Consider the following 111,953-nt stretch of genomic DNA (forward strand, 5'->3'; position numbering starts at 1 on the left):
CCCGCCGTCGGATTTTCCTACTCACCCCAGGAGTCGGACAGGGCGAGGCGAAATAAGAATGGCCCACCAGGGCCACCTTACTTTAAACGTCGGCGGTCTCAGTCAGTTTCCGGTGGTAAAGGTGAAGTGCTTGCCGAACGCGGTGCCGTTGATGGTGCCCGACAGGTCGACGGTGTACGTCGTGTTAGCGGCAAGCGCGTTCGTCGGATAGGCGACCACCTTACTAGCCGGTGTCAACTTGTTCGGGTCATTGGCGGCAGTGACTTGGTTGAGCTGGATCACAGTACCGTCGGGGGCCGTGTAGGTGCCTGTCGATAGCTGCACGACGTCACTGGCGTTTCCTTGGACGGTGACCGGGGTGCCCCAGCGTTGAATGTCACCGCTTACGGTATGCACCGTCTCGAAGACCGGAGGCATCGGCGATTCGCCCGCACCGAAGGACGGAATGCCCGTCACCCCCTCACATGGGAAGGTTGCCGGTACCTGGCTCGCTGCGAGCTTGTCGGTACCCGAGCCATCACTGGAAAAGACAAGGCCCGAAATTTCGGTTTTGAATCCACTGTAGATGCCCGAGCTATTGCCGATGCCCACAACGTTGGCCAGCCAAGTCACCGCCGTTTGGTGGTAGACGCCGGTTACCCAGGCCTGAACTGTCGCCGCGCCGTACTGGGCGCCCGTGGTGAGGTTGTCGTTGATGATGCCTGCGTTCTGCGTCGCCGCGTACAGGCCGCTCGGCCAGCCCTTCGCGATCGCGCGATCATTGGCGGTGACGCCGGTGAAACCCGGATTCCCTGCGACCTCCTCGTCTGTGATGGCGAATCCGTTGGCGACTTGGTAGTCCGTATGGGCCTGTGCCGCAGCGTCGAGGATTGTGTTCTGCGACAGCACCGGGAAGCCGCATTGAGTGCGCAGGCTGTTGACCTGGGTCAGGATCGAATCCTGGACGCTGCCCGAAGCATAGGTCGGCGTAGCTTGTGTGGTGCCTTCCGGTGCGCTCGGTGCAGGTGCCGGCGCGGGCGGCGGCGGAGCCGGGGGCGCGCCTGCCCCTGTGTCGGAACCACCTCCACCGCCGCAGGCGGCAACCACGGCGAACAAAGGGGCGATGAGGGCAAGACGATGAATGCTCATGATTTCATGGTTCCAGTTGCTGAATTTGCCGGCAGCCGATTGCGCCGTTCGATGCTTCCATCGTATACGCACATGTGCGTATCGTCAAGCATGTCAATTAAATGGTTGGTCGTAGTGCTTTAACAGGCGCAGCTCGCGCCCGGACCACAAAGACTTTACACGGCCGGGCGGACTCCGCTCGCTCAGCTACGTGACCAATTGCTCAATCGCCGGCGCCTGGCGAAGCGTCAGCGCTGGCGCGCACTTTGTCGAACACCAACTTGACCAGATGCTCTTCCGTGACCTTCAGCCCTCCGGCCAGCTGCGAGATCGTCGAAAGCGATGGCGAACTGATGCCCCTCTCAAGCTGAGACACAAATTGGCGTGAAAGGCTGCACTCGAAGCCGAATTCTTCCTGGGTCCAGCCGCGCTCTTTACGGAGACGTGCCAGCGTTGCGCCGAACACTGAATTGAGGGGGTCATTTTTCATAGCGGCCCGAGTGGGGGCCGCCATGGTATGAATTGTTACTGTAGTAGTCCGCCAACTATCGTTGTCACGCGATCTGGCTTCGAGACCAGCTCCTTTTGCTGCAAAACCTCGTAGTTCTTATTTAATTGCTTTCGATTTTCCTAGCCAGTTCTGGGATAGAGACCTTGGGCAGGTCTGCAACCCTGCAGCTGAACCCAAAGGCGGGCCTGGGCATCAGCGACCAGACGATCCAAGGGCACTACGCCCTCACGCCCTACGTGGTGCGGCATAGCCGGGACACGAGCACTTGAGCAGCTGCGCACCTGGTTGGCCAGAACCATGGGACCCGAAGAGTGGTCGGCAACGGTGGCGAATTCTTCAAGTCGTTGGCTCACGCTACTTTCTGCTCATACTGCTGGGATCGCACTGCCCCTCTTTCCAGCACCTCCTTCGCCATTCCCACGGCGCTACAGGATTTGGGTCATTCCAGAGTCCAGCGCGAGCGGCTCGCGCTTCGGATTGAAGCTGCAGCATTGAGAGGTCGCGCAAGTAGCGCCCACGGTCAGCCGTATTCGCCCAGGCCAGGCCAGCTCGCACCATTGCCCGATTGGCAGACGCGCCCTCTATCGCGAGATCGCAGACAAGCCTCCCATCCCGGTCCACGTCCGGGCAGGTTGCGACCACCATCGCGCCGCGCACCAACCGCGCCAGGAATTCCTTCGAGCGACTGGCAAACGGCTGGCCAATGCGCCCTGTCTCGTGGCTCGTGTGGGCGACTTCGGGTGCGTCGATAGATGCGAGCCTCACCCGGTGATGGACATGCTCGGTGTCGAGAATGACCACGGTATCGCCGTCATCGACGTAGACGACGGTGGCGCGCAGCAGCTTCGGCGCATACGAAGCAGCTCTGACCGGCGTAGAAGAGCAGCCCAGCGCGACCATTAGCCCGAAGAGGCGCGCAATGAGGTACGAGGCGCCAGGCCGAGCGGGGGTCATGACTTGACCCTGCCGTTCCTCATGCGCAAGCCGATACCGGGCAGCGGGCCATTGCCTGGGCGGGGTTTCGGGTGGACGTACGTCCGAACCTTCGATATGCCAGCCGGGTTTGCGCTCACTGTGACGCCACTTCGGAAGAAGAAGCTCAGGCCCTTCCAAGACCAAAGAGCCTTGCGCTTCCGCGGGAAGACGCCCATCCGGCGCATCCACCACCAGAAGGCGAGTCGCGTCGAACTCAAGAACCCTCCTAAACACGTCAGAAGAGCCGCTGCGAACAGTTCGTGAGGCGGCACCAAGGCGAGCACAAGGCCCGCCGCCAAGCAGCCCCACCCGAAGAATGGATGGACGCCGGCGATGGTGTACAGGTCAAACTTCGCCGGGTCACCGCCTCGCTTGCGAATCTCAGTGACCAAGTCGGGCAAAGCTCCGCAGCAGACGAAGGTATCCAGGTGGCACAGGAACACGATGTTTCGTTCGATGTCGATACCAGCAAATCCCATGCACGTCCAGATGTTCTCCGTGACGAGCGTGTCCTGGTCGTCACCTTTGACCGCGACGATGAATTGGCGCTGCCTGACGGTTTCGGTCACTTTGAGTGAGTGATTGATTGTTGAACCAGGCCAACCGGAAACGGGTGACCGCCGGAGCGCTGGCTTTTTTGATGCGCGGCCGATCGAGTTCGTATAGAAATCGATTCCGCATTAGCGACTCAGGTCCAAGGCCACCGAAACGCTCAGGGCCTTCAACTGCTGGATCTGCGCCATCATGTCGTTCAGCATGTCTTGCAGCTCCTGGGGATCGCTGTAGCCCATCTCAGTGAAGCCAAGGCCTGCGGCCAAGTCGGCCTGCAACGACGCGAGTTTATTCAGCAGCGAAAGAACTTGCCTCTCAACCCATTGGAATCGCTGGCAGGCTTCGGGCGCAGGCCCCGACAACCCGTCGCCCTGGACTGACAGGCCGCCAAGCAGCTTCTGAGCGATCGACAGGCACAGATCAATCGCCTCGACGATATCGTCCATGAGACATCAGGCGCCCGAGATCGCGACTTCAACGCCCAAATCGCGCAGCTGGCCGGCAAGGCCCGCCATCGTTTCGCGGATGGTCGCGGCGGCGCGGAGACGTTGCTCTTCGCGCTCCCGCGCTGCGCGTTTGGCTTCCTTATGTCGCAGGCGCTCTGCCTCGATCGCCTGGGCCTGCTTCTGCGCGCGGTTGCTTCGCGCGTACACACCAGCAACGTGTTGAAGCAACGCTACCAGCGTCGACACGAACCGCCCATCAACAGCATCGCGATGAATGACATAGACCTTCGGCACCGCGGACTCACTCAGCGTCCGCACGCTGAACACGTCGACCGGATCGCCGTGCGGCAGTTGATCAAGCTCTTCGGAGAGGACCGGTAGATCCACGAACCCGTCGCCATTGTTCGCAAGGAAGACGCCGCCAAGGGTCTTGAGGACCGCGGCCCGATACTCGGCAACCATCCCAGGACTCAGGTATCGGCTTGCTGCGCCCTCCCCTTCCAACACGTTAGCCACCAAGTCACGGAGTTGGCGCGAACCGCCCATGCGAACCATGTTGGTCATGTCTGCGGCAAGACAGGAGCCGAAACCCGCATCCCCAGGCAGGATGGCGTCAGCCAGCAGTTCGGCGAACCACGGCGAAGCGACGTGTAACTCACCGAGGACATCCCATCGCGCCGCCTGCCGAATCGCGCCGGGCCAGATGTCGAGAACATCGGCGGCTCCGAGATCGGTTGCCACTTCCCGCACACGTTGTTGATCAATCGCCTTGCCGGGCTCGTCAAAGATGAGCGCCGACTGTCCGATGCGCAAAACGACGTGGGACGGCATTGCGATCGACGGCAACTCGTCGGGTGACGGGTCGAGTGGCACCGCAGGCTCAGCGACCCTCGCAGGCATCTCGACTCGGTCGGCCGCAGCCACGCTCTCGACCAATGAAGCCCAGACGGGCTGATCGCGAGCAACGCCGACCCTTGCCGGGGGCACCACGGCCGCGACGTCCACCCCTGCCGGCGATTCTTCGGTCAGATCCTGACCGGCCAAGTCCATCGGCGCGCGCTCTCGATCGAAGGGCGATCGCACGCTAGGTTGGGTATCGGTCGCACTGCCGCGCTCACCCAGCACGGGCACCATCGGTTCAAATTCGTCCTCCAGGAAGACGGGCGCCTGGGCGCGGACGGGTGCCACCGCGGCCACCTGCGATCGTTCGGGGACTCCCGATGGCAACGCGCCGAACGAACCTTCAGCCTGGTCGGGGTCCATCGACTCCAATTCACCGAGGGCTATTTCGTTGAACTCTTCGACCTCTCTGTCACTTCCTGCCACCGCCTGGAGGAGCCCCCGGCCCTTCTCGATCAACGCGTCAGCCTCAGGTAGCCTATTCGCCTCAGGCCCCGACTTGGAGGGGAATACATCGAAATCCAGATGGGCCGGGATCGCTCGCCCCATGTCGGTCAAGAGGGCGCCCATCGTCAGGGCAGGATGGAACACTTCGGCCTTTTGCCATCCCAGCGCATGCAGGACCATGAAAAGATCGGCGAGCGCTAACGTAAGGTTGCCGCCGCCGTACTGGATCGCGACAACATCGCCGTCGTGCAGCAACATCACGCCGGTGTCGTAGTGCTTGAAGGACTGGTCGTTTCCGGGCGTGCTCGCGTCGTCGAAGCCATAGGTCTGGAACGCGCGCAGCGTCGCCTGCTGATCCCACGCGTGTACTTCATTTGTGCAGCAGAGAACTGCCTCGTACGCAGCGAAGTCCTGAACCCAAGGATGCTCGTGTTTGGACATGTGTATCCGATCTGAAGTGAAATCGACTCAGCGAAGCAGCTTGAGTCCAAGGAGGATCAGTGCCATCAGAACGAGCGTCGTGACCGACCCCGCGGCGAACCAAAGGGTCCGCTGCCGCCAAACGTCCATCAGGCTCTTCTGTTTGGTCACCATTGCCGTCGACACTTCGCCGACAAGATCTTTGGCGATCAGGACCGCTTGCTCGCGTAGATTGGTGCGATGCAGCTCAATCGTTTCGGTCACCTTTTGCTGCAAAAGTCCAGGGGCCGTTTCCACGATCATCTGGCTGCGTGCCATCAACGCCAGGACGACGTTAATCGGGTCATCGTCATCCAGGTCGAATTGCTTCTGGTACCCCTGAAGAGTCGCGACCTCGTCGGAGGTCAGCGGAGACTTCTTGAGTGCCTCCACGGCGGATATGAGGCTTAGCGCCATGTCTGCTCCCCCTATTCCTGCCGACGCCCGGCAACGACGGGCCCATAGAGCCACTCGCAGCACCGAGAACAGCAAATCGAGCGATAGCCCGGGATGTCCATTTCTCGAACACTGGCGAACGGGCGGCCCTCGCCGCAGAACGACGTCGCGCCTGGGCGCACAGAGCCATATGCGTGAAAGACAGGTTGGTCGGCATGACGAACCCAGTAATGCGAGATGACCCTCGCGATGTGGTTTTGCGCCCCCGTCACCATCTGTCGACCTCAAGGTTCGGCATGTCAAGGTTGTCGACCATGTCCCAGATCGATTCATTGACCCGCCGCTGCCAAGCGTGCAGGCGCGCTCGGGAGAGCGTCGGAATTGCGTATGTTCCGCTGGTGCGCTTCAGGGTCATGGCATGTGCTGGTGATGCTTGCAAGTCGAATAGCATTCGCACTTCCTCGGATCGAAGCGCCGGAAAGTCGAGCACTACCCTGAACCCCTGCAGGTATTTCTGATTGAATGCCGCGAAAACCTTCGTGGGTCCGAAATGAAGGTTGCGAACTGGATAGAGGAACAGAAAGCTCTTAGCGAGTTCTTCAAGCATTTCGAGTCCGTCTGGGCGGTCAGACATCAGATAGACAAGGCGGAAATTGATGTTCCCAGCCTCCGTGTGCCTGAGCGTCGCGTCGAACCACTTCTTCAGGACGATGTCGGCTCCGTCCGGTGTGTTGACAATCAAGTTCGGGCTTCCCGCCAAAAGCTGTTGCAGCTGGTTCTCGTACACCAGGTCGAGATTGCACAGATGCGACTCTGGTCGCAGCGCTCGAAAGTCCCCCTGTCGCGCAGGTGCCTTCCTCCGAAAAGTCGAATAGACGTCGCCAGATCGGCCGTCCCCGTCGAACACAGCGAACGGCTCGCCGCGCATCTGGAAGGCCGACGCTAAGGCAAGGCAGAAAAGGGACTTTCCCACGCCCCCTTTGTTGCCCGACACCATCCAGACAGTCTTCTGAGACATGCTCGTCAGGCGGCCAGCTTCTCGACCTGCGCGAACGCCGGCTCGAAGACTTTTCGGCAGTCCACAAGCCACTGTTGCAGCTTCCAGCGCTCCGAATGCTCCAGCGCGATCACTTCCCCGACGACGGTATCCACGGCGTCCTGGAAGGGCATGATCTTGCGAGGATCGAGCACCTTGCTGACAACGCGAACGTGAAGGCCCGGGAAGTAGACCGTCAGCCCCTGCTTCTTTTCAATCTGAGCTTTCAGCGGGCTCTCGTGCCAAAGGACGAAGGGACCATGCTCGGACTTGTCGCCTCCGCCGAAGTGCAGGTTGCAGACGACACGAAGTCTCGCGAAGTGCTCCCCGTAGGACCTGTAAGCCTCGTTGAACAGGTTCACCGAATCGTGGTGGTGGTTCATGACCCACCAGAGCTCCATTTCGACCGCCGCCTCCTGGCTCTGCAGGAAAGTGGCGAACGACGCCATGTCGGCCTTCATGTTCTCGCCGACGCCGGCGGGCGTATTCATGATGATGGTGTAGCCCGGATGCTTCATCACGAAGTCCATCACGTCCATCCAGCCGTTCTCACTGCGGACGTTGGTCTGGGCTACGGGCAGGTTGCTTGTGAACATCCGCGCGACGTCAGGGTTCCTCGTGTCCGCCTCAACAATTGCGACCTTTTCGCCAGACGACATCAAGTAGCTCGCCATCGCCATGGCGACCATCGACTTGCCGACGCCCCCCTTGTCACCATGGACCACGATGAACTTGGAGGTGTGCAGCTTCACCTCCACAGGCGACGAGTTGGATTTGGCGGCCATGAGATTCCTCTGAAAATGGTTGGTCGCCGTCATCCTACATTGACTAATGTACTCTTCGCAATCCCACGCGGGCATTTTTTGCTCTTTTGCTGCAAAAGCTCCCTGGACGAGCTCACGCAGCCGCAGCCCCTTCGAGCGCAAGCGACAGAATGTCGTCGCCTTTTGGCTCCGTCCAGGACGGGCCCTCCCAAGTCTCACCGAGAAAGTTCGCGAAGGTGTCGCGGACCATCCGGTGGTCCCATCCTGCAGTATCGAAGCGCTTCACGAGCGGCCCTAGTGTCAACGTGTTTCGGAAGTTGCGCAGCAGAACGGACTGTTCATCCTTCGGCAGCTCCTGAAACAGCGCGCGCAGCTCGTCCTTCTTGCGGCGGAGCCACTCTTCCTTCAGCGCAGCCTTGCTTCGCTCCAACTCTCGTCCCTGCCGAATGGACGGCTGCGAGGGAGAAGCAAGGTGCGCTTGCGGCTCAGTTTCCCTATTTTTCATCATCGTCTTCAACCAAGAGCCCGGCCTCTCGACCGCGCCGACCACGTCTTTCGGCATAGCGAGGCGCTTTGCTAACTCGTTGATCCCGCGCGTCAGGGATTCCCGCCCATGTTGTACGTAGAGCAGCTCGGCGTCCTGCTGTGCGACGCCGAGCTCCAAGGCCTTGCCAATGAGCGGGAGATCCGGCGCCTCAACCCTTTGAAGCGGCAATCTCTCGATGGATTCCAGATTCCGTCTAGCGCGGGCTTTGAGCCTGACCTCAAACTGAATCAGGGAAATGGTTTTGTTGTCACGTTCCTTGTACTCAATCGGACCCGTGACCTCCAGCTCAGTGTTCGCGTTGATCTCGGCAATAGCCGGGATCAACGTATCCCTCTTCCAGTAACGGTATTCGCCTGAGTTTTCCTCATAGGCGACGCCGCCGAGAACCGGCCGCCACCACCGCCAGTGCTGCTTGGCCGTCTTGTGTCCGGGGTTGTCGACATAGCGCGCACAGATCTCGTACAGCGTCATTGCCGGGTGCGTTCGCAGCTGGATGCTTGCTTGAAGCAGGAGCCGCGCATAACGGTCCGGTGCCAGCAGTTGCGACTGGATCTTGCTGTCGTACCGCCAGTGCAGCGTCACAGCGCCAGTGTTCTTGTCCTTCTTGATCGAGGCACCGCTGAGCAGCACACATGCCTCCCAGTTCTCAATTTCACCGCTTGTCGGGCTTTGCCATTCGACAACGGTTCTCATGAGGTTCTTAAGCGCCTTCTTCAGCTCTGCGGTGTTGTTGCTGTTGTACTCCGCCAGCTTCAAGATCTCGTGCAACCTGGCAGAATATTCTCCCCGCTCGCCCTCGTCCTGTGCCCAATACAGAAGGACGTTGAACAGTCGACGCTCAGAAGCTGTGATTCGGCCGCCGCCCTTTGTGGGCATCAGCGCAACAGCGTTCACATGTTTGAGCAATCGAAGTTCACGCGTCTCGGCATCGGCCGAGAACAGGTCTGTCTGTGGCATTTGCGAATGATACGTGAGAGACGTTGAGTCAATCCGCCTCACGTACCTGGGAGGCACGGGCCCCGTGGCGTTGAAGCAACCCCAACCAGCCTCACGTATTGTTGGAGGCCGACCATCGAATCTCGATGGAGGGTGCATTCCGAACAGACTTCCCTCGGTGGACGACGGGAACGTGAGCCATTTTGGGGTTGGTCAGCTCCTTGTTGAGCGGCCCATATGCACTCACGCTTGCCCCCAAGCGCCTTCACCGATGGCCCCAAGAAACCTCACCAGAACACCCATTGTTCCTCACGTGTAGGCCCAAAACCACTCACGCATTTGCCGCCATCTCGTTGAATATAAAGGGGTTTTTCGCCCCGTAAAGGTATTGAATGGATTAAAGGATTGAGAACCCCAGAGAGCCCTTTGGGCTGGTCTTGTCAGATCAAAAAGGCCTAAAGCGGGGATCGGTTCACCGCTTCGGCCAAACAGGTGAGCTTGATTCATCAGCGTTTCGCTGATCCTTGCACTTTTCTGCGGACTAGGAAGACAATCGACGCGTCACAACATTACGGCGCACACGCGAGTTCCTATGCGACGCGAACTTCTTCTTCAGCCTGAGTCTCTTTCCGACATCATGGCCCTTGCGGATCGCGCAGAAGCCATGATGGCCGCCGTGCGGCTAGAAACGCTTGCCCCCGACATCAGCAAGGAAGCTCCACGCTTCAATGCCACGCAGCTCGCAGCCCTGTGCGAAGTTGACCGAAACGCCATTTCGTACAGATTGACGAAAGACGATGAGCTGCCTAAGGGCTCAATCAACGAGAGCGGCAATCGCCGCGAGTTCAGCTTGGAGGAGGCACAGGCTTGGCTCCGCGAGTACCGGAGTCAGTACCTAAAGCCAGAGGGTGCGGATGCAGTATGTATTGCCGTTGCCAATTTCAAAGGAGGTGTAGGCAAGACGACTACTACCATGACGCTGGCTCAGGGACTGTCGCTTAAAGGGCATCGGGTGCTCGTTGTAGATTGCGACCCCCAGGCATCGCTCACCACGCTGTTCGGAGTTCTCCCGACTGCCGAGGTTGGTGCCGAGGACACGATCCTGGCGGTGTGCCTCGGTACCGAGCAGAGCATCTCGCCCGCGATCCGAAGCACCTATTGGTCCAGTATCGACATTGTGGCGGCAGCCCCCCTTCTCTTTGCTGCGGAATTCAGCCTGCCGTCGCGACAGAAGGACGACCCGTCGTTTCAGTTTTGGGATGTGCTCAATGTCGCGCTGGACGGTGCCCGGCAAGAGTACGACGTCATTTTGCTGGACACGCCGCCTTCCCTCTCATACGTGACTATCAATAGCATCATGGCTGCAGACGGGATTCTGATGCCCTTGCCCCCGAATGCTCTGGCCGCAGCTTCGGCGACGCAATTCTGGCGGCTCTTTTCCGATCTGACTGGTGACCTGGTTGAACGTCGGGGAGTTACGAAGGAATTCGACTTCATTCGTGTTTTGCTGACTCAAGTCAAGATGCGAGGCAGTGCTAAGACTCGGGGTGCGGTGGACGACACGGTGATGGCCATCAAGGATTGGATTCTCAAGACCTATGAGTCCAGAGTGTTGCCCGTTGAGATTCCTGAGACTAAAGCAGCGGAGGATAGCGCGGCGAACTTCGGGACGATCTACGACGTTGCGGCGAGGACGGCCATAGACCCACGAACCTACAAGCGGGCTCTCTCTGCGTACGATCAGTTCGCAGAGCACATGGAAGGTCTCCTTCGTGCCGCATGGGCTCGTCACACGTCAAGCGTGGCGTAGCTCGGCCCAAAGGGGTGATTGACCGTCAATCACTCTTGATCAAACCAGCGAACCATGGTGATTGACCGTCAATCACCCACAAGAGGTAAGGAACACATGGCGAAGACCGTAAGGCCCAGATTGGGAGCTCGGATAGGGAGCATTGACCCAACCCAGCTCACTCCGCCGGCGCGTCATGGGGCGGGCGATACGGCTCCGCCCCGCACCGGCGTCGGCTTGGTGATGGGGGCGATTGCCGGCAACAGCGAGTTGGAGGCCAGGCTAGGTCAAGCTCAGCAGCAGCTCGCCGATGCTCGGCAAGCACTAGCTGAGCACGATGGCAACTTGCCAACCAAGAAACTCGACCCTGCCACCATTCGTTTGAGCAGGTGGGCCAACCGCGACGAGGCGAATTTCAGCGGCGAGGCGTGGGCGGCTTTCAAGTCAGAACTCGCCAGCAGCGGAGGGAATGTTCAGCCGATTAAAGTGCGGCGCATTGCGGCGGCCGGGGACGGCGGCATGGTATACGAAGCGGTGTTTGGCCACCGACGCCTACGCGGATGCAGTGAACTTGGCTTGCCTGTCCTCGCGATGGTAGAGGACGGCATGACCGACGAGGCCCTCTTCGCTGAGATGGACCGTGAGAACAGGCTCCGCCAGAACCTCAGCGCATGGGAGCAAGGGCGACACTACAACAAGGGTCTCTCAGAAGGGCTTTTCGCGAGTCAGCGACAGATGGCTGAAAAGCTTGGCGTTAACCAGGCTGACATCTCACGAGCGTGCGCGCTCGCAAAGCTGCCCGACGACATCGTTAGGGCCTTTCCAACCCCGATGTCCCTGCAGGTACGGATGGCGAAGCCCCTTGGGGACAAGCTTCAAAGCGATCCTGACGGAATACTGGAGCGCGCGCGCGCTCTACACGTTCACCGAGGAAGGCTCTCTGCAGGCGAGGTGCTGGACCAGCTGCTTGGCAAGTCACCGGCCCAACAAGACGACGGGGTGTCAATACTGGCGAACGGCGCGAAGGCTGCGGCGCTACGGATCGGGTCGAAGGGAAGGGCGGTCATCGAATTTGAACCGGGCGTTCTCGATGCGTCGAAACATGACGACTTGATCAAGCTAATCTCGCAGTTTCTTGCCTCCGAGACAGCGTAGAGCGCCACTAAGGCCTTCAAGTCAAGGGTGTCGGGGTATCCGTGAGGAAGATTGGGGGTGACTTCGGTAGCCTTCTTCCATGCGGCCGAATCTGCACGACACGGTGACGTCGGATGCGTTCAGCCCCCTGCAAAAAGATTGGCCCATCGGGTCCGCTTTGTAGTCAAAGCAGCTTCGATTCGATAGGTGAGCTGATTTGGGGTTGCTTGAAAGTGCGCTACGTGCAGAGCGTGGGTGAGGGGGGCTCGTAGCCAATCAGTCAGATGCAGCATGTGAGCTATTTTGGGGCTAGCGGCCACTCTGGACTCGGCACACCCAAAAGAGCTCACATTCGGCGCAAGGCCTACCTCCAGCCGCACCGGGGCGCAAGTAGTGTTCTTCAGGACCATCTGCCGAACTGGCCGAGCTACGTCCCGGTCGACTTTCTCTCCCGCCAGAATGACGGCCACGAAATCTCCGCTCAGTGCACCCGCCGGGAGGCGCTTTTTGATGAATGGATTCGATGGTCGCCAACTCAACACACCACCTGAAGTCGGCGACGACAAGGCAGATGCAATGTGGTCTGAGCTCAGGCACAGCAAGCTGCCAGACCATCCAAGTTGGTCATTGATCTGAAGGATGTCGTAAGGCAACCGGCGCCACACGCGCATTGCATGATCGAGAACCCCAACTCACTCAAGTAGGAGCAATCGATGCATCGCACATTTCTCGCAGGAGCCATGTTCTGCTTCATGGGCATCGCGAACGCGCAATCGTCATGGGGTCTAGCGGACTTGACGAACCTGAAGTTCATCCTGGAAGACCTGAACCCAGGTGACGGGATTGAGCCGGCGCTGACATACACATTTGTCTTGGACCGGGGGAGTTCCACTAGCGCCCGGTACATACAGACATCCCCTTCATCGACTCTCCGAAATTTCACCTGGGGGGTAGGCATTGCGGGTCCGGTGTCGGACACGGCAATCATTGACTACTCCTACGCCACTGCAACAGTGGTTGGAGGCGACCTTTGGGGCGCCGGTGCGGAGTCACACGTCTATTCGTATGTTTGGGCAATGCCGTCGGGGAAGCAAAACTATTCAGACGCCGTAGCGACAATTGGGAGCCCGAGCTCATCTGGGGCCGACTTCACCCTGACTCCCTACACGGCACTGACCTTCACCGGTTGGGCTAACACATGTGCACAGGCCTCGACCTCGGCTTATCAGGAGATGGCCACGGCATCAGTCAAGCTCATCTACTATGGAACTTCGCCACAAACCCAGGCGGTCATGAATTCAGCGGCCGGCGGAGCGGCTCATAGAAGCTTGGATTGCAACGCAGGCCAACTGAGCGTGGTGGTCAGAAACAACTCAATGACGCCGAAGAAATTCACCTTGCAAGCGTTGACCACGTCTGCCACCACCACGGTGTTGGGCGGGCCAATCTGACAGAGGCTCGAAGATCGATGCTTTGAGCCTCTTCAGAAAAGCTGACCTACCTGTGCTGCTACACAGACTCGGCCCTGTGATGCAGGTGAAGGGCGGGAGGCGGCGGACCTGGCGCCGTACGAAGAATGCCTGCAGCTCACGCCAGAGTCGCGGCGCGACTTGGGTATCACACTTTGGTGGCTGGCCGAATCGGCGGCTGGGAAGGTGCGCAGCGGGATCGCGCGGACAGGACTTGAGGAACCGTCGTGCCATCTTCTGAAGCCTGATGTTTGGAGAGGAAAGACTCGGATCAGTGATCCGCCGCTCGCCGCATCCTTCAGTTCCTCTTGTAGCCGCTGGAGAACGGCGCCGAGAGCGATCCATCGTTGTTGATCGTGTAGCTGGCAGGCACCCCGTTGGGGAACTGGAAGCTCACGGTCTTGCCGTCGATGTGATACGTCGTCTGGGTATTGGTACCCAGCAGGTCCTTGAACGTAACCTTGTCGCCGCTGAATGTGAGGGTGCTTTTGCTGTCTCCGGCCTTGTAGATGCCGTCCAGACTAGTTGACGAGTTGCAGGCGACGAGCGCCAGTGTGGCGACGATGGCGATGATGCACTTCATTTTACTTTTCCCTTCTTCAGGAGTCGATTGATGGATCACCAATCAATATGGCCCATGATATACGCACATGTGCGTATTATCTAGAGTTGCTATCAACCTTTCCCGCCGCATCCGTGAGAATAGTCACGGCCCAATCAGGGCACGTACGGGAGCTCGGGAGCGACGGGTCTGCTTCCCAGGCTTGCACTGTGCGAAGCGTGCACGGCCGGAGAGTTATTTTGGCCAGTAATTCGGCAACCTCGGTCTGGGTGATGTTCAGTTGCTGCCGGAGTTGCTTGAGCTTTTCACGGTTTGTCATCTATGTGCGGGGATGATTGAAGATCTGGTGCCGGCAGGGCAGATCCAGCAGGGGAGGGGGCGCCATCCACTGGTACAGGCATCTCAACGCCGGTGAACATCGCATCCAGCGCTGCTCTGGCGAAGGCCAACACGGTCAAGCATGCGCATGCGGAGGCAAGTAGGTCACCGGCCCCTGATTCCATTCGTAAGCTAGCGTAGCCAAGGGTGCTACAGATCAATCCCACAAAGACGAGTCCGGCAGAATCACTAGCCAGCCAGCGCCGCATGCGCGACCATCTCACGCTCGGATTCCCGTTGTTCATCATCTGTTGGGGTGGGTAGCCAGGAGGGCGTGGAACTGCTCCTGCAACTGGTCGCGGCCCAGCTTCTCGCCCAGCTCGCGCTCCTCTTTGCCATAGCTCAGCATTGCCTGAACGTCGCGGCCCAGAACGGTACGGGTCACGGTAGCGATGTACTCGCTGTCTCCGTCCAGCAGCCGCATCATGTTCTTGTCGCCGGCCTCCGTGGCGATGAACCCTGCGCGGTCCAGATACTCGCCGCAGGCCGGCTCGGAATGGTCGATTTGAATGTCCATAGCTTTTTCCTAGCTGATTGCTGTGTCCGACCGCCACAATCCAAACAGATGTTCTGCAGTCTCGATACTCTGTTCCACAATCGAAAGCTCTGGGCGGCCCTTGCCATGCTTCTCAATCACCACCTTGGCAGCATCAAGAAGTCGCACATGCACAGAGTCCAACATCATTTCAGGCTTCATGGGGACGCCGTACTTGATCGCAGCGCCAAGCACGTCAAGGTCTCGCCCCGTGTCTGTACCAGCGAACAGGGGATGGTGGTTGCCAACGTCCTGAACGATGTCCGACAGCCGCGCCCAAAGTCTAAATGGGACAGTGATCGTGGTCATTTGCTTTCCTGGGTTAGATCGAAGGCGCCTAGGCGTCGAAGTTCTTGCCGTTCACCACAAGGGAGCCACGTAGGCCGAAGTCCACCAAGAAGGACAGGCCATCAGGCTCGCCCGCATTGGGCCGCTGCACGATCAGCCGGCTGTGCGATGCTGCGAGAGTCGCGGTTGTCTTCACGAGGTCGACGATGGCGGGCTGGGTGTTCCGGCTCATGGCCCCTCCCTTGGTTGATGCAGTTGCTCTGAAGAACAAAGTGCGTAGCGGATCTTGAACGCCGTGCTGGTCGACAGCATGGCCTCGACTAACACCACGTCGCCGGCCACGCCGAGATGTTCGGTCAGGGTGCGCACGGCCGCTTCGTAGACGACATTGAAGTCCCGCCCGCGGAGCGTGAACGAAGTCGTGAGGGGAGGGAGGCCTGGCACCCGGAAACTGACCGAGACAAACTCCGGACGCTTGCCAGACCGCCGCAAGTAGCTCACATGGCGCAGCGACCCATCTTCACGAATCAATGAGGCCCTATCGCAGGGCATCGATCGGGGGGCACGCTTCCGCACGTTTGCCGCAGCGGCTTGAGCCTTACGCCCCTCTGCGGCGGCAGCCGCCTCCGACATGGCCACTCGGATGTGATCGACGGCGAGAGTTGCTCCGCATGCTTCCAAAAGCGCAACTGCTTGGCTGAGGAGCCTTGTGGCCTTGCGGGCCTGAGAGGCTTGTTGAGCGCTCAGGCTAGTGTTCATTGCCATGGTGGGTTGCACAGCGAACTTTGTCCCGAACGATCAGGCGGGTATCCTCTGCGTCATCCAAGTCGATGTTGCGGCACCTAGCAAGCGCCTGAACGGCGTGAGCATAGCTGTACGGAAAACTGCCAAGATCGGGCCGCGACGGGATGACATAGTCTGCAACCTGCTGCTTTGGACCGGGCATCGTTTCTCTCCGCATGCTGTGGCCTAGATGTCGGCCGGAACGCCACTCAGTGCAGATTCAAGGTTTTGACCATTTGCGACATTCGCAACGAGGGATGTCTCGGCGTTGCTGTCTTCGAAGTCGCGCCAGTCGGCTCCATCCATGTCGACGATTTCCACGACATCGAGGGTTTCGGCGTCGATTCGACTGAAGATCGCCTGCACTGTTTCGTTGACGGGATCGGCGTCCCAGGTCAGTAACTTGCCTGTGCCGAGGACGCCTTGACCAACGCAGCCGCATGAAGTGCGCACCGTCAACAGGATTTTGAATTTCCCCACGTTCTCATCCTTCCTATTTGCGTGGCGGCGCCGCAATGGTTTGAATGCCGCCATGACTTGATTATATACGCACATGTGCGTATTCTGCAAGTGCCAACTAGTCTTGCTTGAAGATCGATGTGTCCATCTTGGTGAACGAGTCAGCAGTCCGGGTTCGAGCCATGGGCACGGTCTTCCGCCAGACAACGCGGAAGCGCTTTTCGTCGGGCGTCTCGGTTTTGATCTCGCCTTGGTCCGGTCCGTCAACTTCCACGTATTCGAGCGCGACGCCGTAGACACGTTGCTCACGCGTCAGCATCAGGCCAGGAATCGCCGGGTGCTCCAGCTGGCCCTCTTCATAAACGGCAGCGGGGACGCCTTCCCTTCGTTTCAGCGGCTGCACGCCGCGGTGTAGCGAGCAGACCTTTTTCCTCCCCGCGCCAAGCGTTGACGCGGCTGATGGTGTGCTTTCTGCGGCTGGGTTCAGCGCCGGCGCCTCGGCTCGCGGCTGGCGAGGCTTCGCAGCGCGCGTCGCCGGCGTCTGCGGGGCCGCTTTGGATGAGGTCGTGTCATCCACCATGCTGGAGAGCCCGCCGGGCTGGTCTGAGAGCTTGGCGGGTGCCGCAGGCAGTCCGAGCGGACCGTAGTCGCCTGGCCTTTCGTCGTTTTGCGGCGCGTCTGTTGCGGGCGTAGCTGGGACCGGACGCCGAACGTCAGAGGCGGGACGCTGCGGAGGGGAGGGCGCGGCGGAGGGGCTTGGATGCGCGTTGACAACTGCTGTCGGCACCTCCCCGAAAACTGCGTCGATGCGAGCGCGCGCCGACTCCTTGAGCTGCAACATGTGCGACTGCACGCGGCTCGTGATTGCCGCCAGGTCGACGCCAGCGGTCTCGTTGCGAACTGCGGCCATGATCGCGATTTGCTCGTTCATTCGCGATTGGCAGACATCGAGGCGGCTGGCCAGCATCTCGGTGAAGTACGACCTCACGGTCGACGGCTGCAACTTGAAGCCGCACTCTCCAAGCAGCTTCGTCAGTTGAGCCCAGGAGCAACCCTTATTCCGCAAGACGTACAAGTGCGGCACCAGCTGCTCAAACGCCTTGCGTTGCGTTTGGTCGTCCGGGACGACCAGCAGCGCGGCCGTCTTGAGGACTTCCTCGGCGGTCGAGAAGTCAAATGCCCCGACCCGTTGCAGCGGCCCAGCCCGGGATCTGACTTGCTTCAGCGCAACCTCGGTCACAGATTCACTCCGATGTGTTGATGGTCCGTCGCGTCACCGGGTGGGTTCTGGTGACGATCCGCATCTCACCAGCCGCAAAGCCATCGTTGTTCATTGCAACGATTGTGCATTAAGCAATGCGATTGCTCAACGTTTCTCCCCACGATTTGTGCGCAGGGATGTTCGATCTGGCCCTCATGCGTCGACGAGCACTCGCGTCTTCTCCTTGAACGAGCTGCAAGACCTCTGGTAGGGAATCGGCGATGCGATTCGGTTCCGCCGCAATTCCACCTCAGATTTACAGCATCGATGAGGACAACGATAAGGGCAGGATGCCAGGTAGATAGCTACGCTCTCTACCCGGTCCTGGTCTGCTAGGTCGCTTCGCGCCCGTCGCAGACAGTCAGGGCTTCGCCCCGACACCCCTTGGAGTGAGCGCTCTGACGAGCGCGTGCGGAAATCCGTTCAGGTCTGAACGCCTTCCCGCTCAACGCTGTTCATTCGGCGCTGTGGGAGGCATGACTGCCGCGCCGCACGGATGGCGAGGGAAGGGCGGCGGCGCCGACGACGCATCGGCGTCGACCGCGCTGCCGCTGTGAGCGGCATCCAGCGAGCGCTGCCTGCGGGCCCTCAAAGGCCGCATCTGCAGGAGGGGGGGTTGGGCTGGTGATGGCTTGAGCAGGCGCCCTTTGGCCCGTCTAAGCCTTCAGATCGTGCCCTTGCGCTGGCTTGAAAGCAGCAGACCCACCGGACAACGTAGGCCCGGGCTTTCAGTACCCAGAGATCCCCTGCCAGCGCGGCTGAACAGGAGATATCCATCTGGACAGCCTTGATGCACGGCGAATAGCATGGAATAATGCATTAATGGCAAAAGCTCAATTTCAGAGGCGCTCGGAAGGCGAGAAGAGGTCGGTACCGACTCTGATCCGTTGGACCCCGGACGAAGCGCTCAAGGTGCGCGACGCTGCAAAACAGCGCAGCCTTGAATTGGCTGAGTTCGTGCGGCGGGCCTCCCTCGGGCGCCGCGCTGACGTGGACTTCGTAACAGACATCGTTTTAAGTGTGAGCGAGCTCACGAGGGCTGTCCGCGAGCTTCACGCTGCGATGTTGGAGCGGGGGATTGCACCACCGTCAGAGGAACTGCTCTCGCTGATCGTCGAAGGCCGCGCCGCGATGCTGCGCATTTCGAAGTGATGGGGGCGGGAAGGGTGGTTCTTTTGCTGCAAAAGCCGTCTCCCTCCGCGCGCGGCGTCGAGGGCGATAGTCGCCGCCATTTCCCTCGCGCGTTCGTTCGGCAGCCTTCTGGCCGACATCTTGATTTGCTGAATCCGCACCCAGACGGCTGGGCAAACGCCGATCTCGCGATCGGCCTGTCGCGCACCTATCGCTGGGGCGGCCACTCGATCTGGCCGTTGCCGCTCTCCGTCGCACAGCACTCACTGACGGTGCTCGCCATCCGCGCCCAACAGGCCAATCAATCCCTGACGTCGGCAGAGCAGTTGCGAGAGCTGCTGCACGACGCCGACGAAGCGCTGATCGGTGGTTTCGATCCAATCAGCCCGATCAAACCGATCCTCGGTCGCGGCTACGCACGCTTGTCGAAGCGGCTCGTGGCCGTCGTGTTCGAGCGATACGGTGTCACCGAGTGGTCGCCCAGCGATCACGCGCTCCACAAGCGAGCCGACCGCCTCGCGGCGGCCTCTGAGGCCGTCCACGTCGCGGGCTGGTCGTTGGACGAAGTCACCGACCTTCTGAACATTGCGCTCAAGCCGCTGGACCGTGACCCCTTGGTCGAGATCTACGGTTGCAGCGCATGGGAGCCCTGGCCTCCATCGGTGGCCGCTCAGAGATTCCTTGACAAGCTTGACCAGCTGCAGGCAGTGGCGCCTGAACAAAAAGGTACCCCATGAGCAACAACATCGAAGGCGGAAGCTTCGCGACGGCGCTCCTCAGGTTCAATATGACGCACGTCACCCGCATCGCCCGGCAGACCTGAGTCCGACCGATGGTCCCGATCATCCCGCAGCAGCGGCAACACAAGTCCAACGCGTCGAAGCGCTTCGACGGGCTGATCAATTACCTGCAAGGTGAGCAGGAGGTGCTGCGTGATGCCTTAGAGGCTTCGCCCCTGTCGGTCTATGGCGGCCGGGCTGCGCAGCCCAGCGAGTTCAGCGATCTGTTGGACTACGCTACAGCGCCCGTTGACACGAAAGTGAAGGGTGAGAAGTGCGTGGCCATCCGCACGCACGGGGTCAGTTGCATTGAGACGGCCAGCGCTGAGATGAACGCGGTGTCGCGCAAGAACGCGCGCGTGCTCGATCCCGTCTATCACTTCATTCTGAGTTGGCCCGAGCATGAGAAGCCCGCTTACTCGGCGATCTTCGACGCCGCTGAACACGCGATCACGGCGCTCGGCTTCGAGGCGCATCAGTACGTGGTCGCGATCCATGCGAACACCGACAACGTCCATGCGCACATCGCCGTCAACCGCGTGCACCCCACGACATTTAAGAGCCGCCACATCGAGTGGGCCAAGCGCACGCTGCATTTCGCTGCGCGCGAGAGCGAGATCAAGCACGGCTGGTCGCACGACAACGGCATCTTCGTGGTGCAGGTCGACGGCCACGGCAAGAAGCAAATTGTCCTCAACACCAAGCACGCCGAGGCCAGCAAGGAGCAGGGCGGCCACGCGCACCCCGAACTCGAACGAGACGAGGCACAGCCGACCTGGCATGACCCGGAGAGTCTCGGTGCCTGGCTCAAGACTTCCGTCGCCAAGACGCTGAAGGAAGAACTTCCCGACCTCACCAGCTGGCAGGCGCTGCACGTCTGGTTGGAACAGTTCGGCATCTCGCTCGAAGACACCGGCGGAGGAGGCCTGCGGCTGCGGGCCGTGTCCCCTGACACCGGCGAAATTCTGGAAGTCCCTGCCAGCAAGGGACTTCGAATCCTGAAGCGCTCCGAGTTGGAGAAGCGTTGGGGTGACTTCAGGGCTCCGTTCACCAACCCGGTGACCGTGCCTGACTTTTCCAATATCAACCGCAGTCAAATCGAGAAAGGAATCGCCCGTGTCAACGGAATCCTCGCAAAACTCCCCTTCGGAAGAATCCCGCCTCCCGACCACGTCCCAGGTCTTGATGGGGGTGCCGTCGACTTTGTACCCGAAGGAGGCGGTGGCCTGCATGAACTGCCCAGTCGCGGTATGGCAGTTGGAGACGATGAGCGTTCGCTGCTACTGTCGGGTGCTGCACAGGGTGGTCTGGGAGACGGCCAAGCCGGGCAAGATTCGGGCGTGCGATCTTCCGTTTCAGCTGGCGAAGGAGGGCGAGGGGGACGAGTAGGGGAGGGCCTGCGTGGCGCCGCTGATGATGTCATGCGAGATCCTGTGACAGGCAGGCGGGCACGCGACCCAGAGCAGCGCGCACAACGTCGCGCTGAGCGCGCCGCCCAAAGGCTGGATTTGCGCCGGCGGTTCGTGCAGTACCGCTCGTTCGTCGCTGGCGGCGACACCGAGCACTTCGCGCGCCTCAAGGTGTTGCGCGAAGAGCGCTCGCGCGAGCTGCGCGAGATCCGTGATGAGGTGCGCAGCGCCAAGGGCGGCGTCTCGAAGGATCTCGACCGCGAAATCCGGCTGGTGTCGCTCGTCGCGATCGACAACGAGGCAACGCGCCGGCGCCTGGCCGTGAATGCGCGATTCGAGCAACGCGCCGATGGTCTGCGCGTGGCGCGGGTTCCACCACTTGTCTGGCGGGAATGGCTGTATGAGCAGGCCAACCGCGGTGACAAGGCCGCGTTGTCGGCGCTGCGCGGCATCGTCTACCAGGCGAAGCGCGACGCAAAGCTGCCTGCGGCCGTCGAGGAGGAGATTGATGACCTGTCGATCTCTGCCGCTGACCAACGCGAGGCGCAATACAAGCGCCTCATGGCCAGGCTGCTGGAGGAGGAACGCAAGGAGGCGGCCATTCGCTCCGCGAGCGTGCACGCCATGCGCCCACACGAGGCCGACGCCCTCGTGCTTGCCTATGCCGGCATCCAGTGGCGTGTGACGGGCAACGGCAATGTGGCGTACAGCCGAAACGATGGCCAGCACCTGTTCACTGATCGAGGGAATCGGCTGACGTTTGATCGCATGCGCGTCACCGACGAAGAGATCCGCCTTGCGCTGGTCCACGCGCGCGAGAAGTTCGGCCGTGAGCTCACGCTGACCGGCGAAGAGCCGGTCTTCGTCGAGCGCATGGCTCGCCTGGCTGATGACATGGGAATCGGGGTGCTCAATCCCGAGCTGCAACTGGTTGTTCGCGCGAATCGCGAGGCTAGGGCGGTCGCGGCTTCGAAGGCGGCAAGTCGCGACTTCGTGCAGAACTTTGCACAGGAGCAGGGCGCTCGTGCGGACGAGTCGGCGCCGCGATCTGACGTCGAGCAGAACGACGTCGTGCCCCGAAACTCGATGTCGAAGGATGCGCACGGCGTGGGGACGCCCAGTGAGATGTTGCCATTGCCATTGCCCATCGAGTCGACACCGCCAGAAAGCGCCGAAGAACGTCTGCGAGGGCTGGTGCTCGCGATCGATCCACGCGCGAAGTTCGAGCTGGCCGCGACGGGCGACTCGTCTCGCAGCTACATCGGCCCCATTGCGGCTGCGCTCGGAGGGGAGGTGCCCATGTTTGCTCAGCACGTGGGCCGCGGCAACTACGCCGTCCACCACCAAGAGGCGCCGACGGTCGAGGCCAGCGATGTGGTGGAAGTGCGATACACAGGCGGCGCTGCGACCATTGAGGTGAGCCAGGCCGGCCGCGGGGGCGTCAGCCGCTGACGTGCGGCAACCGTCCGCCCTTTACTGCGCGGACGCCTGAATCCAGGTGCAAGGCTGGCCACCACTGTCAGAGGCCATCATCGCTTCAGTCCTTTGACTGGCTGCTGCCGGGTCACTTCCCCGCCCGGCCGGATCGTGACACTCTCGCCGACCTTGAGCTCCGGGTCACGGACAGCGCGGCGGTCCCACACCACATGTCGGCCGCGCCCGGCATCTTGAATCACTTCGGTGTCGGACAGCGCAACGATGCGCCCGACCTCTTGCGTCTTTGCAGGCGTTGCGTTCCACTGCTGCGCCAGCAGCTGGCCAGCATGAGCATGAGCATCAGGTGCCGGTGGCGTGATGGACGCGGCGAGCTCGGGCGACATCAACGCCTTCAACTGGGGCCACTTCTTTTGCCAGAACGGGCCGGCCGGGATCAGGTTCGGGTCGATGGCATCGGCCACGTGCACGCCGTATCGCTTCGCAACCTTGCGCCCGGCGTCCTCGACCGCCAATCGCTCGATCAGGGACACCATCGGCTGGAGCGGACTTCTGCCGGCCCCGAGTTCTTCTGCCGTGTACTGCGTTGCGAGCGCGCGCAGATGGGCTCGAACGACGCCCACAGCCAGTTGGAGTTGCATCACGCCCTTCTCATCGGCCTTCTCGGGCAGCTTGTGCAGATTCGCGAGGCGGCTTCGAAGCACGTCGACCGGATGCATGACGAGGAACGAGACATCTCCGCGCGTCGCGCGCACGGCGTTGGCGCGCACATCTGCCGGGTCAAGCCCCACCACGGTCCACAGAACGTCAACGTTCAAGACCTCGTCGTCGGAGACTTGCTTGTAGGCTTGACCCACCAAGGCGGTGATTCGGTCTTTGGCGTAAACGTGGACCTCACCATCCAGCACATCCCGGTAGCGCTTCAGGCTTCGTTGTTCGGTGGGTGACCTTGTCAGGAAGTCCATGTCTCTCGATATGGCCGGCACGTCATCAGGGACGTCGACGCCGTAGTGCTCGACCCAGACTGCAAGGGCCTGGCCACCAATCAACACGTCCTCGCCTGCGACGCTGACCAGCCGTTCAAAGACATCCCGTGGCGTCACCGCCTCCGTCTTGGGATGCTTCACCAACCGTTGCCCGCTTTGTCAAACTCCGATGCCTTGTTGGGCGTGAAGCTGTAGCCCTTCAGATCGCCCTTCTGGATTGCCCAGAGGCTGCGCGCCGTCCGGCGCCCGGCCGACACGTCCTCGGCATCCTGGCGCTGGCGTTCCTTGAGCAACGGCAGGCCTTGTTCAGCCACTGCGCCACGACCGAGGGCTGCCGCTACAAAGGCAGCTGCGGACGCGCCGTTGCCCAGGAGGTCCATGGCCGTCGCAGCAGAAATGCCCGCGGCGTCCAGGGCCGCTCCCAGCCTCGCCCAATACTCCATTTGCTGCGCCAGCGGGCGGCTGAGTGCCTGGCTTGCCTTCTGGGCAAGGGCGTAGAGATCGTCTGAGATTCGGATCGAATGGGCCATGCACTCATTGTATGTGGCAACTTGCCACATCACAAGCGCGAGTCGGGCGCCGCGGCACCTCGGGCACTCGCCTGTCACCGCTGGTGGCCCGCTGGTGGCCCGGTGTGCAGACATACCCCGCAGCCGCCACGCACAAGCGTCAGCAGTGGGCCGGATTCAGCCGTCGAGCTTCGGAAAGCCTGCCACGTTGCTGTTCAGGTCGTTCACCAGCACCTGCGCGGCATCGACAACTCGTTGCAGGGACACGCCACCGTCCATGTACACCCGCATGGCAGCGAGTTGGACCAAGCCAAGACCGATGCGTCGCACGTCGGACAAGGTGGTCTGTGGCACTCGCGTGAGGTTGTAATAGGTCCAGTCCGCGATTTGTTGACCGATGGCGTAGGTCTCCTGCTGCGCCTGCTCCACACGACCGTCAAAGATGTTCTTGTCCGCACGGGCCCAGATCTGGGTCAGCTTGCGTGAATGTTGGGCAATCACGGCCAGAACCTCGGCCTGGCTCTCTTCGCTGACCTGAACGGGGTCAACCAGGTCGCGCATCAACTCTGCGGCAGTTGAACCCACAGATCTGCAAACCTCGTCGAAGCTGTCTCCGCCGCCGAGGCGGTGCTGAAAGTGGGCAACTTCATCAAGCTTGTCTGCCATGGCGAGCAGTCGTTCGTCGGCGCGGTTCGTGACGGCCCAGCCGGTAGAGGCAATCTCGCGCAACGTACCGGCATGGCTCTCGGCCTCGGCCTCCCACTCGTCGACCCACGGCTTCAGGCACCTCATCTCGGCGTCGGTATCGCGCCAGCGCAGCACTTTGGTCAGCACTACCGCGAGCTCGGAGAGCTCAGTGTGAGTCGAGGCCTTTTCACCAGTCTCTTTGCTTGCCTGCGATGCAGCCGCGCGAACTTCCGCCGGCGTCGCAGGCCTGGAAACCGTGCCATGTCGGAGGTACGGCTTTGAATCAACGTAGTACAGCGGTTCCGAACCCTTCTCAACGGTGACGATGAGAACGCCTACGCCATCTGCCGATGCCCAAGCGATCTGCGGGCGCACGGGGGGATCGATGGTCTGGCAAACGCCGATGATCCTCCGTTCGAGTTCATCCCGAACCGCAGGCTCATGCGCACCGGAAACCCCGGGGATGGTGCCGTCGTCTGCCACGCCGATCAGGAGTCGGCCGCCTCTGGTAGACGAGAAGGCAGCGATCTCCTTGGCAAGGTCACGCACCTGTTTGGGCAGCTCTCGTTTGAATTCCACCGTCTCGCTCTCGCCGCGCTGACAAAACGAAAGAAGCTCTGCGGAGAGCTCGGCATTGGCCCATGGTTCGGTGGTCATGCCCACATCATGCATGCGAACCGGCGGGAGGAGACACAACGAAGCGCGCATCGTGATTGCGCGGCCATGCCATGAGAGGGGCCTGCCCGGCGCCTTGCAAGAGTCCGCAGACAGCCGGGCAGTTCGATCAAGCGATTGCCCTGTCATCCGTCGTCACGGTTCTGGGCGGGCCAGTCTGAACGCGCGTGGTGCTCGTGCGCCAATGTTGGCTGCGAGTCGAGCGACGATCCTCGCCGTTTGAGAGACAGCGTGCCCCAACTCATGAGCTTGTCCCCGGCTTGTCGGAACCGATCCAGGTCCAGCGGTTTGTCTGCGTGCTTACCCAGTGCGACGCGCCCCTTGGGCCACGCAACGAATCGCAGCCAGTAGGTGACGTCGTAGAAGGCGTTCTTCCTGACACCCCCGTCGAGCACCTCCCAATCCAGGTGGTCCTGCGCCAACTTGATCCGAAGCCGGGTTGCGATCTGCTGCCTGAAGCCTGCGTCGCAGAGCAGCACAGATAAGAGACGCACCTTCTGCAAACCGTGTTCGTCGAAGATGGCTACCGCCTGCGTCAGGTTTTCCATCAGCGCGTGAAAGTCACGAAGCGACGATCCTGACCCCACCAGGTGCAGTGCTGGTGCGTTGGCCCACGGACGCAACCCTGGCGACAGGGTGAACTTGGGAAGCTTGGTTGGCAACGGGACAGTGGTCGCCAGCCACACAGTCGCGAAGAGCAGGGTGAAGGTCAACATCCAGCCGCACTTCAGCGTTCCCCAGAGCGCCGGCACCCACATGCCCAGCATCGACCAGTGCACCAGCAATGCCAGGCCTGCACCGAGTGTGCTCAATACGGTTGCGATGAACAAAGATTTGCCAGGTTGACCGCATTGAAAGAAGAGCACGCGGTGCAGCATGCGCTTCATCGGTTTCTCTTTCAGGTCCACGCGTTCCCAACGCGTGCGAGGCGAATGGCTCTGGTGAGATTGGCGTCTGCGTCGATGACCCACACGCCGTCGGGGAACGCTGCCAACAGGTAGGCCTCTGACAGTGATGCTTCGGGGTGCCAGTCCCACAAGTTCATCCGGACTTCCTCGGCCTGCTTCAAAAGCAAGGGTGAGATCAGCGCCCTCGCGGCGGCACATTGCGCGGCTGTGCCGTACCGATGCCCGAAAGCCTCCGGCCGCCACGCGGGTGCCGCCGAGGGCCGCTCCGACGTAGCGACTGGGGTCGAGGTGCACTCTGCTTGATCGGGCGCCGCGCCACCTGGCGTCGTGGCAATCACCGTTCGCGCTCCTTCCAGTTTGGGTCTCGCTGGATCAACTTGCTGTCAGGGTTGTACTGGTAGTCGGGGAACGCCCCGCGCCAGGCGGCAACCTCGGCCTTCCACATTGAGAGGCGCTCAGGCGGGTTCGCCCGGCGGTGGGCGGCAAGGCGCTCCTGATGCACGGCGCTGCGCTCCGCTCCATTCGCGGCGGTGCACCTCCGACCCGGCAACGCTGCACAGGTAGGGCAGGGAGCGCTCAGGACGTCGAGCGCTTTTTCAGTCGGGTGACCCATCCTGTTTCCTAGCTATTGGCCCAGCAGCAACATGGCGTGCGCTGTGTCGTCAGCAGCCCCCGCCTCGACAAGCATCGTCCGAGCCAGGCCGCGCTTTGACCATTCGAATTTACCTTCTGCCTCTGACGCCACATCCCTGAAGTCAGCCAGGCGAGGCTTCGCTTTGATCGCCCGCACGCTGTTGCACAGTTCGACCATCTCCATGGCGCACTCCAAGTGCGCGAGCATTGAGGCCTTGACCTCGGCGAACCATGCCACCTTGTCTAACGGGCTCGACCACAATTCACGCGACTTCACAACCGGCCGCGACTTCAGAGTTCGGATGAGGAAGCCGAACTCGTTCCCGGCCTTTCGCTCTTCGACGAACTCAACACAATTGGTCGGCGAAGCGATCAGGTAGTAGCTGGAGTGTCCATTGGTCCTCTGGACACGGAACGATGGGTAGCTGTGTTGCTTCATGCCTGCTCTTTCCGTTGAGCCAGGTCAGGCCAGCAATTCCTGCCTGGTGGGCATTTCGATGATGTCTTCGATCCAGTGGTGCGCCTCGATGTGTCGAAGCGCATCCTCTAGTGATTGAAAGGGCTGAGTGCTGTCCTCGAAGCCGTGGTGCATGCGGACGATCTTGGCGGCGCCGGACTTCATAGACCAGTGCAACTCCAAAGCAAAGTCGCTGCTCTCACGGTGTTGGACGCCGAAGCGCGTCATGCCCCGTTTGGGTTTGACGAATGGCGCGAAGTACCGCACGGCGGCTGCGGTCCTCTCCACGGCGCCAGTTTCTCCACGGTTGAGCCTGACATACAGCACGGTCTGCTTGGTGTCAGCCCACTGCATGCCGAAGCCAAGACCATGGGCCTCTGCCAGCGCTTGGCCGGCGTAGTACAGGCACATGCTGCCCTCGGTCGACAGCAGCGCGGCCACGTCCGGCGAATCGCCCCACAGGCGCAGGCGCTCAAGGTCGTACTCGTGGCGCAGCGCCGAGACTATTTCGTCGGCTCGATCCACGCGCCGCTCAGCCTTCTTCATCTCGGCCCGCGCCTCGGCGGCTTTGGCAGTCGCCTGGGCCATGCGCGCCGCAAGCTCCGCGAGCCGGTCGGCCTCTTTAGCCTGCATCTGCATGTTCTTCTCTCCCTGCTTTCCGACGGTCAGTGCGCGAGTTGATTCGGCGGCGGTGCGAGCAGCATCGATGCGTCATCGAGGGAGATCAGGTCACGAGCGAGCTTGCGCCCTTCGTTGGCCCAGCGCCGGGCGCCCTCGAAGTCGCCTTTATTCAGCGCAACGGCGAAGGCCACAAGGCCGCCGATCGCCTGGTCCTTCGTCAGCGTCCCAACCTTAAAGTCTTCAAGCATCGCGCCGAAGAACGACTCCAGGTTGATTTGGTCGGTGGTCAGGGTGTCTTTCATATGCTCTTTCCTAGTCGTGGGCCTGCAGCGCTGTCGTACCAAATAGTGCCGACATTGAAAACGGGCTGCAGCAGCGCCAAGCCCAGCAACAGAGGGGTGAACAGGAAATGGTTGCGAAGCATCAAGTTCATTGCTCCGTGCCGGCGCCGTTGATGAGGCGGCGCAGGTTCGGCGCCACGTCCACGATAAAGCCCATCCCGGCCACGACGATCCAGCTTGCAACAGCGAGAGTCCACCAGCCGCCGTCGTTTGAATAGCGAAGCAGCACCTCGCCTAAGCTGTCCCTTATGCAAACATGGGTCTGACACTCTCCCCACTCATGCACGGCGGCCGTGATGCTGTCGGCGTTGAGCGCCAGGAGAGTGAACATGAAACCCATGCCGACCATCACCCAGCGAAGGCCAAACCGCCACACCAAATAGAAAGGCGCCAGCACGGCCGCCGCGACCGCCACGCCGCCGAGCACGATGGAGAAGAACCCGGATGTGCTCTGTTCGCTCATGTGTCTTTTCCGATGGGTCAGGCTTTGCCTTGCGGCTCAACCAAGAATGCTGGCGTGTCGAGCCCGTGCTCGCCGCTGCCGTAGAAGCCGAGATAGCCGACCATACGTCGCGAATCCTCTGCGCGCAGGCCTTCCAGCAGCACCTTGGAGGCGTCCTGGAGTACCAGGCAGGTTCCATCGTCCTGGTGATGTACGGCCAGGATCTGCTTCCGCTTGTGCAGTGCGTCGATGCGGGCCAGCGTTGCCGACCCAATTTTCTCAAACAGTGTCATCGCTTCCGCCTGCTGTTTCCTTGATTCAATCGACGTACTGGAACTCGACAAACTGGCTTGGCCACCGAAGGCTCGGATGGTCGCCAAAACCCTCACGCTCGCACTCGGCAAAGCCATAGTCCACATCGTCAGTCAATGCGCTCAGCGGCTGGCCCGGTTGCAGGTTCGTCCAGCCCATTCGCCGCGTCACCGTCTTGGTTCGTGCAAGCACCTGGGCCGTCGTCAGCATGAAGCCCATGTTGCGCATGGGGCTCTTTCCTAGTCGTGGGCCTGCAGCGCTGCCAGCGATGTTTCCAGCGTCTCAGCAGCATCCGCGTGCAAGTCTGCCGTGGCCTGGTCCAACTGGATGCCGGACGGCATCTTGCGCGACTCCGCCGAGTCCCTCAGGACATTGATCGCAAGGCGCAGCGCGTCTGCTGGGGTGAGATCTGGCATCGCTGCTTTCCGAGCGACTAGATCCGGCCACGCGTGCGGAACGCGAACCCAGCGAGGAGGGCGGCCAAGATGAACAACGCCTTGCTGGCCCAGGCCGGGAGCAGGGGCGTCGGGTTCGGGTCGATCAGCGACATCAACATAGGGGCCGCACCTGCCATGGCAGAGGCAAGGGCGGCCATTGCAGCAGTACGAGACATGGTTGTCATGAGTTCTCCAGGTTCTGCCGCGAGCGCGGCACGTTCATATTTGGTCAGCTTGGGCTGCACCGTTTTGGTTTTCCCGTTCATGGTTCTCTCTCTTCGCTTTGTGTTTAGGACACGCCGGAACCGTGTGTGCAGGTATCCACGCGTCACGGACTTGATCACACAGGGCGACCAAATGGCGGCTTCGCTGTAGGCCTCTTTCCTTGGATCTAGCGTCCCCAGGCGGTGAGGATCGCCTCGATGCGGCGGTCGCCGTTCGGCACCATGTCGCCGATGGCAACCTTGGCCCAGCGCAGCGCGTCCAGCACGGCGAGCATGTCGTCGCCGATCTCGACGTCGAGTGCGCGCAAGTCGCAGAGGTCGAAGTGACGCTTGCCGTTCCAGACGCCGCCCAGGAAACTGGCGATGCGTTCAATCTGCCCGGACTGGCGCGTCTCAGCCAAGCGAATCAGGCGCTCGAGGGCTTGCGCACCCTTGCCGGTGGCGGCCGAGGCCCGAGACGCGTATTCGTGGAGTTGTTCGATGGACATGGCTGATTTCCTTGATTTAGGCCATCGCAGGCGAGTTTCGCGAGCCGACAGCGGCAGTAGCCTCGCGCTCCAGGCGGAAGCACTTGGGCTGGCCGGCCACGTCTTCTACATACTCAAGGCGGGTGCGGGAAACGAAGCGGGACACGAACCAGAACGCCCGGCCCGACGGGTTCCGCACCAGTTCGGCGCTCCATGCGGATGGGTAGGTGTTCATCGGCTCTTTCCTCGGGCTCAAGCAAACAGGCGAGCCGCTGCCATGTACTGCTTGCGTTTCTGCACCAGTTCACGCGCCCACTTCTTGTGGCCGCTCTCGCGGTAAGAAACCGCCTGTTGGTTCAGATTGCGAGCGCGGCGCACGCATTCGGCCTTGGTCAAAGTATTGGGCTTCATGTCGTTTCCCTGGTGCGATTCGATGGCTTCACTATATATCCCCATTGGGGATATTGCAAGCTGCGGGCCGTGACCTTTTCAACAGCTTCTCGTGCTTGGTCTTCAGCATCTCGTGAGCGAGGATCTCGCGCACCAGATTCCAGATCGTCTCGTCCATGTTGCGGAAGTCCTTGGATTCGGCGGGTAGCAACCACTTGTCCAGCGTGCGCCGGGCCGCGCCCAGGCGTGCGCAGAACGCATCGCGCGTCATGCCAAGCTCCGTCATAGCGGCCCTCAGGAACTCCTGCTGTGTCATTGTTTTCGTCATCGTGCTCAGGGCATGAACCTCACGCGGCCAGTACCGAGTACCTGCTTGCTTCGGACAGGTGGATCTCCGCGTACAACGATGTCACCAGCTACTTGAGCTCTTCAAGCGTCGCAGCGCGGGCGAATTCAGCCATGGCGACGCGCCTTGGCAAGCTGGGTCATCCCTGCCGCCAAGCAGGCCTCCCGATGAGCGTTTGCCTCATCGTGCGACTTGTAGCGAAACACCCCCTTGGGGAAGAAGATTCGACCTCCTGCCAGCGCGGCCAGGTCTGCGCTGAACGCTATGTTCGAAGCCAAGGCTGCGCCACTTGGCGCGTCCGTCATTGGCTGCTCACGATGTTTGCCAACCTGTCGCATGTCACTGCTTGCCTTGGTCATACGGCCGCAGGCTGTTCGCCATGTAGCCGCTGCTGCGCGACGATCAAGCGTGCATGCTGATCCTCGATCGCAGCCCGGCCCTGCTGAAATTTTTCCCATGCTTCGGCTACAACCTCGGCGACAGGCTTGGCGGAATCCGATGCCGCCAGATTCCACGTCAAGCCGTCCATGGCGTCACGGAACACCTCTGCGAGCATGTGCTTGCTCGTGGCCCAAGCCTCGGCGTTGGCCCTCAAGCTGTAACTCTGCACGGCCCCGATCAGTGCCACCTTGTCGGCCACTGTGGACAGACGGCCAAACGTCGAGGCAGTCGCAGCCCGAATCGCCGCGCGCCTTGTCTCCGCAGCCTCATCTGCCTTTGCCCGCAACTTGGCGGCCTGGGCCGTTGTGTTGGCCATGCGGTCGAGCAACTGCATGGCCGCGGTCAGGACCGCCTTTTCCTTCGCGGTCAGTTCAAGTACGTTGCCACGCTGGGCCTCAATGCCACCGGACAGCCTGCGCAGTGTTGTCGCGGTTCGCTTGTGCTCGTCGACGCTCATGAGCGCCTTCATTGCCAAGTCTGAGGCTTTCAACATGGTGCGCTCTTTCCCTTCGGTGCTCAGTTGCATTCAAGCTTCTGCGCTCTATCGGAAGCATGAGCAAGCTCTCGCGCCGCCGCGGATACGCCGCAAGCTGCGTCACCGAGTCCCAGTTCATGCAGCCTGGATGCGTAGCGTTCGGCCTCGTGTGCAGCACGCTCAAGACCCTTGGCGAGTCGGCCCGGGGATGGCTTCCGCTTCATGTTGCTTTCAGTTTGCATGGCTGGTTCCCATTCACGCGCGAAGAGCCTCGCGCTCCTGCAGAGCACGGATGTCGTTCAGGTGTTGAATTGATGGAACCATGCCAGTCCTGGAATCCAGGATACCGTTGGCGCATGCCCTCCACAGGATCGTATCGATGGTCGACACTCGCAACCCCGTCTCGGCAGCGAGCCGCGCGCACAGATCCTGCGCGGTTGAGCCGTCGCGTCCAGCAAGCCGTTGAAGGTGTACATCGGGCTTGGCCACGTTGAGGCCGAAGTGCTTGGCCAAGTGGTACTTCGTGATCGGGCCGATCCAGGGCACTGCAGCCAAGAACATCAGCTTGTCGGGCGCCCGCTTGAATTCCTCGAACAGGCGCTCGCGCTCGGCCCAAACTTTCGCAATCGCGGCAGATTTGCCCGGATGCTTGAAGGCTCGCTGGACATCTAAGCCCGCTTCCAGCGCCGCCATGCACTTCTCGAAAATCACTCTGGCGACAGTGTTCTTCATCCCACTGTTGCAGATGACGAAGACGATCCCGCGCGCGAAGTCCTGCGGGTCCGATGGTGGCTCGATCGTCTCGGACCAGTCCAGATCTTCAATACCTTGCGAACCAAGCGCCGCCAGCAGGAAGTGAAACACGTCTGCGGTCAGTGGCACATACGACGCTGGGTCGTATCGGCAGAGGGGCTGGACCTTGTGCGGGATCCCTAGCGTCATGACGAACTCCCCTTTTTCCGATTCAGTGAAGATCAAGCGTGACGCCAAGTGCCGTTGCGCGATCGACGAGCGTGCGATCAGCGCAGCCAGGTTCGGCGCGAGCTGCTGCGCGCACGGCGAGGAGCCACGCGGCGGGGCCAGCTCCAGTGGCCCGAAGGGCAAAGTTGTCTGCGTGCAGTTCCTCGCGCAACGTGGCCGTCGCGGTCCATGCGAACCATACTTTGCGGCGCCGCGCTGCATGCCCTACTTCGTGCGCCAGGATCAGCTCCAGGTCGGCGTCATCTACTCGTGCGCAGATCGCCCGTGAAACGCGGATTCGATCCTCCAGCGGAGAGTACGCTGCACCTCGGTTTGCAAATGCCGGGGGCCTCATCCGCGCGAAGAGTTCGCGACCGGCCACTCGGCGTATGGTGGCGGTGACCCACGACAGTCGCTCAGTTGCGCGGGTCTCCTCCGCCTGCGATAAAGGCATGCGTCCAGACCGCGGGTCAGGATCACTTGATCTCCAGATGAAGGCCACCCCGCCAATAAGAGCCGCGGCGACTGAGAACAATTGCAGGACTGCTCCGCTGACCATGGTGCTTTCCGGGTCAGTGTTCGACGGCTAGGGCCGCCTCGATAGCCCGCTTCGCCTCTGGCACGGAGCTGAAGCCGCGCATGGGCGATTCCTTCACACAGAGCTGGGCTGCGCCCGAGCCCGGCATGTGTTCCGTCCACAGCCAGCCGCTGAGCGATGCGGAGCAGCCTTTGCCGTGGCCAGGCTGGCGGCTGATGCGCGCTACCGGCTTACCGTCGAGCAGACCTATCCAGACCTGAAGGCCGAGGGGACCGGGCGCCTGCCAGGTCAGGCCCGCGCCGGTCTTGTCGCTCAGTGGCTCGTCGTGCCAGTAGCCCAGCGTGCTCATTGCTTTCCAATGTTCAGGCGGAACGCTCGCGGCCCTGCAGGGCGGCTTCGCATTCCGCCGAGCAGCAACCGCTGAAGCGCAGCGCGTAGTTGATTTCGTCATAGAACGCGACGGGCTTGCCGCAACCGTTCGCGCATTGCTGATGCTTCTGCAGCCAAGCTGCCAGCGCTGAAGCCTTCACGCGCCGTTGCAGGGCTTGCTGGCGGGCCTGGGCCCGCTCGCGGTCATTCCGCGGTTTGAAGGCGCCATATCGACCGTGGAGTGTGCTTGTCATGGTCTCTTTCCTTCTCGGCGACTTGTGCTGGAGGCTACGGGGAGGTCGGCCGCTTGTCTAGTTGGCGGGCTTCCAGTGGGTCGGCTGAGGTTGAGCCTCATCCCACCACGTGCGTACCTTGCGCACCACCGCAAAGGCCCAGCCTTCCCAGCGCCGATTGCGCTTCGACCACTCCATCAAGTGGACACCGTACTCGGGATGTGCTTCGCAAGCCAGGATCACTGGCGTGCCGTCGCGGGGCGCACTATCGATCGATTCAAACGTGCTGAGGTCCATGGTCTCTATCCGTGACTAGGCGGCGGGCTGTTTGTTGTCGCTGAGGCGACGAACCATCGCAGCTTCCCAGCCTGGCCAAGCCATCATGTCGATAGCGCCAGAGGAGTTGCGGGGCTGCTGCTCTGACCAAACCAGTAGAGCCCTCTTCTCGTCTGCTGTCAGATCGTCCAGCATGGATTTCGGCCGACCGGAAGGGCCGAAGATGACGGTATGCCAGCCGTTAGCGTTCGGCAAGAAGTACGTAGTGTCTTTCATGCTTCTCTTTCCGCGGGCTCCTGTTCGTTTGGTCTTCGAGACAGCCATAGGACCTCTTTCCTGTTCAGACGTAGGCGCGAGCCACGACGGCCCACCCAGCTTTGAAATCACCGGTGATGGCCTCCATCCAGTCTTGGACGAAACCCATCCCTTCGACGCCATGCTCACGCACATCGCGCACCCGCTTCTGGGTGATGCCCATGGACGCCGCCAGGCCACGGATCGTCTTGCCATGCTTGCGCATGAGCTTGACGATGCTGGCTCCGGTGATGTGGTCCATGACCCGTTACCTTGTGGTTAGGATGCGGCAGCTTCGGCCAGCACTTGCGCCTCAAACTCGGGATGCGCGTCGGACAAGTCTGCCAGCTCATCCGCGAACACTCCCGAGCCGATCTGGTCGGGGGCGTACTTCATCATGTTCTTGAAGGCCGCCTCGTACTTCGCTTTGAACTGCTCGTCGCTCATGCTCGTTTCCTTGGGTCAGACTGCGGCGCGCATCGCTGCGCGGTACTGGCGGAGCTGCGGCGCATAGCCGTAGGCGCGGAGCTCGGCACGGCCGATATTGCGGAGCAGTCCGCGCAAGTCGTCAATGGCGGTTTGGTAGGTTGCAGCACTCATCATCTCGGCTCCCGGGTGCGATTCGATGTCTCTAGTATGGTATCCAATGGATACCATGTCAAGCCCTGCTGATTGCTTTCGTGAAATCCTTCACAAGCCCATGCTCTGCTAGCACGGCAATCCCGACCACTGCATGAGCGATATAGGCAGGAATGGGCCTGGCGTCCGTCTCGAAGCGCTTGTAGCCAATCAACGAGCAACCCAGCAGGTTGGCCATGCCATCCTGAGTCAATTCGAGAGCCGCCCTGTGCCTGGCGAGCTGTTCACCTGTCATGTCCACCTCTTGTCCCCTACCGACCCAGTGAGCCTCGTGCGCGCTGCCGCAACTCCACCTTGCCGCTTCCGTGGATCGTTACGCTCATGCCAACAGCCAATGCCGCGCCATCGATCCGCCGACGATCCCAAGCCACGAACTTGCCTCGCCCGGCATCCTGGATGACCTCTAGCTCGGACACCGCAACGATCTTGCCAACGCATGGACCCTTGCTAGGCACAGCGGCCCATTCCTCGGCCAGTGTCTTCAACGAGGTGTAGGCATAGCCGCGCCGCAGTTCGTGCAGTCTGTACTTCTCGGCTACAGCAGGATCGGAGAGATCGCCATCGACCTCGTTCCCTTCATCCAGCCCGTCAAGGCCGCGCATGGCTAGGATCTCGGCGCCCCAGGTTCCGCGGGCCTGCTGCGGCCCCTTGAACCTCAGGAGGTAGGCGTCGAGCGTCCCCTGGGCGGGCATGTCGATCTCCTGGGTCAGTGCAGCAAGGTAGTCGGTCTTCTCCGTCCGCCCCCAGGCAATCGAGAACCCCGCCCGGTGGCACAGCTCCATGTGAACCAACAACATGGTCCGACCGTTGCCGTCAAGGAAGGGATGGCCATAGGCGAATAACCCCATGACCTCGCCGGGTCGGCGTGCCATCGTCACCGGCTGCTGACCGAGTCGCAGGCCTTCCTCTACAGCCAGCCGAGCCGAACCTGGGTGCGAGAAAAGGACCGCGCCCTTATGGACAGCATTGTTGGGCATCGTCTCCGAGCGGTCTTGCCCTGCCCAAGGGTAGTAGTCCTCGAACAGGATTCGATGCACAGCAAGGAAGTCCTGGTACCCGAGCACTTCGGCCGCTGCCAGATGCGCAAGCGCTTCATCGATGTTTGCCTCGAACAGATCGTGCTCGAAGCGCTTGATGTCCCTCGGGTCTGTGTCTCTGCGGACGTTGCGAAGATAGCCCGCCGTCTCGATGTCACCGAACGGGTCGAACATTGCGCGTCTCGTCGAAGTAGCGGCCCAGCATCGTCACCATCGTTGCACCGTTGATGACTTTGGCTCGCCTCAAGGCGATCACCAATCGCTCCGTCGCGTCAGGCTTCACATCGTCGTCGGAAAGGCGCGTAATCACTTGCGCCAACGCGCTGCTGGGTGTCCGTTCGTAGGTGACACCGTGCCGCCTCGCCAAATCGGCGACAAAGGCCTGCAGGCCCGTCAGCGGGATTTCTTGGGTCAACATCCGGGCCTCTTGGGCAAAGTCCGCAATGAGCGCATTTTAGTATCCAATGGATACATTTACAAGCATCAGAGGCACCGAACGGGCGCGTCCGTTCGTATGCTGCCAACTTATGCTCGTAGCATGGCCGCTCTCGGTCATCCAGGATCGCGTACTGCGCGGCCAGGTCGCCGCGGTCCGGGCGCAGCCATGCGTCAATGTGCGGAGCCTTGATCGGCACGATGCAGCGGTCACGTCCGGCCGCCGAGACTTTCGGGCGGCGGTTCGTCGGTGCTTTCCGATCTACGCCTTCACCTGTTCCTTAAGCCACGACCACGCGGCATCGAAACTGCCTGACATTGTGGCGCCGCGAAAATATGCATCGAACACGCCCGGCTCACGCTCGGCTAAGTCAATGGCTGAGGCGGGGATGCCGGCAGTTGCAGACAGCTCGGCGACCAGTGCCTGCAACTCTCTTCTGCTGAGGAGGGGGCTACGCATAACTCCTTCCTCGTCAGCCGTTGAACTCGGGCAACGCGTTGAACTCGGCTTCAGTCATCTGGACCTCGGCCACGGTGAAGCCATCGCAGCCGGTCGTCATGTTGGCAACGGCGCCGGGCTCACACACACACAATTCACTGTCCGCGTAGGTGATCTTGGCGTAGGTCTTCAGTTCGTTTTGCATGGCTTCTCTTTCCGAGCTACTTCGACAGTAAGTGCGTAGGCAACGGCAAGCCTTGCTCGTCGACACGCTTCGCATTCAACACCTCTCTCCAGCAACACGCCGGTGTCGTCGCGGACCGTTTGGACCACTACGCCATTGCCGGTATTGGCGTCGCTGATTCGTCTCGCCTCGACAATGAGAACGCAAGTGCCGAACTTGCGATGGCGGTACATGAAGTCGGCGTGATTGTTGCCAGACATAGGATGTTTTTCGATCCAGTGTTTACGCTTGCAGAGCTGCCACCGGGGCGATGAGGAGCGTGTTGGTTTCGTCGCCCCGTCGAAGCTGAACATCGGCCTGGCGCGAATCCGTCCTCAAGAGCTCAGGCTGAGCGAGGGGACGTAGCGCTTCGATAACCTGCAGAACCGGGAATGCGCGACGTTCTTCAAGGAACCGTGCGACTTGTCTATCTGCGGGACGCGGAAGGTGAACCTCTCCTGGCACGTAAGCATCCGCTGCGATGAACTGCCGAACGATTTGCCACGCCTGGTAGAACACCTCCATGAAAGCGCCGTCGTATGGCAAGGGGACGACGATGAGATTTCGCGCGTCGTCCCGCTCAATGCGGTCCTGGCGCCCTTGCTGGGACGGAACGATCGCAACACGTAGCCCACGAGCCCCTTCAAGATGCCGTGGATTGATTTTCACCGTCGTCCCGACCCAATGATCTGGCCCTCGAGAACCAAGAAACAAGTCGGCCTTCCACAGCCCGCTGATGGATTCAGGCAGGCGCTCACGTTCAGTCCGACGTCGAAAAGCCGATGCGACGGCGTCGATGTGGGCCTTTAGCTTGACGGGCTGTCCGCGAACACCGGAGAGAAGGCGGCTGTTGTCTGTGAGGACATCATGTGCAGTCTGGATGAGTTGAACCGCGCCGGTTTTCTCCGCGCCGAACAGGATCGACGATGGGACGCCACGAATTCGACAGTGGTCTCCTAAGGCAGATTCAAGTCTTTCGAGTACCGCAGCATTTCCTGCAGCGACCGCATCGTGCACCGCATACTCAAAACAGATTCCGCAGTCACCGTCGCCTGGACGATAGACGCGAGGAAGCTGCCTGAGGAGGAGTCCATCCAATCCGCCGGCGTCATCTACAGCCTCCTGCTTCAATGCGTGAACTACACCCTGAAGGATAGGGATGACGACGGCGATAAGGGCTTGAACCTCATCCGCGACCTCGTTTTGCTGGCGCTCAAGATTGATATCCATGGTCTCCCTTTACCTCTTTCCTAAGCGTCGGAATCGGGACGGAGCATGTCCGCCAGCGAGCCGCGGATCGCCACCGAAAGTTGCTCCCGAAGTCGCTTCGCCATTGCCGGTGCGATCTCGATGTATGTGTTCTCGTCAATCTTGAGGATCACCATGCCTTGATCGTTGCAGAACACCTGGAGCTGTTCCAGCTCCGCCTCGGGCCCACGCGCAAAGTAGCGCACAGGGATTGGCCGCTCATCATCGCGACCGATTGCCTGTGCTGCCTCACCCGCCGCCTCCATTAACCACGCTGCGACGAGCGGCGTCTGCTCGAACGTCAGCTCGATGCGAGGATCTGCTTCGCCATTGATGTCGTAGATCGCCTGCGTGAGAACGACCTTTCCTACTTCGCCAATCTCCACTGAGACTGGTTGCATCTCGCGTCTTGTCACGTCACTCTCTCCTTGCTTTCCGATCTACCTGTGGGACTTGACCTGCATGGGAAGGCGACACACCTTGCAGATGTAGGTCGCGTAACCATGGCCGTCCTTGCCAGCGTCAATCAGACCTTCCGTGGCCACCGACTCCCACGAAGAGCTGTACGGCTGATCGTTTTCGCTGGTCTTCTCGGTGCCTTCGTGCGCATTCGGGCAGACGAAGTGGCGATAGGTGCGCATCGTCATCGTTGCTCTTTCCCGCGCGTGCGCCGCGTTGCCGCGTCTTCACAGTGATGTGGTATGGAAAGCCGGGGCCGCGATGCGGTACGCCTGGAGCACGATGCGATCGAGGAGGCGTTTCCCACGGTGGGACCCGGGAAGAGGTCATGCCAGGTATCGGTGGGGAACTGGCTGGTGGCCAACAAGGTGTTCAGGGCGCCCACATGGCATCGACGCCGCTGCCGCCGGAGTGCAGTCCAACAATGACACCTCAGCGATAGGAACCTGAAACCTGTCTTTGCACGGGGACATGGGCTTGCGTATTGAGCCGGAATCGAGGTCGATTTATCGGCCACCGCTATGGAACCTGATACTGCTCACAACGGCCTCCGCCGCGCCTTCTTGCCACTCGGAGGGCACCGACTTTGCGCGGAAGAAGCGACCGTTCTCCTGCTGCCAGATGTAGCCGGGCTTGAGCGGGTTGTTGTTACCCATGATGTTCAGGTGAGTGACAAGCACCGGGTGATAGCTTTCTTCCGCGATCACCGTGCCGGACGCATCCTTGAACATCACCTTAACCTCAATTTCGTCAAGTGTCCTGGCGCCCTTGTTCCTGAGCTTGAATTCAACACCGGGCACCCTTCCGTCGTAGGTACTAAAAGTCTTCGCCTTGAACTCGTAGAGCTGGAGATCATTGGCGATGTAGGCGAGTGCTTCTTGAGCGTCGCTCGAGGCCGGGGTCGTCACAGTGCCTTCGGGCGCGAGGCCATTGGCCTCGGCTTGCGCTTTGCGTGCATTTTGAAGCGAGGCCTCCGCACTGGCGCGCGCGGAGGCGACATCGCCAGCGATCGATCCGGTTCGCCCGCCCGACGTAATCAGTTCGTGCGTCCGAAAGGCGCCTAGGACCAGTCCAAATATCAACGGCAGGCCCACCGAGCACAAGAGCATCGGGATGCCATTGAACAGCCTGCGCTGCGCGATCGCCACGATAGCCAACACGAATGCCGCGAGAAAGAGAGGAAGGTAGAAGAGGAACGACCAGAGGCTCCAAGTCATGAATGCGACGCCAAGCGAAACGCAGACCCAACCGCCAATTACGGCGCCCTGTTTTTGAATGACAGCGCGCTGGAATGGTGTCTGTGGCGATTTGGCGGAAGAAGTCATGGGGCAACTGCTGAATTGGGTCGTGCGACACCACGCGAAGGCACGAGCGTAAGCGCCATTTGGCGTGCTGAGCGCTTCGGTCCCCCGGTCATCCTCAAATTTGCCGATGACCCGCGATTTCGGCAGGCATCGCCAAGCGCGTACGAGAGGGCTCTGCCAGGTAGCTCAAGTAGTTCACGCAGGAACGCGAGATCGGCTCGTCTATCTCAAAGTCCCCGAGAAGCGCGAGTGCGGCGCTGATGAACAACTTCATGCTCTCTCCCTGAAATTAGCCCCATACGACGATGATGCGCGGCGCTGACTTCGCGCACACCAGCTCTGAATTCATAGCCAAGTCGGTGCTGCCCTATCCTTGCGTTCATGCACATCGAACTGAACCGCATGTTCCGGGAACTACTGATCAAGGAACCGGTCGGTGACACCGGAGCCCTGTATCCGGGCAGCGCCACGCTGGCCATGCCGGCACTACTTGATGAGCTCCGCGTGGTCATCCTGTCACAAGGTGGCTCCGGGAAGACCGAAGAGATCCAGCAGGCGGCCCTCCGGCTGCGAGGGCAGGGCAAGGCAGCCTTCTTCATGCGCCTTGAGCACGTGGCCCACGATTTCGACTCTGCCTTTGTCGAGGGCGATCTGGGGGAGTTCGAGAAATGGCTGGCGTCGTCGGAGCCTGGCTGGCTGCTGCTCGATTCCGTTGACGAGTCGCGGCTGCGTTGCGCGCAGGACTTCGACCTGGCCATCCGCAAGGTCGCAGGGCGCATCTCCAAGGCCAAGCAGCGGACGCATCTGCTTGTCACAGGCCGGACGGCGGCGTGGCGGCCCAAATCAGACCTGGACCTCTGCACCAGCTTGTTCCCGGTGGCCAATGAGGTCACGGCGGGTCGTGAGAACGCCGACGGGGGCCAGACCACCGAGCGGGCCAAATCCCAGAAGTCCCCCTTCAAGGTCGTCACGCTGGAGGACCTGTCGCAAGAGCAGATCATGGTCTTTGCGAGCGCAACGGGCATCGAGGACACGAAGAAGTTCCTGGAGGACATCGATCGGGCCGACGCGTGGTCCTTCACCGCTCGGCCCCAGGACCTCATCGAGGTGACCGAGTACTGGGTGGACAACGGTCGCGTGGGCTCCCGGCTCGAACTCATGCAAAACAGCGTCAAGCGTCGGCTCCAGGAGACCAGCCAGGACCGCATTGATGCACGGTCGCTGTCGGATGATGAGGCGCTGGAAGGCGCCCAGATCATCGCCGGCGCGCTGATGCTGACCCAGGTTCAGAACATCCGCGTGCCTGATGCTGGCAAGGGCGTACAAGGGCTCGACGTTCGAGACCTGTTCAAGGGCTGGCCACCCGCGGATCTTGGCGCGCTGCTGCAACGGCCGTTGTTCGACCAGGACATCTACAGCACCGTGCGCTTCCACCACCGGTCGGTGAAGGAGTACCTCGCGGCGCAGTGGTTCCTCAAGCTGCTAGGTCAGGAGGTTTCACGCCGCAAGGTGGAAGAGTTGTTCTTCAGAGACCAGTACGGTCTGGAGGTCGTGGTTCCGTCGCTGCGGCCGTTGCTGCCCTGGATGGCCATGGGTGACAGCCGCATCCTCGATAAGGTGCGGCGCCTGGCGCCGGAGATCGTCTTCGAAGGTGGTGACCCGGTGCAGCTACCCGTCGACGTCCGACGCGAGATCCTCGAGCAGGTTTGCAAGCAGCTGGCCAGCGGCGCGTCGCGACGATCCATGGCCGACTTCGCGGCCATCCAGCGTTTCGCAGCGCCTGATCTGGTCGACACGGTGCGCCGCCTCGCCAGGAAGCACGCAGACAACGAAGACATCGCCTCGTTCCTGATGCGCATGGTCTGGCAGGGGCGTCTGGCCGAGGCGCTGCCAGAGGTGATGCGCGTGGCGCGCTCGCCGACAGCAGGGCAGTACGCCCGGATCGCCGCGTTCCGGGCCGTCGCCGAGCTGGGCACGCCGAAGGACATGGCCTCGATCAGAGAAGGCTTCGCGAACGAGGAAGGCCAGCTGAACCGTAAATGCATGGCGGACCTGGTCAGCCACATCGCGGTGCCCGACGCGCAGACACTTGCGTGGCTCCTGGATTGCATCCCGCGGCTGGTCGAGTACAACGAATACGAGGGCACGGGCCTGTCCGAACAACTGTCGGAGTTCTTCGAGCGCGCCGACATTGCCGTGGTTTCGAGTGCCATCGTTCCGCTGCACGCGTTGCTGGCAAAGCCGCCTGTGATTGAGCGGAGATACTGCGAGATCTCCAAGCGCCACCAGTGGCTGCGGCAGTGCGCCGGCGTGGCCGTGCGCCGCCTGATCAACGCGCGTGATGCCGCGGCGCTCAAACGCAGTTCGCTCTCGGTCCTCCACGTGCTGCCGATCGACGGGCACTACAACGTTCGCGCCTTCGACGTGAAGAAGCTCGGCCTGGCCGAGCTCGTCCAGCAATGGCCGGCATTGAACTGGGCCCTGTTCTGGCACGTCATCGCGCAGGAGCGAAAGAGCAAAGAGAAAGCGGGTCAGCGGGTTGTCGATGCCTGGATGGCGTTGGCGGTGGCGACCTACGTGAATTTCGAAGGTCATGATTTCGATGATGCCGTGCGGGCCATCACCGATCGACCGCTGCCCGACGACAAGGAAGTGGCGCTGACGCTGGCCCATAGGCTCTACCTTCAGACGGACAGACAGCCCGAACGCCTTGCGCAGCTGAAGGCGGCAGTTGCCGAGGACAAGACGCTCAAGGCGCGCCTGGCCTGCATGCTGAAGCCACCCAAGAAGGATGCCGCGTGGAAGCGCATGGAGCTCGAAAACAAGCGCTGGCGCCACCAAGCCGAGGCCCACAGGGCGCGGGTGGAAAAGGCACGGTTGGAGGCCCCCGCAAAGCTGGAGGCCCAGCTGGAAGCGCTGCGTGACGCTGGCTTCAAGAACCCGGCTCACGTTTCCAGGTCGCAACACTACCTGTACGACCGAATGCAGCACTTGGAGGGGAACGAGAGCTCACGATGGAGTCTCGGGAACTGGCGCGGCCTGGAGCCTGAGTTCGGTCCCAGGACGGCTCGGGCGTTCCGTGACGGCATGGTCCGCTTCTGGCGCCGGTACACGCCGAAGCTGGCCTCAGAAGGCCGGGATCAAGCCTCCACGCCGCTCGCTGACCTCTTTGGTCTAGCGGGCCTGAGCATCGAGATTGCGGAAGATCCGACGCTCCCCTGGCGGCTAACTGCCGCGGAAGCTGCTGTGGCGTTCCGCTACGCGATGCAGGAACTCAACGGGTTCCCACCCTGGTTCGCGGCACTCTCGTCTGGCCATCCTGACGTTGTGAAGTCGATGGCGCTGACCGAGGTCGCCTTCGAGTTGCAGATTGACAAAGAGGGAGCACCCAGCCAGTACATCATCGCCGACCTGAGCCGGGTCGGCGATTGGCTCTGGGACAGCATCGCCCCTGGCATCCTCAAGCTGCTTCGCACCAAGCCGCCCAAGGGCATTGAGCGGTTGCAACACTTGGTGGACATCATCCTGGCGTCGGACCTGCCCGACGCGGCGCTGGCCGCGCTCGCCGCTGAGAAGCTGGCGGCCGGTGGCGACCCGAGGCAGCTGGCGCTCTGGGCCGCCGTATGGACGGGTGTCGACCCTGACGCCGCCATCGACGCGGTGCAAAGCCACCTGGAGGCGCTCGGGGACGCGAAAAAGCGAACCGTGTTCACGATGACCTACGTCACCTATCTGCTCGGTGGACGAGACATGGCCTCTCGCGTGCGCACGGCCTTCCGGACACCCGCGGTGTTGCGGCGGCTATACATCCTCGTCCATGAGCACGTCCGGTCCAGCGACGACGTCGACCGCGCCAACAAAGGCGCCTACTCGCCCGGCTTGCGCGACAACGCCCAGGACGCCCGCGAGCGGCTGGTGAACATCCTGGGCGAAATACCGGGGCGTGATGCCTACCTGGCGCTCAAGGAAATCTCCGAACGACACCCAGAACCCAACGTGCGTCCCTGGTTCATGCTTCGAGCCCGGACCAAGGCCGAGGTGGACAGCGAGCGTCCGGTATGGACCGCCACGCAGGTCAGTCAATTCGGCATGGCGTACGAGCGCACTCCGGCCAACCACCGCGAACTCTTCGATCTGGCTGTGTTGCGCTTGCTCGACTACAAGCATCACTTGGAGGACGGCAACGACAGCACTGCCAGCGTGGTGATCAAGGCCGAGCCAGAGACGGTCCTTCGAAACCTGATCGGCGCGTGGTGCAACGAACGTGCGCGCGGTCGATACGTGATCCCTCAGGAACTGGAGCTGCCTGACGCCAAGCGGCCCGACCTCTGGTGGACCTGCACTGCTTTCAACGGCCCGGTACCGACCGAGCTGAAGATCGCCGACAACTGGTCGGGGCCCGAGCTCTTCGAGCGACTGGAGAACCAGCTCGTGGGCGACTACCTGCGCGACGATGCATCCGTTCGCGGCATCTACCTGCTGGTCTGGCGTGGCGTGCAAAAACGCTGGCAGTTGCCGAACAAGAAATGGGGCGACTTCGATGGGCTGGTGAAGGCACTGCAGGGCCATTGGGCGTCGGTGACGGGTGCGCACCCTTGCGTCGAGGAAATCAAAGTGATTGGAATCGACCTGACCAAGCGCACCACAACCCCACTGCCCGCCAAGAAGCCGGCGGCCAAAAAGAATGCGACGAAGAAGGAGGCATCGAGCAAGGTGGCAGGCGCTGCGAAGGGCAAGAGCGCCCCAGCGACGAAATCATCAACCAAGAGCGTGGTCAGCAAAACTTCAAGCCCTTCAAAATTGACTGCCCCCAAAGTGCCTTCGAAGCAGCTGCACACAAAAAAGGCCGTACGAAAGAAAGTCGCGACGTCCGCAACGATTAGCAATAAGATTCCGGGCAAGAAGAAGGCTGTCAAGAACTAGCCCGGCGAATAGCCAGTGGTCAGACGACAGGCCCTAACAAGGAGACGCTGAGTCTTACAACTGGGACCCGCAAGGTTGCAGTGACCCGCCGACACGTGAGTACACGTGCCTTGCTATTGACTCTGTTTCAAGGAATCGAGGTGTAACACCAGCTAAATCAACGGTTTTCAAATTCAACCTACTACCAAACAAATTAATATGAACAAGAATTCAGGGAAACTTATTCAGATCGCCGCGCTGTTAGCCATCGTTTCCGCGTCGGCATTGGCGTCTCCTACGTCGATAGAGACAGTGCGATCCATCAAAGATTCGGATGCACTCAATGCAGGGGAATATCGTCTCAAAATTAGCTTGGTCGCGGACGAAGAAACCAGTGCATCCAAAGTATCGATCGGCACCGTGATCGTTTGTGGCGAAGAAACATGCTTTAGCCCCCAAAAGCTTCTAAGCTCAACGCTCGATTTACATAGCACTAAAGACGGCAGGAGCACATTCGTTGCTCAGTTGATTGTGCCCAGCATGTCCGTTCGAAGCATCCGGTTCGCGACCGACGGAAATGGGGCAAAAGTTACTGGCTCCGTTTCGCTCACATCCCCATTTAACCTCTCCGGGGAACTGCCTGGCGGCGAAATCTTAGCGGTGGTCCACAAAGGGACCGGGCGGGATGAGCTAGACTATTCACCAAATTTTGCCACCGCTATTGCGTATAACCCAAGCAGGCGGTCCGTTTACTACACGCCCGCTGTAACAACAGTTGCCTCTTTGAGCCTAGGGGTGCAGTTTACAATACCTAAGGATGCCCTGCGTGTCCCGGCAATTTTCAGCGTCGCGGTTCATGACACAGGTGATAAATATCCTCTTGTCGATATTTACCCAGAAGTTCAGTTTTCCACACCCGCAACGCTTGCAGCCCCCGAATTGGCGAAATTTCGTCAGTGGGAGGCTGGCGTGAAGTCCGGGTCCGTCGGGGCCAACGCGGCTCCTGCTACCAAGAGGAAATCGGTACCTGCAACAGGAGTAATTCGATACGGTAGTTCTCGAAGCACAGAAGACGGTTCTGGCGGGACGGCGAGCGCGCTACCCACAGATGCTTGCGTTGCCGCACTGAACAAGGAGGTCGCCGCAATATCCGCTGCACTGGTTACCACCGGCGCCGTGTATATTCAGGATTGTGAATCTGTACCGCCGTACGTACACATCGCTATTGCCAATGCACTTGACAGCCGCGAAGCATTCTCGATGGCCTATGACAAAGTGAATTCTTCGACCGGCCAACTAGAGCTGCATCGAATTGAAGTCTGGGCAGAAAACACCCAGATTGTTCTCAACGGATTTACGTGGAGCGGGGATTCTGGGAGTGGGCCAGGAAAGGGTTTGGCAAAGGGGTTTGTTCAGTATCAGACAGATAACATTGCAAATAATTGCAAGTCCGGGGGAGTGTGCACTGATGATCAAGTTTTCGATGGTAATAAGCTTGGCTTCCTGGTTACGCCGGGCGGAAACTACTCTTGGAAAGAGGGTACCAAGCCCCCACTGTGGATATCAACTAATTTCACGGGAAGCGTAGTGGCCAGTTCGTCAACGTCCGTTCTAAAAAATGGCACATGCACAAGCGACGCGACGGTGAATCGTTGGTCTGCCTTTGGTACCGCGCCCAGCAAGAGGCTCATATTTATGTCGTCAGTTGCGGGTAGCACGACCACTGCTGCGCAGCTTTGCCCAGTTTTTCAGAAATTGGGCGGTGACTATGCCATTCGATTGGATGGTAGCTCTGCAGCCGGGATAACGATTGACGGAGTTAGGAAGAACCCGCTTACCGGCGCAGATGCAATTGTGTATGGATCCTCGAGGTACGTGGATTATGGGCTGAAGATCTCTTATCCCGTAGGCATCTCAGATCCCACACCTAGTGTCAGGGGAAGCGTCATCACTGATCCAGGCCACGTACCGCCACCGACGAATCCCTGTACAAAGAATCCGGCTGCCTGCACTCTCCAGTAGTTCATCAAGGCAAGTCAATCCGTTGTTGGCACTTCTAGCCCAAACGACAACGGCACGCGACGCTGGTCGACTCCAGCGCACACAGCGTCGCGTCAAAGACATTAATGGCGCGGTTTCTTTAGAGCTAAAAACCCCGGAGCTTTGCGTCAAGTTTTGTGCTCACGTTCCTCGCGATTGCCATTAGGCTGAAGCCGGCGATTCGGGCGGTCCGCATCGCCACAGCAAGGAGAAAGCAATGCTTCCCCGCTTAGCCGCTGCAATGGTCCGTCTCCGTCGGTATAACTTTACATAAGAAAGATTGTCACGGTATGTTTCGACCCACATCGGCACCATTGTTGCCGTCCCTGTTTCTTGAGCTGACATTGCTGAACAACGCCGAATCGTGCCGCCACTGGCGCACCGGACCACGACGGCGACGTTGGCTCCTATCCTGCAGTTCTCCGCGCCGAGGCGTTGCTGCCTCCAGCGGACGTGACCTGTTGCTGAAACCGTTTTACATTTGAGGCATGGGCATGACTGAAAACGTCTCCAACCTCTTGCTCGAGCAGCTGCGGCTGCCGCGCAATGAGATTCAGACCTTCCGCCTCGAGTCCAACCGGCGGCTGGACGACTTGACCGTGCGCGTCGGTGCTGTGGAGCGCAACCTGGATCAGGTCCAAATCGGCTTGGGCCACATCCATGACGACCACGCTGCAATGCAGGAGCGGATCGACCAAATCGAGGCCCGCTTCCGGCCCGTCGAACGCCGGTTGGACCTCGTTGAGACACCTGCCGGCCCGCTGACGCAGGGCTGACCTGGAATCGAAATCGAGCCCCACGCCCTGGTCGATCGCCGGGCGGCGGGGTTCCTCACATCTGGAACCAGCATGACAAGTCCCCTCGACATCGGCCAGATTCTGCAAGCTGCAGCCGCTGGCGTGCGCCGGCTTGATGAGAAGCCACTTGACCGCGACGACGCTAACGAGATGGTCAGCCTGGCTGGCACTCGCATCTACGCTGGCCTGGAAGATCTGTGGGGCCACGTCAAGGCCGCTGCCAGCTACGGTGCGGACACCCTGACGATGCGCCTGGACAATGAAGCCATCGCTGAAGTTATCCGTGACGACATGCTCGAACGAGGCTTCGACGTGGAGCTCGAACTGGGCGTTCATCAGAACCTGATCCACATCGGCTGGGACGCCAAGCTGTAACCCGTAACTCCGGCCGCCACTTCCTCCCTCCCTCTACAGGCGGCCGGCTTCCCAGGCCCAGTGGCGTTGTGCTGCTGGGCCTGCCTTTTTGGACACAACATGGACAAGCTCAGTCGCATCAAGCCGTTGCAGGATGAACTCCTGAACCTGGTCCGACTGTTTCCCCGCCAAGTATCTGGAGCACGGCTGCCGGCAGGGCGAGGCTTGCGGTGGGGCGGGGGGCATGCGGGCATTTTTTGGGCGGCGCTTCGCCCAGCACGCACCGTTTACCTGTCAACCTTCGTTCGCTATGCTGCTGCGAATGAACGATCCGCAGTTTGATGTCCCCGCCACACAGGCCTTAGTCCTGCAGCACTTCGGCGAAACTGCGGAGGTTGAAGCTCACGCGAGCTTTCATTCGGTCTTTCGACGGCTCGATCACGCCCGGTATCACTACTCCGAGATCAATCGGCTAATGACCGAGCACGAGGGTGTTGTTTCCCCAGAAGCTCTCGCGGCTGCACTCAAGACCGACGGCACCACTAGGCGAGATCTCGCTCATAACGTCATCGTGGAAGCAGAGGCGCATATTGTTGGGGCGGTGGCAGCGCTTCACTCGGTGGCGGATACCTGGGCATTCGCGCTGTACTACGCCACAGGCCAGCACCGCAGCAACCCGATCGACCGAAGCCAGGTGACCTTGCACAAAGTCGCGGCCCTCCTTTCTGCCGACAATGCCTTCAGTCCATTGGGGGCGGCCCTCGTCCAGTTTCAAGCAGTACCGCACTGGGACGTCCTCCACGGGCTGAGCAACCGCGCAAAGCATCGAGCGATTTCGCGTTCTTTCCTCGTTGAGGATATGGTTGGGAGACGCCCGAAGCGCTTTGAAATGCGGATCGAGGCTGGAACCTTCGATTTCGTAGTGAAGAAGCAGTCGAGGCAAACCGTGTGGCGGGACATGCCTGTCCTTCCATTCCTGGAGGAGCTGTTCAATCACCTCAATGAAGGTTCGGTCGCTCTCGGCCGTGATTTACACGGGCTCCTGCTCGCCTATAGAGCTGGCTCCGTTCCTGCAGGCACCTCCGGCCCGTAGTTCTGATCATTGCGCGGGTTGAGCGTCAACTGGCGCGTCGGGCGCTGTCGAACCAGAAGATCTTGCGGTAGCCTTCGGTGTCGCTCGATGGGGGCATGGCGACAATGATCGTCTTGCGCGCAAACGAAAAAGGCCGGCCACCTTTCAGTGAACCGGCCTTGCGCTCAGGCGGCGCTCAAGCGATCAACGCTCGGGGAACCTGCGCGTGTGCTGGCCAACTTCCTCCGCTTTGTCGTTGCGGAAGCGGGTGTAGTCGCGCACGTGAACGCGCTCTTGGGGCTGGTGTGAAGTTGTCATAGACATGGAAAATCGCATGGTTTAGAGACGAAAACGGCCATGCGAAGACACCCATGCCGGCGTTGAACTACACTGCCGACACATCTCGACCAGAGATTGGGTTTTGGGGCGCACAGCCTGTAAAGAACCCCGAAGGGTCACCGATCGCGAGTCGGTGGCCCTTTGTCTTTTCAGGTATCGGGGTGCCGTTGGAACTCCGATGTGTCAATGATACCCAGTCCGAGCCGTATAAGAGGGTCGCGAACCCTGGCGAGCACTACCGGTAGCGTCTACTTTTCAACCACGGAATTTTGTGGGCGTCTAACGCAGCGCAGCGGTCCGCCGTCGAGGCTGCCGTACCATGCCGGAAACAACTCGTTGCGTCTGCCATGAGCGAACCCAAGGCGTCATCTGATAGGTTCTCGCCAGTCCTCAAGCGGTGGCTCTGGGCCGCCGTAGTCATGGCAGTGCTGGTCCTGGCGGCCTATGTCGTCAGATGGGCCGTCGAGCCCAAGCTGACAGCAAAGTGGGATCCGGGAAGCTGGGGCCAGTTCGGCGACTATGTTGGCGGCACGCTGAACCCGATCCTGGCTTTTTTCAGCTTCGTTGGCGTCTTGTGGACGGTGCATCTCCAGCAGGTGGAGTTGAGCGCAGCGCGTGCGGAGTCGGCGAAGAAGCGGCTGCAGGAACTGATCGCGATGATCGACAAGCGCGTTGTGGACATTGCCGAGCAACCCATCGAAGAGCTAGGGGGCGGTCGGTTCTGCGCACAGATCAATCTGAATGCGCGGCAGCGCTACGATCACCACAAATTTAACAGGGCGAATCTCAGGGCGCTGATCCCCATGGGCCGGCAGATGGCGACCGAACTTGAAGACTTGAGCGAACTGCTTGAGAGGTGGGGCCTAGTGGGCGGTGAAGAGGCTGTCCGCCGCCACTACAGCCGCAGGAATTCAGAGTACGCAGCATGCCTTTGGGCGCTAGGTTTCGTCACCGATCGATTAGCTGAGTCGTTGGGAGCGTCCCCGTACCAGGCCAATTGGGAACGGGCGCTCAAAGCTAACTCAAGAGCCGAGGATCTGGATGCAATTCGTGACCGACTCGCCAGCGAACTGGATGTCTTGCGAAAGGAAATTGCGAGGGCCGAAGATGTCGCAGGCTTTGTGCCGCCACCGCTGCGCAAGGTGAACAATCCGCAAGAATAAACGTCCGTCCCCACCTCCGCAGCTCCAGTCCAGATGTCTTTAGTTCCCACGCGCAACCTTACCGGTTTGGCGCTCGAATACGCCCTCGGCGTTCACCTCGCTTACCGCGTCGGCTACCAGTTCGACTCCAACGGCTTCAGCCTCTTCATCGAAGTTGAAGGCGGTCAACGCCAGCCCTGGACAGCCTTCCAAGACCGACAGATCCGCGCCCTCCGCAAGGAAGTCACCGCCTACCACTTGGCCGGCGAGTGGAACGCCAAACACGCCCACGCCGACATCAAGATCGAAGGCGCACGCGACCAGCAAACCGCAGAACTTCGATGCGTCCTGATGGCCCTCGGCGTCCAATCCTTCGACACGCCCCGCGAGCTGCTGTGAAGACTTCAGCGCGCGATGCGCTGGGCCAGGTCGCCTTCCCGACGGCTACCTGAAGTCCCTCGACTCGGTCTCCAGCCGCCCCAGCAACGGCGTCAGATCCTCCAGGTAGTCCGCGACGATGCTGGTCGCGTCACCCTCGCGCTGCCAAGTCCCTCGCACTTCCATCAGCCTCGCCCGCAGCACCACGCTGCGCAGCTTCTCCTTGAGCGAGCGCCACACGATGACCTGGATGTTGCCGGTCTCGTCTTCGAGGCTGATGAACACGGTCCCGTTGGCCGTTTCCGGCTGCTGCCTGACCGTGACGATGCCAGCGTAGCGCACCGGCACACCATCCGGCAGCTTGAGCAGCTGCTCGGCCGTGCGCAGTCGCCGCTGGGTCAGGTGCCGCCGCAACAGCGCAAGCGGATGGCTGCGCAGCGTCAGCCCCACCGTCGCATAGTCGTGCACCACCTCTTCGCCTTCGAGGGCCGGCGTCAGCTCCAGGAACGCCTCGTCGACCGGCGCTTCGCGCATCAGCTCCGGCGGCCTTCGCAGTGCCGACGCCTCCCACACCTGCTGCCGCCGGTGCCCCGCCAAGCTCATCAGCGCATCGGCCCCGGCCAACAACCGCATCTCGTGCTGCTCCAGCTGCGCCCGCCTGGCCAGGTCCTCCGCGCTGTCGAACAACCCCTGCGCCCTGGCCGCCACGATGCGACTCACGGAAGCCTCCTTCAGCTCCGACACCAGGCGCATGCCCAGTCGCACGGCAGGCGGTTCTTCGACCCCTTCCAGCGTGCAGTCCCATTCGCTGTGCAGCACGTCCACAGCCCGCACCTCCACGCCGTGCCGCTGCGCGTCCTGAACCAGCTGTGAAGGCGAGTAGAAGCCCAGCGGCTGGCTGTTGAGCATCGCCGCCAGGAACTCCGCCGGGTGGTGGCACTTGAGCCAGCAACTGGCGTAGACCAGCAGTGCGAACGAGGCCGCATGGCTCTCCGGGAACCCGTACTCCGAGAACCCCTTGATCTGCTCAAAGATCTGCTTGGCAAAGGCCTCTTCATAGCCCCGCGACGTCATGCCATTGACGATCTTGTCGTGATACTGCTGCAGCCCACCCTTGCGCTTCCAGGCCGCCATGCTGCGTCTGAGCTGGTCCGCCTCCCCCGGCGTGAACCCCGCCGCCAGGATCGCCACTTGCATCACCTGTTCCTGGAAGATCGGCACCCCCAACGTCCGCCCCAATGCCACCTTGAGGTCTTCGCTGGGATAGCTGACAGCCTCCTTACCCTGCCGCCGCTGCAAGTACGGGTGCACCATCTGCCCCTGAATCGGCCCCGGCCTGACGATCGCGACTTCGACCACCAGGTCATAGAAGCACCGCGGCTTCAATCGCGGCAGCATCGACATCTGCGCCCGGCTCTCGATCTGGAACACGCCCACCGTGTCGGCCTTGCAGATCATGTCGTAGGTGGCCGGGTCTTCCGCCGGGATGTCCTGCATCTCGAAGACATGGCCCTTGCGCTCGCCGACAAAGGCCAGGCAACGCCGGATCGCCGAGAGCATGCCCAGGGCCAGCACGTCCACCTTCAACAGCCCCATCGCGTCGAGGTCGTCCTTGTCCCACTGCACGACCGTGCGGTTCTCCATCGCCGCGTTCTCCACCGGCACCAGCCGCGTCAACGGCCCCTTGGTCAGGACGAAGCCGCCCGGGTGCTGGCTCAGGTGACGCGGGAAGCCGAGCAGATCGCCCACCAGCGTCAGCAGTTGCCGGACCGCCAGGTCATTGATGTCCAGCCCGGCCTCGGCCACGCGCTCAGGCATCACTTCGCGCCCGTCCCACCAGGTGAAGTTGTTGGCCAGCGCCTCCAACTGTTCCTCCTTGAAGCCCAGGGCCTTGCCGACGTCCTTGAACGCACTCTTGGGCCGGTAGCTGATGACGACTGCGGTCAGCGCCGCCCGGTGCCGGCCGTACTTGGCATAGAGGTACTGGATGACTTCTTCTCTGCGCTGGTGCTCGAAGTCCACGTCGATGTCCGGCGGCTCGTTGCGCTCTTTGCTGATGAAGCGCTCGAACAGCACCGACATGCGGGCCGGGTCGACCTCGGTGATGCCTACGCAGTAGCAGACCACCGAGTTCGCCGCGCTGCCGCGGCCCTGGCAGAGGATGTGCTGGCTGCGCGCAAACCGGACGATGTCCGCCACGGTCAGGAAGTAGTCCTCGTAGTTCAGCTCCTGGATCAGCGCGAGTTCGTGCTCGATCTGCGTCTGCACCTTTGCCGGCATTCCCTCGGGCCAGCGCCGCCCGGCACCTTCGTAGGTCAGGCGCCGAAGGTAGGACGTGGGCGACTCGCCGTCCGGCACGACCTCGGCCGGGTACTGGTAGCGGATCTCATCCAGGCTGAACTCGCAACGCTCGGCCACGCGCAAGGTCTCAGCCAGCAGCTCGGCCGGGAAGCGCTGCGACAACCGCAGCCGGGTGCGCAGGTGCTGCTCGGCATTGCCCTGCAGATCCGCACCGCATTCCGTCAGTGGCTTGCCCACCCGCGTGGCCGTCATCACGTCCTGCAACGGCTTACGCGATCTCACATGCATCAGCACGTCGCCACAGGCCACCAGCGGAATCGCGGTCAGCTCACTGACCTCGCGCAGCCGATGCAGCCAGCACTCGTCGTCGATGACCCGGTACAGCTCGACCGACAGCCAGCACCGCCCCATGAAATTCGTCAGCAACCAACGGGCCACCGTGGCCAGCTGTTCCGGCGTCGCGTCCCGGTCCGGCGACACCAGCACCACGCAGTCGGCCAGCGCCTGCGGCTGGATGTGGTCGAGGGTCAGCCGGTAGCTGCCCTTGGGGGAGGTCCGGCGCAGGCCGGTGATGAACTCGCACAGGTTGCCGTAGCCGTTCAGGTTGCAGGCCAGCACCACCATCGTGAACGGTGAATCACACTCGACATGGAACTGGCTGCCGATCAACAGCTTGAGCTTGTGCTCCTTGGCCGCGACGTGCGCCCGCACGACCCCGGCCACCGAGCATTCGTCGGTGATCGCCAGCGCCCGGTAGCCGAGCTGCTTGGCCCGCTTGACCAGCTCCTCCGGCCAGCTCGCTCCTTGCAGAAAGCTGAAGCAGCTGCGACAGCGCAGCTCAGCGTAGTGCGGGATGGCCGAGACCAGGCGCAAGGTCATACGTACTCGCCCTGCAAGTACCAGGCGGTCCGGTCATCTGCCAGGCGCTCCTGGAAGATCAGCAGCGGCCCACTGTGCTGGCTCAGCGCCACCCAGTAGTCCCGCACCACGTTGCGCATGGCCTGGCCCTGCTGACCTTCTTCGGCCGACGCACGATCCCACCAGCCACCTTCGACGCGGTGCGGCCCGATCAGCATGAACAGCGGTCCCTGGTACAGCGGCCGCTCGCCGCGCATCGCCAGGCGCAGCGGCACCGGCAGCATGCTCGTCGGTTGCGGAAAGCGCATGGGCCTCGGCCGCTTCTTCGGCAGGGCCGCCGGTGCGGGCTGCCAGTGCTGCATCCATTCGAGCCGGTGGTCCTCGACCACCACCGGCCGCAACACCTTCTCAGGTCCCAGCCTGGCCGCAATTCGCTCCAGCACCAGGGTCAGCGATTCGCCGGTCTTGACGGTGTCGGGCAGCAGCGAGGCGCTGTGTTCTTCCAGTGCCTGCACATCCAGTGCTTCGAGCTGCAGCTCGCCGGCCGGGGCCAGCAGCTGAATCTTGGCGAGGTTCTCGGCCAGCAGGCGGCAGAGGTGCTCCAGGTCGCGCATGGGCGAGGCGGTGCGCACGACCAGCTCGCCGCTGTCGGCCACGTCTTTGGGCCGCATGCTGTCGTGCTTCCAGCGCAGGATGAACGCGGTGGTGCCGGCGTGCCGGGCCGCCAGCCAGCCGCACAGCTGCATCAAGAGCCGCCTGGCCCCGAACAACAAGGCTGGCGCAACTTCCACGCGGGCCTGCAGTTCCAGGCGGGCCGAGAAGGTCTCGGGCACCGTGATCCAGGTGTGCGCCTCGGGTCTCATGCCATAGGCCTGGTCCAGGGCATGCAGCAGCGCCGCGTCGAAGCGCCGGCTGATGCCGCCACGCGGCAAGGCACGCAGCTGGCCCAGGGTCCGGCAGCCCAGCTGGGTCAGCGTGGTCCGGTGGGGCAGGACGGCCGAGACCGTCTCCATTGGCAAGGGGTCCAGCAGCTCGGCAATCGGCCGGCGCACGCCGTTCTCCTTGCCGGCCCGGCCCAGGGCCAGCGCGGCCACGCTGTTGGGCGCCCAGGCGACCTGGCAGACGCCCAGCTCGGCGGCTTCCTGAACGACCCGGTCGCGCAGCGCCCGTTTGCCGCCAAACAGGCGGGTGCTGGCCTCGACCTCCATGACTACGGCTTCATCGACGGTCGCGACGCGGGGGCTGTATTGCAGCGCCCAGGTGGCGAGAGCCTGACGCGCGGGTTCATCGAACGGCGGCGAGCGGTCGGACAGCGGGGGCAGCAACAGGGCGGCCCACAGCATGGCCGGCCTCTCGGGATGAATCAGTCCGGTCTCCCGACAGGAGCAGACTGGGTTTGCGCAGGCGCGGGGTCAGCACCGATGCCAGTCCCGCGGGCACGGACGGCAGCACGAGCTGCCCTTCATGCGCAGGACCTCGGCGCTTGAGGATGTGCAGGTGCAGCTCCCAGTCGATGCCGACCGAGGCCAGCACGCGTAGCGGGGCCGCCGAGGCTTCGTGGCGGGCAGCCTCCGGGCGGCAGAGGAAGACCAGGCCCTCGCAGCCGCCGGCGTTGACCTGCAGCCGGCGCAGCTGCTCCTGGCGGGCATGCGGTAACCAGGCCACGACGGCGCCGGCGGCGTTCGAGCGGATCAGCTGTTCGGTGACCCACAGGCGCTCGGCCGGCTTCTCGGCCTGAATCCAGACCAGCTGGCGGTCGTCCAGGCCTTCCAGGACCAGGCCAGGGGCATGAGGGTGGCGCGGTGGGCCGACGACCACCACCTGGCCGCCAGCGGCGATCACAGGGCGCAAGGCAGGCGCCAGCAGGCGCCACTCCAGCAGCGAGGGCTGGGCCGTCAGGATCTCGGTCACGGCATGCCGTGGCCAGCCGCCGCCCGGCAACTCGGCGTCCAGTGCGGCCCAGCCCGAGGGACAGACCTCGGTGCTCGTTGCATGGCCCAGCTCCGAGCCCCGCCACACGGTGGCGTCCAGGGCCTCTGGCAGCGCTCGGCCAGGCCGCTCGCCGGTTGGCGAGGGGTTGAGTTCAGGGAGGACGGGCAGCGCCTCCAGGGCTTGGGCAACATTCATGGCTGAAATACTGGATGGCCATACAGTATCATTCGCCTCCTTGGCCTGTCCAGCCCAAGACTTCACGCCGCAGTGCGGCAGATGGATTTGCTGGCCGAGCAGGGGCTGCTGTGCGATAACGGCCGCTTCGAACCGGAACGCTGACCGCCATGTGCTATTCCGCTCAAATCCGCGCCAACTACCGTGACTACGTGCGCCTGTTCGGCGCGCACCTGGGCATCAAGGAGTTCGTCGAGCTGTTCTTCCGGCGCACGCAGGGCAAGCTGGCGGTGCCCAAGGCCATGGAAGCCTCGTTCGAGCTGAACGCCCAGACCGAGGGCGAGGGCGAGCGGACGATCAAGGGCTACATCGACGCGTACAAGGCCGAGCGGGCCCTGGCGATCGAGCAGGATCTGTTTGCGCAGCGCACCCGGCTGGTGGAGGCCGAACGCAAGCTGCAGACGAAGTCGACCAAGGCGGCGCTGGAGAGCCGGCGCATTGCGACGTCGAAGATCTCCAAGGCCAAGCTGGACCTGGAGGATCTGCGCCGCAGCGAGCCGTTGCCACGGGACTCGCGCATCTATCCCGGCGTCTATGCGCCGGTGATGGTGGTCCGCGACGGCCAGAAGGTAGTGCTGCCCATGCGTTACCAATGCCGCCCGATTGGGCGACCGGCCAGCTACGACTTCCAGTTCCCAGGCACTTACAACGCCAGGCGCGACAACCTGGAGAAATTCTGGCGCGGCCACTTCGGTGTCAGCCACGGCGTCCTGCTGGCCTCCGCCTTCTACGAAAACGTCGCCCGCCATGCGATGGAGCATCGCGAACTGGCGCCCGACGAGAAGCCGGAGAACGTGGTGCTCGAGTTCAAGCCGAACACGGGCGCCGACATGCTGGTGGCCTGCCTGTGGTCGCACTGGACCAAGGACGGTGAGCCGGACCTGCTGTCCTTCGCCGCCATCACCGACGAGCCGCCTGCAGAAGTCGCTGACGCCGGCCATGACCGCTGCATCATTCCGATCCGTCCCGAGCACGTGGATGCCTGGCTGAACCCGGACCCCAACAACCTCCAGGCGCTCTACGACATCCTCGACGACCGCGAGCCGATGTACTACGAGCACCGGCTTGCGGCGTAGCCGCCCTACGGCTCGTCAAGCGTTGCGGCCCCACAGCTTGTATCGCTCACCGAACCGCCCGATGGCCGCCTCCCATTTCTCGTTCGCGGCCAGGAAAATCGGTCCCTGCTGGGCCTCCGGGCCGCCCGCCAAGAGCAGATACTCAGCGTCGCTGATGTCTGGCGCCAAGGCCGATGCGATCAACCTGGCCAGCGGGCTCGGCGGGTCAAGGTAGTCGTCAAAATCCTGCGGCGGGTTGGCGGGATCACGCTCAAAGTCAGGGTCGCTGCCCACATGCGGCTCCATGACGCGGTCCAGAATTTCCAGTGGCGGCGTCTGGTTGAGTCGACGCATCAGGTCCGTGGCCGCGATCGCAAGCGCCTGGCCGACCCCTGTCTTGCACTGCTCGGCCGCGACGCGCGTCAGCAACTCGACGTGGTCGAGCCGCGCCTTCTCTGCAGGATCCAGGGTGTGGAACTTCGGCCAAAGGCTAAGCGCGTACTGGGTGGTGTCGCCGCTGTCGTGCTCACCGTGGACCAGCGTTCCCCAGGCCTTGGCGTAGTCGTAGGCCCATTCGTGTGCTTCCATGTCGTCACCCCTGGCTGTGGCCGCTCTTACCGCGCCTGATAGACCGAGACGAAGCCGAGCATCTTGAGCCGCTGAAAAGCGCCAGCCGAATGCCAGCTTTGAAGAGCGATCTTTGCAGATTCAAGGCGGAAGCAACATGCCGCTTCTAGGGATGCCGGAACGCCGCGATCCCGAGCGATCAACGAACTCAACAAAGGCCGTCGCGGTGAGCGGCTTGGCAAAGAGATAGCCCTGTGCCACGCAGCAGCCAAGCTCCAACAGCAAGGCCCGCTGAGCTTCGGTTTCCACACCTTCAGCGATCGTCTTCATGCCAAGCTTGTTGGCCAGATCGATCACGGCCTCCACGACAGCCGTGGCGCTGGCTGTTCCGCCGAGGTCGACAACGAATGACTTGTCAATCTTGATGGTGTCGAGCGGCAGCGTGTTCAGGCGCGAAAGGCACGAATAGCCAGTGCCAAAGTCGTCAAGCGCAAGATGAAAGCCGGCCGCATGCAGACCCTGCAGCAGCGCCCATGAACTGTCGCCCGCGAGGAAGCTCTCGGTGATCTCCAGACACATCAGTGTCTTTTCGAGGCCCGCTGCTCGCAAGGCGCCGTCGATGCGCAACGGCAGATCGTCAGCGAACTGCTTCACCGAGAGGTTCACCGAGATCTTGATGCCCTTCGCGCCGCCAAGCCCAAGGCGCCGCCAGTTGGCAGCTTCAAGCGCGGCCTCGCGAAGCACCCAGTCGCCGATGTCGACAATCAATCCGCATGCCTCCGCCACCGGGATGAATTCGCTCGGGTTGATCGACTCCTCGCCATCCGACCAGCGTAGGAGCGCTTCGGCGCCCACTACATCGCCGGTAGCCATGTCGACCTGAGGCTGGTAGTGAAGCGCGAGGCCTTCACCCGTCGCCACCGCCCGCCGGAGTTCGCGTTCGATCCAAAGCGCCCGTTGCGACTTGGCCAAGCGTTGCCGCTTGGTCATCGCAGGGAGCCCATCTGCACAGTCGAAGACATGAGCGAGAAGCTCGTGGCGCAGGAATTCGTCAAGATCCTCTGCACTGACGTTCAGTCCCGACTGAGACAAGATCGTAGCCAGCCCAGGCTTGGAGAAGCCCTTCGCCCGCATGGCCAGCAGCTGATCGGCCATCTCCTCCAGCGCGCGCATTTTGTCCACCGCACTTGGCGGAGTCCCCGCGGCGACCTCTTGAAGGCGCCACATCGCATGTGCGACTCGTCGGTCGCTCTCGGGATAGTTCAAGACTGGCACGCTGCTGTTCATCGCTTCCTCGCTGTACGCCTCAGTGCATCTCCGCAAGGGAGAAGTTGCTTGCTTTCATCGCGAACCCTCGCGCGGCCGTGGCAACGCGCTCCGGTCTTGTCGCAGCCACGTCTTGCGCGCCGGCGCGGGTCAGCCGCGGAACAACACGCTGCGTGTTGATGGCAAGTGGTTTGCCGACCTGCCCATAAACGCGATCGACGTATCCGTCCTTGGCTCCGCGCACCCAGTCACCCGAGTTGTAGGCGCTGAGCGCTGCGTTCAGCGCCGTCTTACCGGGTCCGAACCTGTCCACCGCGCGCTGATAGAAGTCGGTGAGGATCTGGCCGCCGATGCGCACGTTCGTGCACGGGTCAAACACCTCGTTCAGCGACACGTTCATCTTCGCGAGATTGCGGTCGTTCACCTGAGCGACGCCCAATGAGACGGTGTGTCCACTGGCAATCAGTGCCTTTGCGGTCGCAACGGCTTCGCCGACCGATCCGGGATAAAGCGACCGCACCATCGACTTTCGTTGCGACCACGGAAGGGCGACTGGGCCCGCGTCCGCGATCGCGAATGCATGGCCCCGACTTTCCGCTGAAACGACGGCCGCCATCGTCTCAGGATGAACCGTCGGCGCGCAGCGCGCCATCAGTGCGCTGAACTCCGGATCCACGCCGGCCACAGCTTGCGCGGCGGCCTTGAGCGGCATGGCGCACATCGCCAAGCCCCATATCGGCAAGGTCATCGCGTTCAATCCACATGAAATCATCTGCGACATGCGAGTTAGCAAGGGCATAAAAATTAACACCTAATTAACAGTATATCGGCAAAGCGCTCGGTTTCCTAGAAAGCGGAGACGGAGACAACTTTTTCGACGAGCCCGATGCTCGCGACCAGTTCGTCAACCTCGCGACGTTCCTCAGCCGAAATCGTCCTAACGGCGTCGGCATAGCGGCTCCGCACCTTTGATTCGGAAGCCTGCGCTTGCGCTGGCGCGATCGGCGCGTCTGCTTTTTCGGGGACTTCCGATGTGGTCCGAGGGACCACGCGGCCATCTGCGCCGCCGTATGCTGCGGCAGGCTGCACCGCGGTCGCGACCTCGCGACGCATCGCCTCGCGCCCTGCGGCCCATTTGTCCTTTGCAACTGCCTCCGGCGAGGCGTCCACGACAGGCGCCGCGGCGGCGAAACCGGCAAAAGCCTCACCACCACGCAGCGTGTCGGACCTCGCGGGCGGCTTCATAGACGCGCGCTTCACGAGGGTGGGGTTCTCGTAGTAGAAAGCCTTGCGGCCGTAGATCGGCGGCTTGCCTTTGACGAACACCACGATGTCCTGATCATGCAGCGAAAGGAATTCGTCGGCAGTAACCAAGTCACGCGCCGTCTTACTCGTGCTCACCGACAAGTTGCCTGCCTTGATGCCGATGATGTCCCGGCTGCGAGAGCCGGAATCCTCAGTGACCGTTGTCTTGCCGGTCATCCGCGCGAGCTTTTCCGCCGTCTCGATCTTGTTAGGCGCGTAAGCGATTCGCGTCTCAGCGCCGGAATCGAAGGATTGCTTGTCGCCGTACAGTTCCTCAATCTGCACGATGTCTTGCACAAGGAAGAACATGCGAATGCCGTAGCCGGCGACGTAGCCCAGCGCTTCTTGCAGGATTGGCAACTTCTGGAGCGACGCGGCCTCGTCGACGATCATGAGCAGCTGGTGCGTGTAGTTGGCCACGCTCTGCCCACCCTCGAAAGCCATGTCGCTCGCGTTCCGGCGAATGAAAATGGCGTAAAAGAGTCGGGTCAGAGGCGTCATCCGCTCCATGTCGCTCGGTGAGCAAACGTAGTACAGCGAGACGGCCTGCTCCCCTGTCATGAGGTCGCGCACAAGGAAGTCCGAGGTGGAAGTGTTCCGCGCGACGATCGGATCCAAGTACAGCGACAGCAGCGACTTCGCAGTACTCAGCACGCCGCTGCGATCCTTGTCTTCCTTGTTCAACATCGTCTTGGCCGCGTTGGCGATCATCGGATGCGTCTTGGTCGGCTTCCCGAGGGTGTCCACCCAACCCATCTTTCCCTCGGGGTCATGGGTGGCATTCATCATCTCCGTGTACATCTGCTTGTCGCTGTCCCAAAGCGGGTCGCCGAGGAAATCCACACAGGAGGCTAGACTGCCGGGAGTGCGTTTCTGGATGCTGATGTATTTGACGTGCAGCGCGACCGCTGTGATGAACTCCCAACCTGCCTTGTCGAAGTAGTCTTTGAGGCCCTCCCCCTTTGGGTCGCAGGCCATTTGCATGATCATCTGTGCGTCCGCGACGTCGCGCAGCGTGAAAACGCGGATCTCATCGAGCGGGTTCCAGCGCGCGCCGGTGCCATCTTCGCCCGCTGGCTCGAACTTGATCACCTTCTGACCTGCCGCCTGGCGGAAGCCGGACGTGAGCGCCCAGGCCTCGCCCTTGGGGTCGTTCGTCATCACCGAGTGCTTCCATGTCAGCAGGGTCGGGATCACCATGCCCACGCCCTTGCCTGACCGCGTCGGACAAAAGCCGAAAATGTGCGTGTTCGCGCCGTCCTGCAGCCACTTAGTTTCTTTGACCACGGACTTGCGCAGTTTGAACATTGGGCGGCCGTTCCTGTCACGCTTTGAGCGCGACTTGAAGCCTTCTCTCCACGGTCCTCGCACGAAGATCGGCTGGTAGCGTCGCGCGAATTTCGGGTGATGTGGGTGAATGACCGCGCCCTTCTTGTCTAACATCACGGAGCCGACCACGACACCCTCGGATTTGTAGCCCGGTACGTCAATGAAGCCAGTCTGATCCACATCCTCGTGCTCAGCAAAATGGGCGGTGCCATGTAGTCCGTCCATCCCCTTCTGCACGTTGGCCATCCTGTAGGCCACGTAGGCGACGACGAGCAGGGAAACGATGCCCGAGAACGTCGCGATGCCGAACATCAGATGGACCGAGGCCTGCAGCAGCGGCACGTCCGCATAACGCCAGCCCCACATCACCCATGCCCCGGGCTGATAGACCCCGATGTGGCCAACACGAAACAGAGGCTCCCCCAGGCGCGGGTCGAAGTTGTACTTCGCAGCCCACCACTCTGTCGGCACAAAGCCCGACAGTGCGAGCCCGACGAACAACATCGAGAACATGACCAGCCCACTCTGCAGGGGAGACCGATCAGACGTGAATTTCAAGAGCTTTGCCATGTGCAATAAATAATAACCTCAAAGCTGCCGGTATGCACGCTTGTTCGACGCATGGGCTTTTGCAGCAAAAGCCCATGCACTCTCCCGTCAGCTGCGGGCGGCCTCCCCGAGCTGCAGCCACTCGACGCTGCGCCCTTCCAGCACTGCGCGCATGCGCCGGGCGGCGTCTTCATAGTCGTGCAGGCTGGCCATGCCGAGCAATTGGAACGAAGGCTCCGCCTCAGCCAGCGTACGAACCGCCGCAGCGCTGTTCTCGGCGTGAACGATGCGCTGCGTCACAGCTGCGGAGACCCCCTCGCGCCCGCCAACCTTCTGCTCCATTAATTGGCCCGAAACCAAGAAGATCCTGCGCGGATCGATCAGCTTGAAAGCCACACGTGCCTCGTTGTTCATCGTCATGATAACTTTACCTTGACAGAGAAGCGGCCTGTTCCGGACGCAGGACGCACGGTTGGCCTTCGCCGTACCGAATGGTCACCACCTCCCCAGCACGCGGTAGGAGATGGGCGTCGCGCATATCCGCAAGACTGTGCGTAACCGTCTCGCCCGAGCGGCTGACCTTCTGAACGACTCTGTCCGCGTCGATCCGCACCACGAGCCCGATGAACAGCCCATCGCGGCGAGCCGGGGCGTCGGGGTCCTCTTCCGATATCGCGCCGGCCCCCATCGGGCCTTCGCGCTTCTCTTCCTGCTCGATCTCGTCCACGGCCTGGCCAAGGCCCATGGCCCGCAGCTTCTGCTTCTGGACGTCGACGGCTGCTTTGAACGCCCTGGCCTCTTCAGGCTTCACGGCCGCCAACGAATTGGACTTGCGCAGCGCCCGCTGAACTTTGCCGTGCTCGCTGATCGCCGCCTGCAGCTCACGCGCGTGATCGAATGGCTGGCCCACCAATTCCGCCAGGCTGAGCGCCTCGTGGCCAGCACGCTCGATCTGCGCTCGAACGATGGCAATCTCGCGCGGAAGCTCGTCCGCGAAATTGTTCATGCGTGTCACCATTCCTGAACGCGAAACCGCGACGAGGCGGCGCTCCTCAAAATCGGGCATCGTGAGCGAGTAGTCCCCAGCCAAACTACCGCGTGCGAGCTTGAACTTCAAGCCGCGGTAGGTGATGCTTTCCGGCGCTAAGCTCGATCCGATCCGGTCCTGGATCTCGTCGATGGCGGCCATGACATCCTCCTTCGTGGCCAGCGTCGCGCCACGGTACGAGCCGAGCTCGGCCGCACCGTCGCGCTGCCCCTGCAGGGATTCCAGCAAGGCGAGCTGCTGCGGCCCGTGCTTGTCGGCATACGAACGACGTGCGCTGAGCCGAGACCGCAGCGAGAACTGGCCGTCACGGTGCGCCCGCTCAAGGTTGCGCAACTTCTTCACCTCGTTGGACAGTTGCGTCTCTTTCAGGATCAGGGGGTTGCCAGACGCAGCGGCCTTCATCTCGGCCGAGTTCGCTGCTTCCGTGGCCACGTCCTCGATCTCGTTGACGCCATCCGTGTAGTTGCGCAGCTGCTCGATGCCGGCGGCCTTGTGCTCCAACAGTTGCCAGCGCCTCGTGTCATACGTCTGCGAGGTCGCGTATCGGAACACGTGGAGCTGGAATCCTTCAGGGTCGCGCTCGTACAGCATGTTGCCGCGACGAATCCCGCGCCCCTCGCGCTGCTCCAAATCCGAAGGGCGGTACGGGGCATCGATGTGATGAAGGCCGACGATGCGCCGCTGAACATTTGTACCCGCCCCCATCTTCGGTGTCGAGCCGAACAGGAACCGAACGTCGCCGGCGTTGGTGCGCTTGAACAGCGCATCCTTGGCCGCTGGCGAGTCATGGTCGTGAATGAACTCGATCTGCGAGGGCGGAACGCCTCGTGCGATGAGCTTCGCCTTCATGTCGTCGTACACCGAGAAACCTTTGACGCCGGTTGCGCCATCGACATCAGCCATGGAGAACTCGACGTCCGCTGCATCGCCCTCGACATCGAGTGAGTGCTCGTTCTTGTACTCTTCAATCTCGTCCTCGCCGATCTGCCGAGCTTGCTCTCGCAGGTCCAGCCAACGCTCTGTGCCGCCCTCTTGCGTCACAAACCGCGCGAAGAATTCGTGGGCGGCCTGCTTGCTGTCCAATCCCTCTTTCATCAGCTGGCCCGTCACGGGATCGAACATCGAGAATGTCCGATCATTCTTGCGGCCTGCGGCCACCAGGTAGTAAGGCACGCCCTCATAGTCTTTCAGCGTGTGCAGCGTGCCCTGCTTGTGCGTGAGCGTGCCTGAGTCGTCGCGAACGTAGATGCGCTTCTCCTTCGAGGCCATCTTCGCCTTTGCCGACAAGGGCACCGACTGATCGCAGAACACCAGCTGAGTGCCTTTGTCTGCCTCCGTCGCCTTCCAGAGTTCAATCAGGTTGTCGATGGCATGGTTGATCTTGCTTTTCGGATCATCGGGCGCCGCCGGATCAATCAGGCGGTAGTCGAGGCCGGCCTTGTTGGCCAGGCCCGTGAGCGACAGCGCGTTGACCTTGCCTCGCGTCTCGCGCGTGATTTGCCGAAGGTTCTCGAACTGGCCGATGATGGACTCGGGATCGATGTGCATGACCGGGGTGATCGCCGACAACGCGGTCATATAGGCGGCCTCCTCCGCCGTTTCAAAGCGGCGCGGCCCGCGAGCTGTGTATTCACCGACTTGCTGCCGCATCTCGAACTTGCCATCCTCTGCTTGCTCGATGGTGATGGGGCTCGTCTCGTCGAGCTTGAGCTCGAAGAGGACCTCGCCAGCTTCGCTGCGCGCAATCTCTGGCACGCCAAAGAATGCCTCCTGCAGCGGCGATCGCGGCACCACGACATTGTGCGGTCGGCCGCCAGCGAGTTTCGGGACCGGGAACACCTTTCCGCGCTCGATCTCCTGCGCCTTCAGATCGGCGAGCGTGATGACGTCAGCAAAGCTGCGGTACTGTCCCATGAGCGAGCCGAGATTGCGGAACTTTGCGAACCGCTGTGAGAGCCTGTAGCCCGTGCCCGATGGCGCGACTTCGTAGACGTTCTGCACGTCGCCATACTGCTTCGCCCAGGCATCGAAAACGTGCAGTCCCTGCCGCTTGAGCTTGTCGTACTGCATGTACCGCTGGACGGTGAACATCTCCGCAAGCGAGTTGGAGACAGGGGTACCCGTTGCATGGATCAGCGGCACATCGGGTCCGAACGTCTTCTGCAGCCAGCGCGTCTTGATGAACAGGTCGAAGGCCTTGCCGGAGCCGGACGCATTTCCGAGGCCAGACACGCGGTTCATCTGCGTGTTGAAATACAGGTTCTTGAATTCGTGGGCCTCGTCTGTGGCGAGCATGTCGACGCCGAGGTCCCCCAGGTCGACGACCTTGGTTTTCTCGCCGGCCTTTTCCTGCAGCGCTTTCACCTTGGCTTCGAGGTTGGCCTTGATTTTCTCCATGTCGCGGATCACGTGGCGATCTCCGCGTTCGCGCTTCATGTCCTCAATCGCGTCGCTGATGTCTTTCAGCTGCTCGCCGATAACCTCGACCTCCGCGCCAGGCGGGAGCGGGATATTCTTCAGGGCCGAGTGCCCGATGATCACTGCGTCCCAGTTGCCAGTGACGATCTTCGAGAACAGCCGCTCGCGGTTGTCCTTCTCGAAGTCCTGGGGCGTCGCGGCCAGGACGTTCGCGCCCGGGTACAGGCGGTAGAACTCGCTGCGCCATTGCAGCGTCAAGTGGTTGGGTACAGCGAGCATGGGCTTCTTGCTGATGCCAAGCCGGCGCATCTCCATCACCATCGCGACGATCTCGAAAGTCTTGCCTGCGCCCACGACATGGTCCAGCAAGAGCGCGCGGTCCTGCACGCCCCGCCAGACGGCACTTTTCTGGTGGCGCAGCAGCTCGATGCCAGGATTCATCCCCGGAAAGGTCAGGTGCGAGCCGTCGAACTTGCGCGTGACAGTCCGGTTGAACTGGTCGTTGTAGATCGACGCGAGCTCCTGTGCGCGATCAGGGTCGGCCCACAACCACGAATCCCAGTGCGCCTTGATCTTGTCCGCGGCCTGGCGTGCCGCCTCCGTCTGGTCCTCGTCGGTGACGTACCGGGTCTGCCCATCGATCTGGATGGGCTTCTTCACCTCCGGGGCCCTGCTGTTCATGGCCAGGCCCAGGATGTCGAGCGCGCCCATCTCCGATGTGCCGTACTCGTTGTTGTTCTTCGCAAAGTTGACGCCGGTCTTGTTGGTCGTGATCCACTGGCCCGTAGCGCGGACGTACACGAAGTCAGCGTTGGCGCCGGAGATGTCCCGCGCGAATGCCTTGTAGTGCTGCGTCGGAATCCAGATTGCGCCGATGGCTGCGTGAATCTCCGAGGGCAACTTGTCCGCGGGGATGACCGATTGCAGCGCCTGAACGTTCCGTTCGAGCGCGCGATCATCTCTCGATGCGGCCTGGGCTTCGGCGAGCTTGGCCTTGACGTCGCCGGCGAGGTACTCATCGGCTGTCACGATGTTGCCCGAGTTCGGGTCGACGAAGACGAGCTCGCCCAGTTCGCGCAGGATCTCCTCTGCGCTCCGGCCGTAGGCCTGTTGCATGTACGGGAGGTCAACGCCGCCGCGCTGGTTCAGCGAGTGCACCAGCGCGTCTTTTGCCGTCTCGACAACCTCCAGCTCACCAGGTGGAAACAGCACGCGTCGGCTGAAGATGTCGGCCTTGACCGCGCGCGCGTCGCGGGCGTCCACGCCGTGCTCCTGAGCATAGGACGACGTGATCGCCTTCTCGTAGTCGAACTCCAGCGCCTGGACGAGCGGCGACTCGGTGTCGTCCATGAAGAGGCGGCGATTCACCAGGTCATTGACGAAGCCGAACTTGGCTTTGAACGCGTCATAGCCCTTGTTCAGCTCGCGCCGGTGCGACTCAATCGAGTCTTCGGTCGCGTCGGGGCTGCGTTCGAGGCGCATCTGAGCACGAAGCGCTTCGCGGATGCCGATCATGCCGATCATCCGGTCGTTGGCGCGATCGTTCGGCGCTTGCCACGGCGTCGCGCGCGTGACGCCGTTCAGGTCCGGCAAGCGCTGCCACACCTGGTTGCGGCCGTCGACTTCCTTGGTGAAGAACGATCCCTCCTTGACGTGCTCAGGCACATCGGTCGCTGCGGTTGCCTCCACCTCGTCCGTGCGTTCCATGCGCGAGTAGATCCCCTGCGGCAGGGTCTCGACCCAATGGGCGAGCCGGACCCGAAGATTCCCCTTCGAGTCGTCGGGCTCGACGGTGTATTCGTTGGCGCGATACAGCGTCCCATCCGCCGAATGGGAGCCAAGCACGTGCTCGGGGTGCCGCAGGAAGTAGTTGTTGATGGGCAACTTCACGACATCGCCCGTGCGCGGGTTCGCGACGTCCACGTCAGTCGTTTCGAGCCAAGCGGGGCGCTCGTCTCTGCCCAGTTCGTTTTCGCGGTCCAGGCGCTGGAACACCAGGATGTCTGTTACCACTTCCGTGTTCGCGTTCCGCTTGAACGCCGTGTTCGGAAGCCGAACGGCCGACACCAGGTCGGCTCGACGCGAAATCCATTGCCGAACATGGGGGTCGAGCTTGTCCAGGAAGGCATGCGACACGACCATGGCCATCAGGCCGCCAGGACGCAGCAGGTCAACGCTCTTCGCGAAGAAGTAGTTGTGAATCGACCATCCCGAGTAGGCCGAGCCCTTGTCATCGACCACGGACTGGCTCCCGAACGGCGGATTGCCGACCACCAGGTCAAAGTAGCCCGTCGGGGCGTTGTAGGCTTCGAAGCCGGTGCCCTTCGCGATCCTCGCCGTTGGGTACAGCGCCGCGGCGATGCGGCTCGTCAGGCTGTCCAGTTCGACGCCGTGCATAGCCGTCTCCTGACGCATCCGTGGGGGCATCATGCCAACGAAGTTGCCGCTGCCCATCGCCGGATCGATCGCGCGCCCGCCGTTGTAGCCGAGACGCGTCAGCCCGGCGTACATCGCATTGACAACGGTGGGCGAGGTGTAAAAGGCGTCCAGCTGCGACCGTCTGGCTGCGTTCCACTCCTCATCGCTCAGAAGCGCCTTGAGCTCGGAATGCTGCGTCGCCCAAGCGCGATTGGCGCCGTCGAAGACCCCCTTCAAGCCTCCCCAGCCGACGTAGCGGGCGAGCGCATGATGCTCGTCCGGCGTCGCGTTGCGGTTGTCGGCTTCGAGTCTTCTCAGTAGTCCGATTGCTCGGATGTTGTCGCGGTACTTCGCCATGAGGCCGCCCTGCCCGATCGCATCGTTCTCCTCGATGACGTGATCGACGCGGGTGCCAAAACGGTCCAGGCCAGCCGGCTTCGCCACATCAAGGGTGGCCAACGGCTCCGCTACGCCACCGGTGACGGCGTTCATCTCGGGCTGGGGATGGTCAGCGTCGGCGCTCCCGGCGCCGACCGGCACCGTTGCCGGCATGCTGACGTCTGCTACCTGCTCGGGCCCTGCTGCGAAGACGCTCCTGAAGGCGCGGATGTGGTCATCCCTGACTTCGGGCGCGAGCGCCCACAAGTTGCGCTGGCCATCTCGCACGAGTTCGCCGTCATGGCGCAACGTGTAGAAACTAAATTGCGGGCCCTGTTGACCGCGAACGAGCGCCGCCAGCCGGAACGGGCCGGCCGCACTGCCCTTGCTCACGCTGAAGCGGCGCGTGGCTCCGTTGATCGTCACGATCGCCGGGTACGGCTGGTTGATCGTGAACTCCCCGTTCGGGCCGGTGGCCGCCGTCCACGCCGCTTGAACCTGTTGCTGCAGGGAAGTCCCAGCGTCTAGGGCGGGCGGCGCATCCACATCGCTGACCTCATCGCGATCCTGCGCGCCGGCGCCTCGTACGCTGGCTAGTTCGTTTCCGGCGGATCCGGCCGGATGCCATGAAGTTGCAGAACCTCGCTCGGCGCCAGGTGCCCCATCGAAGTCTCCGCGGCCAGCACGTCCTTCTCCGCTTCCGTCTGCTCGGCCAACTTCGGGAGGTACTGCCTCGCGACCAGCAGGGCCATCACCTTGTGGGGCCAACCCAGCGCCCAGCGGTTCGCGATGCTGATCGCCGTCGATCCCTGCTTCTCGATCTCCAAAGCCAGTGCTTCCCCGTACAGCTCCCGGTTGTAAAGCGCTTCCATCGTCGTCATTCCTTTCCAAATCTTGCGCCGTCGCTGGAGCGATTTCTGTTGATCCTAGTTCGGTGGCGGGCGGCACCGGGGTCGACGCCTCAAGGTCCTGTTGAGCGCGTAAGTCCCATCCGGTCAGTCGCAGGCGCGCAGCTGCCACCAACTTCGCTTGCACGTCTCGCATGAGCTGACCGCGATCAGTCATCGTGCCCATGCTGAAGCCAGAGGCCAGCAGCACCTTCGCCGCCGCTTCTGTCTTCAGCTTTCTCAAGATCGCCACCGCATTGACCAGAGCTCCCGAGCGCAACGCGGCGTCCAAGGCAATCGACTCTGGTGGGCGCCATCCGTGGTCATCAGTAGCCACCGGCGGCGCAAGTTCCCGCGTGGCCTCGTCGGCGTTGGCGCCGAACATGTCGAGCTGCATCTGTACCCTACCACCAAATAGGCATTAAACAATTATCAATCGGCCGGAGTGCGGTCGGTTAACAGCTGTTTAACACTTTACTGGACCCGCGGAAGGGCGTCTGCCAACTATGCTTGTCATGTACCGTTCAATCTTTTGCTGCAAAAACGCGCCCTCGGCCAATTCAGCGCCTGCTGTTGCTGCCACGTTTCGGCCAGTCAGTCCGTTGCCCCGCGCGATGGCCTATTGATTGACGGGGTTGCAATGCGTGGGCTCTCCTCGGTCATTGTTCGGACTCGTCGCGCCAGATCGCAGCGGGAAACTCTCTCTTGATCGCCGGCAACCCAGATCTCCGCACCAAATCGAAAAGCATTTGGGAACAGGCAACCCCCTGAAACTGAGCGTGCAGCACTCTGGATTGAATCCCAAGGAGGCGCCGCAGCTTGCCTGCAAGCCGGCCCTCATCGGGGCGCACCGCCCAATCGGAGGCCAGTTGCTCCATCCACACGCGATCTCTCGTGGGATGGATAGTCAGCACGGCAAATTCTTTCAGTCGAAGGCCGTGGAGCAGTCCCCCGAACATCTGGGAAACGGCGGCGGCGATCGCCGCATTCTCGGAGCCGAGGGTTCCAGCCGCCGACTCGTCGAGAGTGAGCAAAAGCCAATGCGCGGGGCCGATAGCTTCGCTCAATCGAGGAAGTATCTTCCAATACGCAAGAACCGACCCGCCCTGACGGGTGCGCAATGTAAAGGGAAACCATCCTGCGGCGGCGAGCCTCGTCGTGTCGGGAAGCAACGGCGCGGCCTCGAACCAAGGCTCCCAGCTGCTGTTGTGCGCATTCCAAACCTCGAATTCGCGCAAAGGAATGCCGGTAGTCGAGAACAACGGCAGCTCGCCGCCCGTCTCTCGACGCACAGACCAGAGCAAATCCGCATCGCCCGGCAGGTAGTCGTCTTCCTCGAAGGCCCAGCCCTGCAGCACCTGCTGCACCACTGCCCTCTTCACCCGCGTCATCAGGTGGGGAACAGAAAAGCCACGCGTGCCCAGGTCCCGCGCGGCTGCTTCTCGCCGCTGCCAGAACGACAACCGATAGATGCCGTACCCGCTGGGTAGCGTCTTGCGCGCAGCTATCAGCGACGCATGGGGCCACGGTCGTTCTGAACTATCCCAGTGTTTTGCGCTGAAAGACGATTTTCCGGAGAGCCTGCGCAGGGAGATTGCGCTGTCGACTCGGTAGTAATAGCCGTCCTGCGATGTTGGGTCATCGAGTCCGAGGTTTTGCTCCGCACTTGCTGTTGTGGACCGGTCAGCCAAAATGTTGCCTTCTCTGTTCATCGCCATCATCCAGGATCAGGTGGAGGCCGGCCATCTGACGATTGCTTTCGCGACGCCTAAGCTGCGATCGCTGGGAAGCCCCTGCAACTCATCATTCCCCGCGTCCCGCGGCGCTGTTACAGCTCCAAGGCCAACTGGCGCGACTTTTCGGCGCGGGCCACGGTCCCTCGGCCGTCTTTGAACACAACGTGAACGTCCTCACCCAATTTAGGTGCGCGATCGAGGTCGCCGAGCTTCAGAACGACGCCGGAGCGCCGGCCGACGTCCATGATGTAGGTACCGCCGTCCGCGGCAACCACCCGACCGATGTAGGTGCCGGACGCCAAGTTCGGCAACTTCAATTCGGCAACGACCTCGGCCGCGAGCGCGGCCAGACGTACCTCGGCGGCCAGCTGCTGATCCTCATCCTTGACCACGGCCGCTGAGGCACGCGACGGCCGGCGGCCCGCCGCAGCGTCGAGGGACTCACCGAGATGTTGGCCAACGCCTGCAAAGGGCGCGTAAGCGACGCCTTGGCCAAGGATCTGGTGAGCAATGGTGGCAGAGACGCCATGGACTAAATTTTCGGGAACGCCCTTCAGGCGCGCGTGCTCACCAGGAGTGAACTGCCGCAACAGGTTCGGGTCGTCTGGATGCGCCACCTTCGGATCGGTGCTGCGCACCTTCGAATAGCCCTTCGTGATCGTGCCGACCCGCGTGCTCTCCGCGCCGACCACTTGCATCGCAAAGTTCTTACCCTCCTGCCGGTCGCGAATCTCCTTGGCCTTGAGGCCCTCCATGGTCGACCACGATGGATGGCCTGGCGGAATGTCGTCGAGGATGCCTCCGACAGTGAGATCGGACGCGCCTGGAGGTTGCAGCTGGTCGAAGTCGAACTCGATCCCCTCGCTGACCGCCACCATGCACCAGCGCACTCGGTTCTCGATGGCGCCCCACTCCTGCCCCCGCAACACACGCTCGTGCGTCACGTAACCCATGTCGCGCAGTTGGTTTCGGAGGATGTCCGCGCTCGCGCTCGTCGCATAGGTTGGCACTTGCTCGAACACGATGGCGGCCGGGTTCGCCTTGCTCAAGATCACCAGCGCACTGACCACCAAGTGGCCGACGTCAGGATGCGCCTCGCCGTGGCTCAGGCCGCGCTTAGCCTTGCCCGCACGGGACTCACCGCTGCACGGCAGGCCCATTTCCATGACCTCGACTTTAGGGATCTCCGCGACGCCGCGCTCGTCAAACGCCAACTCCTGCATCGGTGCCGCAAACACCTTCGTGTGCTCATCCCACGCATCGTTGTGGGCTGCGGCATGCTCCAAAAGATCCTCGCGGATCTCGTTGGCGAACGCGAGCCGGTTGTCGACGCCGGCGGCTTTCAGTCCCGAGTGGATCGCATGCGACAAGATGCCTCCGCCATGCGAGAGACTGCCGACTGCAAGCGGCTCACCGGCCTCCAGCTTGGACTTCAGGCGGCCGAAGCGCTCAGCCTTCTTGAGCTCGCTCGCGAGCGGCAACAGGAATATCTGTCCTTGTTTGACTGCGACGCGAACCGAGCTCATGCCATCGAACAATGCCAGCAGCTCGCGCGAGTTCAGGTCGATGATGGGATTCGTCTTCTCGCCATCCTTCTTCCCGGACACGACCCTCGATCCGTCGGGATTCGCCTGCAACACGATTGTCTTGCCGTGGACGACGATGTCGAAGTGCTGGCCAGGCTTGAAGCCCGCGCGCTGCGTCTGCGTTCCTTCCAGCCAGATGCGCGGAGCGCCGCGGTTCTGCCCGATCTTCTTGATGTAGTAGCCATCGATCACCGCTGTTCCTTTGTCCTGTCGACTGCAGATGTGGCTACGCGCCTAGCGTTCAACGCCGTGCGAAAGACTTTGTTCGGGGGCGGCCACGTGGCCCTTGCCATCCAGGTAGGCGATGTCGGCAATCTCGTTGACCTGCACGGGCCGCGACAGGGCGGAAGTCGCGTGCAACACCGTTTCCCCGCTGCGTCCGACGCGTTGCTCGACGACCGTATCGCCGACGCTCAGAATCTTGCCGACGAACCTCCCGGAGCGGTCGGAATTCTCCGCAGGGCCGCAGTCCGCGCTTTCGCGTGCTTCTTGCCGAACGGCCTGGATCACCAGGTCGTGTTGTGCAATCTCCGAGGCATAGCCGCGGCTAAGCTCCTTCGAGCGTTCGATCGCACCTACCGCAATCTCCACTTCCCAATCGCGCACCCACTTGATCGCCTGCACGTCTTCTCGCGCCCATCGCTTCCCGTTGGGCTCGTCTTCCTGCTGGTTCACGCGCTTCGGCAGTTGGCTGATGGCCTCGGCCCTCCGCTCGATGCCAACATAGGCATTGGTGTAGCACCGATGGGTTTCGGCCCTCTCGCCTAGCCACTTTTCAGAAACTGGTCGCTCGATCACTGCTTCGCTCCTTTGATGCGTTCGAACTTGCGCTGGCTTCAGCGCCTCATCTCGCGCGATGCCTCACGCGCATTGCCTGACACGACCCCTTGCCCGTCGCGATAGGTGATCTCAGCGACCTCCCCCGGTTCAACGGGTCGTGAAAGATCGGACATTGAGTGCAGGACGGTTTCGCCGCTGCGACCAACCCGTTGCATCACTGCGTTGTCGGTGACCTTGAGGATCTTTCCCACGAACATGCCGACACGCTGGCCCGGCGTTGAGGGCGCGCGAGGTGCCTCCAACTGCGGCATGCCCTTGGCCCATTGCCTGGCGTTGTGCAAGATGCCTTGGAGTTCGGCGTTCGTGAACGGCACTGAGACGCCGTGATCGCGAAGCCAACTCGAAACGCCCGCGAAGACACCCTTCATGAACCCGAACTGCACGCGCACATCGCCGCGCTCGTCGAGGCATTGCTCGCCAGCCCGCGCGACGATCTCCTTCGTCTCGATTTCAGCGGGCAGCTCACCGTAGCGCGAGCGCACGTTGTCGGCGATCGAGCAGACCGTGGGGTCACCCTTGGCCTTCAGGGCCTGCACGCCGTGATGCAATTTCGAGAAGCCGTAGCTACCGAGCATCCGCTCCAGGCTGTGGTGCATGACGACTTCGTGCGCCATGACCTTCTGCAACTGTGCGAGGTCGCCGATGTTGCCCGCGACGACGTACACCTGGCCATCGTGGTAGGCACCGTCCGTATGCACAGGCGACCGGAATGGCAACTGCGCGGCCGTGGCCACCACATGCACGAGGGGCATGTTCCGCCACTGTCCGCGAAGGCGATGAATCTCCGAGTGAATCTGGCTTTCAGGCATGCCGTTGGCAGCCACGGCACCGGTGGAGAAGAGCGCCGGGCCGAGCGCCGACGCGCGGACATTGAGCTGGTCGACCAGCGCATCGAACGCCATGTTGATGCTGTCGCGTTCGTGTCCGCTGGGAACCGTCTCACGTTCGTGAACGCCGTGGGAGAGGTAGCTGTTCTTCGCGTCGCGTGCGTCCAGCTTGTCGGCCACGAACGCGTCAAAGGCCCTTGCGAACATCTCGCACGTCGTCGCCCAATAGGGCTTGCCGCCCTTTTCTTTGTCGAGGTGCGCTGCATTGCGCGCGTAGTCGGTGCTGACCTTGCGCAGCTCTGGCTTCGCGTCGGCGGCCATGGCCGCTTGATGCTTGGCTTTCTCTCGACGGAAGGTCAGTGAGTCGACGTTGCTCTGTAGGCCTTTGAGCTGATCGAGCGAATACACACGCCCGTGCTTCTCCTTGTACAACTCCCTCATCTCGGCGACAGCAGGGTGAACCAGCGTGGTGGGACCAATGGCCACCTTCTCGATGCCGGAATCGGCAGCGCGAACGCGATTGGCCAGCTCGTCGAATTGCGGCTCCAAACCAGTGAAGTCCGCGCGAATCGATCGGAGCCAGCCAGCGACGTTCTTTTCGAGTTTCTGTTGGTAGGCCGCGTCCTCCGAGCGCGCCTCTTCGGGCGTCTGCATCCGCGTCGTCATGCTCTGCTGAATTCCCGCGAATGCCGATGTGACCTCCGCACGGACCTCGCCGAAGCGGCTGGACGTCACCGACGTGTACTTTCCGCCAACGAATTCTCGGCTCGTCTTGGTGACGCCAAGATGGACGTGCTCGCTCAGGTAGGGCTCGCTCGAACCTTCGAGGCCGGCCTGTCTCGCGAAGTAGTGATCGAGGGCGTGCGCCCATTCGTGACCGAGCGCTCCGGCTCCGGCGGTCCGCGTCAGGTTGATTTCATTGACGCCCGGCACGAAGTGTGCGGCGTTGCGTCCGCCGTGCCCCTGCGCGCCGAACGCCAGTCCGAGCATGCCACCGAGCGACATCGCCGTGGGTGGCAGGTCCAGTAACTCCGCCAGGTCGTGCATCGCGTCGAACGCATGGTTCAAGTGCAGCTGCGCCTCCGCGCGCGCTGTCGGGGTCTTCATCCAGTTGCCGAAGTTGACGCCTCGAAGCCCGAATTCAGACATCAGCCGCTCGCTGCTGATGTCTTCGCCCGGCATCCGTCGACTCGGGCCAACGCGTTCCGCGCGCTCGACAGTCTCACCCATTTCCCTGATGGCGTCGGCGCCACCTTTGCCGCTGCGCGATCGCGCCTTTGCCGCCTCGATCGCTGCCTCGCCGGATTCAAAGGATCCGATGAAACCGCGTTTGCCCACGAGCACGAAGGACTTGACGTCGCTGGCGGCAGCCTGGGCATCTTGCTCCGTTGGATACGCGTCCAGGTAGTATTCTCCGAGCGACAGTAGGAACCTGCCATTGGCTCCCTTGTCCACGTGTGGTTCGGGCCGATCGATGACCTTGAAACCTTGCACTTCCCAAGCCTCGCGCTTGTTCGGCCACCCGGCGTCGATGGCCTTCATCGCACGTCGTATTTCGTCGTAGCCCGGTTGCAGTGCGCCCAGCAGCTTGTTGCCACCGATCAGCCTCAGTTCGATGCGGTGAGCCTTCCAGCCCTCCGTGTAGACACGATCGAGTAGACCTCTGCTTGGCACGAGGTCCAGGACGGAGATCCCCGCGCCGATCGAGCCGCCGGCGGCGCGGGCGTTCTGCGAGATCCAGGCCGTCAAAGCTTGAGGGTCTTGCGCCCAGGCCATCAGTCCCTTCTCGACGCGCTGCAGGCCTGTGATGTATTGCGCCAACGCACTGTCGATCCCTCCCGCGCCAGATCCGACAGACGGCTTCGAGGCTACGCTGTCGTATACCTGCTTGACGATGTGCGCGATGAGCGGCTGCATGCCGGCCTCGATCAATGCCACGTAGTCAGGCTTCAACCAGATGTTTGCCTTGATGGCGTCCTTGACCTTCAGCGCGTCGTTCTGACCTGCGAGGTCTTCCCACTTCAGCGCAATGCGCCCTCGGTTGCGACGATTCGCGACGAGTTCCTCGCCAGCGTCGGCGATTCCACCTGTTTCGGCGACGGGGGCAGGCTTCTCGGCATCGGTAGCGGCCACCGCGCTGGCCAACTCGGACGCCGGATCAGACGGGCGCTCGACCGGTGGATGAGGTGCGGCGCCGTCGTCGGCGGAGATTTCGGTTCCGAAGAGATCGAGCTGCATTTCGGGTTCCTAAATGGCTTCAGCGCCCTATCGCCACGCCGAGCTTCATGGCGTGCATGACGCTACCGATGCCCCTTCGGAAGTGCACCGCGAGTCGTTCGCCGATGTTGGGTACCTTGTCGAGACTGCGCACGTCGTGGATCACCGCCTGGCGGCGGCCGATGTCCTGCGCCACATGCAAGCCGCTCGCTGCCACGATCGGCCCGATGTACTGCCGGTCCCGTTCCCCCGAACGGTCGACCATGCTGTAGCCCTGCTCTGCGAGCGCCACACGGATCGTTGTCTCCGAAAGTTGCGCGTCGAGCGCTACCTCGCGGGCCTTCAGCGGGGTCGAAATGGCCATGAAGACATTCGCGATCGGCTTGCTGTTTCCGTGAGCGGCCTCCGTAGCGGCCTCGTTCCATGTCCGACGATTGACCTTCTTGAAATCGAGCGAGTACCCTGCGACCTCGGCAAGCTGGGTCATGAATTCGCGCGTCATGCGGCCGTTCCCTTCACGGAACGGGTGCAAGTTGTTCACCGCCTTGTAAACCTCGCCCATCTCGGTCGCGAAGGCGTCTGCATCCAGGCCCGCGGCAGCACCTTCGAGGAGGCGGCCACCGCGGATCGTGTCGGCGATCACCGCCGCGCTTCCTTCGAGCTCGCCCAACGAAGTAAACCTCGTCTTGGCGGCACCCTCGCCCTTCGCCATGTCGACTTCGCGAAGTTGCCCAGCCCAGTCATAGACATCCTGGAACACTCGGCGATGGATCTCGCGCATGTGCGCGAGATCGAAAGTTGGCGCCACCGGGTTCTGGCGCAGTTCCGCGAGGCGCAGCGCCGTCACTTCGCGCTCGAATGAGTCGAGCTTGCCCTGATCCTTTATGCCGGCCCTGTTCACAAGAACCGTGGTGCCTTGGAAGAGATAGGCCTCCCAGCGGGCGCGGCTCATTTCGCATGCCTGCTGTGTGCAGCCACCGCTTGCGCAATGGCTTCAGCAATCGTCAGGTCGCCTGCGATCACCTGTTGCTGCCTGGCAGCTTGCGCAGCGTCGACCACAAGGCCCTCGAGGGCCAGCGTCGCGTTCGCGTAGGCGAAGGCCGCTTCGGTTCGCTCGCGCGTAGCCTCTGAAGCTGAATGTGACGGACGGTTCACGCTATCGGACGGTTGGTTCATTGCCTTCTCCTTGCGTCCCTTTCGGGCCTTAGGAATTTGTTCGGCCAGACCGGGAACAAGGCCCCAGCGAATTCAGCGGCCAAGATCCTTGTCCTGCCCCTTCACCATGTCGGTGACGATGCCCTGGCCATCCTTCACACGGATGTTCAGACGGTCGCCTACTGCGGGCACCTTATCGAGGCCGCGCACGTCGTGGATCACCACCTGGCGGCGGCCGATGTCCTGCGCGACATGCAGGTTGCTGGCCGCGACGATCGCGCCCATGTACTGGCGCGCTTCATCAGGCTTTTGCGGGAATGCGTAGCCCAGTTCGGAGAGTTGCGCGCGCAAATCGATCTCCGAGTCCTTCGCTTCACGTTCGCTGTCGATCTGCACCCATGCGTCCGTGCGCTCTGCGACTGCGACGCCTACCATGGCGGACTCAACCAGCGGCGCGTGTTGTCCCTGCGCCATGCGTGACACCTCCAGCCTGAATCCTTCGGCGACGAACTTTGCGCCCAGACCGAACTGCGGCGCTCGATCCGCCATGGCCTGCGCGCTCTCGAAAAGTGCCGTGTACGCGATGCCTTCCTGTTCGTAGTCGATGGCGAGGCATCCGGACCTGTCGTCGATGTACGGCGGGCCCACCGGTTCGCGCGCCGGCGCCGTGTACTCGGTCTTCGGGCGCGCCGCGCGAACCTCGAAGGCGCGTTGCACCAGGCTTTGGTTCAGCCCATGGGCCTTTACGAACTGGTCGAAGCTCTGCACCGAGTTGAACAGGACCAACTGCGGCGTCTCGCCTTTTTCCGAGGTCACGCGCACCGCCAAATCTTCGCTGTCGCGATCAACGAAGGGTTCGGAGAACTTCGCCCTGTCCAAAGAATCGACGACTTGGCCAGCACCGCGGTAGTAGGACACCATCACAGCCTCGCCCACCGGCGGGACGGCCTGCAGGCGACGGTTCTCGTGTGTGACAACCTCTCCGTCCTGCGTTCGCTGCAGTGTGAAGTCACTGTCTTGCGCGATGACCTCCCCTACGGACACTTCCTTCGGAACGATGTCCCTCTCGACGCCGGCGCGGACCAGGGTCGGGCCGAGCCTGGCAGACAGCTCGCGCTGCGTGTCGATCTGTTGTTTGATCCAGGGGTGGTTCATCCCGTCGCTCAGGGCGGCGAAGTCGGCCAAGACTTGGGGCGCGTTCTCGCCGTGGATCAGCGACGATTCCAGCACCGATGACATCCAGGCGCTGCGCAGCGAAACAAGCTCGGCGACTTTGAGGTTGTCTCGCGCCGAAAGCGGGTTCAACCTAAGCTTCTCCGTCAGCGCCTGTAGCGTTACGTCCTTGTAGGTGTGCTCTTGCGCGTGACGAGGCAACGTCTGGGCAATCGGCCCGTTCATGTAGACGCTGTAGGTCATCACGTCCGCTGAAACGCCGACGCCAGGGTGGCGATTGATCGCCCCGCTGGGCCGCATCGTTTCGGCGAATTCTGTGAAAGTCATCTGGTTGACGTTCTTGTCGATCATGACATCCCTATCTAGACATTAAAGAATTTATTTCGCAGCAAAAGTGCGCTGCCTCATCGGCCGTGGCCACTCCGGTTTTGCTCGTTCTCGAAAGCGCACTGCATGGCGCCACTTCCATAGGTGATGGTCACAACCGCGCCTACGGCAGGCACGACGGGAAAGCCGTCAAGGTTATGGACCGTGGCGCGTCCGCGGCCGAGTGACTGGATGACCAGGCCGTAGTCCTCTGCCAGGCCGAGGATTTGGCCGACGCTCACGCCGTCGGGACGCGTGCGCTCAAGGCATGCGCCAACCTCATCGTCTTCGACTAGCACCCCGTGGTTCGACCAAAGCTCACTGCCGATGCGTTCGACGAGTGCCCGCCTGCGCCGGCGACCTGAATCCGACGCGTCAGCGATGTCGAAATCCACCGCCGCTTTCGCGGGCATCCTCGCTTCGTTCGACGCGGTTTGGGCATAGCGAAACTCGGCAGCGACCTGGCGTTCTTGCAGCATGATGACCTCAGAGGGATGGTGCGTTGCGGCCGATGCGGGCGGCCTTGCTGACCGTCAGCGCTCCGGCCTTGAAGTTGAGGCGCAACTGATCACCGACTTTCGTCTGCGCGCCTTCGACGACGGTGTGTGGCAATTCCAGTGCGTCGCTGCGGTTGACTTTGATGAGGCTTGCGCGATGGTCACGCGAGACAACCTCCCCGAAATACTGCCCGCGGTCAACGTCGGGTGCCTTGACCTTCAGGCCCATTTCGGCCGCCTGTTGCTCGATGGTCGGCGCATGCACGTCGAGGCCCTTGGCCGCGAGCAACTCAGAGATGCCACTCGCGCCGAACTCGCCGGCATGTCGGGCCAGCGAACCCGAACTGATGCTGCTGACGACGACCTCCGCAGCTTGCAGGCTGACGCTGCCGTGAAGAAGGCGCTGCACGCTGTCCGGCACCCAGTCGCTCAAGCCCACAACCTTCGAGCCCGAGGCCCACGCTTTAAGGCTCGCGCGCGTGGATTGCACTGCGAATGCGCTTGCCGCCTCGCGGTGCAGTTCCAAAACCTGCGCCATGGATGCCGGGACGTCGAACTTCCCGCCCACGCCGTCGAACCCAAAGCCGGCGACGCGCTGCTGCAGCGCCTGAGCGGCAACCATCTGCAGCGAGGCGCGCGCATGGAACGGCTGCTCGCCCAGCGGCACGACGCGCACCACCGACGCCGAAAGAATTTGGCGCACCATCTCCTCGGCAGTCGCATCCTGCGACATTGCTGCGAGCGCTGTCGACGGCGCCGCGGGCGCGTCCATGGCGGCCTTCGCCGCCGCAGGCAGGGATCGGACGGAACGTGCCCGCGATTGGGTGTTAGCAGCAGCCAGTGCCCAGCCGTCGGTCCCGCGAGTGAGCGCCCGCTGCAGGGCGGGCTTCGCGTGTGCGAACACGGTGTCACGACTTTCGCCGATGGACACGCCGCGCACGGGGAAACCGGCTTCGCGCAGCACGACGGCCATGCCAGGGCCATCCATGCCATGGAGCAACGCCATCACGTCACCCGGCGACTTGGCCCGAAGGGCCGCGCGAAGCGCGTGAGCACCAGCAGACGCCCATGCACCATCCGGCCCTTTGGTTGGGCTCAGATAGCTCGGTCGGCTGGCCAGTTGGCGCACCTCACTCATCTCCATGAAAACCTCATTCCGGGTCAAATTTAACTGTTAATTAACAGTTATTGAATTATTGCACCATGCGTGTTTGGCGGTCAACATGCCATCGCCGGATCGACGAACACAGCGATGTCGCCCACGCCTGCGAGTGCCTGCTTGACCTGCGCCACGGTCGCTTCCAGCGCCGCCAAGCTCACAACCCCGACCACCTGCAGGTTCGGAAAGCTTGTTCCCAGGAACTCATAGAGGGCTCCTTCGTTGGCAGCGCAAATCACGCGCTGCTCCAGGACCGAATCGCGTTGTGGCACCTCGGCCGGCCCTCGGCTGCTGCCGGTCACCAAGAACACGTTTTCCTTGCGCATACCTTCTTCCTGGCCGTCCTATCGCTCATTGCCAGACGCACGAGTCACCATGGGTGAAGCCAGCGTAGGCGCGCGTTCGACCGCTGGCGCGTGGCCCAGCGCCGCGAACACTTGTCGCTGCGCCTCCTTTGCCCCGCTGGCGCACTCCAGGTCGTTCCAGTCCGTCGGACGGCCGGCGATGTCCACGAATTCCGGCACCACCACGACCGCGCTCGGGCCCCCTTCCTTCTCGATGCGCTTGGCGAAGGCCGCAGCTGCGAAGCGCACGGCCTCCACGCCGCGATTGTTGTAGTGCGCGCGGATGGGCTTTTGGTCGGTCATGCCAAGGGCCTCGATCGAGATGGCGCGCACCTCGGTGGAGTCCACCTCGCGCTCCAGGCTCATCCTGTATCGACCCTGTGGTGCTTGATGCCACTCGCCGTCCGCGACCGCGTCACCAAGCGACACGAGTCGCGAGCGCGTGGGGGTGCTCAGGACCTCCACCACGCTGCCACGCCGAGAGTTCGGATTGAGGCCCAGCTTGTCGGCGAGAAAACCGAGTGCTTTTTCGACGTGGAACTGATCGTTGTCCCCCGCCAAGACGGCGCGGATCTCCGGAGGTAGTCGGCGCGCCGCATCGCTGGCCACCACCTCCAAATTTCCTGCATCGAAGCACACCACCGTCGGGATGCCCGTTGCGCGGAACCACGACGCGCCTGTCGCGAAGCCCTCGACAAAGGCAACGTCGAGGGCGCTGCGTTGGGCCGTCGCGCGGCTGCAGAGCGTGTCCAGCGTCGTGGCTCCCAGCACTGCCATGGTGCCGTTCTTCTGGGCGCCGCGCATGAACGATTTCACCTGGCCGTTCTCGCTGATGATCTGGACGGCGCGGATTTCTCCTGCTGCTGTTTGCATGGGAACGACGAGGTAGCGTTGATCCGGCTTCACAATGGTTTTGCCGCTCTCCCCGTAGAACTCGGGGTACTCGAGCAGCACGCGCCCCGCAACCTCGTGCAGCCCGGTTGCCGGGATGCCCTTTCTCCGGAGGTACGGGTGATCCCGCGCCGGCTCGCTGCGCGAGAGGACGGCTGTTGCGTTTATCGCTGCCGAGGCTTGCGCAGCCCGGGCCTCGCGGTCCGCAATCTCGGCCCGATGCAGAGCTGTCGCACGCATGCGAGCCTTCTGCTCGGGGGTCAGCAGCGGACCGTTGTAGGTCCAGACGCGCGACTCGCCGGAGAACTTGTTGTTGATGGCGCCCACAGGCGTTCCGTCGTCCAGGCCTGCCAAGTCGAGGACATAAGCGCCGGATCCGTTCTTGCCCTTGTTGGCCAACACCCGCACGTTGTGCCATTTGCCGTCGGCGATGAGTTCGCGCGAGGTGTCCAGGCCCATGTCGTCCATCTCCTTCCGGAAAGCCTCCACCACTTCGCTGTCGGCTGCGACCTGGCCAAGGCAATGCTCGCTCGGGTTCCATTCCCGAAACTTCTCGATGTCGCCGTCCTTGGGCACGAACCACACTTTGCTCGGTCGATACCACACCGCCCCGCGTGCGCTTGCAAGGTCCTTTTGATCGAAGGGCACGGCGAGCACCGCTTTGCGCTCCGCGAACATTTCTTCAAGCCGAGCCGCGTAGGCGTCGAGGCCGGCCTCGCGCTGCGCATGGGGTTGGCGAGCCTGCGGCGCAGGCGCCGGTCTTTTCATCTCCATCGGCGCATCGTCCTTGTGGGAAGGGATGGGAGCAGCGTTGACCGCTCGTTGCCGCGCGTTCGCGGTGCGGCGCATTTCGCGCTCAACGTCGAGCTCCTGCTCGGCGATTCGAATCAGGGACATCGTTTGGCCAGCCACGAGCTCCGAGGCTCGGACGGCCTCGTAGAGAAGCGACGGCTCGGCCCGAACAGCACGCCCGATTTGCTGCGATTTCGCGCCAAGCGGCAGCTGCAACTCCGAGATCGCCCGCGAGGAGTGCACGTCCCGCAGACGTGCGGCGATCAATGAGGTGGCCATCGCGCGAGCCATCAAGTCGCCCAGCTCCCCGAGCCCTCCGGCCTGCTGCTGCTGCATGCTGATCCACTCGACAAGAGCCGGCAGAACGTGCCCGCCCGGCTCAAACTCCGCGGCAACCATTGCGGCCTCCACCGCCTCCAGCGAGAGGCCGACACCCGCCTCGTAAGCGGGCACGCCCGCGATCGCAGAGGCGTTGTAGACGGCCAGGCGCCCGGCGAGCGCCTCTGGTCTGAGGACGCCCGCATGGTCGGTTGCCTCAACGATCTGCAGCCCGATCGGCTGCGCCGTGTCACGCAACTGCCAGCCGGCGGAAAGCACCTGCTGCGAGGTGAAGAACCGAGGATCTCGCCATTGCCGATCCTGCATGACCTGTAGCAGCATCCAGCGATTGAATCCCGTGATTGCGCGTGGCACACCGCCGGCAACCGTGTGCGGCAGCGGCAGCGTCACGGCCTTGCCGGTCGCGAAGACTGCCGTGCCCGCTGCAAGGTGGTCCGCAAAGCGCCCGGCAATGGCCAGCCGGTGAGCAGTGCCTGCTGGCGATCTCGCTTGCATTGCGGGATGCTGCGTCACGTGGTCGACCATCAGGGCCTCACCTCAGAGGCGGGTGCCGTTCGCGGCAGCATCCCCGCCTCCAGCGTCAGCACATAGCTGTCCGCCAGGCCAAGCGGCGTGAACTCGGCAATGGCGACGCGTCCGCCGCGGCGCGACGCCTCGCGGAGGTAGCCAATCGCCTCCTCATCGAACACGGGGAGGTCGAGTGAGAGGATGGACCGTTGATGAAGCGCGACAACGCGATTCCCGATCACGCGAAGGGTGTCGGCCTGGCGCAAACCGCAGTTCGCCGGGGCTGTGACCATGACGCCCTGCAGGCTGCCCGCATCATCTTTTGCAGCAAAAACTTCGATCGGAATCATTGCTGGACTGCAATCAAGGTGATTGAACATCAAATAATGCGCTCATGATACATGAGCTCTGTTGGGAGGTCCATGCATCAACGTGGGCCTTTCGCGGCTCAGCGCCCCACTCCGGGCTTGGCCAAGCTTTGGTTGGCCAACCTGGCCATGCCCATCTCGTACGAAATCGAGACGACGTCGCCGACTCGGGGGTCTTCGCCACACAGTGCGTGGCGACTGTGCGCCACCAGGTCAGCCGGATCGCGGCCGACCTTCTGAACCAGCCGCTCGGCCGAGACTTCGACCAGCTTTCCGACGTACATGCCAGAAGGTTCTGCTTGGCGGGGCTCGGGAGCGCGCTCATCGGGGTGACGGGCCGCCCGGGGCCTGGGCGCCTGCCTCAGGCCGTCTGTGGTGAGTGGCAGATCCATCTTCACGCCGGGATGGCTCCGAGAATCCAGTCCCAAGACCTGGCTTGCGTAGTCCTCGGCGTAGACGATCCGTGCCTCCGAAGACGCCACGTAGCCCTTGGCATTTCGATAGCGGTTCACACCCAACAGGATCATTGCCGTGCTGACCTCGCGAATGCCGCGCGCCAGCTCTTGTGCCGGCCGCGGGCAACTCGCATCGACTTCGAGCTCTGATTTGAAGCCCAACGCGGCCAGCTCGGTTCCCAGTGCGTTCACCTTGGTGATCGCTGCTTGCTGCAGCGCTTCAGGCAGCTGCTCGCACGCCGGGTGAATCGCGGCAAGGTCCTTCAGCGACCGCGGAGGCCAGTCGACGCTAACGACGCGACCCTGCAGGCCAACGCGGGCAACTTCCTTGCGCGCTTTGTCCTCGACGAATGAGATGTGTCGCTCGTCCAACCGGCCTTGATTCGCAGCGGAATTGATCCCGAACAGGATCATGTCGCGCATCTCGTGAGCCGGCTCGCCCGCTTCGGCCAGTTGATCCAGCAGCGCGTGCACGCGCTCGGCAAAGGGGCCGTCCGTCCAGGCAGCGGTGTCGCCTCGCAACTCGGCTCTGCGCGCCTCCAAGCGTCGCGCGCGCTCGGCCCGCACTGCCTCGTCGTGGGCGGCATTTACCCTGAGGGCGACATCCAGCTCAGACTCGAAGAAGCTGCCCTGCAGAGGCGCGCTCAACGGCTCAGCTCCTGCTTTCGCGCCGGCGTCTTCACGTGGCCCCCGGCTATGCCATAGCTGATCTCGACATCCTCGCCGATGTCCGGGACGGGGCCTGTCAGCTTCGACACGTCGTGCCACACGAGGACGTTCGGGTCGCGTCCCGCCTTTTGCGCGATCCGCCCCCCTTCTACTTTCACGACCGGGCCGATGTGCAGCCCGGACATTGCCACCTCGATGTCGGGGGCGTTCTCCGGCAGCGCGACTGCCATGCCCTTCATGTGAACGGTCGTCTGCCATTTCACCGGATGCGACGTCTTGCCGTCGGTCCCAACAATCGACGTGCGGCCTTCCTCTTTCAGCACGATGCTGTCGCCAGGCTCAGCGCCCGCGTCGACCAAACTGCGCTGAAGGTCCTTGCCCCAAACAGTCTTGGTCACGCCCGGCGCGATCTCCACGTCAGCGAAGTAGCTCATGCCGTTGGCCTTGTTGCGGCGGTACGGCGCGGCGCCGTGTCCAACCAGCCGAACCGGCAAGTCTTCCTCCTGAGCGCCCTCGAGCGCTGCGACCGATGCGCGCAGGCGCTCCGCCTCGCCGATGGCCATGCTTGCCTCGCGATCGACAACCGGTTCTGCAGCCTCTTGCGCGATCTCTGAGGCCGCCCGCTGGCCGGCTAAAGGCAATTCAGCGACGGCCACGTCTGCGCGAACGGTGTCGCCCACGCGCACCACGGTGCGGGTGACGACCTCGGCGGCCTGTCCGTATGCCGGCGCGTTGGGGGCTTGAGGCACACCGGGGTCGACCTCGGTCGACCTGACGACAGCCGAGCGTGTGACAGTGGTCGGTAGGCCCTTGTCCTGCCCGATGGCAGGAAGCACCTCCACAAACTCCGGAGCCTGCTCTTCCGCCCGAGCCGCCGCGGCCTCGTGCTTGCGCGCCTCCTGCGCGATTCGCTCAGCCAGGTTCTGCCGGTCTTGCTCCGTCGGCTTGTAGTTGACGACGTCCAGGCCCATGACTTTCGCTTCTACCCATGCCTTGGCCATCACCTTGGGCGGCCCCTTGAGCTCGATGGCCTTCCACCCTTTGAGGAGCGCGAGTTCCATCGCACCGCGGTAGCCCAGGTCTGACTTGGCTCGGAGCGAGACTGCGTTGCCTTTGTCCTTCAGAACCGCCGGGCCGCCAGCCTTCGGCCGGTATCCGCCCTCGTTATCGCGCATCAGCTCTCCGCCAAGCAACCGTGGCGGTTCGCTCACGTTCGCCTTCAGATGCGGGTCGTTGAGGAGTTCGTCGCGCGACACCACGCCCAGCCCCAGCCGGCGCGCGTTCGGGTAGGTCTGTAGCAACGTCGCGATGGCCGCCTTGTCCCTTGCAAGCTTTTGACTCTCGACCAGCTTGTTGACCCGCTTGGCCAGCTCCAGGCCATCGAAGTTGTGCAGGCCATCGAGCCAGTAAGGGGCCATCACGGCGAACGAATCCAGCCCACCGCTCCGGGCTGGTTCTTGACCACCTTCGGCTGGGGCCAGGCCCTCGGCCCCAACTTCGGGCACTGTCGCCTCGGATGCCGGCAGAGGCTGCGCAAAGAACAAGTCTGACGCGTCTTTCTCGATTCGCTGTTCGGGCATCGCCTGCAGCTCCGGCTGCGGCGCCGGCCCGATCTCGATTTCGTCATCGAGGTCCGCCACGGGTTCCGCCACATCGGCGCTCGCGGCCGACAACGTCTTGGCCGGCGCAGCGAGCTTCCGGTCGACTTCGCCTCGCATCTTGCGGATCTCGGCCTCCGACATCGCCATCATCGCTTGCAACGACGGCATGCCCAGTACGCTTTCTGCGTTGTACATCAGCCTCTCGGACACGGTGCCTTTGGATAGGTCGCGCACAGTGATCCGAACGCTTGCCGCCTCTGCAGGAATCGTCCAGCCGTTCAACGCGGCCTGTTCCTGGGTGATGAAGCGGAGGTCCCGCCACCCAAACCCTTCCATCCCCAGTTTCAGTCTGTCGACGTTGGCGCCGGTGATCTCGCTAGCATCGAGTGGATTGAAGGGCAGTCCCGCGCGCCCCTGTTGGGCGAAGCGATCCTTGAGGCGAGTCATGGCCACAGAGTCCGGCATTTCGATACCTCACTAATTAATGATTTCGGGTTGATTTTGCAGCTAAAGATCACAACGCCCTAACCGAGAGCCCGCTTGGCGCCGGTGCCCAATCCTACCTGACACCCCTGAAATTAACACGTAATAAACACTTACCTGCCAACCTCAACACCCTTCTTTTCGGGGCGCTGACTGGGAACGCATACGGCTTTATCCCCATTCACGGGATAGGTGATCCTGACGTCTGAGTGCAAGGAGGGAATGTTGGCGAGCTTGGCCAGGTCGTGCAGCACGCCCTGCTGCCCGACTCGCTGAACGAGGAACGCGGCTGTCTGACCGACAACCGGACCGTCGTAGGAGCGACCGAGTTCGGCTGCTGAGGACTCGAAACGGTCACCCATGATCGCCTTGCCCACATACATGGCTAGTCGCACCTGAAGCTCAGCGTCATCCTCGCGACCGGCCTGCACTTCCATGTCCGCCGCATGCTTCTCGCGAAGTGTGGTCAGCGCACGTGATACCTGCGCCGCGAACATCTTGTGTTTCTCGGCGGCAGCGGAAGTAGCAATCCCCTCGACTAACACGTCTCGACATGCATCGAGCGTTCGAGGGGCGATCCGCGTTGTGGCAGCCGCACGCAGGAACTCGTCTTGTGTCCAAGGGCCCATGGAATGCGGGGACGGATGAGTTTTAGAGGGCAACCGTCATTCTAGCTCCACAGGGCGTCGCCCCAAGGAACCGAGCTTCAGCCAGCGCGAGCCGGATGCCGCAAATGGACAGCCGGCAGTTCGAGCGAAGCTTCGCGAGGCGCGCTACGTTTTTCCCATCCGAATGGGCAGCCGTACAAGTCGACGAACGCCTCGCGCTGCTCCTGGATTGCCATGGCGTAGATTTCTACGCGTTGCTGCAGGGTGGACGTCTCATCGATGCCTACGAGGAGCGGAAGAGTCGCCGCCACCTCAGCTTCTAGAGCGTCGGCCAGCGGGCCTTCGGGATAGTCAATGTTTGAAACCGGAACCACGCGATGTACGCTCATTTTGCCCACTCCCTGGTGCACTTGATCCTACGGGACGCCTCGCGCCGAAGGTCCTGCTCCGGCCGCTGGGCGCAATTTAACACTAAATTAACACTTTACGCAAACTGAGATCACAGCGCGACCGTTGCTAACTTAAAACTTACGACGCGCAAAGATTATCGGACGCTGTACGTCGCACAACATGACAACTATCGGCGTCAAAGTGGGTACTGCAATGGAATCGTGGGGAACCGTGACTAAATACCACGAGGCCGATGCAATTCAGTCGATCGCGACGAGTTGGAAATTCGCGCTGAGCGAGCCCTTGAGCTGCATCTGGACGAGGGCGGTCTTTTGGGGAATCAAGGCCTTCAACATCACCTCCTCGACGCCCAGCTTTCGAGCGGCAAGCGCCGTATCCGCCTTGGCAAGTCCGAGCACGACGATCGTGCCGGTGGCCTTGATGAAGTCGTCGGGGAAGTGGTCGGGCGACTGACCCATCACCCAGAGCCCAAGCCCGAACTTCCGCGCCTCGTTGGCGATCTTGTTGATGATTGCACTGTCATCGTCAGTTGATCCAATGAATCTCTTCCCCTCGTCGAGCACAATCAGTTCCACAACGTCGCTCTGAAGCCCGCGCTGCATTGCGCGCTCGAAGATTCGCGAGCACACCAGATCGACGAGTGTCGCCTGCACCGAATGCTCCAAAGGCTTGATCTGGTACTGCCAAATCGGCTTCCTCGGATCGAATGGCGGCGGCGCCTGGTTGAAGATGCCGATCGCGCGCAGGTTTTGCACTCGCTCGTAGACGCTCGTCAGGACGTCCTGCGAGCTGTACCGAATGACATCGTCGAGCTCCCGGCCGGTCACGATCGCTTCGAGGTAGCTGGTATAGGCGTTCGCTGCCTTTTCCTTCGCTTTGTCCAGCGCAGCGGTCAGCTCCAACCTCTCGGCGTCTTCGAGCGCGGCATCGCGTTTGGCCAATTCCGCGATTCGCCGGTGGTAAGTGCGGGCCGCCTGATTGACGTCCTTGAGCAGGGCCATCGCTGCGCTATTCGTGCCACAGAACTGCGCCTTGAGCTTGCGTTCCGTGTAGCGCACCAGATCGTCAATGGACGGTGCGACCTTGAACAGGTTGCGCGGCTCCCACATCAAAAAGTCACCGTCGTAGCAGCTCCGATCCACCCACCACGACTTCTTTGTCCGCATCTCGGGGTTCTCGTCGAAGTCGTCGAAGCCTCCATGTGTGCCGTTGAGGCGGCGGAGCTTGAGCACTTCCTTGAAACGCTCGCGATGCTCGAAGGCCACATCGAGGTAGAGCCGGTTCTCGCGGCCAGCAAGGACGGCTCGGATCATCCGCGGGTCGTCGGGCACCCAGCTGTGGGGGTCATCGGCCTTGAAGCCGAAACTCGCGTAGAGATCCTCCAACAGGTAGCGCATGACGGCTTCCTGCTTGGTGCCCAGCAACTTCTGTTTCTTGACGGCAGAGATGAACTTCTCTATTGCGCGCCGCACGCCCCCATAGTCGGGGTCGGGATTCACCTCCAGCGGGTTGTAGCCGTAGTCCGTCGCCGAGGAGAACTTGACGGCGGACGAGAACGGCAACTCGATGTCGCCGTGAGGATCGAACACGTGGACTCGCACGGGTTGACGCAACTCTGCGGCACTCTCCACGAAGCTTGTCACGAGCTCCTGCAGTGCGTAGGTCTTGCCCATGCCGGTGACGCCGGACACCTGGAGATGCGGATTGATCGCACGCCGGGTATCTAAGACGACAGGCTCTCCGGTTGTCGAGTTTCTTCCAAACTTCACAAGCATTTTTTAATTACCGTCTAGGTCCGATGTGCTTGAAGCCAGCACAGGCGCCGGTGGGGCGGGCGCGGTGGACGCGCCCGCCCCACGGATCATTGCAGCTTGGTCAATTCGTTCTGCACGACAGCCGGCACCTCGCGCTCGTCGACCACAACGCCCGCCAGTTCATTGGCAATGCGTGCTGCCAACGGGCCGGGAAGCGAAACGCTCAGCTGCACGAGGGCAAGCGCGTCGCGATCAACCGGCGCCAGTCGCTCCAGCAGTCTCTGCAGACTCACGACCGGGATGCGCACGTTGATGGGAGGTTGCGCCGTACCGCCCTGTCCCGACTGGAGCACGACGCTGGCCGCGCCAAGGATCTTCGCGCGATCACCAACGGGCAATTGGTAGCCGGTCGCCGCGTGTGCGGTGCCGCCGGCCAAGGGCGTCTTGGTGGTGGCCGGCGCCGTTGCCGGTGCCGGCGATTTGACGCCCGGCGACTGCGACTCGCGCCCTTCCCTAGCCATCTGCGCCAGTTGTTGCGACACGGAGTCGGCATCGTTCACGCCGGCGTCAGGTTCTACTGAGCCGGACGCCTCTTTGAAATGGCTGCTCGCAGGCGCAGTGGGGGCGGGCGTAGCTGGCGCTTGGCTCGCCCCAACCCTCGCTGCCTTTGCGGCCCGCGCGAGTTCGTCAATCACGCCGCGGTTGAGGGGCTTGGCCAGGTACTCCGGGTGGTCCTCGGGCAGTTGCACACGTCGCTGGATCTCAACCTGCACTGGCATAGGCAGCACTGAGATGCGGTAGACCTTCTCGACGCTGTCCGCGATGCCCGTCTCCACCCAAAGTCGCTGCAACTCCACGTCGCCATACTTCACGTAACGGCTGACCCAGCCCTCGCTTTTGCCAAGATGGGCTGCGATCTCGGACTGGAGCATGCCCGGCTCGCCGTCGTGGCTCTGCATCAGGACGCGGATCGAGCTCGCCATTTCTGCGTCGGTGAGATCCTCACGGTTCACATTCTCGGCAAGCTGGTAGACAAGTCGCGTCTTGCGCTTTTTAAGGTCGTTGCGAACTCGCGCGAGGATCGTCGCCTTTCCAAGCTGGATGTGAGCGCGCGTCCTACGTTCGCCGACGACCACACGATATGTGCCGTCCCCGACGGCCTCGACAGTGATCGGATGAATCAGGCCATTGCTCGTGATCGACTCGACCAGTTCTTGAACCGCCTTTTCGTCCTCTTCCGCCACGCGGCCGTCCGGGTGGTGGAAGGCCTGGCGCGGCTGCGTCGCGTCGAAGCGCAGCTTGTCGAGTGGGATCTCCACCGGCTTGGAATCGTCGTCCACAGCCACAGGCGCGGCGCGCCCGGCAAGCTTCTCCAGCGCCGACAGTTTCTTGACCATTTCTTCTCTCCTAATCTTTCCTGGCGTCCGGCTTCACTTGCCGATGATCGCGGTGCACACACTGCGCCATTGTTCGCGCAGCTCGCGCGGCGCACCGCGGTGCGTCCACACTGGTTTGGCAGGGCTCTCTTCGATCGCCTCGGTCACTGCGCCGCGGGACGACAGGGTTGCGAGAATCTTGGCGCCGTAGGTTTGGTGCACCCAAGCGTCCTTTTCACGTTGCGCCTTCAGCCGAAGATTGGCGCGGTTGACCAGGCCAACCCAACGAAGGCTGGGGTTGAGCTTGAGAATGCTCTCGTCGATCGTTTTGACGACGTTCTGGAAGCCGGCGATGTGCGTCATCGACGGCTCCAGCGGAATGACAGCCAGATCGGCCCAGTACAGTGCCACCAAGTGGCGCAGGCCCACCGCCGGGGGCGTGTCGATGATGATCACGTCATAGTCCAGGCTGCGCAGGTACTCGCGCATTTCACCCGAATAGGCGCGCTCTTCCGCCGCGTCGTCGTAGTCCACGCGATCAAGGTCGGAGTGACCATGAAGCAGGTCGATTTGCGGGTGATTTGTGCTGCGTGGCGTGATCGGCGTCCCGTCAAAGAGGTCGCTGACTCCGCCGCGGGTGTCCCGCACAATGTCAAGGTCATCCGTCAGGTACTGGCTCAGGTTTCCCTGAGAGTCCAGGTCCAGACAGAGCACACGACTCCTCTCGTGGGCGAGTGCAGCGTGGGCAAGGTGGAACGACACTGTGGTCTTTCCTGGGCCGCCCTTCTGGTTGATGACCACAATTACTTTGGTCTTGCGTGCCTTCTTCGGTTGCATCGGGCTTGCCTTTCGCTTCGCGCTCATCAAGGCGCATGCATTAATTGATGCAATCATAGCCGCGCCCCAAGTTCAACGCAAGACCAGGGGGGCGCTTTTGCAGCAAAAGCGCGTCGATTCAGATGCTGCCGATGAGGCCCGGTCCTTCGTACGGATACACAGCCATGCACCACCAGCAGACAGCTGTGTAGAGGAAAGTACGCAGAGACAGTTGGCGCTTGAGCTTCGAGCCGTGCGAATTGTTCACGGCGTCGACGGCGGCCTTGATGCGGTCGATCAGGGCGTTGGGTAGTTGCATGTTCATCGGCACCCATCCCGAATCGCGTGCAACACCAATCGTACTCGGAGAGACACGATGGATCTGGGCCAAGCGCCACTCGAAAGGCGGATCGGCTTGCCAGGGCTCATAAGCCAGGAAGCTCTCGAGCATGTGGACGTACATGCGGTTTAGCTTGCGCTGATAGTGGACGTCCGAGAGCTGGCGACAATAGGTCATCAGCCATTCCGGCACGGAGGTCTGGGCAGATGCGAACTCGGTGCTCATTGGGCCCAAATCTTTTAATTGTAAATCCGCAAGCATACACGTAGGCGGGGCCTCTCCTGTATTGGTTTTCCAGCAGGCGCGTCGGGAACCCTCCATCCCCTCTACGTCAAACGGCAACGCGCATCAGCAGCGGGCTCGCCAGACTTTCTTGAACACAATGCTCTGCGGCAGCATGATCATGAAACGTTCACCGGGGTAGTTCTTCAGGGTCGGCTGAACCTGCATCTGCTTGCCAAGGATCTGGGCCCCAAGCTGTCCGTATTGTTGCGCAAGTGCCGTGGCGACCGCCTGCTCCGGCGTCTGGGCGGTCGTTCCTGTCGGGACAGGCGGTTGCGACAGTTGCACGCCTGCGGTGACCAGCGACATGCCGAAGGCCAAGCCGAACAGCTTGAAATAGTGGTTGTCGACGTCGGCAGCAAGGCCTGCTGCGCCCGAACTGTCATATCCCTGCATCGCGCCAAGATTGAGGTGCGACCCGTCCTCGAAGCCAAGGTAGTTCCACACGACCAGGTTGCGGGTTTGCCCCACGGCGACCTTCGAGTCGTACATGCCTTCGACCAATGTCATGGCCGGTACCAGCAGGCGGCAACCGCTGCGCGTGTCGTAGACGTCTTCGGTCACACGCGCCTTGACCATCCCAGGCTGATCAGAGTTGATCTCGCCTTCAAGGCGAAGCGGGATATAGGACCCACGCTGCAACTCGTTCTTGGAGACAGCCGGGAGCGTGGCAGCCTGCAGGTAGGTCTGGTCACCCTTGCCCGCGGTCCTGAGGAAGCTCAGCTTCTCGTCCTGTTCCGACTCCGTTCGCTGTGCGGCTTGGCCCAGCGGCGCTGCCGAACTCGGCATGTTCCCGCCGCCGCCCTGCCCTTGCAGGCTGGCCAGCAATGATGCTGCGGCCGTTGCCGCGACCGCGGGCGTGCCTGCCTTCGTCTCCCCCGTATCGAAAGCCTTGGAGGTCAAGCCTGTGCTGCGTGCCTGGGTCATTCGACGAGTGCGATCGGCGCTTGCGGCGCGGGCCGCTTGCTCCTCCGCGGTTGGCGGCGCATTCACGACAATGGGGTTGTCTGCGCCCATGCTCCCGTGATTGAGCGCGCTCTCGGGCGAAGGGCTCGCGCCGGACATTGGCATTCCACCTGGGCCGGAAGACAGGCCGCTGTTGCCCATGTCCGAATTGCTCGCTCGCGCGCGCATCGGATTGGCGGCACCTGACAGAGACGGCACTCCGGTATCCGGCGCGGAGAGCGACGGGCGACCGCCTTTGTCTAGGCCCAGCGCGTCGGCGGCGGGTGCCGTCGGATTCGCCGAAACGAGGCTTGTCTTGGCTGTGTTCGCTGCCATGTCGGTCGACGGCGCGTCCGTGAGGTCTTTCGGCACGACAGAACCAGCAGGCCTCATGGCATCTTTCGCCTTCGGAACATTGGTGGCTTCTGTAGGCTTTTGCTTCTTCTTGTCCATCTGGTCGAGCGCCGAGAAGAAGATTGCGACGATGGCAACGAGGACGACGAGGAGGACGCCGACGACGCGCTTTGAGATGCGATCTGCAAATCGCGGTTTGGGGCGAATGGCGCCCTCGATCGGCGGAACCCCAGCGTCGATGGCGAAGGCATCGCTCGCTTGCTGCTTGTCGGCCATCAATGTTGACCCCAGCTGCTGAACAACGACTTCTGCTTGCGCTTCCACACAATCCGCACCTTCTCATCGTCCCGGTGCAGCTCGGCGTTGTTGAAGAGCTTGTCGACCACGTAGTAGGTCGTGTTGGACTTTTCGTCCACCGTCCGGCGGTAGTTCACGACCATGTAGTTGCCCTTCGCGTCGATGAGGCTCAGCGTCGGGTATTCGCTGTGACGGACCTCTGCGGGCATGGCGATATACGTGCGCTCACCATCGTTGAAGACGCGCAAAGGCCTGAAATCCGCGTCGCCGTCGATGCCGTAGTCGAATGCCAGCTTGTCCGGTGACACAGAGGAGGGCAGGACGTTGTCTTCAACGTCCTTGGCCTTCGCTTCGGCAGCCCGGCCCATCTTGGCGTCCCACGAAGAAACCAGCGACTCGGGGTAGTAAAAGCCGACTCGGTTCAGGTAGACGCCTTCGGTCTTCGGCGAGTAAAGCTTGATGTGGTAGGTGCGGCGATCAGTCGTGATGATCGCGTTCGTTTCCAAATCGCTGTCCTTGGGCTGGATGACGATGTGGTTGACAGTCTTCCCCTTCTCGATCGAGTCGGCGCCATCCCACTGCCAGTTTTGCCCGTCGCCGAGGATCACCTTGCGCGGCGTTTCGCCGGGCTCCATCTCGACGTCGCAGGCACGCACAGGCGAACACGTCAGCTGCGGCATGGCCTGGCCAAATGGGAAGATCACCATCCCGTCCGAGGACAGGATCGGCTTGGCCTTCGCGCCTGACTGCCATTGCTGAACCTGGGCCGTGATGGCGTCGTTGAGCTCGTTGTATCGCTCGCCGGCATGCGCCCCAGTCGATGCCACGGCCGCGGCTGCCGCGTTGATCGCGAATAGAGATTGCTTGAGATTCATTTAGTTGGTCCTTTCCACGACCTTCTGCCAGCTCAGTTCGGTAATCTGCAACCCAGCGCCGTTCTTGCGGAACTCGTCGGCGTCGCTCGATGGGTCGAGTTCGTATTGAAGGGTGGCCCGCCAATGCTCGGGATCTCCGAGCTGCTTGCCGTCCAACCCGAACGAGATCTCATCCCAGTCCACCTGCCAGGACTTCGCAGTGAGCTTCAGCGCGCTGCGAACGATCACCTGAACGGTCTTGGTGGCGCCAACCTCGTTCGGAGGCGCCTTGCGAAGCTCGGTGCGAACATAGTTCGCCGCGGCACCGGACAGCCTCGTGAAGCCCTTGTTCAAGCGTGCGTTGTTCGCCTGGCGATCGGTGGTGACTGACCGCAGGTTCTCGAACAGCTCGAACATCTCGCTGTACAAGATTTTGTTGATATCGACGGCGGACTCGTCGCCGTGCAATGCAGTGACGTAGACCGTTTGACGGAGGCGATCGACCTCGAAGACCATCGGAATGAACTTTGAACGCCCGGCGATCCATATGGCGCCAGTCACGGCGATCCCCGCGATCGCCAACGAGAAGAACGCGAAGAGCCGCCAGTTCCTGGTTTGCGCCTGGGAACGCATCGCGCGATCCTCGTATGCCATGTTTGCGCGAACCCACGGCGACATTGCGTCTTCCGACGCCGACACCTTGGGCTCCGTCGAGTCGCTAGCCGCGGGAGACTCGTGAGACGCTTCCAAGGCAATGGCTTTTGGTTTCTTCTTGAACATGTTTTGATGTGTTTTGATCGCATCTGCTTTAGCAGCAAAAGCGACTTAGTCGTGGTGGTGCGGGCTAATCGATACGTGCGTCGCTGCCTGCTCTTGTCCAACGTGCCGACCGACCTCCGACACTCGTTCTCCGAACGTGGGCTTGCGGCTCCCACCTTGTGTCGACAGGTGGTCAACCAGTCGATTCAGCGCCTCTTCGGCCCCGCCCCCGCTCTTGCCTGACACGCCGGCCGTCACCGCGGAGCCGGGTGCGCTTTCCGGCGCAAGTGCTGTTGCCTCAGCATTTCCTTGTGCGGTCGGCCCGGCTTGAGCCGACGATGCACTAGCCCCGAGGTTCACTGACGAGACTTCCTGGCCATATCTGCCAGATGTCACCCCGAGCTTAGGTTGAGAGGCCACATCCACACTCGTCGCGGATGGAGGGGTTGCGGGAGCACCGGACGAACGGCCAATGGCCGAGCCGGATGATGCGGCTGCGCCGGTTCGTGCGCCGGCAGAGCCATCTCTCGCGCCAGGCGCGCCCGAGGATGGACCAGTGCTTGCTACGGACAGCGAGGCCGGCGGGGACGCGGGAGGCATTGACGGCGCGTCGCCGCCGCTGCCCATCGGTGAAGCGTTGGACATCGATCCACCACCGATCGTTCGAGAGAGGAAATCGGACATTGCTTGCGGAGTCCGGCTGGCGCCGGCGCCGGCGAGAGCTCCTCCCGAGGCGATTGCAGCCCCCACCGCGGCGCCGGCCGCGGCCGCTTGTGCGACATCACCTGTACCCATCGAGGTAGCGCCAGATGCGAGCGTCGCTGCGATCGCATCCGATTTCCACACGAGGAAGGCCAGCAGGACATAGCCGCACAGCGCGGTCAAGATCGTGTCCATCGCTTGGCCGATTCCGCCGTTTTTGAAGGTGTCGATGCTTATTGCATTGAAGGTGTCGGAGATGATTGAGCTCAGACCCGAGTAACCGGATAGCAACACGGTGAGGAGGATTACCCGGTAGCCCAAAGAAATGAGGGCTTTGAAAGGCGCGATGCCCTGGTCGCGCAAGGTGCTGAGCCCAAGAAAGGCGAAGCTCAGCGGCGAGAGCATCGCGACCAGCGCAACCTCCAACTGCAGCATGAAAATCTTGAACGCGAAGTACATGCCGACGACGAGGAAGAAGATCGTCACGTAGAGCAGCAACTGACCTGCCGTCGTTCCCACGAAAGGAATCGAGCCAACTCCGAGCGCCAACACCGTCATGCCGCTCGTCACACCTATCGTCTTGGTCATGATGGAGCTCGGACTAGGCAGATCGACTCCGACCAGCGACATCCATTCATCTCCGACCGCACGCAGGTAGTCGGGACCGTTGTCGATGATGTAGAGGCAGACGCCGACCCAGGCGACCGCGGCGAACAGCTTCGCAACGTGCGCCTGAATGTCCGCGTCGGACTTGAACAGCTGCCAGTTCGTGATGCCGAATTGCAGGGCAGCGAAGGCGCCCAACCACGTGACCGCATGCGAGGTCACCCTGGACATGGCCGGGCCCATCGACTGTTGCAACATCGAGAGAACGGTGGCCGCAGCGTCGGTGGACGTTTGCGCGTTAGCGGCCTGACTCATGCACAGGACCGCGCAGGACAGTAGGATGTGACGAATCTTCATGATTTATTCACCTTGGGCGATGCGGCGGCGGTTCAGCGTCCAAAGCCCTTCCATTTCGGCGAAGGAGCCGTGCGATCAGCCGGGATCGCCTTTGTGTATGGCTGCGTCATCGCACCGGCGTCGTCCAGGCTCTTCTGATCCTTTGCTGTCTGTGTCGCCATGTAGGTGGCCTCCGCACTCGCCTGGCTAGCCATCAGCTCCTGCAAACCCTGGAGCTGCTGAATTTGCCGCACGTTGATCTGTGACAGCGTCTGCAGCGAGTCCAGCGTCCCGTTGGTGGACTGGCTGTGGTTGTATAGGTCCGTCAACGCGGCCTGGTTGGTGGCGTAGGCATCCCGCTGCTTCCCGATCGACCTGAGAACGCCCTGCAGCGTGTCCGTGTTCGTCTGGTGCCATTGCGTGAAAGCCGTGGCAAAGTCACCCGCAGGTTTACTTTTGTAGAGGGTTGCGAAATTCCTGTCGATCTGGGCCAGGTTGTAACCGATGGACTGGCCGCCGCTCATGATTGAACCGATTGTGTTGATCAACTGGCCGACATCCTGGCCCAAAACCGACGACGGGTTCGCCACGAGGTTCTTCAACTCGTTCTGAACTTGCATGCCTTGCCGAAGGTAGCTCTGAACCTGCTGTTCATAGCTCTGCACCAGCTGCAGGTTGTTCAGAATCTGCGTGATTTCTGTCGAACCGCCCGTGCCGGCGACCGTCCCCGCGTCGGCCGTGATCATCGCACTCAGAGTCGCGCCTGCTGCGATCCACGCGCGCGTCCAGCTCTTTTTCATCTCTGTCCTTTTGCTGCGAAAGTTCAACAGTTAATGCATTGTAATCTGACCATATAGTTGGTCAAGGCGTCGGCTGGTGGACGTTCATGATTTCAATGTTGGTGTGCTTCCAGCTTCTCTCGGGGCGATGTGGCCAGCGTCGACGGCGCTGTTGGCGACTTCGAGGAAGGCACATGCCTGCCCATCGAACGGATTGGCGACGCCGTGCTCAGGCAGGTTCACCGCGGGAAAGGCAGTTTCGAGGAAGGCACTGCTCTGGTCCAGCATGCTCATCAACCGCCCCCTTGAGGCGCACAGTCAACGAACGGTATCGTGAAGAGTGGGCCGTACTTGTGCCCGTCAGTCATGTCGCGCTGGATCAACGACCAGATGTAAGGATCGTCCGAGTCGAACTCCGGCCGCCACCGGCCCTTTGCAACCATGTCGGGCTTCACCGCGTTCAGCGCAGCGCGCCGGTCGGCCACCTTTTGCCGCATGTCAGGGGTGTAGACGCCGTTGCCTGCGTACACGCTGTAGCCTGCATAGGCGCCGGTATTTTGGCTGCCATCCGGGAACGGGACGGCGAAGGAGATCGTCGAGGTAAGGCCCGCATCGAACCGCGATTGAAACGGATACAGCCCCCCGGTATAGGTTTGCCACCCCTGCGGGGTCAATACCGCGCCGACAGTCTGGTCAGGTGACAGGATGCCGAACCAGAACAGGCCCGGGGTTCCGGCGTCGGCGCCAGTGGAATAGTTGACCTGCAGCACCGGCGCGCCTGTTGAGGCACCGGCACAAGCCACGAACGCAGTGCCAGCGGCCTGCGCCGCGCCCAGGGAAGCCCACAGGCCGGACATCGCGATTGCTTTTGCGACAACTCGCATGTTTCCTCTCTCCAGTCAGATATTTCTTGCGAAGACGACGGGGAAGTCAAACAGGCGCGCGAAGGCTCGCACGCTCTGTTTTTGGATCGTCGGAATGTTTGTGGCGCTCGCCCACCACACGTTGCTCACTGCGGCCACAACGTCCGGCCTATCGGCCGCCAAGCGAAGCAGCGAGTACGTCAGCAACTGCTCGTAGCAGACCGAAATTCCGACGCGCCTGCCCAATACCCTGATCGTGCTCGTTCGAGCAAGCAAGTCGGCCGTGGCCCCGTCGTCGGCCCACGGCTTCCACATCGAAATGGGTACCGGAATTCCCTGGACGGCAACTCGATCATCGTCCGCGTCAGCGCCGAGCACCACCACAGCGTTGGCGTATTGCGCACCCCTTTGAAGTTCTGCACCCACCAGGACGCGCGAGCGCCGCTTGGTCAGTTTGCGCTCCGCCTGCGCGAGCATCGCTTCTTCAACGCCATCTAGTCGTCCCAAAAGCGTTTCTGGGAGCACCAATACGGCATTCTGTGGCATGTCGTCGATGGCGTTCACAAGCCAATCGACCCGACTCATGGACGCCATCAATTGACCGGCGGACTCCGTCCCGGCGCTCGATAGTTTGGCGAAGCCGGTATCGAAGCCTTGCCAGTTCGGGGGAGCGGGGCGCACCTGATGTCCGAAGGAGAGGTTTGCAATCGTCGCAAGCGCGATGATCGGGACCGCGTGCCTGACGCTACCCGCCGCCAGTGCGCCAAGGCCAATGGTCGCCAACAGGAGGCCGCTCCATCCCCAGCCGGGAAAGGCCACACCGGCGATAGACAGCATGTTCAGCCATCCGACCAGCCCGAACGGCGGAAGGACACAGGTGATCGTTGCCAGGATGAAGCCGAATCCGCGCCGCGATCCGCGGCGGCCCCATCCAATGGCATAGGGAATGCACAACAAGATGACGACGGCAGCCCACATGGCAACTCCGCACCAGCCCGGCGCCTGGTCGCCGAAGAACACTACAGCCCCCTGAGGCAACCCTCGCGCGCCCGAGCCGAAGTAGCCGACCATGAGCACACTCGCCTCCCCCCGTGTCTCCGTTGCGCTCCAGAGCGCCGGAAGGGCCGCGATTGCAAGCAGACTGACCAGATCGTCCGCCCTCCCCCAAGCCACCCAGCCGATGAATGCACCGACTGCGAGAGTGCACAACAGTCTTCGAGTCCGGCGCAACCATTGGGCGTCGGCCAGTGGCTTCGAAGGTATGGAAGCGACGGTCATGCGGCCTCCATCGCCGCGGCGCTTGGACCGACGAGCTCGGGATCCAAGCCGCGTCGCTGCAGCCAGTACCGGGGCCACTTCTCGCCGTGCAGGCGGTAGAGCTCCTTGATCGACTTGCGATCTTCGACGCCCGAAGCACCAACGAAAGAAAGCGCCACAGGACCAAGTTCGAGTTGGAAAAGGCGGCGGCCGGCGGGGCTGGTGAAGAAGTAGTCCCGTTTGGGCGTCGCGTTTGCCAGCAGTTCGATCTCGCGATCGGTCAGGCGCATCATCTTGTACAGCTTCTTGTTTTCTTCGGACTCTGCGTCGGGGTTGGGCAGCAGAATCTTCGTCTGGCAGGCCTGGAAGATGGTCGAGGCAATCGGCGAGTTGGCGACGTCTTGCAGTTCCTGCGTGGCGAATACGACCAGCGCATTGGCCTTGCGCAGCACCTTGAACCACTCCTTGAGCTTTTCCTCGAAGAGCTTGAGCGCGAGCATCAGCCAAGCTTCATCCAAGATGATCATCGTCGGCGAGCCATCGAGCTTGCGCTCGATCATTCGGAACAGGTACAGCAGCACCGGAGCGACGTGCTTGTTGTTCTGTTCCATCAGCTTCTCCATCTCGAAGACAGTGAATCGACTTGTCGTCATCGAATCTCGACGCGCGTTCAGCATGCCGTCGGCCATGACCTTCTCGTATCCGCCCAGGACTTCCTTGACCTGGCGAATCTGGATGAGCTGCACGAGCTGCGTGAACGAGCGCATCTCGATCGGCCGCGTCTGAAGCAGATCGAGGCAGCGGCGGATCTCGGACGAGGTATCGAAGTCGACCTTGACGCCATTCAGTTCCAGAATCGTCTCGATGTAGCCAAGGGCCCACGTGCGATCGGATTGCCGATCAATGTGTGCGAACGGAGAGAGTCCGATCTTGCCGGTAGCGTCGTCAGCCATGAAGTTGTAGTGGCTGCCGCCGGCCCCGAGGCAGAGTCCCAGCAGGGACTCGCCTTTCTCGAAGGCGAAGACCTGGGCACCCGGATACCGGAAGTGCGAGGCCACCATCAGCCCCAGCACCGTCGACTTGCCCGCGCCCGTCGGGCCAAAGACAGCTGTGTGCCCAACGTCCCCGTTGTGCAGAACGACTCTGAAGGGTGTGCCGCCGCTGGCCGAACCCTGGAACAGGGGCGGCACCGGGCGGTTGGGGAAAAACTGCTTGTAGAACGGGCAGGGGTTCGACACTGGTCCCTGCCAGGTCGATGTGAGGGGGAGACAGTCGGCCAGGTTCATCGAATGAATTTCGGGCTGGCGAACGTTCTCGTAGCCATGCCCAGGCAACGAGCCCAGGAACGCTTCCACGCAATTGACTTCTTCGTCACGGCAGGGAAACCCCAGCCCGCCGACATGCTTGATGAGGAAGCGGATCGCGCTGTCGAGATAGGCTGTGTCGTCGCCCATGAGGATGATGGTCGACGCCCAGAAACCATAGCTCACCGAGCCTGATTCCAGATCGTTCAAGACCGCTTCCGCGTCGACAGCCATGTTCGCCGCGTCTTGGTTCACCGGCCCAGATGTCTTGCCCGTGAGGTCTGCCATGAAGCCGCGGATCTTCTGGCGCCACTTGCTGCGCGTCTTTTTCGTGGTCGCCTTGGCCCTCTCGGGGTCTTGCGCAATCCAACGTGTCGTCCATCTGAACTTCACGTTCATGCGATTCAGCACTTCCAGGATGCCGAACTGCGTCCCAGCGTCAGGAAGCCCTTCGACGGCGACGACACGAATGTTCGTGTTGTTGATCTTCGGGCGGATGCCAGGCAGAAACGAATAGCTGCCGATCACGTTGTCGACGCCCATCGGAATGCACTCATGCGGGACGCGAATCGGCGCTGAAACCCCGGTGAGGCACTCATGCATGTAGGCAAGCTGATCTTCGTACCACACCATCCGCTTGGTGATGGGATCGCGCTCCATGCGCGGCATCAGTCTCACGAGACTCGTCTTCAGGCCCGACTCCAGCGTCGAGACGAACTCGCCCATCTGGCGCTCGAAATACTCGATGGCCTTCCTCGAGATCGAGATCGGCGTTCCAGCCTTGTCGCTGGACTCATATGCAAAGCTCTTGATCCGGTTGACGAGGATCGGATCGGGCAGGTACGTGAAGGTGATGTAGTAGTCGTTCTCGTAGTGCGCACCCTCGGTGCGGTACTGCCCGACGCGCTCGTTTTCAATCGCGCGGGTCACCGGGTCGGGGAACGCGCCGTTGTCGTCGTACTCCACCGACTCTGTGCGGAGCGTGGTGGAGTGGATCATCCAGCCCGCAGCGAGCTTCTTGAGCATGTCGTTCACACGCCGACGCAGGAAGTCAATCTCGGCATTGCTGGCGCACTGCATATCAGGGCCGCGATAGCGGAACGTGCTGATGAGCTCGCCACCTTTACCGAGCACCACGCCGGGGCGAATGCAAGCATCGTAGCGAAGCAGGTCGGGAAGCCCGACGAGCTTCGTGCGGAACTCCTGATGAAAGATGTCGATTGCGCCCAACTTGCAGTCCTCCTAGTCTTAGGAAAAGTCCCGGAAGCCCGGGGTTTCCTTCCCGATGCTTGTCTTCGGCGCGTAGTACCTGGCGTACTTGAAGTGGCGCATCAGCACGTCCACCATCCACGGGTCAGCCGCATACATCTTTCTGGCCACCCACAGCGTTCCAAAGAAGATCGCGATAGGCGCCAAGACGAAGAGCCCGAGGAACGGCCCGTAGCCGACGAACATCGTCCAGCCGAGCGACAGTGACAGCATGGCGGCCACACCGACAAGACGGCGATCTCCCCCGAGCCACGCAATGCGGCGGAGGAGGGAAAGACGGACTGGGGTTCGTTCCACGATCAGCAGCCCGCGCCAGCGAACCTTGAGTAGGCGAGCGTCAGCAGGCCGCTGAACGCCACAAGGAAGCCCACCCCCGCAACGATCGTGACGGCCTTTTTGACAATGTCGGTCAGCTCGGCGCCGAACAAGAGCGTGGTGCCGCTGGCCAGCATTGCGGCCAATGCGGTGCCGAACACCCACTTGCCCATGAGCAAGTTCACAACCTTGCAGATACCGCCGCCAAGCTCGTCCGTGTCGCCGGAGTCAGCCAGAACGGCGCGAGTGCCGAAGACAAGGGCAACCTGGAAAAGGACCGGGCCGTACTTGTTGAGTGCCTTGAGCGCTCGTTGTTGAACGTTGATGATACGTACATTAGACATGCTTTGATTGTTCACGTTGGTTCCTCGACGTTCAGGGTTGAAGTGAAAGTGTTTTGGGCTTGGACGGAAATCTCCGCCGATAGAAGAAAACAAGAGCGATCGACAGCGCGATCCAGGACCCGATCAGCACGTACAGAAAAACGTGTGACGGCCGGCTGCACTGGTTTGTGCTGCGGTGCCATGCCTCAAGGCCAAACATCAAGCTGGCGAGCCAGTCGGCAGGGCTGGAAAAGAAATTCATGTTCCCGGTTTCCGATGAAGGTTCATTGCACGTCCTCGACCTGAAATCGACCGGACGCTTCGTCGTAGCCATTGACACGGAGGATCTCCCTGACCCGCCGTATGCCCCCCCTTCGTTCAAGGTAAACAATGAAATTGACGGCCTCGCCGATCAGCGTCCGCTGCGGAAAGGCCGAGACTTCCTGGATCAGCTGATCCATGCGAGTGAGACCTTTGTAGGCCGAGTCCGCGTGAACCGTGCCGAGGCCACCGGGATGGCCCGTGTTCCAAAGTTTGAGCAGCGCAAGCGCTGGCTGGCCTTCACGAACTTCGCCGACGGTGATTGAGTCCGGACGCACGCGATTTACCGCCTTCGCGATGTCGGCCATGGTCGTCCACGGCGATGTACGCAAGAACAGCTTATTGGCAAGCGCGCACTGCAGCTCCTTGGTGTCCTCCAACAGGAGCATTCGGGTCGACGGACGCAGTTTCGAAATCTCGAAGAGCAACGCGTTGCAAAAGGTGGTTTTTCCCGAGCCAGTGCCCCCAACGACGAGGATGTTTTGCTGAACCGCAATCGCGACACGTAGCAATTCAGCTTGCCGGAACGTGAGCACTTGCCTTCGCACGTAGTCATCGAGCGTGAAGATGCGCAGCGCCTTTTTGCGAATCGCGAAGATTGCGTTCTCAGCGACCGGCGGCGCGATTCCTTCGAAGCGCTCCCCGTTAAGCAGAACCAACTCGCCCTCGACGATGGGCCTTTCTCTGGAAAGCTCTCCATTCAGAGCTGATGAAACTTGGCTGAGGATCGACATCGCGTCGTTCGGTCCCATCGTGCCGACCTGGCGCATCTCGCCGAGCGACTCGACCCAGAGCTTTCCGTCGTCATTGAGCATGACCTCGACGACATCGGGATCAGCCAGAGCGTCCATGACGAGCGGGCCAAACGCGTAGACCAACGCCTCTCGCCGCCGCGCCACGAGTTCGTCATCGACTGCTGCACTGTCCACTGTTGAATCCTTCTTTTGCTGCAAAAGCCCGGCCATGGGGCCAACGGGGTGCATTATGCGAGTACATTATTTTTTGCGCAATGCCCTCGCATTCATGTACCATCACAAATAATGTACTTCGGCCCGACAGGGTCACGTCAACAAGCTGGAACACAACAATGCGATCCAAGATGCATTTCGCGCGTGTGCTCGCCCCAGTCGTTGGGGCATGGGCCTTGGCTGGGAGCGCGCACGCCACCTACACGGTGGTAGATGCGGATCTCTACCCCACTTCGGCCCTTGAGGGTCGGGAACGGCCGGTCGAGCCACCATCTATCGACAGGTACAAGGTCGGCTTCACCAAGAGCTCGACCCAACTCAGCCCGATCGCGCGCACGTTCCTGGACGGCCTGGTGCCGCGCATGCAAAAGGCCGGGCAAGTCCGCATCGTGGGCCACGTGGACAGCGCGACACCAACGGACAACGACAAGCAGCGCGTCCTCGCCATGAGCCGCGCTTCGGCGTTGCGCTCCTACCTGGCTCGCGCGGGCGTTCCGGCGGCAATCATTGAGATCGACGCAGACGGCACCGCCAACCCGCAAGCTTCGGCCGGGATCTCCTCAACCGACGTCTTCATCACCAGCAAAGTTGATCCGCGCTCTTCGGTCACTGAGCAGGCTCGGCGCCAGATCCGCAGCGTGCAAGAGCCGTCTGTTCCGCACACGTATCGCTACCTCCCGAACGACAGCCAACAAGAGCGCACCGTAACCGCCGTTGCCCCACGCTCACCCTCGGACGAACGGCTCATTGAATACATCAATCGGGCCGTGCAATCGGGACAGATGCAACCCGCCGTCGCGGCTCGCATTTTGCGAAGCGTCGCCGAAGCAGACACCTCCGTTCCGACCATGGACGCGCCGGCCCCGCAGGCCGCATACGCGGCTCCGGCCGCTGTCGCTCCTCGCGCGCCAGCACAGCTGCGCATCGAGCGCTGGACACTCGACGCCCGCCTGAATCTCAAAGAAAACCTCGACGAATGGGCGAGGTCCTCGGGCTGGAAGCCCATGGTTTGGGAAGCAAGCAATTTCTACCAGGTGACGCGCACCACCGTCCTCGACGGCGCGTTCCCCGACGTCCTCAAGCGCATCTCCGACAGCACCGGCTTGAACATCTGCGCGCGAGTTGCAGAGAAGGTCGTGCGCGTCACCGACGCCAACGTCCCTTGCGCCCAATGAAGGAACACACGATGCACACCCGACTCCTCGCTGCCCTGGCTTCCTTCACGTTCGCCGGCGCCACGTCAGGGCAAGAACTGGGCATCCGCCCCACGCCCGCGCAGGCTTCTGCCCCCGCGCTACCCATCGTCGAGCAAGCCAGGGACCACGACGCGATTCTCGCGATGCCCTCTGCCGCGACCACGAACCCGAAGGCAGCCGAGTTGCCCATCGAGCAGCGCTGGTCGCTGACGGCCGGCACCACGATTGGCCAAAACCTGAAGTCCTGGGCCGGCCGCGCCAACTGGACGATCGTCTGGCAACTGCCGAAAGACTGGATCGTCCCTGCAGCCGCAACCTTCACCGGCAGCTTCCCCGACGCTGCGACGAACGTCATCGAGACGTTGGCCGGCAACGGCGCGCTGGTGCGCGCACAAATCTACGACGCCAACAGAACCATGGTGATTTCGGGCCCCGGAAGCATCCAGCAATAACCCACAAGAAAGCCATCTGACATGACCCAACGCAGCATCGTGCCCCTTGCGCTCTCGGCCCTCGCGCTTGCTCTGTCCGCGTGCGGGACGGCCAACACCGAGATCGCGAAGGAGCACTCCGCGACGACCGAGCGAGTCGCTGTCCAGCAGGCCAAGCAAGACAAGCCCATCCCCATTGTCACGCGCACGTCCACAGCATGGCTCATGGGCAGCGCGGTGCCCGTTGCACCTCCGCCCTCCCCTCTGCTGACCCGTCGAATCACCTACAACCCGCGCCAGTCAGTCACGCTCGTGGATGTCGCCACCTTCCTGACGCAAAACGCAGGCATGACGGTCGACGCGACGGAGCTGTCCACGCCGGCTTCCGCCACGCGATCACCGGCCGCCATGCCATTGGCCGGCGTCGCGGCTCCGATCGTGCCTGCGCTCACCGGCACCGTGAACATGGCGCCCGCTGGCACGGTTGCGCGGCCCGGCGCGATCAATGCGCCCGGCGCCGGCAACCAGACCTTCGCGATTGACTATGACGGCGAGGTGTCGGGCCTTCTTGACATCGTCGCAGGCAAGGTTGCCGCATGGTGGAAGCTTTCGAGCGACGGCCGCGGCGTTGTGTTCTACAAGACCGAAACAAAGACGTTCTATCTGCCTGCGCTTGCAAAGAAGGTCAAGGGTAGCAGCCAGATCGCCGCGAACTCGACGAGCTCCAGTGGCGGGTCGAGCAGCTCGTCGGGCGGCACGAACAACACCAGCCTCATCGGCGCCAGCACCACCGCCGACTATGCGGACGACGTGTGGGGCGATCTCGAAAAAACCGCACAAACCGTCGGCGTCGGCGCCACCGTTGCGGTGAGTTCGTCCCTGGGCAGTGTCACCGTCACAGGCACTCCCCTTCAAGTGCGCAACGTCGAAGAGTGGGTCAAAGGCGTCTCCGACAACTTGAGCCAGCAAGTCGCGATCACGGTCGATGTCTATACCGTCAAGGGTAATGCGGAGGACAACTACAGCTGGGACCCGACCGCGCTGTTTTCCTCCCTGTCGGGAAAGTACGGCTTCAAGCTCACCGCCCCGGATTCCCCCGCCGTTGTGAGCGGCACAAACCCGATGAATCTGACCGCGAACGTGCTGTCGACCACGGGCAAGCTCGGGCAGTTCAATGGCTCGTCTCTCACCATGACCGCACTGTCCTCCAACGGGCGTGTCGTGCAAACGATGCATCAGACGGTCACGACGCTCAACGGCCGTCCGGTGCCTTTGCAGGTCGCGGATGTGAAGGGCTACCTCGCAGCGCAGACACCGAGCGCATCCGTCGCTGTCGGCGCTACGCCGCTGCCGCCGACGCTGACGCCGGGCACTCTGACCACGGGTTTCACGGCGATCTTCACGCCGCGACTCGTCAACGGCAAGGTGCTACTGGCCATGGACATCACCAACTCCAACGACAACGGCTTCGGCGTGTCCGGTACCAGCACGTCGTTCATCCAGACCCCGAATTACAGCATCGGCACTTTCCAGCAATCGGCGTCGCTCACCCCGGGCGACTCTCTCCTGCTCACCGGTGTCCAGAAGTTCAACGGACAGACCAAGCGCAACGGCGTCGGTGTTCCCGAGAACCATCTCCTTGGTGGCGGATTCGACGACACCACCGACAAGCTGATGACCGCCATCGTCGTGACCGCAAGGGTGCTCTGATGCAACGCCTCTCCTTCCGCCTCGCTTTGCTGGCGATCACCTTCCCCCTCTGCTGCGCGCGCGCAGCCGCGCCCGATGTTCTCTCCGACCCGCTGGGTACCATCCCCGGCGATGGCCGGACTGCTCGGTCGCAACTCGCTCCAACGGCCACGGGTGCGGTAGCGCCCGCCAAACAAGCGGTGATCGCGATGCCAACGCCGTCCGCACCGCCAGTCGTCGTTCCTGCCGCCTCTACTCCTGCGCTGCCCGCAGCGACACAGGCGAGGCAATCCTCGGTTCAGCCGGCAACCGAGCCGCGCACGACGACCCCCCGCCCGATCTCCGCTCCCACGAGCACAAGCCAGCTCGCGAGCACCGCCTCGGCCCCATCATTCGCCGCGGCGACGCAGAGCACTACATTGCCACAGCGTGGCGCTACGAGGGACGTCGCAACGCTGCGCCAGCTCGACGCTCTGCGCTCAGAAATCGCGGTGCTGGGACAAATGGTCAAGGCAGCTGAGCTACGGGCCAAGCTGCCCGCAAGTCAGGCGCCGGCGCAAGCACCCGCCCCTCGCGTCAGCGAATCTGAGCGCTCCAGCCAGGCCGTGCAGGCGCTGCAGGTCGTTTCGGTCTACGGCGTTGACGGGCGCCTCACTGCGGTCCTGCAGTTCCCGAGCGGCGGTGTCGTGAAGGTCCAGGCGGGCAGCGTGCTCCCCGGTGTGGGCAGGGTGACCACCGTCGCCCACAACCAGGTGAGTGTCGCAACCGCAGGTGGTCAATACGCGCTGAGCTTCGCGCCGATCACGGCCGTGGAGCAGTGACGATGGCCGGCATCATCCAGATTGGCAGGCATCGTTGGCTGGCCGGCATGAGCTGGTTGTCCTTCGAGAGTTCGCCGTCCAAGTCAGATCTGCGTGTGGACGCAGAGCGCCAGCGCGCGGACTGGGTCAGCATCCGCAACGCCACCGACTACAAGCAGGCCGGCTTCTGCGCGGCGATCGAGGGCGAGAAGACTCGCAAGCTCTTCAGCCTTGCGGCCAAACTCGCAGAGTCCAAGCAACAGCCGTGGCTCGGTGTCTTCCGCATCACCGACCAGCTGTCGTGGTACATCGCCGTGCGCGACAACCACACGATCCTGCCGGACGGCGACGTCTTGGGCGGCCCCGACGAAATCCGCAAAGCCCGCGAAAGCCATAGCGGCTTCCTGGACTGGAACCATGTCGAGGGCGACCTCGATGTCCTCGCAGAGATGCTTGATTCGGTCGACGCGAAGTCTTCGCCGGTCAGGCCAGTCGACGGCAGCTCCATCGTCCCGCAGGTTGCCATCGCAGCTGCTCTCGGCGTGACTCTGGTTGCAGGCGCAGGATGGTGGTACGCGCAAAAGCAGCACGAGGAACGCGAACGCCAGATCAACATCGCCGCGATGCGTGCGCAGCTCGCCAGGCAGGCCATTTCTGCCAAGGCACCAGCCGCGGCCCCAGCGTCTGCGCCGGCCCTTCCCGCCCCCGACGTTTGGCTGCAGGCCTGCGGCAATGCGGTCCTCGACCTTCCGCTCTCGCAGTTTGGCTGGGAGCTGAAACTTGCCACATGCGATCAAGCGACCGCAAGGGTCACCTGGACGCGTCTGGACGGCGCAACGCTGGACCAGCATCCCGACGGCACCGTCGGCGCGGACGGCAACACGGTGATCCAAGCGATTCCCTTGTCGGGGCTCAACGCGTCGCCAATGGGGGCGTTGTTGCCCCGCCAGGATGCCAACGAACGCCTGCGTTCATGGGCTCAAGGCCCCAACCTCGAGCTGATCCTCTCGGCCACGGCGGTTGCGCCTCCGACGCTGCCGGGAACGGAGAAGCAACAAGCGGAGGCGCCCTCCTTCACCGAGAACACGTTCAGCCTGGCCACGTCTGTGACGCCCTTCGCTTCCGAGTTCGAGCAGTCGATTGCAGCAGTCCCTGGCCTGCGCGTTTCTGGCATCGAGATGACCGACGCGGGCTGGACCATCCACGGAGTTCTGTATGCACGATGAAGTCATCGACCGCGCCGAGGACATGGTCGCTCTGCCAGAAGGCCTCGCCGATCGAGTAGCCGTGGACGTCGCTTCTGGGGTCGCGTACGTCGAACAGAGTTACGCGAGCAACGCGATCTTCCTCTCCTGGATCGCACGCAACACTCAGAACAATCGCAAGCTCCGAGTCGAGTCGCGCAGTTTCGAGGATGTCGCCAAGATGCTCGGTCGGGGCATGCGCCTCGGCACCGAGTCCGCCGGCGACGTCGACATGACCGTCCTCAAGGATGCCGAGCGCTTGATCTGCATGGCAGCTGCCTATAGGGCATCCGACATCCACTTGATGATGCGCGGCACGCACTGCGTCGTGCAGATCGAGATGAACGGCGGACTCCGCGAAATGGAGCAGATGTCGCACGCTGCCGGTTTGGCCCTTGCTCGCGCCATCTATCAAGGCCTCGCGACCGTCCGCGACGCAAGCTACAAAGGCCTGGAGTGCCAGAACGCTCAGATCGCGGGTGAAGTATTCCCAATCGAGACTGAGCTGTCGTCCGTTCGCATTGTGCGCGGGCCGTGCTACCCACAGGCCAAGGGCGGCGAGTTCATGACGTTGCGGCTGCAGTACCTCAGCGCCTTCAGTCCCGGGGACCGCGCGACTGAACTGCGGCCCTTGCCGCTGCCCCAGCGACCGGACGGCAAGATGACGCTCGTCGGCTACACCGCGGGCAATCTCGAAAAGATCCAGCGTCTCATGGACGCACCGACTGGCGTCCTGATCTGGCTCGGGCCCACAGGGTCCGGCAAGACGACGGCGATGTATGAAGTGCTCCAAGAAGGCGCACGCCGCAAGCCACAGAACCGACTCGTGACGATCGAGGACCCAGTCGAATATCCGATGGACTGGGCCGTGCAGATGCCCGTGACGAA

At 62.1% G+C, this 111,953-nt stretch carries 116 protein-coding genes and 1 pseudogene (1 of these 117 running past the window's edge); 20 read left to right on the forward strand and 97 right to left on the reverse strand.

The window, feature by feature from the left end; all coding sequences use genetic code 11:
- Positions 1-102: 102 nt before the first annotated feature.
- The 10 genes from AC3WR5_RS30060 to AC3WR5_RS30105 form a co-directional block, all read right to left on the reverse strand.
- Positions 103-1,128, reverse strand: coding sequence for a CAP domain-containing protein (locus tag AC3WR5_RS30060; RefSeq protein WP_492489259.1), 1,026 nt, complete (start codon positions 1,126-1,128; stop codon positions 103-105).
- Between the two features lie 202 nt (positions 1,129-1,330).
- Positions 1,331-1,597: a helix-turn-helix domain-containing protein gene (locus AC3WR5_RS30065; RefSeq protein ID WP_492489261.1), complete on the reverse strand. Its 267-nt coding sequence runs from the start codon at positions 1,595-1,597 to the stop codon at positions 1,331-1,333.
- A 375-nt stretch (positions 1,598-1,972) separates the two neighbouring features.
- Positions 1,973-2,572, reverse strand: a complete 600-nt coding sequence (locus tag AC3WR5_RS30070; RefSeq protein ID WP_492489263.1) for a thermonuclease family protein — start codon at positions 2,570-2,572, stop codon at positions 1,973-1,975.
- Complete coding sequence (locus AC3WR5_RS30075) at positions 2,569-3,162, reverse strand: hypothetical protein (protein WP_492489265.1); 594 nt, start codon at positions 3,160-3,162, stop codon at positions 2,569-2,571. Before AC3WR5_RS30075 ends, AC3WR5_RS30070 begins: the two co-directional genes overlap by 4 nt.
- Before the next feature lie 111 nt (positions 3,163-3,273).
- Positions 3,274-3,591 carry a hypothetical protein gene (locus tag AC3WR5_RS30080; protein ID WP_492489267.1) on the reverse strand — a complete coding sequence of 106 codons (318 nt, stop codon included), beginning with the start codon at positions 3,589-3,591 and terminating at the stop codon, positions 3,274-3,276.
- A gap of 6 nt (positions 3,592-3,597) precedes the next feature.
- Entirely contained in the window at positions 3,598-5,379 is a 1,782-nt protein-coding gene (locus AC3WR5_RS30085; RefSeq protein WP_492489269.1) for a hypothetical protein, read from the reverse strand.
- Positions 5,380-5,406: 27 nt separating this feature from the next.
- Positions 5,407-5,814 (reverse strand): hypothetical protein, encoded by a 408-nt coding sequence (locus AC3WR5_RS30090; RefSeq protein ID WP_492489271.1) that lies wholly within the window; start codon positions 5,812-5,814, stop codon positions 5,407-5,409.
- A 247-nt stretch (positions 5,815-6,061) separates the two neighbouring features.
- The gene (locus tag AC3WR5_RS30095) at positions 6,062-6,811 is read right to left on the reverse strand and encodes a nucleotide-binding protein (protein WP_492489273.1); all 750 of its coding nucleotides are present in this window, start codon (positions 6,809-6,811) and stop codon (positions 6,062-6,064) included.
- A 5-nt stretch (positions 6,812-6,816) separates the two neighbouring features.
- Positions 6,817-7,614, reverse strand: coding sequence for a P-loop NTPase (locus AC3WR5_RS30100; protein ID WP_492489275.1), 798 nt, complete (start codon positions 7,612-7,614; stop codon positions 6,817-6,819).
- Positions 7,615-7,726: 112 nt separating this feature from the next.
- Positions 7,727-9,097, reverse strand: a complete 1,371-nt coding sequence (locus tag AC3WR5_RS30105; RefSeq protein ID WP_492489277.1) for a RepB family plasmid replication initiator protein — start codon at positions 9,095-9,097, stop codon at positions 7,727-7,729.
- Positions 9,098-9,668: 571 nt separating this feature from the next.
- On the opposite strand from AC3WR5_RS30105, the gene AC3WR5_RS30110 reads away from it, so the two are divergent.
- From AC3WR5_RS30110 to AC3WR5_RS30120, 3 genes are all read left to right on the forward strand, one after another.
- On the forward strand, positions 9,669-10,886 hold the full coding sequence (locus tag AC3WR5_RS30110; RefSeq protein WP_492489278.1) for a ParA family protein: 1,218 nt from the start codon (positions 9,669-9,671) through the stop codon (positions 10,884-10,886).
- A gap of 96 nt (positions 10,887-10,982) precedes the next feature.
- Positions 10,983-12,020 (forward strand): ParB/RepB/Spo0J family partition protein, encoded by a 1,038-nt coding sequence (locus tag AC3WR5_RS30115; RefSeq protein WP_492489279.1) that lies wholly within the window; start codon positions 10,983-10,985, stop codon positions 12,018-12,020.
- Between the two features lie 692 nt (positions 12,021-12,712).
- A complete protein-coding gene (locus AC3WR5_RS30120) occupies positions 12,713-13,450 on the forward strand; it encodes a hypothetical protein (RefSeq protein ID WP_492489281.1) in 738 nt (245 codons plus the stop codon).
- 316 nt (positions 13,451-13,766) lie between these two features.
- Here the strand turns inward: AC3WR5_RS30120 and AC3WR5_RS30125 are convergent, their stop codons facing one another.
- From AC3WR5_RS30125 to AC3WR5_RS30155, 7 genes are all read right to left on the reverse strand, one after another.
- A complete protein-coding gene (locus AC3WR5_RS30125) occupies positions 13,767-14,051 on the reverse strand; it encodes a hypothetical protein (protein ID WP_492489282.1) in 285 nt (94 codons plus the stop codon).
- A 601-nt stretch (positions 14,052-14,652) separates the two neighbouring features.
- Entirely contained in the window at positions 14,653-14,925 is a 273-nt protein-coding gene (locus tag AC3WR5_RS30130) for a hypothetical protein (protein WP_492489284.1), read from the reverse strand.
- Positions 14,926-14,934: 9 nt separating this feature from the next.
- A complete protein-coding gene (locus AC3WR5_RS30135; protein WP_492489286.1) occupies positions 14,935-15,252 on the reverse strand; it encodes a hypothetical protein in 318 nt (105 codons plus the stop codon).
- Positions 15,253-15,280: 28 nt separating this feature from the next.
- Positions 15,281-15,463 (reverse strand): hypothetical protein, encoded by a 183-nt coding sequence (locus AC3WR5_RS30140; RefSeq protein ID WP_492489287.1) that lies wholly within the window; start codon positions 15,461-15,463, stop codon positions 15,281-15,283.
- Positions 15,460-15,762, reverse strand: a complete 303-nt coding sequence (locus AC3WR5_RS30145; protein ID WP_492489289.1) for a hypothetical protein — start codon at positions 15,760-15,762, stop codon at positions 15,460-15,462. The genes AC3WR5_RS30140 and AC3WR5_RS30145 overlap by 4 nt, the downstream gene beginning before the upstream one ends.
- Before the next feature lie 438 nt (positions 15,763-16,200).
- On the reverse strand, positions 16,201-16,548 hold the full coding sequence (locus AC3WR5_RS30150) for a hypothetical protein (protein WP_492489291.1): 348 nt from the start codon (positions 16,546-16,548) through the stop codon (positions 16,201-16,203).
- A gap of 43 nt (positions 16,549-16,591) precedes the next feature.
- Entirely contained in the window at positions 16,592-17,713 is a 1,122-nt protein-coding gene (locus AC3WR5_RS30155; RefSeq protein WP_492489293.1) for a hypothetical protein, read from the reverse strand.
- An 843-nt stretch (positions 17,714-18,556) separates the two neighbouring features.
- On the opposite strand from AC3WR5_RS30155, the gene AC3WR5_RS30160 reads away from it, so the two are divergent.
- The 3 genes from AC3WR5_RS30160 to AC3WR5_RS30170 all read left to right on the forward strand — a co-directional run bounded on the left by AC3WR5_RS30160 (position 18,557) and on the right by AC3WR5_RS30170 (position 22,505).
- Positions 18,557-18,886 (forward strand): plasmid mobilization protein, encoded by a 330-nt coding sequence (locus tag AC3WR5_RS30160; protein WP_492489295.1) that lies wholly within the window; start codon positions 18,557-18,559, stop codon positions 18,884-18,886.
- A 125-nt stretch (positions 18,887-19,011) separates the two neighbouring features.
- Complete coding sequence (locus AC3WR5_RS30165) at positions 19,012-19,602, forward strand: phosphohydrolase (RefSeq protein WP_492489297.1); 591 nt, start codon at positions 19,012-19,014, stop codon at positions 19,600-19,602.
- A 95-nt stretch (positions 19,603-19,697) separates the two neighbouring features.
- Complete coding sequence (locus tag AC3WR5_RS30170) at positions 19,698-22,505, forward strand: relaxase/mobilization nuclease domain-containing protein (protein ID WP_492489299.1); 2,808 nt, start codon at positions 19,698-19,700, stop codon at positions 22,503-22,505.
- A gap of 77 nt (positions 22,506-22,582) precedes the next feature.
- Here AC3WR5_RS30170 and AC3WR5_RS30175 read toward each other — a convergent pair whose 3' ends face one another.
- The 37 genes and pseudogenes from AC3WR5_RS30175 to AC3WR5_RS30355 form a co-directional block, all read right to left on the reverse strand.
- Complete coding sequence (locus AC3WR5_RS30175) at positions 22,583-23,614, reverse strand: hypothetical protein (protein ID WP_492489301.1); 1,032 nt, start codon at positions 23,612-23,614, stop codon at positions 22,583-22,585.
- Positions 23,611-24,003 carry a TA system antitoxin ParD family protein gene (locus tag AC3WR5_RS30180; protein ID WP_492489303.1) on the reverse strand — a complete coding sequence of 131 codons (393 nt, stop codon included), beginning with the start codon at positions 24,001-24,003 and terminating at the stop codon, positions 23,611-23,613. Before AC3WR5_RS30180 ends, AC3WR5_RS30175 begins: the two co-directional genes overlap by 4 nt.
- 156 nt (positions 24,004-24,159) lie before the next feature.
- Complete coding sequence (locus AC3WR5_RS30185; protein ID WP_492489305.1) at positions 24,160-25,326, reverse strand: AlbA family DNA-binding domain-containing protein; 1,167 nt, start codon at positions 25,324-25,326, stop codon at positions 24,160-24,162.
- A 143-nt stretch (positions 25,327-25,469) separates the two neighbouring features.
- Positions 25,470-26,231 carry a hypothetical protein gene (locus tag AC3WR5_RS30190; protein ID WP_492489306.1) on the reverse strand — a complete coding sequence of 254 codons (762 nt, stop codon included), beginning with the start codon at positions 26,229-26,231 and terminating at the stop codon, positions 25,470-25,472.
- Between the two features lie 355 nt (positions 26,232-26,586).
- A complete protein-coding gene (locus AC3WR5_RS30195) occupies positions 26,587-26,865 on the reverse strand; it encodes a zinc finger domain-containing protein (protein ID WP_492489308.1) in 279 nt (92 codons plus the stop codon).
- Between the two features lie 12 nt (positions 26,866-26,877).
- A complete protein-coding gene (locus AC3WR5_RS30200; RefSeq protein ID WP_492489310.1) occupies positions 26,878-27,324 on the reverse strand; it encodes a hypothetical protein in 447 nt (148 codons plus the stop codon).
- Between the two features lie 24 nt (positions 27,325-27,348).
- Positions 27,349-27,981, reverse strand: a complete 633-nt coding sequence (locus tag AC3WR5_RS30205) for a hypothetical protein (protein WP_492489312.1) — start codon at positions 27,979-27,981, stop codon at positions 27,349-27,351.
- Positions 27,982-28,007: 26 nt separating this feature from the next.
- The gene (locus tag AC3WR5_RS30210) at positions 28,008-28,265 is read right to left on the reverse strand and encodes a hypothetical protein (RefSeq protein ID WP_492489314.1); all 258 of its coding nucleotides are present in this window, start codon (positions 28,263-28,265) and stop codon (positions 28,008-28,010) included.
- Between the two features lie 127 nt (positions 28,266-28,392).
- On the reverse strand, positions 28,393-28,767 hold the full coding sequence (locus AC3WR5_RS30215) for a hypothetical protein (RefSeq protein WP_492489316.1): 375 nt from the start codon (positions 28,765-28,767) through the stop codon (positions 28,393-28,395).
- 17 nt (positions 28,768-28,784) lie between these two features.
- On the reverse strand, positions 28,785-29,039 hold the full coding sequence (locus tag AC3WR5_RS30220) for a hypothetical protein (protein WP_492489318.1): 255 nt from the start codon (positions 29,037-29,039) through the stop codon (positions 28,785-28,787).
- A 25-nt stretch (positions 29,040-29,064) separates the two neighbouring features.
- The gene (locus AC3WR5_RS30225; protein ID WP_492489320.1) at positions 29,065-29,286 is read right to left on the reverse strand and encodes a hypothetical protein; all 222 of its coding nucleotides are present in this window, start codon (positions 29,284-29,286) and stop codon (positions 29,065-29,067) included.
- An 11-nt stretch (positions 29,287-29,297) separates the two neighbouring features.
- Complete coding sequence (locus tag AC3WR5_RS30230; RefSeq protein WP_492489322.1) at positions 29,298-29,474, reverse strand: hypothetical protein; 177 nt, start codon at positions 29,472-29,474, stop codon at positions 29,298-29,300.
- Between the two features lie 17 nt (positions 29,475-29,491).
- Positions 29,492-29,761, reverse strand: coding sequence for a hypothetical protein (locus AC3WR5_RS30235; protein WP_492489324.1), 270 nt, complete (start codon positions 29,759-29,761; stop codon positions 29,492-29,494).
- Between the two features lie 125 nt (positions 29,762-29,886).
- Positions 29,887-30,207, reverse strand: coding sequence for a DUF7673 family protein (locus AC3WR5_RS30240; protein WP_492489326.1), 321 nt, complete (start codon positions 30,205-30,207; stop codon positions 29,887-29,889).
- 16 nt (positions 30,208-30,223) lie between these two features.
- Positions 30,224-30,421: a hypothetical protein gene (locus AC3WR5_RS30245; RefSeq protein WP_492489328.1), complete on the reverse strand. Its 198-nt coding sequence runs from the start codon at positions 30,419-30,421 to the stop codon at positions 30,224-30,226.
- 17 nt (positions 30,422-30,438) lie between these two features.
- The gene (locus AC3WR5_RS30250) at positions 30,439-30,597 is read right to left on the reverse strand and encodes a hypothetical protein (RefSeq protein ID WP_492489330.1); all 159 of its coding nucleotides are present in this window, start codon (positions 30,595-30,597) and stop codon (positions 30,439-30,441) included.
- A 31-nt stretch (positions 30,598-30,628) separates the two neighbouring features.
- Complete coding sequence (locus tag AC3WR5_RS30255) at positions 30,629-30,847, reverse strand: hypothetical protein (RefSeq protein ID WP_492489332.1); 219 nt, start codon at positions 30,845-30,847, stop codon at positions 30,629-30,631.
- A 430-nt stretch (positions 30,848-31,277) separates the two neighbouring features.
- Positions 31,278-31,889 carry a hypothetical protein gene (locus AC3WR5_RS30260; protein WP_492489334.1) on the reverse strand — a complete coding sequence of 204 codons (612 nt, stop codon included), beginning with the start codon at positions 31,887-31,889 and terminating at the stop codon, positions 31,278-31,280.
- 204 nt (positions 31,890-32,093) lie between these two features.
- Positions 32,094-32,816, reverse strand: coding sequence for a hypothetical protein (locus AC3WR5_RS30265; protein WP_492489336.1), 723 nt, complete (start codon positions 32,814-32,816; stop codon positions 32,094-32,096).
- A gap of 554 nt (positions 32,817-33,370) precedes the next feature.
- On the reverse strand, positions 33,371-33,685 hold the full coding sequence (locus tag AC3WR5_RS30270; RefSeq protein ID WP_492489338.1) for a hypothetical protein: 315 nt from the start codon (positions 33,683-33,685) through the stop codon (positions 33,371-33,373).
- 13 nt (positions 33,686-33,698) lie between these two features.
- Positions 33,699-33,866, reverse strand: a complete 168-nt coding sequence (locus AC3WR5_RS30275; RefSeq protein ID WP_492489340.1) for a hypothetical protein — start codon at positions 33,864-33,866, stop codon at positions 33,699-33,701.
- Positions 33,867-34,016: 150 nt separating this feature from the next.
- Positions 34,017-34,235, reverse strand: coding sequence for a hypothetical protein (locus AC3WR5_RS30280; RefSeq protein WP_492489342.1), 219 nt, complete (start codon positions 34,233-34,235; stop codon positions 34,017-34,019).
- 15 nt (positions 34,236-34,250) lie between these two features.
- A complete protein-coding gene (locus AC3WR5_RS30285; RefSeq protein ID WP_492489344.1) occupies positions 34,251-34,490 on the reverse strand; it encodes a hypothetical protein in 240 nt (79 codons plus the stop codon).
- Between the two features lie 64 nt (positions 34,491-34,554).
- Entirely contained in the window at positions 34,555-34,770 is a 216-nt protein-coding gene (locus AC3WR5_RS30290; protein WP_492489345.1) for a hypothetical protein, read from the reverse strand.
- Positions 34,771-34,787: 17 nt separating this feature from the next.
- Positions 34,788-34,955, reverse strand: a complete 168-nt coding sequence (locus AC3WR5_RS30295; protein WP_492489347.1) for a hypothetical protein — start codon at positions 34,953-34,955, stop codon at positions 34,788-34,790.
- Positions 34,956-34,970: 15 nt separating this feature from the next.
- On the reverse strand, positions 34,971-35,108 hold the full coding sequence (locus AC3WR5_RS30300) for a hypothetical protein (protein WP_492489348.1): 138 nt from the start codon (positions 35,106-35,108) through the stop codon (positions 34,971-34,973).
- Positions 35,109-35,166: 58 nt separating this feature from the next.
- Positions 35,167-35,382, reverse strand: a complete 216-nt coding sequence (locus AC3WR5_RS30305; RefSeq protein ID WP_492489349.1) for a helix-turn-helix domain-containing protein — start codon at positions 35,380-35,382, stop codon at positions 35,167-35,169.
- Positions 35,383-35,398: 16 nt separating this feature from the next.
- Entirely contained in the window at positions 35,399-36,358 is a 960-nt protein-coding gene (locus tag AC3WR5_RS30310) for a Fic/DOC family protein (protein WP_492489351.1), read from the reverse strand.
- Positions 36,339-36,602, reverse strand: coding sequence for a hypothetical protein (locus tag AC3WR5_RS30315; RefSeq protein WP_492489353.1), 264 nt, complete (start codon positions 36,600-36,602; stop codon positions 36,339-36,341). The genes AC3WR5_RS30310 and AC3WR5_RS30315 overlap by 20 nt, the downstream gene beginning before the upstream one ends.
- 97 nt (positions 36,603-36,699) lie before the next feature.
- Positions 36,700-36,871 (reverse strand): annotated as a pseudogene (locus AC3WR5_RS30320) (SOS response-associated peptidase family protein); the annotation flags it as partial.
- Positions 36,872-36,881: 10 nt separating this feature from the next.
- Positions 36,882-37,049, reverse strand: coding sequence for a hypothetical protein (locus tag AC3WR5_RS30325; RefSeq protein ID WP_492489355.1), 168 nt, complete (start codon positions 37,047-37,049; stop codon positions 36,882-36,884).
- Positions 37,050-37,092: 43 nt separating this feature from the next.
- Positions 37,093-37,263 (reverse strand): hypothetical protein, encoded by a 171-nt coding sequence (locus tag AC3WR5_RS30330; protein ID WP_492489356.1) that lies wholly within the window; start codon positions 37,261-37,263, stop codon positions 37,093-37,095.
- A gap of 261 nt (positions 37,264-37,524) precedes the next feature.
- Positions 37,525-38,511, reverse strand: a complete 987-nt coding sequence (locus tag AC3WR5_RS30335; protein ID WP_492489358.1) for a hypothetical protein — start codon at positions 38,509-38,511, stop codon at positions 37,525-37,527.
- Between the two features lie 20 nt (positions 38,512-38,531).
- Positions 38,532-38,945 carry a hypothetical protein gene (locus tag AC3WR5_RS30340; protein ID WP_492489360.1) on the reverse strand — a complete coding sequence of 138 codons (414 nt, stop codon included), beginning with the start codon at positions 38,943-38,945 and terminating at the stop codon, positions 38,532-38,534.
- Positions 38,946-38,969: 24 nt separating this feature from the next.
- Complete coding sequence (locus AC3WR5_RS30345) at positions 38,970-39,176, reverse strand: hypothetical protein (protein WP_492489362.1); 207 nt, start codon at positions 39,174-39,176, stop codon at positions 38,970-38,972.
- 318 nt (positions 39,177-39,494) lie between these two features.
- Positions 39,495-40,313, reverse strand: coding sequence for a hypothetical protein (locus AC3WR5_RS30350; protein ID WP_492489363.1), 819 nt, complete (start codon positions 40,311-40,313; stop codon positions 39,495-39,497).
- A gap of 94 nt (positions 40,314-40,407) precedes the next feature.
- The gene (locus AC3WR5_RS30355; RefSeq protein ID WP_492489365.1) at positions 40,408-40,566 is read right to left on the reverse strand and encodes a hypothetical protein; all 159 of its coding nucleotides are present in this window, start codon (positions 40,564-40,566) and stop codon (positions 40,408-40,410) included.
- A gap of 107 nt (positions 40,567-40,673) precedes the next feature.
- Between AC3WR5_RS30355 and hyoA the strand changes: the two genes are divergently transcribed.
- From hyoA to AC3WR5_RS30390, 7 genes are all read left to right on the forward strand, one after another.
- Positions 40,674-45,215, forward strand: a complete 4,542-nt coding sequence (gene hyoA, locus AC3WR5_RS30360; RefSeq protein WP_492489366.1) for an NACHT domain-containing antiphage protein HyoA — start codon at positions 40,674-40,676, stop codon at positions 45,213-45,215.
- Positions 45,216-45,413: 198 nt separating this feature from the next.
- On the forward strand, positions 45,414-47,216 hold the full coding sequence (locus AC3WR5_RS30365) for a hypothetical protein (protein ID WP_492489368.1): 1,803 nt from the start codon (positions 45,414-45,416) through the stop codon (positions 47,214-47,216).
- A 506-nt stretch (positions 47,217-47,722) separates the two neighbouring features.
- Positions 47,723-48,010, forward strand: coding sequence for a hypothetical protein (locus AC3WR5_RS30370; protein ID WP_492489370.1), 288 nt, complete (start codon positions 47,723-47,725; stop codon positions 48,008-48,010).
- A gap of 72 nt (positions 48,011-48,082) precedes the next feature.
- A complete protein-coding gene (locus AC3WR5_RS30375) occupies positions 48,083-48,406 on the forward strand; it encodes a hypothetical protein (protein WP_492489372.1) in 324 nt (107 codons plus the stop codon).
- A gap of 301 nt (positions 48,407-48,707) precedes the next feature.
- Positions 48,708-49,478: a hypothetical protein gene (locus AC3WR5_RS30380; protein ID WP_492489373.1), complete on the forward strand. Its 771-nt coding sequence runs from the start codon at positions 48,708-48,710 to the stop codon at positions 49,476-49,478.
- Positions 49,479-50,215: 737 nt separating this feature from the next.
- Entirely contained in the window at positions 50,216-50,959 is a 744-nt protein-coding gene (locus AC3WR5_RS30385; RefSeq protein WP_492489375.1) for a hypothetical protein, read from the forward strand.
- Between the two features lie 66 nt (positions 50,960-51,025).
- Positions 51,026-51,337 (forward strand): hypothetical protein, encoded by a 312-nt coding sequence (locus tag AC3WR5_RS30390; RefSeq protein ID WP_492489377.1) that lies wholly within the window; start codon positions 51,026-51,028, stop codon positions 51,335-51,337.
- 45 nt (positions 51,338-51,382) lie between these two features.
- On the opposite strand, the gene AC3WR5_RS30395 is transcribed toward AC3WR5_RS30390, so the two are convergent.
- The 3 genes from AC3WR5_RS30395 to imuA are packed head-to-tail and all read right to left on the reverse strand — an operon-like array spanning position 51,383 to position 56,602.
- Positions 51,383-54,496, reverse strand: coding sequence for an error-prone DNA polymerase (locus AC3WR5_RS30395; protein ID WP_492489379.1), 3,114 nt, complete (start codon positions 54,494-54,496; stop codon positions 51,383-51,385).
- Complete coding sequence (locus tag AC3WR5_RS30400) at positions 54,493-55,818, reverse strand: Y-family DNA polymerase (protein WP_492489381.1); 1,326 nt, start codon at positions 55,816-55,818, stop codon at positions 54,493-54,495. Before AC3WR5_RS30400 ends, AC3WR5_RS30395 begins: the two co-directional genes overlap by 4 nt.
- A complete protein-coding gene (gene imuA / locus AC3WR5_RS30405) occupies positions 55,760-56,602 on the reverse strand; it encodes a translesion DNA synthesis-associated protein ImuA (RefSeq protein ID WP_492489382.1) in 843 nt (280 codons plus the stop codon). Before imuA ends, AC3WR5_RS30400 begins: the two co-directional genes overlap by 59 nt.
- Positions 56,603-56,751: 149 nt before the next feature.
- Between imuA and AC3WR5_RS30410 the strand changes: the two genes are divergently transcribed.
- Positions 56,752-57,717, forward strand: coding sequence for an SOS response-associated peptidase family protein (locus AC3WR5_RS30410; RefSeq protein ID WP_492489384.1), 966 nt, complete (start codon positions 56,752-56,754; stop codon positions 57,715-57,717).
- A gap of 15 nt (positions 57,718-57,732) precedes the next feature.
- On the opposite strand, the gene AC3WR5_RS30415 is transcribed toward AC3WR5_RS30410, so the two are convergent.
- From AC3WR5_RS30415 to trbB, 40 genes are all read right to left on the reverse strand, one after another.
- A complete protein-coding gene (locus tag AC3WR5_RS30415) occupies positions 57,733-58,284 on the reverse strand; it encodes a hypothetical protein (protein ID WP_492489386.1) in 552 nt (183 codons plus the stop codon).
- Positions 58,285-58,404: 120 nt separating this feature from the next.
- Complete coding sequence (locus AC3WR5_RS30420; protein ID WP_492489387.1) at positions 58,405-59,550, reverse strand: putative bifunctional diguanylate cyclase/phosphodiesterase; 1,146 nt, start codon at positions 59,548-59,550, stop codon at positions 58,405-58,407.
- 19 nt (positions 59,551-59,569) lie between these two features.
- On the reverse strand, positions 59,570-60,310 hold the full coding sequence (locus AC3WR5_RS30425; protein ID WP_492489388.1) for a lytic transglycosylase domain-containing protein: 741 nt from the start codon (positions 60,308-60,310) through the stop codon (positions 59,570-59,572).
- Between the two features lie 65 nt (positions 60,311-60,375).
- Positions 60,376-62,676, reverse strand: coding sequence for a type IV secretory system conjugative DNA transfer family protein (locus tag AC3WR5_RS30430; RefSeq protein ID WP_492489389.1), 2,301 nt, complete (start codon positions 62,674-62,676; stop codon positions 60,376-60,378).
- 144 nt (positions 62,677-62,820) lie between these two features.
- Positions 62,821-63,132 (reverse strand): hypothetical protein, encoded by a 312-nt coding sequence (locus AC3WR5_RS30435; RefSeq protein WP_492489390.1) that lies wholly within the window; start codon positions 63,130-63,132, stop codon positions 62,821-62,823.
- Between the two features lie 7 nt (positions 63,133-63,139).
- Positions 63,140-69,520 carry a helicase-like domain-containing protein gene (locus AC3WR5_RS30440; protein ID WP_492489391.1) on the reverse strand — a complete coding sequence of 2,127 codons (6,381 nt, stop codon included), beginning with the start codon at positions 69,518-69,520 and terminating at the stop codon, positions 63,140-63,142.
- 47 nt (positions 69,521-69,567) lie between these two features.
- On the reverse strand, positions 69,568-69,846 hold the full coding sequence (locus tag AC3WR5_RS30445; protein ID WP_492489393.1) for a hypothetical protein: 279 nt from the start codon (positions 69,844-69,846) through the stop codon (positions 69,568-69,570).
- A gap of 674 nt (positions 69,847-70,520) precedes the next feature.
- Positions 70,521-71,573 carry a hypothetical protein gene (locus tag AC3WR5_RS30450; RefSeq protein WP_492489395.1) on the reverse strand — a complete coding sequence of 351 codons (1,053 nt, stop codon included), beginning with the start codon at positions 71,571-71,573 and terminating at the stop codon, positions 70,521-70,523.
- A 116-nt stretch (positions 71,574-71,689) separates the two neighbouring features.
- On the reverse strand, positions 71,690-73,375 hold the full coding sequence (locus tag AC3WR5_RS30455) for a DNA cytosine methyltransferase (protein ID WP_492489396.1): 1,686 nt from the start codon (positions 73,373-73,375) through the stop codon (positions 71,690-71,692).
- Between the two features lie 42 nt (positions 73,376-73,417).
- A complete protein-coding gene (locus tag AC3WR5_RS30460; RefSeq protein ID WP_492489397.1) occupies positions 73,418-73,981 on the reverse strand; it encodes a KfrB domain-containing protein in 564 nt (187 codons plus the stop codon).
- Positions 73,982-74,019: 38 nt separating this feature from the next.
- On the reverse strand, positions 74,020-77,088 hold the full coding sequence (locus tag AC3WR5_RS30465) for an LPD1 domain-containing protein (RefSeq protein WP_492489398.1): 3,069 nt from the start codon (positions 77,086-77,088) through the stop codon (positions 74,020-74,022).
- A gap of 19 nt (positions 77,089-77,107) precedes the next feature.
- Positions 77,108-78,019, reverse strand: a complete 912-nt coding sequence (locus AC3WR5_RS30470; RefSeq protein WP_492489399.1) for a Fic/DOC family protein — start codon at positions 78,017-78,019, stop codon at positions 77,108-77,110.
- The gene (locus AC3WR5_RS30475) at positions 78,016-78,243 is read right to left on the reverse strand and encodes an antitoxin VbhA family protein (protein ID WP_492489401.1); all 228 of its coding nucleotides are present in this window, start codon (positions 78,241-78,243) and stop codon (positions 78,016-78,018) included. Before AC3WR5_RS30475 ends, AC3WR5_RS30470 begins: the two co-directional genes overlap by 4 nt.
- A gap of 72 nt (positions 78,244-78,315) precedes the next feature.
- Positions 78,316-79,746, reverse strand: a complete 1,431-nt coding sequence (locus AC3WR5_RS30480) for a KfrB domain-containing protein (RefSeq protein WP_492489402.1) — start codon at positions 79,744-79,746, stop codon at positions 78,316-78,318.
- A gap of 53 nt (positions 79,747-79,799) precedes the next feature.
- Entirely contained in the window at positions 79,800-80,240 is a 441-nt protein-coding gene (locus AC3WR5_RS30485; protein ID WP_492489404.1) for a KfrB domain-containing protein, read from the reverse strand.
- A gap of 7 nt (positions 80,241-80,247) precedes the next feature.
- The gene (locus AC3WR5_RS30490; protein WP_492489406.1) at positions 80,248-81,402 is read right to left on the reverse strand and encodes a hypothetical protein; all 1,155 of its coding nucleotides are present in this window, start codon (positions 81,400-81,402) and stop codon (positions 80,248-80,250) included.
- Between the two features lie 74 nt (positions 81,403-81,476).
- Positions 81,477-81,743, reverse strand: a complete 267-nt coding sequence (locus tag AC3WR5_RS30495; protein WP_492489408.1) for a hypothetical protein — start codon at positions 81,741-81,743, stop codon at positions 81,477-81,479.
- 18 nt (positions 81,744-81,761) lie between these two features.
- Positions 81,762-84,308, reverse strand: a complete 2,547-nt coding sequence (locus AC3WR5_RS30500; RefSeq protein WP_492489410.1) for a DUF5710 domain-containing protein — start codon at positions 84,306-84,308, stop codon at positions 81,762-81,764.
- On the reverse strand, positions 84,308-84,640 hold the full coding sequence (locus AC3WR5_RS30505; protein ID WP_492489411.1) for a hypothetical protein: 333 nt from the start codon (positions 84,638-84,640) through the stop codon (positions 84,308-84,310). The genes AC3WR5_RS30500 and AC3WR5_RS30505 overlap by 1 nt, the downstream gene beginning before the upstream one ends.
- Before the next feature lie 98 nt (positions 84,641-84,738).
- Complete coding sequence (locus AC3WR5_RS30510; RefSeq protein WP_492489412.1) at positions 84,739-85,761, reverse strand: KfrB domain-containing protein; 1,023 nt, start codon at positions 85,759-85,761, stop codon at positions 84,739-84,741.
- Positions 85,758-87,830, reverse strand: a complete 2,073-nt coding sequence (locus tag AC3WR5_RS30515) for an LPD7 domain-containing protein (protein ID WP_492489414.1) — start codon at positions 87,828-87,830, stop codon at positions 85,758-85,760. Before AC3WR5_RS30515 ends, AC3WR5_RS30510 begins: the two co-directional genes overlap by 4 nt.
- Positions 87,831-87,979: 149 nt before the next feature.
- Positions 87,980-88,495: a KfrB domain-containing protein gene (locus AC3WR5_RS30520; protein ID WP_492489416.1), complete on the reverse strand. Its 516-nt coding sequence runs from the start codon at positions 88,493-88,495 to the stop codon at positions 87,980-87,982.
- A gap of 77 nt (positions 88,496-88,572) precedes the next feature.
- Entirely contained in the window at positions 88,573-88,863 is a 291-nt protein-coding gene (locus AC3WR5_RS30525) for a hypothetical protein (RefSeq protein ID WP_492489418.1), read from the reverse strand.
- Positions 88,864-89,124: 261 nt separating this feature from the next.
- Positions 89,125-90,660, reverse strand: a complete 1,536-nt coding sequence (locus tag AC3WR5_RS30530; protein ID WP_492489420.1) for a helicase HerA domain-containing protein — start codon at positions 90,658-90,660, stop codon at positions 89,125-89,127.
- Between the two features lie 86 nt (positions 90,661-90,746).
- Positions 90,747-92,036 carry a ParB/RepB/Spo0J family partition protein gene (locus AC3WR5_RS30535; protein ID WP_492489422.1) on the reverse strand — a complete coding sequence of 430 codons (1,290 nt, stop codon included), beginning with the start codon at positions 92,034-92,036 and terminating at the stop codon, positions 90,747-90,749.
- A 33-nt stretch (positions 92,037-92,069) separates the two neighbouring features.
- Positions 92,070-92,852 carry a ParA family protein gene (locus tag AC3WR5_RS30540; protein ID WP_492489423.1) on the reverse strand — a complete coding sequence of 261 codons (783 nt, stop codon included), beginning with the start codon at positions 92,850-92,852 and terminating at the stop codon, positions 92,070-92,072.
- 118 nt (positions 92,853-92,970) lie between these two features.
- On the reverse strand, positions 92,971-93,396 hold the full coding sequence (locus AC3WR5_RS30545; RefSeq protein ID WP_492489425.1) for a hypothetical protein: 426 nt from the start codon (positions 93,394-93,396) through the stop codon (positions 92,971-92,973).
- 123 nt (positions 93,397-93,519) lie between these two features.
- Entirely contained in the window at positions 93,520-95,076 is a 1,557-nt protein-coding gene (locus AC3WR5_RS30550) for a TraB/TrbI/VirB10 family type IV secretion system protein (protein WP_492489426.1), read from the reverse strand.
- Positions 95,028-95,924 (reverse strand): P-type conjugative transfer protein TrbG, encoded by an 897-nt coding sequence (gene trbG, locus AC3WR5_RS30555; RefSeq protein WP_492489427.1) that lies wholly within the window; start codon positions 95,922-95,924, stop codon positions 95,028-95,030. The genes AC3WR5_RS30550 and trbG overlap by 49 nt, the downstream gene beginning before the upstream one ends.
- Positions 95,925-96,683 carry a VirB8/TrbF family protein gene (locus AC3WR5_RS30560; protein ID WP_492489428.1) on the reverse strand — a complete coding sequence of 253 codons (759 nt, stop codon included), beginning with the start codon at positions 96,681-96,683 and terminating at the stop codon, positions 95,925-95,927.
- A gap of 45 nt (positions 96,684-96,728) precedes the next feature.
- Positions 96,729-98,327 (reverse strand): TrbL/VirB6 family protein, encoded by a 1,599-nt coding sequence (locus AC3WR5_RS30565; RefSeq protein WP_492489429.1) that lies wholly within the window; start codon positions 98,325-98,327, stop codon positions 96,729-96,731.
- A 32-nt stretch (positions 98,328-98,359) separates the two neighbouring features.
- Entirely contained in the window at positions 98,360-99,106 is a 747-nt protein-coding gene (locus AC3WR5_RS30570; protein ID WP_492489431.1) for a conjugal transfer protein TrbJ, read from the reverse strand.
- 84 nt (positions 99,107-99,190) lie between these two features.
- Positions 99,191-99,379, reverse strand: a complete 189-nt coding sequence (locus tag AC3WR5_RS30575) for a hypothetical protein (RefSeq protein ID WP_492489432.1) — start codon at positions 99,377-99,379, stop codon at positions 99,191-99,193.
- Positions 99,379-99,969 carry a hypothetical protein gene (locus AC3WR5_RS30580; protein ID WP_492489433.1) on the reverse strand — a complete coding sequence of 197 codons (591 nt, stop codon included), beginning with the start codon at positions 99,967-99,969 and terminating at the stop codon, positions 99,379-99,381. The genes AC3WR5_RS30575 and AC3WR5_RS30580 overlap by 1 nt, the downstream gene beginning before the upstream one ends.
- Positions 99,970-99,984: 15 nt before the next feature.
- On the reverse strand, positions 99,985-101,226 hold the full coding sequence (locus AC3WR5_RS30585; RefSeq protein WP_492489435.1) for a carbon-nitrogen hydrolase family protein: 1,242 nt from the start codon (positions 101,224-101,226) through the stop codon (positions 99,985-99,987).
- Positions 101,223-103,739 carry a TraG/VirB4 family ATPase gene (locus tag AC3WR5_RS30590; RefSeq protein WP_492489437.1) on the reverse strand — a complete coding sequence of 839 codons (2,517 nt, stop codon included), beginning with the start codon at positions 103,737-103,739 and terminating at the stop codon, positions 101,223-101,225. The genes AC3WR5_RS30585 and AC3WR5_RS30590 overlap by 4 nt, the downstream gene beginning before the upstream one ends.
- An 18-nt stretch (positions 103,740-103,757) precedes the next feature.
- Positions 103,758-103,991, reverse strand: a complete 234-nt coding sequence (locus AC3WR5_RS30595) for a hypothetical protein (RefSeq protein ID WP_492489439.1) — start codon at positions 103,989-103,991, stop codon at positions 103,758-103,760.
- An 86-nt stretch (positions 103,992-104,077) separates the two neighbouring features.
- Positions 104,078-104,452, reverse strand: a complete 375-nt coding sequence (locus AC3WR5_RS30600; protein WP_492489441.1) for a TrbC/VirB2 family protein — start codon at positions 104,450-104,452, stop codon at positions 104,078-104,080.
- A 16-nt stretch (positions 104,453-104,468) separates the two neighbouring features.
- On the reverse strand, positions 104,469-104,678 hold the full coding sequence (locus AC3WR5_RS30605) for a hypothetical protein (protein ID WP_492489442.1): 210 nt from the start codon (positions 104,676-104,678) through the stop codon (positions 104,469-104,471).
- A gap of 22 nt (positions 104,679-104,700) precedes the next feature.
- Positions 104,701-105,702 carry a P-type conjugative transfer ATPase TrbB gene (trbB, locus tag AC3WR5_RS30610; RefSeq protein WP_492489444.1) on the reverse strand — a complete coding sequence of 334 codons (1,002 nt, stop codon included), beginning with the start codon at positions 105,700-105,702 and terminating at the stop codon, positions 104,701-104,703.
- 122 nt (positions 105,703-105,824) lie between these two features.
- Here trbB and AC3WR5_RS30615 point away from each other — a divergent pair, with 122 nt between their 5' ends.
- The 6 genes in view from AC3WR5_RS30615 to AC3WR5_RS30640 are tightly spaced (at most 21 nt apart) and all read left to right on the forward strand, a layout consistent with a single transcriptional unit that may run on beyond the window.
- Positions 105,825-106,880 carry a TcpQ domain-containing protein gene (locus AC3WR5_RS30615; RefSeq protein ID WP_492489446.1) on the forward strand — a complete coding sequence of 352 codons (1,056 nt, stop codon included), beginning with the start codon at positions 105,825-105,827 and terminating at the stop codon, positions 106,878-106,880.
- An 11-nt stretch (positions 106,881-106,891) separates the two neighbouring features.
- Positions 106,892-107,353: a toxin co-regulated pilus biosynthesis Q family protein gene (locus tag AC3WR5_RS30620; protein ID WP_492489448.1), complete on the forward strand. Its 462-nt coding sequence runs from the start codon at positions 106,892-106,894 to the stop codon at positions 107,351-107,353.
- 21 nt (positions 107,354-107,374) lie between these two features.
- On the forward strand, positions 107,375-109,042 hold the full coding sequence (locus AC3WR5_RS30625; protein WP_492489450.1) for a hypothetical protein: 1,668 nt from the start codon (positions 107,375-107,377) through the stop codon (positions 109,040-109,042).
- A complete protein-coding gene (gene pilP, locus AC3WR5_RS30630; RefSeq protein WP_492489452.1) occupies positions 109,042-109,842 on the forward strand; it encodes a type IV pilus biogenesis protein PilP in 801 nt (266 codons plus the stop codon). Before AC3WR5_RS30625 ends, pilP begins: the two co-directional genes overlap by 1 nt.
- Positions 109,843-109,844: 2 nt before the next feature.
- The gene (gene pilO2, locus AC3WR5_RS30635; RefSeq protein WP_492489453.1) at positions 109,845-111,047 is read left to right on the forward strand and encodes a type 4b pilus protein PilO2; all 1,203 of its coding nucleotides are present in this window, start codon (positions 109,845-109,847) and stop codon (positions 111,045-111,047) included.
- Positions 111,037-111,953 carry the 5' portion of an ATPase, T2SS/T4P/T4SS family gene (locus tag AC3WR5_RS30640; protein ID WP_492489455.1) on the forward strand. Its footprint extends 685 nt past the window's final position, so the window shows 917 of its 1,602 coding nt (coding positions 1-917); its start codon is at positions 111,037-111,039; its stop codon lies off the right edge, out of view. Before pilO2 ends, AC3WR5_RS30640 begins: the two co-directional genes overlap by 11 nt.

It is taken from the genome of Ideonella sp. FW305-24, assembly GCF_058788035.1.

Coding starts and splice junctions, on each gene's coding strand:
- AC3WR5_RS30060 (WP_492489259.1), bottom strand. CDS start 1,128: ATGAGCATTCATCGTCTTGCCCTCATCGCCCCTTTGTTCGCCGTGGTT.
- AC3WR5_RS30065 (WP_492489261.1), bottom strand. CDS start 1,597: ATGAAAAATGACCCCCTCAATTCAGTGTTCGGCGCAACGCTGGCACGT.
- AC3WR5_RS30070 (WP_492489263.1), bottom strand. CDS start 2,572: ATGACCCCCGCTCGGCCTGGCGCCTCGTACCTCATTGCGCGCCTCTTC.
- AC3WR5_RS30080 (WP_492489267.1), bottom strand. CDS start 3,591: ATGGACGATATCGTCGAGGCGATTGATCTGTGCCTGTCGATCGCTCAG.
- AC3WR5_RS30085 (WP_492489269.1), bottom strand. CDS start 5,379: ATGTCCAAACACGAGCATCCTTGGGTTCAGGACTTCGCTGCGTACGAG.
- AC3WR5_RS30090 (WP_492489271.1), bottom strand. CDS start 5,814: ATGGCGCTAAGCCTCATATCCGCCGTGGAGGCACTCAAGAAGTCTCCG.
- AC3WR5_RS30095 (WP_492489273.1), bottom strand. CDS start 6,811: ATGTCTCAGAAGACTGTCTGGATGGTGTCGGGCAACAAAGGGGGCGTG.
- AC3WR5_RS30100 (WP_492489275.1), bottom strand. CDS start 7,614: ATGGCCGCCAAATCCAACTCGTCGCCTGTGGAGGTGAAGCTGCACACC.
- AC3WR5_RS30105 (WP_492489277.1), bottom strand. CDS start 9,097: ATGCCACAGACAGACCTGTTCTCGGCCGATGCCGAGACGCGTGAACTT.
- AC3WR5_RS30110 (WP_492489278.1), top strand. CDS start 9,669: ATGCGACGCGAACTTCTTCTTCAGCCTGAGTCTCTTTCCGACATCATG.
- AC3WR5_RS30115 (WP_492489279.1), top strand. CDS start 10,983: ATGGCGAAGACCGTAAGGCCCAGATTGGGAGCTCGGATAGGGAGCATT.
- AC3WR5_RS30120 (WP_492489281.1), top strand. CDS start 12,713: ATGCATCGCACATTTCTCGCAGGAGCCATGTTCTGCTTCATGGGCATC.
- AC3WR5_RS30125 (WP_492489282.1), bottom strand. CDS start 14,051: ATGAAGTGCATCATCGCCATCGTCGCCACACTGGCGCTCGTCGCCTGC.
- AC3WR5_RS30130 (WP_492489284.1), bottom strand. CDS start 14,925: ATGGACATTCAAATCGACCATTCCGAGCCGGCCTGCGGCGAGTATCTG.
- AC3WR5_RS30135 (WP_492489286.1), bottom strand. CDS start 15,252: ATGACCACGATCACTGTCCCATTTAGACTTTGGGCGCGGCTGTCGGAC.
- AC3WR5_RS30140 (WP_492489287.1), bottom strand. CDS start 15,463: ATGAGCCGGAACACCCAGCCCGCCATCGTCGACCTCGTGAAGACAACC.
- AC3WR5_RS30150 (WP_492489291.1), bottom strand. CDS start 16,548: ATGGCGGCATTCAAACCATTGCGGCGCCGCCACGCAAATAGGAAGGAT.
- AC3WR5_RS30160 (WP_492489295.1), top strand. CDS start 18,557: ATGGCAAAAGCTCAATTTCAGAGGCGCTCGGAAGGCGAGAAGAGGTCG.
- AC3WR5_RS30170 (WP_492489299.1), top strand. CDS start 19,698: ATGGTCCCGATCATCCCGCAGCAGCGGCAACACAAGTCCAACGCGTCG.
- AC3WR5_RS30180 (WP_492489303.1), bottom strand. CDS start 24,003: ATGGCCCATTCGATCCGAATCTCAGACGATCTCTACGCCCTTGCCCAG.
- AC3WR5_RS30185 (WP_492489305.1), bottom strand. CDS start 25,326: ATGACCACCGAACCATGGGCCAATGCCGAGCTCTCCGCAGAGCTTCTT.
- AC3WR5_RS30190 (WP_492489306.1), bottom strand. CDS start 26,231: ATGAAGCGCATGCTGCACCGCGTGCTCTTCTTTCAATGCGGTCAACCT.
- AC3WR5_RS30195 (WP_492489308.1), bottom strand. CDS start 26,865: ATGGGTCACCCGACTGAAAAAGCGCTCGACGTCCTGAGCGCTCCCTGC.
- AC3WR5_RS30200 (WP_492489310.1), bottom strand. CDS start 27,324: ATGAAGCAACACAGCTACCCATCGTTCCGTGTCCAGAGGACCAATGGA.
- AC3WR5_RS30205 (WP_492489312.1), bottom strand. CDS start 27,981: ATGCAGATGCAGGCTAAAGAGGCCGACCGGCTCGCGGAGCTTGCGGCG.
- AC3WR5_RS30210 (WP_492489314.1), bottom strand. CDS start 28,265: ATGAAAGACACCCTGACCACCGACCAAATCAACCTGGAGTCGTTCTTC.
- AC3WR5_RS30215 (WP_492489316.1), bottom strand. CDS start 28,767: ATGAGCGAACAGAGCACATCCGGGTTCTTCTCCATCGTGCTCGGCGGC.
- AC3WR5_RS30220 (WP_492489318.1), bottom strand. CDS start 29,039: ATGACACTGTTTGAGAAAATTGGGTCGGCAACGCTGGCCCGCATCGAC.
- AC3WR5_RS30225 (WP_492489320.1), bottom strand. CDS start 29,286: ATGCGCAACATGGGCTTCATGCTGACGACGGCCCAGGTGCTTGCACGA.
- AC3WR5_RS30230 (WP_492489322.1), bottom strand. CDS start 29,474: ATGCCAGATCTCACCCCAGCAGACGCGCTGCGCCTTGCGATCAATGTC.
- AC3WR5_RS30235 (WP_492489324.1), bottom strand. CDS start 29,761: ATGAACGGGAAAACCAAAACGGTGCAGCCCAAGCTGACCAAATATGAA.
- AC3WR5_RS30240 (WP_492489326.1), bottom strand. CDS start 30,207: ATGTCCATCGAACAACTCCACGAATACGCGTCTCGGGCCTCGGCCGCC.
- AC3WR5_RS30245 (WP_492489328.1), bottom strand. CDS start 30,421: ATGAACACCTACCCATCCGCATGGAGCGCCGAACTGGTGCGGAACCCG.
- AC3WR5_RS30250 (WP_492489330.1), bottom strand. CDS start 30,597: ATGAAGCCCAATACTTTGACCAAGGCCGAATGCGTGCGCCGCGCTCGC.
- AC3WR5_RS30255 (WP_492489332.1), bottom strand. CDS start 30,847: ATGACGCGCGATGCGTTCTGCGCACGCCTGGGCGCGGCCCGGCGCACG.
- AC3WR5_RS30260 (WP_492489334.1), bottom strand. CDS start 31,889: ATGCAACTGAGCACCGAAGGGAAAGAGCGCACCATGTTGAAAGCCTCA.
- AC3WR5_RS30270 (WP_492489338.1), bottom strand. CDS start 33,685: ATGAGCACGCTGGGCTACTGGCACGACGAGCCACTGAGCGACAAGACC.
- AC3WR5_RS30280 (WP_492489342.1), bottom strand. CDS start 34,235: ATGGACCTCAGCACGTTTGAATCGATCGATAGTGCGCCCCGCGACGGC.
- AC3WR5_RS30285 (WP_492489344.1), bottom strand. CDS start 34,490: ATGAAAGACACTACGTACTTCTTGCCGAACGCTAACGGCTGGCATACC.
- AC3WR5_RS30290 (WP_492489345.1), bottom strand. CDS start 34,770: ATGGACCACATCACCGGAGCCAGCATCGTCAAGCTCATGCGCAAGCAT.
- AC3WR5_RS30295 (WP_492489347.1), bottom strand. CDS start 34,955: ATGAGCGACGAGCAGTTCAAAGCGAAGTACGAGGCGGCCTTCAAGAAC.
- AC3WR5_RS30300 (WP_492489348.1), bottom strand. CDS start 35,108: ATGAGTGCTGCAACCTACCAAACCGCCATTGACGACTTGCGCGGACTG.
- AC3WR5_RS30305 (WP_492489349.1), bottom strand. CDS start 35,382: ATGACAGGTGAACAGCTCGCCAGGCACAGGGCGGCTCTCGAATTGACT.
- AC3WR5_RS30310 (WP_492489351.1), bottom strand. CDS start 36,358: ATGTTCGACCCGTTCGGTGACATCGAGACGGCGGGCTATCTTCGCAAC.
- AC3WR5_RS30315 (WP_492489353.1), bottom strand. CDS start 36,602: ATGTTGACCCAAGAAATCCCGCTGACGGGCCTGCAGGCCTTTGTCGCC.
- AC3WR5_RS30330 (WP_492489356.1), bottom strand. CDS start 37,263: ATGCAAAACGAACTGAAGACCTACGCCAAGATCACCTACGCGGACAGT.
- AC3WR5_RS30335 (WP_492489358.1), bottom strand. CDS start 38,511: ATGGATATCAATCTTGAGCGCCAGCAAAACGAGGTCGCGGATGAGGTT.
- AC3WR5_RS30345 (WP_492489362.1), bottom strand. CDS start 39,176: ATGACGATGCGCACCTATCGCCACTTCGTCTGCCCGAATGCGCACGAA.
- AC3WR5_RS30350 (WP_492489363.1), bottom strand. CDS start 40,313: ATGACTTCTTCCGCCAAATCGCCACAGACACCATTCCAGCGCGCTGTC.
- AC3WR5_RS30355 (WP_492489365.1), bottom strand. CDS start 40,566: ATGAAGTTGTTCATCAGCGCCGCACTCGCGCTTCTCGGGGACTTTGAG.
- hyoA (WP_492489366.1), top strand. CDS start 40,674: ATGCACATCGAACTGAACCGCATGTTCCGGGAACTACTGATCAAGGAA.
- AC3WR5_RS30365 (WP_492489368.1), top strand. CDS start 45,414: ATGAACAAGAATTCAGGGAAACTTATTCAGATCGCCGCGCTGTTAGCC.
- AC3WR5_RS30370 (WP_492489370.1), top strand. CDS start 47,723: ATGGGCATGACTGAAAACGTCTCCAACCTCTTGCTCGAGCAGCTGCGG.
- AC3WR5_RS30375 (WP_492489372.1), top strand. CDS start 48,083: ATGACAAGTCCCCTCGACATCGGCCAGATTCTGCAAGCTGCAGCCGCT.
- AC3WR5_RS30380 (WP_492489373.1), top strand. CDS start 48,708: ATGAACGATCCGCAGTTTGATGTCCCCGCCACACAGGCCTTAGTCCTG.
- AC3WR5_RS30385 (WP_492489375.1), top strand. CDS start 50,216: ATGGCAGTGCTGGTCCTGGCGGCCTATGTCGTCAGATGGGCCGTCGAG.
- AC3WR5_RS30395 (WP_492489379.1), bottom strand. CDS start 54,496: ATGACCTTGCGCCTGGTCTCGGCCATCCCGCACTACGCTGAGCTGCGC.
- AC3WR5_RS30400 (WP_492489381.1), bottom strand. CDS start 55,818: ATGCTGTGGGCCGCCCTGTTGCTGCCCCCGCTGTCCGACCGCTCGCCG.
- imuA (WP_492489382.1), bottom strand. CDS start 56,602: ATGAATGTTGCCCAAGCCCTGGAGGCGCTGCCCGTCCTCCCTGAACTC.
- AC3WR5_RS30410 (WP_492489384.1), top strand. CDS start 56,752: ATGTGCTATTCCGCTCAAATCCGCGCCAACTACCGTGACTACGTGCGC.
- AC3WR5_RS30415 (WP_492489386.1), bottom strand. CDS start 58,284: ATGGAAGCACACGAATGGGCCTACGACTACGCCAAGGCCTGGGGAACG.
- AC3WR5_RS30420 (WP_492489387.1), bottom strand. CDS start 59,550: ATGAACAGCAGCGTGCCAGTCTTGAACTATCCCGAGAGCGACCGACGA.
- AC3WR5_RS30425 (WP_492489388.1), bottom strand. CDS start 60,310: ATGTCGCAGATGATTTCATGTGGATTGAACGCGATGACCTTGCCGATA.
- AC3WR5_RS30430 (WP_492489389.1), bottom strand. CDS start 62,676: ATGTTCTCGATGTTGTTCGTCGGGCTCGCACTGTCGGGCTTTGTGCCG.
- AC3WR5_RS30435 (WP_492489390.1), bottom strand. CDS start 63,132: ATGACGATGAACAACGAGGCACGTGTGGCTTTCAAGCTGATCGATCCG.
- AC3WR5_RS30445 (WP_492489393.1), bottom strand. CDS start 69,846: ATGGAAGCGCTTTACAACCGGGAGCTGTACGGGGAAGCACTGGCTTTG.
- AC3WR5_RS30450 (WP_492489395.1), bottom strand. CDS start 71,573: ATGAACAGAGAAGGCAACATTTTGGCTGACCGGTCCACAACAGCAAGT.
- AC3WR5_RS30465 (WP_492489398.1), bottom strand. CDS start 77,088: ATGCAGCTCGATCTCTTCGGAACCGAAATCTCCGCCGACGACGGCGCC.
- AC3WR5_RS30470 (WP_492489399.1), bottom strand. CDS start 78,019: ATGAGCCGCGCCCGCTGGGAGGCCTATCTCTTCCAAGGCACCACGGTT.
- AC3WR5_RS30475 (WP_492489401.1), bottom strand. CDS start 78,243: ATGAACCAACCGTCCGATAGCGTGAACCGTCCGTCACATTCAGCTTCA.
- AC3WR5_RS30480 (WP_492489402.1), bottom strand. CDS start 79,746: ATGATCGACAAGAACGTCAACCAGATGACTTTCACAGAATTCGCCGAA.
- AC3WR5_RS30485 (WP_492489404.1), bottom strand. CDS start 80,240: ATGCTGCAAGAACGCCAGGTCGCTGCCGAGTTTCGCTATGCCCAAACC.
- AC3WR5_RS30490 (WP_492489406.1), bottom strand. CDS start 81,402: ATGGAGATGAGTGAGGTGCGCCAACTGGCCAGCCGACCGAGCTATCTG.
- AC3WR5_RS30495 (WP_492489408.1), bottom strand. CDS start 81,743: ATGCGCAAGGAAAACGTGTTCTTGGTGACCGGCAGCAGCCGAGGGCCG.
- AC3WR5_RS30500 (WP_492489410.1), bottom strand. CDS start 84,308: ATGGTCGACCACGTGACGCAGCATCCCGCAATGCAAGCGAGATCGCCA.
- AC3WR5_RS30505 (WP_492489411.1), bottom strand. CDS start 84,640: ATGATTCCGATCGAAGTTTTTGCTGCAAAAGATGATGCGGGCAGCCTG.
- AC3WR5_RS30515 (WP_492489414.1), bottom strand. CDS start 87,830: ATGACTCGCCTCAAGGATCGCTTCGCCCAACAGGGGCGCGCGGGACTG.
- AC3WR5_RS30520 (WP_492489416.1), bottom strand. CDS start 88,495: ATGGGCCCTTGGACACAAGACGAGTTCCTGCGTGCGGCTGCCACAACG.
- AC3WR5_RS30525 (WP_492489418.1), bottom strand. CDS start 88,863: ATGAGCGTACATCGCGTGGTTCCGGTTTCAAACATTGACTATCCCGAA.
- AC3WR5_RS30530 (WP_492489420.1), bottom strand. CDS start 90,660: ATGCTTGTGAAGTTTGGAAGAAACTCGACAACCGGAGAGCCTGTCGTC.
- AC3WR5_RS30535 (WP_492489422.1), bottom strand. CDS start 92,036: ATGGTCAAGAAACTGTCGGCGCTGGAGAAGCTTGCCGGGCGCGCCGCG.
- AC3WR5_RS30540 (WP_492489423.1), bottom strand. CDS start 92,852: ATGCAACCGAAGAAGGCACGCAAGACCAAAGTAATTGTGGTCATCAAC.
- AC3WR5_RS30545 (WP_492489425.1), bottom strand. CDS start 93,396: ATGAGCACCGAGTTCGCATCTGCCCAGACCTCCGTGCCGGAATGGCTG.
- trbG (WP_492489427.1), bottom strand. CDS start 95,924: ATGAATCTCAAGCAATCTCTATTCGCGATCAACGCGGCAGCCGCGGCC.
- AC3WR5_RS30560 (WP_492489428.1), bottom strand. CDS start 96,683: ATGTTCAAGAAGAAACCAAAAGCCATTGCCTTGGAAGCGTCTCACGAG.
- AC3WR5_RS30565 (WP_492489429.1), bottom strand. CDS start 98,327: ATGAAGATTCGTCACATCCTACTGTCCTGCGCGGTCCTGTGCATGAGT.
- AC3WR5_RS30570 (WP_492489431.1), bottom strand. CDS start 99,106: ATGAAAAAGAGCTGGACGCGCGCGTGGATCGCAGCAGGCGCGACTCTG.
- AC3WR5_RS30575 (WP_492489432.1), bottom strand. CDS start 99,379: ATGAGCATGCTGGACCAGAGCAGTGCCTTCCTCGAAACTGCCTTTCCC.
- AC3WR5_RS30580 (WP_492489433.1), bottom strand. CDS start 99,969: ATGCGAGTTGTCGCAAAAGCAATCGCGATGTCCGGCCTGTGGGCTTCC.
- AC3WR5_RS30585 (WP_492489435.1), bottom strand. CDS start 101,226: ATGACCGTCGCTTCCATACCTTCGAAGCCACTGGCCGACGCCCAATGG.
- AC3WR5_RS30595 (WP_492489439.1), bottom strand. CDS start 103,991: ATGCTGTCACTGTCGCTCGGCTGGACGATGTTCGTCGGCTACGGGCCG.
- AC3WR5_RS30605 (WP_492489442.1), bottom strand. CDS start 104,678: ATGAATTTCTTTTCCAGCCCTGCCGACTGGCTCGCCAGCTTGATGTTT.
- trbB (WP_492489444.1), bottom strand. CDS start 105,702: ATGGCCGGGCTTTTGCAGCAAAAGAAGGATTCAACAGTGGACAGTGCA.
- AC3WR5_RS30615 (WP_492489446.1), top strand. CDS start 105,825: ATGCGATCCAAGATGCATTTCGCGCGTGTGCTCGCCCCAGTCGTTGGG.
- AC3WR5_RS30620 (WP_492489448.1), top strand. CDS start 106,892: ATGCACACCCGACTCCTCGCTGCCCTGGCTTCCTTCACGTTCGCCGGC.
- AC3WR5_RS30625 (WP_492489450.1), top strand. CDS start 107,375: ATGACCCAACGCAGCATCGTGCCCCTTGCGCTCTCGGCCCTCGCGCTT.
- pilP (WP_492489452.1), top strand. CDS start 109,042: ATGCAACGCCTCTCCTTCCGCCTCGCTTTGCTGGCGATCACCTTCCCC.
- pilO2 (WP_492489453.1), top strand. CDS start 109,845: ATGGCCGGCATCATCCAGATTGGCAGGCATCGTTGGCTGGCCGGCATG.